This window comes from Pseudomonas sp. KH_040 (assembly GCF_057839305.1).
In genome coordinates this window covers 5,143,840-5,259,182 of record NZ_CM174487.1, presented here as the reverse complement: position 1 = coordinate 5,259,182, position 115,343 = coordinate 5,143,840, and the positions used below count along the sequence as shown (strand labels likewise).

At 59.0% G+C, this 115,343-nt stretch carries 90 protein-coding genes, 1 tRNA gene and 3 pseudogenes (2 of these 94 only partly in view); 52 read left to right on the top strand and 42 right to left on the bottom strand.

The annotated features are described in order from the left end of the window. Together AC3IUF_RS23390 and AC3IUF_RS23385 are read right to left on the bottom strand one after the other, a co-directional pair. Nucleotides 1-2,641: the 5' portion of a SpvB/TcaC N-terminal domain-containing protein gene (locus AC3IUF_RS23390; protein ID WP_489279424.1), read on the bottom strand. Its footprint begins 1,868 nt before the window's first position; only the first 2,641 of its 4,509 coding nucleotides appear in the window; its start codon is at nt 2,639-2,641; its stop codon lies beyond the left edge, outside the window. A 202-nt stretch (nt 2,642-2,843) separates the two neighbouring features. Then, nucleotides 2,844-4,367, bottom strand: a complete 1,524-nt coding sequence (locus tag AC3IUF_RS23385) for a fumarate hydratase (protein ID WP_007916251.1) — start codon at nt 4,365-4,367, stop codon at nt 2,844-2,846. Between the two features lie 622 nt (nt 4,368-4,989). Here AC3IUF_RS23385 and AC3IUF_RS23380 point away from each other — a divergent pair. From AC3IUF_RS23380 to AC3IUF_RS23370, 3 genes are read left to right on the top strand one after another with little or no spacing between them, the layout of a single operon-like run. Next, nucleotides 4,990-6,096: a GGDEF domain-containing protein gene (locus AC3IUF_RS23380; protein WP_007916248.1), complete on the top strand. Its 1,107-nt coding sequence runs from the start codon at nt 4,990-4,992 to the stop codon at nt 6,094-6,096. After that, nucleotides 6,089-7,024, top strand: coding sequence for an iron-sulfur-binding ferredoxin reductase (locus tag AC3IUF_RS23375; protein WP_489279421.1), 936 nt, complete (start codon nt 6,089-6,091; stop codon nt 7,022-7,024). Before AC3IUF_RS23380 ends, AC3IUF_RS23375 begins: the two co-directional genes overlap by 8 nt. Before the next feature lie 28 nt (nt 7,025-7,052). After that, nucleotides 7,053-7,802: an enoyl-CoA hydratase-related protein gene (locus tag AC3IUF_RS23370; protein ID WP_007916244.1), complete on the top strand. Its 750-nt coding sequence runs from the start codon at nt 7,053-7,055 to the stop codon at nt 7,800-7,802. Between the two features lie 239 nt (nt 7,803-8,041). Here AC3IUF_RS23370 and pyk read toward each other — a convergent pair whose 3' ends face one another. Further along, a complete protein-coding gene (gene pyk, locus AC3IUF_RS23365) occupies nt 8,042-9,493 on the bottom strand; it encodes a pyruvate kinase (RefSeq protein WP_007916243.1) in 1,452 nt (483 codons plus the stop codon). A gap of 170 nt (nt 9,494-9,663) precedes the next feature. Here pyk and AC3IUF_RS23360 point away from each other — a divergent pair, with 170 nt between their 5' ends. From AC3IUF_RS23360 to AC3IUF_RS23335, 6 genes are all read left to right on the top strand, one after another. Continuing rightward, on the top strand, nt 9,664-10,050 hold the full coding sequence (locus tag AC3IUF_RS23360; protein WP_007916242.1) for a tetratricopeptide repeat protein: 387 nt from the start codon (nt 9,664-9,666) through the stop codon (nt 10,048-10,050). Between the two features lie 229 nt (nt 10,051-10,279). Next, nucleotides 10,280-10,636, top strand: a complete 357-nt coding sequence (locus AC3IUF_RS23355; RefSeq protein WP_007916241.1) for a PilZ domain-containing protein — start codon at nt 10,280-10,282, stop codon at nt 10,634-10,636. A 245-nt stretch (nt 10,637-10,881) separates the two neighbouring features. After that, complete coding sequence (locus AC3IUF_RS23350) at nt 10,882-14,019, top strand: hypothetical protein (protein WP_489279419.1); 3,138 nt, start codon at nt 10,882-10,884, stop codon at nt 14,017-14,019. Nucleotides 14,020-14,162: 143 nt separating this feature from the next. Next, nucleotides 14,163-17,894 (top strand): Tc toxin subunit A, encoded by a 3,732-nt coding sequence (locus tag AC3IUF_RS23345; RefSeq protein WP_489279417.1) that lies wholly within the window; start codon nt 14,163-14,165, stop codon nt 17,892-17,894. After that, complete coding sequence (locus AC3IUF_RS23340) at nt 17,891-21,997, top strand: Tc toxin subunit A-related protein (RefSeq protein WP_489279416.1); 4,107 nt, start codon at nt 17,891-17,893, stop codon at nt 21,995-21,997. Before AC3IUF_RS23345 ends, AC3IUF_RS23340 begins: the two co-directional genes overlap by 4 nt. Then, nucleotides 21,948-26,033, top strand: coding sequence for an Ig-like domain-containing protein (locus AC3IUF_RS23335; RefSeq protein WP_489279414.1), 4,086 nt, complete (start codon nt 21,948-21,950; stop codon nt 26,031-26,033). The genes AC3IUF_RS23340 and AC3IUF_RS23335 overlap by 50 nt, the downstream gene beginning before the upstream one ends. On the opposite strand, the gene AC3IUF_RS23330 is transcribed toward AC3IUF_RS23335, so the two are convergent. Genes AC3IUF_RS23330 through AC3IUF_RS23305 form a run of 6 tightly spaced genes read right to left on the bottom strand, consistent with a single transcriptional unit; the run spans nt 26,034 to nt 32,753 of the window. Further along, complete coding sequence (locus tag AC3IUF_RS23330; protein WP_007949646.1) at nt 26,034-27,365, bottom strand: DUF58 domain-containing protein; 1,332 nt, start codon at nt 27,363-27,365, stop codon at nt 26,034-26,036. Then, nucleotides 27,362-28,363, bottom strand: coding sequence for an AAA family ATPase (locus AC3IUF_RS23325; protein ID WP_007912781.1), 1,002 nt, complete (start codon nt 28,361-28,363; stop codon nt 27,362-27,364). The genes AC3IUF_RS23330 and AC3IUF_RS23325 overlap by 4 nt, the downstream gene beginning before the upstream one ends. Continuing rightward, the gene (locus AC3IUF_RS23320) at nt 28,360-29,523 is read right to left on the bottom strand and encodes a DUF4350 domain-containing protein (protein WP_007912780.1); all 1,164 of its coding nucleotides are present in this window, start codon (nt 29,521-29,523) and stop codon (nt 28,360-28,362) included. Before AC3IUF_RS23320 ends, AC3IUF_RS23325 begins: the two co-directional genes overlap by 4 nt. Next, the gene (locus AC3IUF_RS23315; RefSeq protein ID WP_489279413.1) at nt 29,520-31,067 is read right to left on the bottom strand and encodes a DUF4129 domain-containing protein; all 1,548 of its coding nucleotides are present in this window, start codon (nt 31,065-31,067) and stop codon (nt 29,520-29,522) included. The genes AC3IUF_RS23320 and AC3IUF_RS23315 overlap by 4 nt, the downstream gene beginning before the upstream one ends. After that, complete coding sequence (locus tag AC3IUF_RS23310; RefSeq protein ID WP_489279411.1) at nt 31,054-32,031, bottom strand: stage II sporulation protein M; 978 nt, start codon at nt 32,029-32,031, stop codon at nt 31,054-31,056. Before AC3IUF_RS23310 ends, AC3IUF_RS23315 begins: the two co-directional genes overlap by 14 nt. Further along, nucleotides 32,028-32,753 carry an RDD family protein gene (locus AC3IUF_RS23305; RefSeq protein WP_007912777.1) on the bottom strand — a complete coding sequence of 242 codons (726 nt, stop codon included), beginning with the start codon at nt 32,751-32,753 and terminating at the stop codon, nt 32,028-32,030. The genes AC3IUF_RS23310 and AC3IUF_RS23305 overlap by 4 nt, the downstream gene beginning before the upstream one ends. 181 nt (nt 32,754-32,934) lie before the next feature. Here AC3IUF_RS23305 and sbcB point away from each other — a divergent pair, with 181 nt between their 5' ends. Continuing rightward, nucleotides 32,935-34,365, top strand: coding sequence for an exodeoxyribonuclease I (gene sbcB / locus AC3IUF_RS23300; protein WP_007912776.1), 1,431 nt, complete (start codon nt 32,935-32,937; stop codon nt 34,363-34,365). 98 nt (nt 34,366-34,463) lie between these two features. On the opposite strand, the gene mvaT is transcribed toward sbcB, so the two are convergent. Beyond that, on the bottom strand, nt 34,464-34,841 hold the full coding sequence (gene mvaT, locus AC3IUF_RS23295; RefSeq protein ID WP_007912775.1) for a histone-like nucleoid-structuring protein MvaT: 378 nt from the start codon (nt 34,839-34,841) through the stop codon (nt 34,464-34,466). 336 nt (nt 34,842-35,177) lie between these two features. Here mvaT and purU point away from each other — a divergent pair, with 336 nt between their 5' ends. Both purU and AC3IUF_RS23285 read left to right on the top strand, forming a co-directional pair. Further along, nucleotides 35,178-36,026: a formyltetrahydrofolate deformylase gene (gene purU / locus AC3IUF_RS23290; protein WP_007912774.1), complete on the top strand. Its 849-nt coding sequence runs from the start codon at nt 35,178-35,180 to the stop codon at nt 36,024-36,026. 86 nt (nt 36,027-36,112) lie between these two features. After that, nucleotides 36,113-36,292 carry a hypothetical protein gene (locus AC3IUF_RS23285; protein WP_007912773.1) on the top strand — a complete coding sequence of 60 codons (180 nt, stop codon included), beginning with the start codon at nt 36,113-36,115 and terminating at the stop codon, nt 36,290-36,292. Here AC3IUF_RS23285 and gpgF read toward each other — a convergent pair. The 5 genes and pseudogenes from gpgF to AC3IUF_RS23260 all read right to left on the bottom strand — a co-directional run. Continuing rightward, nucleotides 36,276-37,274, bottom strand: a complete 999-nt coding sequence (gpgF, locus tag AC3IUF_RS23280; protein ID WP_007912772.1) for a glucosaminyl phosphatidylglycerol flippase — start codon at nt 37,272-37,274, stop codon at nt 36,276-36,278. The genes AC3IUF_RS23285 and gpgF overlap by 17 nt on opposite strands. After that, nucleotides 37,271-38,047 carry an N-acetylglucosaminyl phosphatidylglycerol deacetylase gene (gene gpgD / locus AC3IUF_RS23275; RefSeq protein WP_489279408.1) on the bottom strand — a complete coding sequence of 259 codons (777 nt, stop codon included), beginning with the start codon at nt 38,045-38,047 and terminating at the stop codon, nt 37,271-37,273. The genes gpgF and gpgD overlap by 4 nt, the downstream gene beginning before the upstream one ends. Continuing rightward, the gene (gene gpgS / locus AC3IUF_RS23270; protein WP_007912770.1) at nt 38,040-39,152 is read right to left on the bottom strand and encodes an N-acetylglucosaminyl phosphatidylglycerol synthase; all 1,113 of its coding nucleotides are present in this window, start codon (nt 39,150-39,152) and stop codon (nt 38,040-38,042) included. Before gpgS ends, gpgD begins: the two co-directional genes overlap by 8 nt. 283 nt (nt 39,153-39,435) lie before the next feature. Further along, complete coding sequence (locus AC3IUF_RS23265) at nt 39,436-40,200, bottom strand: methyl-accepting chemotaxis protein (RefSeq protein WP_371043227.1); 765 nt, start codon at nt 40,198-40,200, stop codon at nt 39,436-39,438. Nucleotides 40,201-40,293: 93 nt separating this feature from the next. After that, nucleotides 40,294-41,325: pseudogene (locus AC3IUF_RS23260) on the bottom strand (HAMP domain-containing protein); the annotation flags it as partial. Between the two features lie 189 nt (nt 41,326-41,514). On the opposite strand from AC3IUF_RS23260, the gene AC3IUF_RS23255 reads away from it, so the two are divergent. Further along, entirely contained in the window at nt 41,515-43,002 is a 1,488-nt protein-coding gene (locus AC3IUF_RS23255) for a helicase HerA-like domain-containing protein (RefSeq protein ID WP_007912768.1), read from the top strand. 108 nt (nt 43,003-43,110) lie between these two features. Here AC3IUF_RS23255 and AC3IUF_RS23250 read toward each other — a convergent pair whose 3' ends face one another. Beyond that, nucleotides 43,111-43,566: a DUF721 domain-containing protein gene (locus AC3IUF_RS23250; RefSeq protein WP_007912767.1), complete on the bottom strand. Its 456-nt coding sequence runs from the start codon at nt 43,564-43,566 to the stop codon at nt 43,111-43,113. Between the two features lie 308 nt (nt 43,567-43,874). Here AC3IUF_RS23250 and secA point away from each other — a divergent pair, with 308 nt between their 5' ends. The 4 genes from secA (at nt 43,875) to AC3IUF_RS23230 (ending at nt 49,683) form a co-directional block, all read left to right on the top strand. Beyond that, on the top strand, nt 43,875-46,610 hold the full coding sequence (gene secA, locus AC3IUF_RS23245) for a preprotein translocase subunit SecA (RefSeq protein WP_414915492.1): 2,736 nt from the start codon (nt 43,875-43,877) through the stop codon (nt 46,608-46,610). Between the two features lie 122 nt (nt 46,611-46,732). After that, the gene (argJ, locus tag AC3IUF_RS23240) at nt 46,733-47,950 is read left to right on the top strand and encodes a bifunctional glutamate N-acetyltransferase/amino-acid acetyltransferase ArgJ (RefSeq protein WP_489279406.1); all 1,218 of its coding nucleotides are present in this window, start codon (nt 46,733-46,735) and stop codon (nt 47,948-47,950) included. Nucleotides 47,951-48,106: 156 nt separating this feature from the next. Then, complete coding sequence (locus AC3IUF_RS23235; RefSeq protein WP_463543581.1) at nt 48,107-48,739, top strand: glutathione S-transferase family protein; 633 nt, start codon at nt 48,107-48,109, stop codon at nt 48,737-48,739. After that, the gene (locus AC3IUF_RS23230; RefSeq protein ID WP_489279404.1) at nt 48,736-49,683 is read left to right on the top strand and encodes a Nudix family hydrolase; all 948 of its coding nucleotides are present in this window, start codon (nt 48,736-48,738) and stop codon (nt 49,681-49,683) included. Before AC3IUF_RS23235 ends, AC3IUF_RS23230 begins: the two co-directional genes overlap by 4 nt. A 121-nt stretch (nt 49,684-49,804) precedes the next feature. Here AC3IUF_RS23230 and AC3IUF_RS23225 read toward each other — a convergent pair whose 3' ends face one another. Genes AC3IUF_RS23225 through AC3IUF_RS23215 form a run of 3 tightly spaced genes read right to left on the bottom strand, consistent with a single transcriptional unit; the run spans nt 49,805 to nt 53,392 of the window. After that, on the bottom strand, nt 49,805-50,389 hold the full coding sequence (locus tag AC3IUF_RS23225) for a cob(I)yrinic acid a,c-diamide adenosyltransferase (RefSeq protein ID WP_007912760.1): 585 nt from the start codon (nt 50,387-50,389) through the stop codon (nt 49,805-49,807). A gap of 3 nt (nt 50,390-50,392) precedes the next feature. Continuing rightward, a complete protein-coding gene (locus tag AC3IUF_RS23220; protein ID WP_007912759.1) occupies nt 50,393-52,429 on the bottom strand; it encodes a sensor histidine kinase in 2,037 nt (678 codons plus the stop codon). A 45-nt stretch (nt 52,430-52,474) separates the two neighbouring features. After that, the gene (locus AC3IUF_RS23215; RefSeq protein ID WP_489279403.1) at nt 52,475-53,392 is read right to left on the bottom strand and encodes a putative 2-dehydropantoate 2-reductase; all 918 of its coding nucleotides are present in this window, start codon (nt 53,390-53,392) and stop codon (nt 52,475-52,477) included. 140 nt (nt 53,393-53,532) lie between these two features. Between AC3IUF_RS23215 and AC3IUF_RS23210 the strand changes: the two genes are divergently transcribed. After that, on the top strand, nt 53,533-54,018 hold the full coding sequence (locus tag AC3IUF_RS23210) for a YajQ family cyclic di-GMP-binding protein (RefSeq protein WP_007912755.1): 486 nt from the start codon (nt 53,533-53,535) through the stop codon (nt 54,016-54,018). 139 nt (nt 54,019-54,157) lie between these two features. Further along, a complete protein-coding gene (locus tag AC3IUF_RS23205) occupies nt 54,158-55,000 on the top strand; it encodes a mechanosensitive ion channel family protein (protein WP_034153426.1) in 843 nt (280 codons plus the stop codon). A gap of 118 nt (nt 55,001-55,118) precedes the next feature. Here AC3IUF_RS23205 and AC3IUF_RS23200 read toward each other — a convergent pair whose 3' ends face one another. Next, nucleotides 55,119-56,468, bottom strand: coding sequence for an OprD family porin (locus AC3IUF_RS23200; RefSeq protein WP_095112281.1), 1,350 nt, complete (start codon nt 56,466-56,468; stop codon nt 55,119-55,121). An 895-nt stretch (nt 56,469-57,363) separates the two neighbouring features. Between AC3IUF_RS23200 and AC3IUF_RS23195 the strand changes: the two genes are divergently transcribed. After that, entirely contained in the window at nt 57,364-57,789 is a 426-nt protein-coding gene (locus AC3IUF_RS23195; RefSeq protein ID WP_489281700.1) for an HIT domain-containing protein, read from the top strand. Between the two features lie 3 nt (nt 57,790-57,792). Next, a complete protein-coding gene (locus AC3IUF_RS23190) occupies nt 57,793-57,999 on the top strand; it encodes a SlyX family protein (RefSeq protein WP_007912748.1) in 207 nt (68 codons plus the stop codon). A 70-nt stretch (nt 58,000-58,069) separates the two neighbouring features. Here the strand turns inward: AC3IUF_RS23190 and AC3IUF_RS23185 are convergent, their stop codons facing one another. Beyond that, complete coding sequence (locus tag AC3IUF_RS23185) at nt 58,070-58,672, bottom strand: cold-shock protein (protein ID WP_007912746.1); 603 nt, start codon at nt 58,670-58,672, stop codon at nt 58,070-58,072. 312 nt (nt 58,673-58,984) lie between these two features. On the opposite strand from AC3IUF_RS23185, the gene AC3IUF_RS23180 reads away from it, so the two are divergent. From AC3IUF_RS23180 to nadA, 19 genes are all read left to right on the top strand, one after another. Further along, entirely contained in the window at nt 58,985-59,455 is a 471-nt protein-coding gene (locus AC3IUF_RS23180; RefSeq protein ID WP_007912745.1) for a Dps family protein, read from the top strand. Nucleotides 59,456-59,640: 185 nt separating this feature from the next. Further along, entirely contained in the window at nt 59,641-59,979 is a 339-nt protein-coding gene (locus AC3IUF_RS23175) for a ribbon-helix-helix domain-containing protein (protein WP_007912743.1), read from the top strand. 132 nt (nt 59,980-60,111) lie between these two features. Continuing rightward, nucleotides 60,112-60,333, top strand: a complete 222-nt coding sequence (locus tag AC3IUF_RS23170; protein ID WP_007912741.1) for an FmdB family zinc ribbon protein — start codon at nt 60,112-60,114, stop codon at nt 60,331-60,333. A gap of 102 nt (nt 60,334-60,435) precedes the next feature. After that, complete coding sequence (gene aspS / locus AC3IUF_RS23165; RefSeq protein ID WP_007912740.1) at nt 60,436-62,211, top strand: aspartate--tRNA ligase; 1,776 nt, start codon at nt 60,436-60,438, stop codon at nt 62,209-62,211. Nucleotides 62,212-62,340: 129 nt separating this feature from the next. After that, entirely contained in the window at nt 62,341-63,087 is a 747-nt protein-coding gene (locus AC3IUF_RS23160) for a YebC/PmpR family DNA-binding transcriptional regulator (RefSeq protein WP_007912738.1), read from the top strand. Nucleotides 63,088-63,243: 156 nt separating this feature from the next. Beyond that, nucleotides 63,244-63,771, top strand: coding sequence for a crossover junction endodeoxyribonuclease RuvC (ruvC, locus tag AC3IUF_RS23155; RefSeq protein WP_007951206.1), 528 nt, complete (start codon nt 63,244-63,246; stop codon nt 63,769-63,771). A gap of 115 nt (nt 63,772-63,886) precedes the next feature. Further along, on the top strand, nt 63,887-64,495 hold the full coding sequence (ruvA, locus tag AC3IUF_RS23150) for a Holliday junction branch migration protein RuvA (RefSeq protein WP_003227522.1): 609 nt from the start codon (nt 63,887-63,889) through the stop codon (nt 64,493-64,495). Next, nucleotides 64,496-65,557 carry a Holliday junction branch migration DNA helicase RuvB gene (gene ruvB, locus AC3IUF_RS23145; RefSeq protein WP_007912736.1) on the top strand — a complete coding sequence of 354 codons (1,062 nt, stop codon included), beginning with the start codon at nt 64,496-64,498 and terminating at the stop codon, nt 65,555-65,557. Between the two features lie 127 nt (nt 65,558-65,684). After that, entirely contained in the window at nt 65,685-66,152 is a 468-nt protein-coding gene (gene ybgC / locus AC3IUF_RS23140) for a tol-pal system-associated acyl-CoA thioesterase (protein ID WP_007912735.1), read from the top strand. Then, nucleotides 66,142-66,837, top strand: a complete 696-nt coding sequence (gene tolQ / locus AC3IUF_RS23135) for a protein TolQ (protein ID WP_007912733.1) — start codon at nt 66,142-66,144, stop codon at nt 66,835-66,837. Before ybgC ends, tolQ begins: the two co-directional genes overlap by 11 nt. Nucleotides 66,838-66,860: 23 nt before the next feature. Beyond that, the gene (tolR, locus tag AC3IUF_RS23130) at nt 66,861-67,313 is read left to right on the top strand and encodes a protein TolR (RefSeq protein WP_161806672.1); all 453 of its coding nucleotides are present in this window, start codon (nt 66,861-66,863) and stop codon (nt 67,311-67,313) included. Then, nucleotides 67,313-68,380, top strand: coding sequence for a cell envelope integrity protein TolA (gene tolA, locus AC3IUF_RS23125; RefSeq protein ID WP_007912728.1), 1,068 nt, complete (start codon nt 67,313-67,315; stop codon nt 68,378-68,380). Before tolR ends, tolA begins: the two co-directional genes overlap by 1 nt. A 17-nt stretch (nt 68,381-68,397) precedes the next feature. Next, the gene (gene tolB / locus AC3IUF_RS23120) at nt 68,398-69,678 is read left to right on the top strand and encodes a Tol-Pal system beta propeller repeat protein TolB (protein WP_016983828.1); all 1,281 of its coding nucleotides are present in this window, start codon (nt 68,398-68,400) and stop codon (nt 69,676-69,678) included. A 52-nt stretch (nt 69,679-69,730) separates the two neighbouring features. Beyond that, on the top strand, nt 69,731-70,228 hold the full coding sequence (gene pal / locus AC3IUF_RS23115) for a peptidoglycan-associated lipoprotein Pal (protein WP_003178634.1): 498 nt from the start codon (nt 69,731-69,733) through the stop codon (nt 70,226-70,228). A gap of 6 nt (nt 70,229-70,234) precedes the next feature. Further along, nucleotides 70,235-71,068 carry a tol-pal system protein YbgF gene (gene ybgF / locus AC3IUF_RS23110; protein ID WP_007912724.1) on the top strand — a complete coding sequence of 278 codons (834 nt, stop codon included), beginning with the start codon at nt 70,235-70,237 and terminating at the stop codon, nt 71,066-71,068. A gap of 166 nt (nt 71,069-71,234) precedes the next feature. Beyond that, the gene (gene queE, locus AC3IUF_RS23105; protein WP_007912722.1) at nt 71,235-71,882 is read left to right on the top strand and encodes a 7-carboxy-7-deazaguanine synthase QueE; all 648 of its coding nucleotides are present in this window, start codon (nt 71,235-71,237) and stop codon (nt 71,880-71,882) included. 1 nt (nt 71,883) lies between these two features. Next, nucleotides 71,884-72,576, top strand: a complete 693-nt coding sequence (queC, locus tag AC3IUF_RS23100; protein ID WP_007912720.1) for a 7-cyano-7-deazaguanine synthase QueC — start codon at nt 71,884-71,886, stop codon at nt 72,574-72,576. A 62-nt stretch (nt 72,577-72,638) separates the two neighbouring features. Further along, nucleotides 72,639-72,714 (top strand) — tRNA-Lys (locus tag AC3IUF_RS23095). A gap of 271 nt (nt 72,715-72,985) precedes the next feature. After that, a complete protein-coding gene (gene nadA, locus AC3IUF_RS23090) occupies nt 72,986-74,044 on the top strand; it encodes a quinolinate synthase NadA (RefSeq protein WP_003227499.1) in 1,059 nt (352 codons plus the stop codon). A gap of 135 nt (nt 74,045-74,179) precedes the next feature. Here nadA and AC3IUF_RS23085 read toward each other — a convergent pair whose 3' ends face one another. From AC3IUF_RS23085 to arcD (AC3IUF_RS23030), 12 genes are all read right to left on the bottom strand, one after another. Further along, the gene (locus AC3IUF_RS23085; RefSeq protein WP_007950167.1) at nt 74,180-74,668 is read right to left on the bottom strand and encodes an RDD family protein; all 489 of its coding nucleotides are present in this window, start codon (nt 74,666-74,668) and stop codon (nt 74,180-74,182) included. 97 nt (nt 74,669-74,765) lie between these two features. After that, nucleotides 74,766-74,978, bottom strand: a complete 213-nt coding sequence (locus AC3IUF_RS23080; RefSeq protein WP_003227496.1) for a cold-shock protein — start codon at nt 74,976-74,978, stop codon at nt 74,766-74,768. A 404-nt stretch (nt 74,979-75,382) separates the two neighbouring features. Continuing rightward, nucleotides 75,383-76,507 (bottom strand): glycine cleavage system aminomethyltransferase GcvT, encoded by a 1,125-nt coding sequence (gene gcvT, locus AC3IUF_RS23075; RefSeq protein ID WP_447786849.1) that lies wholly within the window; start codon nt 76,505-76,507, stop codon nt 75,383-75,385. 167 nt (nt 76,508-76,674) lie between these two features. Beyond that, nucleotides 76,675-78,051: an L-serine ammonia-lyase gene (locus AC3IUF_RS23070; protein WP_489279397.1), complete on the bottom strand. Its 1,377-nt coding sequence runs from the start codon at nt 78,049-78,051 to the stop codon at nt 76,675-76,677. 203 nt (nt 78,052-78,254) lie between these two features. Next, a complete protein-coding gene (gene gcvP, locus AC3IUF_RS23065) occupies nt 78,255-81,107 on the bottom strand; it encodes an aminomethyl-transferring glycine dehydrogenase (protein ID WP_489279396.1) in 2,853 nt (950 codons plus the stop codon). Between the two features lie 11 nt (nt 81,108-81,118). Continuing rightward, a complete protein-coding gene (gene gcvH, locus AC3IUF_RS23060) occupies nt 81,119-81,502 on the bottom strand; it encodes a glycine cleavage system protein GcvH (RefSeq protein WP_064391754.1) in 384 nt (127 codons plus the stop codon). 438 nt (nt 81,503-81,940) lie between these two features. Continuing rightward, on the bottom strand, nt 81,941-83,449 hold the full coding sequence (locus AC3IUF_RS23055) for a sigma-54-dependent transcriptional regulator (protein ID WP_095112274.1): 1,509 nt from the start codon (nt 83,447-83,449) through the stop codon (nt 81,941-81,943). A 263-nt stretch (nt 83,450-83,712) separates the two neighbouring features. Continuing rightward, nucleotides 83,713-84,075: a DUF5064 family protein gene (locus tag AC3IUF_RS23050; RefSeq protein ID WP_007908047.1), complete on the bottom strand. Its 363-nt coding sequence runs from the start codon at nt 84,073-84,075 to the stop codon at nt 83,713-83,715. Nucleotides 84,076-84,137: 62 nt separating this feature from the next. Next, complete coding sequence (gene arcC / locus AC3IUF_RS23045) at nt 84,138-85,067, bottom strand: carbamate kinase (protein WP_489279395.1); 930 nt, start codon at nt 85,065-85,067, stop codon at nt 84,138-84,140. Nucleotides 85,068-85,208: 141 nt separating this feature from the next. Beyond that, nucleotides 85,209-86,219, bottom strand: a complete 1,011-nt coding sequence (locus AC3IUF_RS23040) for an ornithine carbamoyltransferase (protein ID WP_007950113.1) — start codon at nt 86,217-86,219, stop codon at nt 85,209-85,211. Between the two features lie 69 nt (nt 86,220-86,288). After that, nucleotides 86,289-87,545, bottom strand: a complete 1,257-nt coding sequence (gene arcA, locus AC3IUF_RS23035) for an arginine deiminase (protein ID WP_007908043.1) — start codon at nt 87,543-87,545, stop codon at nt 86,289-86,291. Nucleotides 87,546-87,578: 33 nt separating this feature from the next. Next, nucleotides 87,579-89,006: an arginine-ornithine antiporter gene (arcD, locus tag AC3IUF_RS23030; protein WP_007908042.1), complete on the bottom strand. Its 1,428-nt coding sequence runs from the start codon at nt 89,004-89,006 to the stop codon at nt 87,579-87,581. Between the two features lie 437 nt (nt 89,007-89,443). Between arcD (AC3IUF_RS23030) and arcD (AC3IUF_RS23025) the strand changes: the two genes are divergently transcribed. Both arcD (AC3IUF_RS23025) and AC3IUF_RS23020 read left to right on the top strand, forming a co-directional pair. Further along, nucleotides 89,444-90,871: an arginine-ornithine antiporter gene (gene arcD, locus AC3IUF_RS23025; protein ID WP_489279393.1), complete on the top strand. Its 1,428-nt coding sequence runs from the start codon at nt 89,444-89,446 to the stop codon at nt 90,869-90,871. Further along, the gene (locus tag AC3IUF_RS23020) at nt 90,868-91,731 is read left to right on the top strand and encodes a DNA-3-methyladenine glycosylase family protein (RefSeq protein WP_489279392.1); all 864 of its coding nucleotides are present in this window, start codon (nt 90,868-90,870) and stop codon (nt 91,729-91,731) included. Before arcD (AC3IUF_RS23025) ends, AC3IUF_RS23020 begins: the two co-directional genes overlap by 4 nt. Nucleotides 91,732-92,717: 986 nt before the next feature. Here AC3IUF_RS23020 and AC3IUF_RS23015 read toward each other — a convergent pair. From AC3IUF_RS23015 to gap, 9 genes and pseudogenes are all read right to left on the bottom strand, one after another. After that, on the bottom strand, nt 92,718-94,067 hold the full coding sequence (locus tag AC3IUF_RS23015) for a CoA transferase (protein WP_489279390.1): 1,350 nt from the start codon (nt 94,065-94,067) through the stop codon (nt 92,718-92,720). 206 nt (nt 94,068-94,273) lie between these two features. After that, nucleotides 94,274-94,804: pseudogene (locus AC3IUF_RS23010) on the bottom strand (methyl-accepting chemotaxis protein); the annotation flags it as partial. Nucleotides 94,805-95,131: 327 nt separating this feature from the next. Further along, nucleotides 95,132-96,139 (bottom strand): annotated as a pseudogene (locus AC3IUF_RS23005) (methyl-accepting chemotaxis protein); the annotation flags it as partial. A 486-nt stretch (nt 96,140-96,625) separates the two neighbouring features. Beyond that, complete coding sequence (locus AC3IUF_RS23000; RefSeq protein ID WP_463543572.1) at nt 96,626-97,015, bottom strand: YbaN family protein; 390 nt, start codon at nt 97,013-97,015, stop codon at nt 96,626-96,628. 153 nt (nt 97,016-97,168) lie between these two features. Further along, nucleotides 97,169-97,765, bottom strand: coding sequence for a biliverdin-producing heme oxygenase (locus AC3IUF_RS22995; RefSeq protein ID WP_095112268.1), 597 nt, complete (start codon nt 97,763-97,765; stop codon nt 97,169-97,171). 111 nt (nt 97,766-97,876) lie between these two features. Next, nucleotides 97,877-100,462: a TonB-dependent receptor gene (locus AC3IUF_RS22990; RefSeq protein WP_489279388.1), complete on the bottom strand. Its 2,586-nt coding sequence runs from the start codon at nt 100,460-100,462 to the stop codon at nt 97,877-97,879. A 122-nt stretch (nt 100,463-100,584) separates the two neighbouring features. After that, nucleotides 100,585-101,550 carry a FecR family protein gene (locus tag AC3IUF_RS22985; RefSeq protein ID WP_007917894.1) on the bottom strand — a complete coding sequence of 322 codons (966 nt, stop codon included), beginning with the start codon at nt 101,548-101,550 and terminating at the stop codon, nt 100,585-100,587. Between the two features lie 125 nt (nt 101,551-101,675). Then, nucleotides 101,676-102,194 carry an RNA polymerase sigma factor gene (locus AC3IUF_RS22980; RefSeq protein WP_007917886.1) on the bottom strand — a complete coding sequence of 173 codons (519 nt, stop codon included), beginning with the start codon at nt 102,192-102,194 and terminating at the stop codon, nt 101,676-101,678. Between the two features lie 187 nt (nt 102,195-102,381). Continuing rightward, entirely contained in the window at nt 102,382-103,383 is a 1,002-nt protein-coding gene (gap, locus tag AC3IUF_RS22975; protein WP_007917884.1) for a type I glyceraldehyde-3-phosphate dehydrogenase, read from the bottom strand. A 220-nt stretch (nt 103,384-103,603) separates the two neighbouring features. Here gap and edd point away from each other — a divergent pair, with 220 nt between their 5' ends. From edd to AC3IUF_RS22925, 10 genes are all read left to right on the top strand, one after another. Beyond that, nucleotides 103,604-105,430: a phosphogluconate dehydratase gene (gene edd / locus AC3IUF_RS22970; protein ID WP_095112266.1), complete on the top strand. Its 1,827-nt coding sequence runs from the start codon at nt 103,604-103,606 to the stop codon at nt 105,428-105,430. Then, the gene (locus AC3IUF_RS22965; protein ID WP_463543568.1) at nt 105,427-106,380 is read left to right on the top strand and encodes a glucokinase; all 954 of its coding nucleotides are present in this window, start codon (nt 105,427-105,429) and stop codon (nt 106,378-106,380) included. Before edd ends, AC3IUF_RS22965 begins: the two co-directional genes overlap by 4 nt. A gap of 154 nt (nt 106,381-106,534) precedes the next feature. Then, on the top strand, nt 106,535-107,266 hold the full coding sequence (locus tag AC3IUF_RS22960; protein ID WP_007917879.1) for a response regulator: 732 nt from the start codon (nt 106,535-106,537) through the stop codon (nt 107,264-107,266). Continuing rightward, entirely contained in the window at nt 107,256-108,725 is a 1,470-nt protein-coding gene (locus AC3IUF_RS22955; protein WP_007917878.1) for an ATP-binding protein, read from the top strand. Before AC3IUF_RS22960 ends, AC3IUF_RS22955 begins: the two co-directional genes overlap by 11 nt. Nucleotides 108,726-109,034: 309 nt before the next feature. Continuing rightward, nucleotides 109,035-110,294 carry a D-mannose isomerase gene (locus tag AC3IUF_RS22950; protein ID WP_489279385.1) on the top strand — a complete coding sequence of 420 codons (1,260 nt, stop codon included), beginning with the start codon at nt 109,035-109,037 and terminating at the stop codon, nt 110,292-110,294. 118 nt (nt 110,295-110,412) lie between these two features. Beyond that, complete coding sequence (locus tag AC3IUF_RS22945; RefSeq protein ID WP_007917875.1) at nt 110,413-111,714, top strand: ABC transporter substrate-binding protein; 1,302 nt, start codon at nt 110,413-110,415, stop codon at nt 111,712-111,714. A gap of 150 nt (nt 111,715-111,864) precedes the next feature. After that, complete coding sequence (locus AC3IUF_RS22940; RefSeq protein WP_007917874.1) at nt 111,865-112,773, top strand: carbohydrate ABC transporter permease; 909 nt, start codon at nt 111,865-111,867, stop codon at nt 112,771-112,773. Beyond that, on the top strand, nt 112,766-113,611 hold the full coding sequence (locus tag AC3IUF_RS22935; protein WP_007917872.1) for a carbohydrate ABC transporter permease: 846 nt from the start codon (nt 112,766-112,768) through the stop codon (nt 113,609-113,611). The genes AC3IUF_RS22940 and AC3IUF_RS22935 overlap by 8 nt, the downstream gene beginning before the upstream one ends. A gap of 2 nt (nt 113,612-113,613) precedes the next feature. Further along, complete coding sequence (locus AC3IUF_RS22930; RefSeq protein ID WP_007917871.1) at nt 113,614-114,774, top strand: ABC transporter ATP-binding protein; 1,161 nt, start codon at nt 113,614-113,616, stop codon at nt 114,772-114,774. A gap of 223 nt (nt 114,775-114,997) precedes the next feature. After that, nucleotides 114,998-115,343, top strand: the start of a protein-coding gene (locus tag AC3IUF_RS22925; protein ID WP_007917870.1) for a carbohydrate porin. 1,004 nt of this gene lie beyond the right edge of the window; the window shows 346 of its 1,350 coding nt (coding positions 1-346); it begins with the start codon at nt 114,998-115,000; the stop codon falls past the right edge of the window.

The following is a 115,343-nucleotide window of genomic DNA, read 5'->3' as shown; positions in this document are numbered from 1 at the left end:
TGACGGCGCCGACCAGCGCCCGGGAGATCTGATACCGGGCGTCGTCATCGTGCGCAGGAATGATTTCATCGACATCGTCTTGTGAGTGATATCGACTGAACAGGGTGTTGCCCAGGGCTACCGCGTGTACATCCCGATTGAAGTAGTCGTCGCGCGGTCGATCCATTGATTGCCCGGTATGAAACCAGGTGCAGACCCGCATCGGTTCGCTGAATCCGGTGCCCTCAGCGCCGGTGGCGCTCTCACTGTCGGTTTGTTGCAGCAGGCCGAAACCACGGAACTCGCGCTCACGGCTGTCGTAGAAGCCTTCGCGCCAAGTGAAAGTCTGCGTCAGAACGTTGCCGGTGATTTCATCCAGTTGCTGCTGTTTATGGACCACCGCCACCGGGAACGGCAGGTGGCACGCCGGAAAACGTCTAAGGGTGGGCATATGGCGTTTTTCATCCAGCCATTCCTGCGCCGAGCTGCGGTAGACCACGCTGGCACTGCAACCCATGTTGTTGTTACTGCTGGTCAGCAGATACGGCTTGGCCGAGACGAAATCGTAGCGCCAGTGCTGCGGTTGCATGTGCGTCACCGTCAGGATCAGGCTGGCGCAGCCCAGGCCTTGCAGATCGGCGAAGCTCACTTGACTGAGCCGGTCGTAGCGCACGCCGTCCGGCCACGGTACGTTGATCGGTGTTTGCTCCAGACCATTGCCGCCGCGATTCAGGTAGATCTCGAAGAACTCCGATTGCAGGTAAATCAGCGACGCGGCACCGGAGCCGTCCAGGTCAGCAAGGCGCACGCGGGACGAGTCGAACGTTTCGTATCTGAAAGGCAATTCGCCGATTTTGCGACCTCTGCCAAACCGGCCGTGACCCAGGTTCGGCCAGCAGCGAATTTCGTCGTGACGTATCCGGCACAGCTCGGGCATGTCGCTGCCCAGCAGGTTGCCCAACAGCACCAGTTCCGTGCGGGAGTTGCTAAACAGTGGCAAGCGGTCGTCGTCGGGCTCGTGCGGCACCTCTTCAGGCGCGGCGAAGCCTTGTTCGCGCTGGTTGGCGTACAGCCGCACGGAGTGCGGCCCGATCAACGCCAGGCTACTCAAACCGTCGCCGATCAAGTCACCAAGCGTCGAGAGGGTGTTGAAAAACTCCGGCGGGAATCTGCCGAAAGGGACGAAGTCGGCAAACGTGCGTTGTTCTGTCAGGGTGCGAAAACCACTGATGCCCGGTTGTGCGGTGACCCAGTCGAGCCGACCGTCACCCGTCAGGTCGGTCAGCAGTTGCTGGACCGGACGGTTGCGATCAGCGACCGGAATCTTGTCCAGCGCGAGCCAGGGCGCATAGTCGATTTCATCGGGGCCTTTCGTCGCGCGGCGTGGTTCGCGGTAGTACCAACTCTGGTCATAGCGGCAGAGAAAACCCGGCACGCCTTCGCCATAAAGATCGACGCACTGGTAAAAACCACCGTCCTCGATACCCGGCTGAACATCGAATTCGAGGAAGCGCGCCGGGGTTTTATTGATGTCGAAAGGGGCGTAGTCGAACTCGACCGGTGGTGTGTTTTCGACTACGCCGCTGGCATCGAATGCCTGATAGTGCGCCGCGCTGATCTGGCTGTAGGCCCACTGCGCGATATTTTGCGGTTGTTGATATTCCAGTAACAGGCGGCGCACCAGTTTCGGTTGCTCAGTCGATTGCCCGGGAAAGTGATGAAACAGCAACGCCTGCTGGCAGAGTCTGCGAGTGCCCAGTTCAAAACCCTGACCGTGGGTTGAAAAACGATCAGGACGGACTGTCCAGGGTTTGAGGGAGTCACCGTCATATACCGGGATATCGGTCAGTGACGTGCTGCGCTCGCCGTAATCGAACAGCAGATGAAAGTGCCAATCCAGTTCGGCCGGATTATCCGTTGTCCAACTGTACAAATCGCTGCTGGCCGTGAAGTTGCCGTAACACACGCGGCGCAGATAACGCTGGGCGCGGTAGTCATGCAGCGGGTCGGGATCCTGATCATCGGCCTTGTATTCGAAGCAGATGTGTTCGCCGCGCGCGTTCATGCTTTCGCACAGCAGCCATGTGGCGATGTGTCCAGGGGCGTGCGGGTCGGCAACTCGTGTGGCTTCGGTTTTGCCGTAAAGGTGCAGCGAGCCGTCAGCGCCGTGTATCAGCCAGAATACCGGTGGATCGGCTTCCCCGGTTTGCCGCTGCCAGCGCTCGCGCAGGGCGAAATCGCTTTCCACTCGAGGCCAGTAGCGCACGACTCTGTGCGGGCCGATGTCGACGCTGTTGTAGGTGCTTTCCTCACGGAATTTGAGTTCACCGTTTTCATCCAGCTCCGGCATCCACACTTCGCCATCGACCCCGATGATCTCGTCGTGGTCGGAGTAACGCGGCACGCCTTTGTTGGTTCTGCGATTGATCTGACCGACGCCACCCAAATGCCAGGACAGGCCGAACGGACCATTGCCGCTTTGGCTGCTGTAATTCAGCGAAAACTGCGGATCCCAGCCCCGCCCGGCAGACGTCGGAATCGGCAATTCGAACGACGCCGCCCCGGTCGGCCCCACTGCGCCCCAGCTTTTGCCGATGGTAGCGATCGATGCGCTTTTGGCGATGGAAGGGGTGGTGATGCTCAGCTCTTGTTGATCAGGCATGGTCGAATCCATTGCGCGCGCGAGGGGCGTGAATGGACTGACGCTAACAAGAACAGCGCATAAATGAACCTGTCAGATCTGACAGGTGCGCAAGATCATTTTGTGTGCTTCGGCAGGTTTTTTATCGCGATTGGTTTGCACATATAAAAACGGCCGGGTCACCCCTGAGGATGAACCGGCCGTTTTCATGCAGGCGAAGGGCTTACTGCACTTCTACCGCCAGGCTTTCGCTGATCTTCTGTTGCCAGATCGCAGGGCCGGTGATGTGCACCGACTCACCTTTGCTGTCCACCGCAACGGTGACCGGCATGTCCTTGACCTCGAACTCGTAGATCGCTTCCATGCCCAGTTCGGCAAAGGCCAGCACTTTCGACTTCTTGATCGCCTGAGCGACCAGGTAGGCAGCGCCGCCGACAGCCATCAGGTACACGGCTTTGTTGTCCTTGATCGCTTCGATCGCGGTCGGGCCGCGCTCGGATTTGCCGATCATGCCCAACAGGCCGGTCTGCTCGAGGATCTGCCGGGTGAACTTGTCCATTCGCGTCGCGGTGGTCGGGCCCGCCGGGCCAACCACTTCGTCACCGACCGGATCAACCGGGCCGACGTAGTAGATGAAGCGACCTTTGAGGTCCACCGGCAGGGTTTCACCCTTGTTGAGCATCTCGACCATGCGCTTGTGCGCGGCGTCGCGACCGGTGAGCATTTTGCCGTTGAGCAGGACGGTTTCGCCCGGCTTCCAGCTCTGCACGTCTTCCGGGGTCAGGGTGTCGAGGTTGACGCGACGGGCCGACGGGCCGGCTTCCCAGACGATTTCCGGGTAGGCGTCCAGCGGTGGCGCTTCCAGCGAGGCTGGACCGGAACCGTCGAGTACAAAGTGCGCGTGACGGGTGGCCGCGCAGTTCGGGATCATGCACACCGGCAGCGAAGCGGCGTGAGTCGGGTAGTCCATGATCTTCACGTCGAGCACGGTGGTCAGGCCACCGAGGCCCTGGGCGCCGATGCCCAACTGGTTGACCTTCTCGAACAGCTCCAGACGCATTTCTTCGATGCGGTTCTGTGGGCCACGGGCCTTGAGTTCGTGGATGTCGATGGATTCCATCAACACTTCTTTGGCCATGACGGCAGCTTTCTCGGCGGTGCCGCCGATGCCAATGCCGAGCATGCCCGGTGGGCACCAGCCGGCGCCCATGGTCGGAACGGTCTTGAGTACCCAGTCAACGATCGAGTCGGACGGGTTGAGCATGGCCATTTTCGACTTGTTCTCGGAACCGCCACCCTTGGCCGCCACGTCCACTTCCACGGTGTTGCCCGGGACGATGGAGTAGTGGATGACCGCTGGGGTGTTGTCCTTGGTATTTTTCCGAGCGCCCGCCGGGTCGGCGAGGATCGAGGCACGCAGGACGTTTTCCGGCAGGTTGTAGGCGCGACGTACGCCTTCGTTGATCATGTCGTCCAGGCCCATGGTGGCGCCATCCCAACGTACGTCCATGCCGACGCGCACGAACACGGTAACGATACCGGTGTCCTGGCAGATCGGGCGATGGCCGGTGGCGCACATGCGCGAGTTGATCAGGATCTGCGCCATCGAGTCACGGGCCGCTGGCGATTCTTCGCGCAGGTAGGCTTCGTGCATCGCCTGGATGAAATCCACGGGGTGGTAATAGGAAATGAACTGCAGGGCGTCGGCAACGCTCTGAATCAGGTCGTCTTGCTTGATCACGGTCATGAGTCGCGCTCCTCTAAAAGACGGGAACATTCAATAAGGTGCCTGCGGCTTGGGTGCATCGGTCGGTCGCAAGCACCTTTCAAGGCACGCCGGGGCTGCTGGCGCGACGCTAAAAAGGCGCGGCAGTATACCGCGCCTCGGTGGGGCGTACACGCGCCGGCAGTCATTCGTTGGTCGCATGGGTGGGCGAATATCGGACAGCGGGTTTGCACGTCAAGATTTACCCCCTCACCCCAGCCCTCTCCCCCAGGGGGGCGAGGGGGAAAGGGAGCCGATCTTGATGCTGTTCAAACCTGAGCTCGACTCAGGAAAGGGGTCGATGTGCATGCTGTTCAAATCTGGTTTCGACTGAGGAAAGGGGAGCGATGTTCATGTTGTTCAAACCTGAGTTCGGCTCGGTATTCCAGGTCGGCGTATCGCCAACAACCGACTCGGTCAGTCCCCTCTCCCTCTGGGAGAGGGCTAGGGAGAGGGGCTTTTGGCGGTATACGCAGGCCACACTTTTGACGTCAAATTTCGAGCCCGAAAATCGGTGGTCATTTATCGACTACGCCTCTAAAGTGGCAGCCGGTCTGTAGAGTAGGACACTCGGTCAGCCTCTTATCGCACGGTGAGTCAACGATTGACCCATAACGCCATTCAACGTCTTTTGCTCAAACGCTTTGCCCTCGCTGCGGCCACCTATGGATTGGCTTTGCTGCTGCTGTGGCTGTCGTTTTTCACGGGTCATTACGAGCAGTCCCTGACTTCTGTGGCCGTCGGCAGTGCGCTGGTGGTGATCAGCCAGTCGGTGCTGTTCGCACTGTTCTGGAGCGGGCGCAATCTGCGCTTTGCCGATCCCAGCCTGACCGAAGCACAGGTGCTGATCGGTCTCGGCTGGCAGACCTGGCTGATCGCCCATCTGGATGAAGCCCGCGGCGCCTTTCTGGTGTTCTACGTGTTGATCCTGCTGTTCGGCCTGTTCCACCTCAGTCGACGGGCGTTCATACGCTGTGCCCTGCTGGTGTTCTTCAGTTTCTGTGCCATCACGCTGTGGGACGGCTACTACTTCCGCTTGCGCGAGCCGGCGCTTGCCGCCTTGCAGGTGTGCATTCTGGCGATGGTGCTGGCGTGGCTGGTGCTTTACGCGCGCTTCGTCCAGGTTTCGCGACAACGCCAGCGCCAGCGCCGGTTTGCCTTGCAGGCGCATCAGGACACCCTGCGCGGGATGATGCGTCAGCTGGAAGATCTGGTCGCCACCGATGAACTGACCGGGCTGTTCAATCGTCGGCATTTTCTGCGCCTGGCCTCGCGAGAGCTCAATGCCATGGACGACGATGTCGTGCATGGCCTGGCGTTGATCGACCTCGACCACTTCAAACGCATTAACGACCTGCACGGTCATGCGGCGGGCGATCAGGTGTTGCAGGCCTTCGCCGGCGTTGCTCAAGCATGCCTGCGCGACGGCGATGTGCTGGCGCGTTATGGTGGTGAGGAATTCGTTGTGTTGTTGCCCGATTGCGATGCCGAACGGCTGACCGCGTGTTGCGAGCGTCTGCGTATCGCCTTCACCGACGTTGAACTGGTCGGCCTGAATGTGCGCAACCTCAGCCTGTCGGCCGGCATGACGCTGTTGACGTTGGGCGATGATCTGGACGACGCCTTGCAGCGCGCCGATCAGGCCTTGTATCGGGCCAAGCGTGACGGGCGCAATCGTTGTGCGGCCGCGTGGGAGAACGTCGATGCCTGAACTTCGCGTCGGTGAACGACAATGGTCAGTGGCCGCGGGCAGCAATCTGCTCGATGCACTCAATCAGCATGGCGTCGCGGTGCCTTACAGCTGCCGCGCCGGCAGTTGCCATGCCTGTCTGGTGCAATGCGTGCAAGGCCTGCCGGCTGACAATCGGCCGGACGCCTTGAGCGCCGAGCAGCGTCAGGAGGGCTGGCGCCTGGCGTGTCAGTGTCAGGTCGTCGAAGATTTGCAGGTGCATACGTTCGACCCGATCACCGACGGTCGCCCGGCAGTGGTCGAAGCGCTGGACTGGCTCAGCGACAGCGTCCTGCGTTTGCGCCTGACCCCGCAGCGGCCGTTGCGCTACAGCGCCGGGCAACATCTGGTGCTGTGGATCAATCACATCGCGCGGCCGTATTCGCTGGCAAGCCTGCCGGAAGAAGACCGCTTTCTCGAATTCCATCTCGATTGCCGCCAGCCCGGTGAATTCAGTGATGCCGCACGGCGCTTGCAGATCGGCGACCCGATCCGCCTTGGCGAACTGCGTGGCGGCGCCTTGCATTACGACCCGGACTGGCACAACCGGCCGCTGTGGCTGCTGGCCGCCGGCACCGGTTTAGGCCCGCTGTTCGGCGTGCTGCGTGAAGCCTTGCGTCAGGATCACCAAGGCGCGATCCGCGTCATTCACGTTGCCCATGATGCGGGCGAGCATTATCTGGACAAACCCCTTGCAGCGCTGGCTGCACAGCGGGAAAACCTCAGCGTCGAGTTGTGGACAGCGGCCGAGTCAGCCGCCGCTTTGGCGCAACTGCGCCTTGTTTCCCGACAAACCCTGGCCTTAGTCTGCGGCTCGACGGCCAGTGTCGATGCCTTCGCCCGACGTCTGTACCTGGCCGGATTGCCGCGCAACCAACTGCTGGCCGACGTATTTTTGAGCCGTGGTTGAGCGCTGAATTTCAGACGCGAGACACGCCATGACTGATGCCATCCTGCTGGAACGCGAACGCGGTTTGCTGACCCTGCGCCTCAACCGCCCGGACAAGAAAAACGCCCTGACCCGCGCCATGTACAGCCGTCTCGCCGAGGCGCTGAAGCAGGCCGATGGCGACCCTGAAATCAACGCCGTGCTGATCACCGGCAGTGCCGAGTGCTTCACCGCCGGTAACGACATCGCCGACTTTGTCCAGCAACCGCCGAGCGACCTCGACAGTCCGGTGTTTCACTTCATGCTCAATTTGCTCGAATGCCGTAAACCGGTGATAGCGGCTGTGGCCGGCGCGGCGGTGGGCATCGGCACCACGCTGTTATTGCATTGCGATTTGGTCTACGTCAGCCGCGATGCGCGGTTGCGCATGCCGTTCGTCAATCTTGGATTGTGTCCGGAATTCGGCTCCAGCCTGATTCTGCCGCGTCTGCTCGGCCAGGCCAAAGCAGCAGAGCTTTTGTTATTGGGCGAAGGCTTTACCGGTGAACAGGCAGCGGCGTGGGGCATTGCCACCGAAGCATTGGGCAGTGGCGATGCGGCGTTGCGCAAGGCACGGGAGGTGGCGTTGCGTTTCGACGAACTGCCGGCTGAGGCGGTGCGTATCAGCAAGCAATTGATGAAGGCGCCGGATCGCGAGTTGATTCGTAAGGTGATCGAGGAGGAGGGCGCATTGTTCACTCAAAGACTGCGCTCGCCGGAAGCGTTGGCGGCGTTGACCGGATTTATCAAACGACATTGAAAAGCCAGCCCTCACTCAGAGGGAGAGGGAGCCGACCGAGGTGTAATGCGTTATACATCGACTTGAAAGAACCGGTCGGATTCAGCGCAGAGATAACAGGTCGGTGCAATTCTGCAATATCCCTCAATCGGTTCCTTCTCCCTCTGGGAGAGGGCTAGGGTGAGGGGCTTTCGATTCAACGCAGACAACAAAAAGCCCCGGCACTCACATGCCGGGGCTTTGGTTTTTCAGCGTGTCACTCAGACCTGCGGGTCGCCCACGTGCAGGATCTTCATGCCGTTGGTGCCGCCGGTGGTGTGGTAGCTGTCGCCTTTGGTCAGGATGACCCAGTCGCCTTTTTCCACAACGCCGCGCTTGACCAACTCGTCGATCGCCTTTTGGCTGACTTCGTGCGGTTCCAGCGAAGCCGGGTCGAACGGTACGGTATACACGCCACGGAACATCGCTGCGCGCGCCTGTGTTTCACGGTGCGGCGAGAACGCATAGATCGGCACCGAAGAGCGGATACGCGACATGATCAGCGGGGTGTAGCCACTTTCGGTCAGCGCGATGATCGCTTTGACGCCCGGGAAGTGGTTGGCGGTGTACATGGTCGCCAGTGCGATGCTTTCGTCGCAGCGGGTGAATTCCTTGCCGATGCGGTGGCTGGAGGTTTTACCGGTCGGATGCTTTTCAGCGCCGACGCAGATGCGCGCCATTGCCTGCACAGCTTCCAGCGGGTACTGGCCAGCGGCGGATTCGGCCGAGAGCATCACGGCGTCGGTGTAGTCGAGCACGGCGTTGGCCACGTCGGACACTTCGGCGCGGGTCGGCATCGGGTTCTGGATCATCGACTCCATCATCTGGGTCGCGACGATCACAGCCTTGTTGTGGCGGCGTGCGTGCAGAATGATTTTCTTCTGAATGCCCACCAGCTCGGCGTCGCCGATTTCCACACCCAAGTCACCACGGGCAACCATCACCGCGTCGGACGCCTTGATCAGGCCGTCGAGGGTTTCGTCGTCGGCCACGGCTTCGGCACGTTCGATCTTCGCCACCAGCCAGGCGGTGCCGCCGGCTTCGTCGCGCAGTTGACGGGCGTATTCCATGTCGGCAGCGTCACGCGGGAAGGACACCGCGAGGTAGTCGACTTCCATTTCAGCGGCGAGCTTGATGTCGGCCTTGTCTTTTTCCGTCAGGGCCGGTGCAGTCAGACCGCCACCGCGACGGTTGATGCCTTTGTGGTCGGACAGCGGGCCGCCGATGGTCACGGTGCAATGCAGTTCAGTGGCGGTGGCGGTATCAACGCGCATCACCACGCGGCCGTCGTCGAGCAGCAGCTCGTCGCCCACGCCGCAGTCTTTGACCAGATCCGGGTAGTCGATGCCGACCACTTGCTGGTTGCCTTCGGTCAACGGATGGCTGGTGGAGAAGGTGAACTGGTCACCGATCTTCAGCTCGATCTTTTTGTTGGCGAATTTGGCGATACGGATTTTCGGGCCTTGCAGGTCACCGAGCAGGGCGACGAAGCGACCGTGCTTGGCTGCGAGGTCACGCACCAGCTTCGCGCGAGCCTTGTGCTCGTCGGGGGTGCCGTGGGAGAAGTTCAGACGGGCAACGTCCAGACCAGCCAGAATCAGCTGTTCGAGAACTTCCGGCGAGTTACTGGCCGGGCCAAGGGTAGCGACGATTTTGGTACGACGGACGGACATGCAAAGACTCCTGAGTTCAAGCGCTAGCGAAGGCTACTATGCTCTTGGGGTGTAGTCATTGTTCGTTTGCACTACTTAATGTTTTCTTTATTGAACTCGACAACTGGCGCAAACACTTCTGAAGATTTCTCGGCAAGGGTCGATACAGAGCACAAGACAGGAGAACCCTCATGCGATTCGTACCCATTGCCGCCCTTGCCCTCAGCGTCCTCGCCGTTTCGGGCTGCACCCGTTGGTCGATGAACCATCATTTGAACAACGCCTACAGCGCCTATGACCGTGGCAATTGCGAGCAGGTCATGCTCGAACTGTCCAAGGTCGAACGCGCCAGCCGCGCCCGTCCGTACGTGTGGCCGGAAGTGTCGATGATGCGCGGCCAGTGCCTGGAACGGCAGAAAATGTTTGTCGACGCGGCGCAGACCTACCAGTTCATCATCGCCTCGTACCCGAACAGCGAATACGCCTACCGCGCCCGTGCCCGTCTGGAAACCTTGCAGAGCCTGGGCCACTACCCGACGCGCAGTGCCGCTGCCGTGGTGCGACCGACCCGTTTCTGATGACAGTTGTCATACAAAATCTGGCTGTGTGTACAAGCTGAGCTATAGTCGAATAACCCGGATTCAGCGTCAGGTTCCTGAATCCGGAGCAACACCCGCGACTGGCAGTTGTAAGGTGACGGCGACGTAGCGACCGTTACACCGGAAGCGGGGAGAGCGGCCGGCGAAACCGGCTCGTTCCGAAGCAAAGGTGCGGCTCTGTGATGGAGCCTTGCATGGCGAACTGCGCATGTTTACCGAACGGATCGAACGGCATCAGTTGCCGTATTTCCTCAGAGTGTTCAACAGCGTCACCGACAAGCCCATCGGTTTTCTCGGCAACCTCTCCGAAGACGGGCTGATGCTCATCAGTCAACTGCCCATGATGGTCGGTGTGGATTTTCAGTTACGCCTGAAAATCCCCGCCAGCGATGGCTGTCAGCAGGTAATCGACCTCACGGCGTGTTGCGTGTGGTGTCACGAAGACGCCACGCCGCTGCACTACGACGCCGGCTTCGTCCTGCAACGCGCGCCGCCGGAATTTGGGCAGCTGGTGCAGGCGTTGCAGCGCTATTTCAGTTTTCAGCCGTTGCCGGCTTCTGCCTGATTCAAACTGTCAAACGTTTCGCGCGCGTTCGTCTCACCGTCGATCTATAACGCGCAGGTATCCGTAGGAGCAGCTTTGTGCTCCGGGTCAAGGGTACTAGCCGGCAGACGGTGGTCTGCCGCTTTTGGAAGAATTACCGTTGGTCGGGACTGTCAGGTTTTACAGGTGCCCGCATTGTGAGAGCAACCGTAGTCTGAGCAATCGTCATTTTTTGGAAAATGACTGCCGACTGTGGAGCGCGACAGATGACATCTGACGAAGAAAAGGATATCGGACACAATCCAGAGTTTATAAAGAATGAATCCCGGCCGTCAGTGTCAGACGCGGGTTCATTATCTAACGCTGGGAATATCGAATCGGGTGGCCATGAACTCCGTAAACCGGATACGGTACAGGTCGTCAAACCGGATAACCTTGCTTGGGTCGATAAGTCATTCAACTTGCGTTTTATATTGCCGATGGTTGGTGGGGCTCATCAAGTCTGGATATATGTCCATGTTGTTAATGAATGGGCGTATTCACTGGCCGGTGAATGGTTTGGAGCTGAGGGATTTCATGATTGGGAGGTTTCTTCAACGTTGTATGGGGTCGCTCAACTTAATATTCGATGGAGGTTGGGGACCGAGTTTTCAGACTACACCACTCGATATTATTTCATTAGTTCCGAACCTATAGCTGAATACATTCAAGGAACCGTGTTGAGCGGTTCGGGTGGTGAACTTGGCGAATGCGTTCCGGTACGCGTCGATGGAGACGATACTACTGTTATCGGTCACAAATTTTCTGGAGGAAGGAACTGGAAAGTCAATATTTCTCAGGATTTGCCTATCGGCTATATAAACGTCTTTATTCGGCAATCCGTTCGTCACAATGGTCAGAACCATTCTAGAGACGGGAAGACCCAAAGGATCCTTAATCTCAACGTACCAAAGCTGACTTCACCCTCTGTCAATGAGACCGTGGGGGCCGGGACGTTATTGTTTAAAGGCACTGGGCATCCTGGCTTAACTCTTCAGGTTGTCAGGGCAGATAACCACTCTGTAAGTTTGAGTGATCCGCTTGATACGACGACGGCGTTGTGGGAGTTGCCTAGGGTGGTGTCGGATATCAATAGCGGTGAATTGAGTATAAAAATCAAATATCAGCACCTCGCTATTGGGGTTGATTACACCGATCCCAGAACCTTCATGGTTGTTGGTTGGCCGCGCATTCCGAAACCTGTACCTGAGCAAGATCAGTCATTTGTTCTTGAGGGCGATAACGGTCTGCGCGATGCAACGATTGTAGTGTTCGTGGATCTGACAACTTCCCTGGTGGGAGCGGACAAGGTGTCGAACGTTGACGGTAGTTGGAGCGTGTCTGTCTCCGGGTTGCCGCCGGGGCCGATCAGCCTGGTGGCTGAACAGGTTTTTCAAAACGTCCGTTCCGGTCGCGGCGAGCCGCGTGCTTACCGGATCCGCCCTCCCAAACTGGCAGAGCCTGACGTCACCCTTCTTCCTGATACAAGCTTGAAGTTCTCCGGCTCCGGCCATTTCGATCAAAACCTCTCGACCGAAATCCAGTTCTCTGCCAGCGACGGCTCGCTGCCTTTGCCTTCCAACGTCCGCGTCAATGCCCAGGGCTATTGGGAAACGGCCCCCGTTGTCTGGTCTCTGGGCAGCTACGATGTGACGTTGATTCAAAAGATCGCCGACAACGCCAGTGGCTGGATCGAATCGCAGCCTCTTGAGTTCAAAGTCCGCAACGACATGCCGGATATCACCGAGGCGAGCTACACCGAGGAGTATCTACCGGTCTTCAGCGGCAAAGGTTATACAGGTGCCACCGTCTCGCTCAGGTTTCCCGATACAAACGAGGCTGCACGGAGTGTAGTGGTCGTGAACGGCCAATGGTCGACGTCTGCTTTGGTTGAGTGGGGCCCAACCAACAAGCGGGAAGTGCGCATTACACAGCATCTGGGAAACCATCCTTCGCAACGTCCTTTCATCCTGTACGTCACGATTCCACCGCTGGCGCCAGGCGTGGATGATCTTGGCGAAGAGGGGCTGGAGCCGGTATTTCGCGGCACTTGCTTGTCGGGCGCCACGGTGAGCATCAGGTTCAGCGACGATACCGAGACGCATGTGGCGACCGTGACGGGATCCACCTGGACATTTCAGCGACCAACCCCGTTCGAGGCAAATATCGAACATGCCGCGGAGGTCACGCAAACAATCCTCGATCTCCTTTCAAAACCGACCTCGAAAACCTTCACTGTCCACAGAGTCATGTTGCAACCGCTCATTGTCGCGCCGGGATCCGGCTCGGAAGTGGGGTTCGACGTCACCATTGAAGGTGATAACGGCATGCAGGGCGCGGTGATGCAATTGCATGACAGCCTGATGGGAGGAACGCTGGGTGATCCGCTCGAATTGCTTGAGGAGGGCAAATGGTCTATCCAGTTGCTCGGTCTGGACCTGAGGGAATATTTCCTCCATGCGCAGCAGACGCTCAACGGGCGAGATTCGGCAAACAGTGCTGAGCACAGGCTCAAGGTGGTGGTGCCGCCGCCTCGATTCACGATGCCGATCCCTGGCGGGAGAGCGCCGCGCACTTCGAAAATTGCTGGCACCGGCAGAGCTACCGCGCGGGTGGAGGTCTGGCTGGAGGGCGCTACTGAGCCATTGCTGACGGATATTGAGGTGAACGCGTCAGGCAACTGGGATGCCGAAGTGAGTTTGCCGGTGGGCACCACGACCATCTGGGCTTTTCAAACCTTCGTCCACAATGGCATTGCGCAGCGCTCTCAGGCCAATGAGCGTTTGCGTTACAAGGTTGTGCCGGCGGCTCCGTTTATCGAAACCCCGACTGCCGATGATCATGTCGGCCGACGGGTCGTGGTCTCGGGTTTCGCGACGCCCGGCGACACCGTGACCGTGACGCTGGGTAGCGACCAGGCCAGCGCCGAGGTGCGGGAAAACCGGACGTGGTCGGTAACGCTGGAGCCCGGTCAAGACGAGGGCAATCATGAGCTGGACGCTGTGGCGGCTTGCGAAGGGTTTATATCCGATAGCGCGAAACGCACGCTTCAGCTGGCAACTTATCTGCCCACCGTTGAGATCCCAGAACCGGGACGCTGGGTCAGCAACCCGGTGCTGTTTGCCGGCAAGGGCCGTCAAGGCGTCGGTGTTCTGGTCGATCCGTTCAACCCGGACAAGACATGGCTAGCGTCGATTCAGGTCGACCCTGACTGGCAAGGCCTGTCTGACCAAACGCTACCGTTGGGTGGCAACTGGTGTCGTTTCAAGCTGCAGCCGAGCGACAGCGATCCGATGGGTTCTGACTGGGTCGTCAGTGAGCGGTTTGAAATCGAATCAGTGCCGACGGATAAAACCCGGTTGTAAATTTCCGATGAGCGGTCATAAAACCTGTCATTTCTGACAGTTGGCAGCGGCTGCGTTCAAGCGCTAAATCCTTATGCAACGCTGGGTCCGCCTGACACCACAGTCAGGCGGCCCGGGCGGTTATCGACTCAAGGAAAGTGACCATGGCTGATTCACTCCGTCCCGCTGCGCAGTTGTTCATTCAACTGTTTGGTGCGCAAACGTCTTCTGCGCAAAACCGGCTTTCAACGCTCTGGAGTTACCTTGAGCAGGGGGGATCGTTTTTCCCTCTGGTCGAAAAGGGTCTTCCGGTACTGGTCGGCGAGTACGGACTTGAGCAGGAAGAGGCCCGGCGCTTTTTGCGTCGGGCCAACAGCCTGGCGACCTATGTGCGGCGTCGGTTTATTGAGCATCACGCGCAGCAGGACAAAGCCGGGTCGACAGGACCGTCCAGCGGTTTGATGTCGCTCTTTGACGGGCCGCAACTGGAGCGAATATTCGATCTGCAGTTGAGCGCCAAATGCCCTTCGGATTCTCTGGAGTCCATGTTCGGGCCTTCGGCGTATCTCGTCTTCTTGTATCGCTTGATTCGCGACTTGATCGAATCCGTTGGTGACGGCACCAAGCTGCCGTTGCATGAACGTCGCACGGATTTGATGAAGTTGACGGTCGACAGTAAAACGGTGAACGCGCCGGAGCCATCAGTCGACGTGATCGTACGCGTGCTACAGGCGTTCATCACTACGAACACGGAGGTTCCAATTGAACAGGCATTGATCAACGCACGCTATCCCAACGGTCTGCCGTATTACCAACATTGGGACACGATTGATGGGGTTGCGGGTTTCAACGGACGATCAGTGGGGGATTTTGCCAACATTGTTGACGGGAAATTCCCCAATTTCTTGCACTCCGGGTCCCTGACCAGTCTTGCCGCTGCTGCCTTGGCTCATGCCTCTCGGCTTGGTCCGTACCAGCAGAAGTTGGTGACTGAAGAATACAAAAATTCCGAGGATATGTATCAGTTCTATCTGGAGAACTTTGGCACCGAAGACGTTGAGTATATGAATCTCAACCAGATATTTTATTTGGCTCAACGTACAAATCTTGTGGCCGAGGAGGTTACAAGTCTTTTTTCGGTTGGGGACTACGCGCCGCGGCGTTCGGACAATGTGGATTACCCCAGTAAACCCGACGTCCCGGAAGGCGGCCGATCCGGCTCGGTTTACATCAATGGTAACGCTCACCCCGCTATCGGTATCAGCGCGCAGTCAGGGACTAATCTTCATCGGATACTCGTTAATCCCAATAACCCAAAAGGCTTGAATACATTTGATCGGCTCAACCGCAAGTTACGCCTGGATAAATGGCTGAATCTGCCTCCTGAGCAGACTGACGCCTTGTTGGCGGCAGCGATCAGGGCTGAAGCACGTGGTGCCGAAAAACCTGAGGTTTGGGCGATTTCGGTAAACGTGATCCATGCATTGGGTCTGTTTCAGCGACTGCGTGAACGCTACAACTGCACGGCAGCAGATTTCGCCGTGTTCCTCGATGAACTGTCACTGTACGGTCGCGGTGATGCACTGTCGCAGTTCGATCAGGTCTTCAACAATCAGGACAATTATCGCAAGCCGCTGAAACTCGACGACAAAGCGTTTGCGCTGATACCGACATCGGATCAAGACAATCTGACGGTCAGCCAGCTATGCAGTGGTTTGGGCATTGATCTTCAGACTTACCACTATCTGGCGTTGGCGATAGCCCAGGCTCATGATCTTACCGATGATCTGGTGCGCAGTTCGGCGGTCATCTCCAGTTTTTACCGTTTGGTAAAACTGCCCCGGCTGTTGAATATCACGCCGGTCGAAGGCGTGTTGATGCTCCGTGTGCTGGGCGGAGAAACCTGGCTCAAAGGGCTGGCAGGCAAGCCGCGTATTGTCGACGTGGCGGTTGATGACAGCCGCACTGACGCTACGCCGGGTGTGCTGAGCCTGATCGAAGCCATGCAGGCCTGTGTGCAATGGTGCGAGCAAAGCAACATATCGGTGCTGTGGATGTTGCAGCACGTGAGTGCACCACTGCGTTTAAGCGAGTTCTCCCAGCAGGATCAGCAGTTCTTCGACAAGATCGGCGCCCTCCTGCCCAGCGCGCGGTTGTCCGGTAATTCTTTTCTCCTGGCCGGTATTCCACCGGCCGGAGAAAGCGACTGGCTGGATTTACTCTCGATTGACAGTGAGGGGCTGGCGCCGGTTGTCGATGTCAATGGCCTGATACTGGCCACTGACCTGACGCCGGAAGATTATTTGGCCTTTGCCCGCGAGAAACTCGAATGGGCCGTCAGGAACGGCCTGGAGATTGAGGAAACCCAGGTCAGCGTCTTGGTCGAGATCATGCTCACCGTTCTTCTGCAGGCCAGAGACGCGCAGGTGTCGCTGGTCAGGGAGTCGCTGGCAATCTACGCCGGCATCGAGGGCGAATTGGCCATTCTGGTGTTGGACTGGGTCGATGCCTCGGTATATCAACTGTTGCGCCAGGTGTATGACCGCACCGCCCTCGAATCGCCAGCGAGGGCGCGCAGGCGCGACGAACCTTCCGATCCGTTACTCGAGCTGCTGGCTGTTGTGCGTCAGCGCGCTGAAGTTGTTTCGACACTGGGCTTGAGTGCGGCATTGGTCCGGGACTATCTGGATTATGGATACGCCAAGTGGATCGACCAAATCACCATCATCGATCCCTCTGAAAAATTTGTGTTCTCGGTGCGCATACTTTACGCAATGACCACGCTGACTCGCGCGTTCAGTCTGAGCGAACAGCCGGAGCAGAAGTTGCTGGATTATCTGCGCCAGGTCCATTCATTACCTCCCATGCTCAGCGCCGATGCATTACGCGTGGTGCAGCAGGCCGCGGCCATCAAACTGGCTGAGTTCTTTGCCTGGAGCGCGCAGGAAGTCAGCGAATGTGTTCGCCATATCGATCCTGAAACCCAAGTGTTGAAAACCCTGGATCAACTGGATCTGCTGATGCGCGTTTATCAGTTGTCGATGCAGACCGGTATGGATGCGCGGACCATTTTGCGGATCGGTACCTTGCCGGAGACAATCGATGCCAGTGAGGCCTACGCCCAGGCGGCTGAACTGGCTTTGCTGAGTCAGACCCAGACGCGTGTGCCGGTCGTGCAAGCACCGGGCGAACTGAAGCAGTTGGTCCGGATGACTTGCACCGTAACGCCTACAGAAGTCTTCGCTGGTAAACCAGACGAGAAAGCGATCATTACGATGACGCTTACTGACGCCCGGGGCGCAGCGTTGAAAGGTGTCGCGGTCGACTGGCACTCCGAGCTAGGGACCATCAGCTTGGGTATCACCGATACCCAAGGAGTCCTCACGGCTGAGTATGTTCCGGGCAAAGTCTTGGGCACGGACAGTCTTTATTTTTCCATGAGCCTGCTCGAGCCTGAGTGGGCAGTGAGCATCAACGTCATTGCCGACGCCGAAAGCATGAATTTCCCGACATCGGAAATGTCTCCGGTGCCAACTGAGGTCGTGGAGCTTGGTAAGACAATCACACTTTTCGCCAAGATGGTGGATCAGTACGAAAATCCTGGGGCCAACATGCTGGTGGACTGGGCCTGGGAAGAAGGAACAGATCCCGAGAAAAGGCCAACGATCCGCCCGGCACAGGGTTTCACTGATCAGGACGGTAGAACCACGGTTTATATCACCAGCGCTTTCAGCGGTGAATTCGAAGTCGGTGTACGCAGCCTGGCAAGCGCGAAGGGGACTGTCTTCGAACCCATCAGGTTTGGGGTGTCGCAAGGCCGCAGCCACTCGCTAGAACAAGCGTCACCGCCTTCTGACAGTGACGCGGGAACCTCTTCCACGGAGCAAGGATCATGACATCGAACAACATTGGTCTGTTGCAGGAAAAACGTCGTACCGCGTTGCTTGATTATTGCATCGGGCAAGTAAGGGCGGAGCGTTACCCGCCTTTGCGGACCCCGGAGGACCTGTTCGAATTGCTACGCATCGACCCGCTGGACAGTGCTCGGGTGCAGACGTCGGGGGTGGCCGAAGCGATCAGTTGTGCGCAGCAATACATCAGTGCCGTGTACAACAAAATGGAGCCCGGTTTCGAAAACCACGAATTTCCCCCAGAGCAGTTGGAAAACTGGGCGCTGTACAACAACTACTCGGACTGGGCTGCGGTGCAGATGATCGCGCTCTACCCGGAAAACTACATCAATCCGTTTGTGCGTCAGCGCAAGACGGATCTGTTCAAGACCCTTGAAAACAATCTCAACCAGGCCCGTCTCAACACCGATTCGGTTCAGGCGGCGCTGCAGGATTACTTGCAAGCCTTCGAGCAGATCTGCGATCTGGATGTCGTCAGTGGCTACATGAACGGCACAAACCCTGAGCGCGCCGATTATTATTTTGTCGGGCGTCAGCGGGTGCCGCCGTTCCAGTACTTCTGGCGCAAGGCGCAAATCGAGATAACGCCCACTTGCCGCGCCGTCAACCCGGCGGCGTGGAGTGAATGGAAAGCGGTGGACATTCAACCCGCCGGGCGGGTGCTGGACATACGTCCGGTGATCTGGAACGGACGCCTGTGTCTGGTCTGGGCGGAGTGGCGGGACAAGGTCGGCGAGATCATCAAAACCGATCCTCCGGATCCCGATAAGGACGACAAATCCCGGTTCGTACCGCATCAGCTGGATATCAATGTGGCCTTCATGAGGCAGAACGGCCAGTGGTCGGCGCCTTTGAATTTACGCCATCGCGAGTTTGATGAGGATCTCTCTGCAGGTGCCCGGCTGATTGCAACTGTGTGGGTCGATCCTCAGATCCCCAAAGGCAAGCTGGGGGTATTGCTGGTCAACGATAAAACCGGCACAGGTGCCTTGAAAGAGATCGCGATCATCGATGTGCTGATGCGTCCCGTTACCGGGGACAGTGGTAACTGGCTTGAGCTAGCCAAGACGGATCGATTTGTTTCTGCCTTGACGGTTCAGCACCCCTTGGGTCTTGAAGTTAAGGTGGTGTCCACCGAGTCGCCGTCAGGCTCCATGGCCGCTTTTCTGGGACTGAACGTCTTCGCCATGCGCGTGAATGACAACGACGTGCTGACGGTTGAGGGCTTTTGCAGGTCAACAGGGTTACCAGGCATCGGGAAGACTGCGTTTACCTTGCAGTTGGAACTTGCAACTGTTAACGACCCTGAACCTGTGAGAAGTGAGGTTGCAATCGCCGGCGATTGGACGATGCAGTTCTTGGGGACCTTCACTCGACCAAAAGGGGCTTGGAACAACGTCAGGTTCACTCTAAAGAACGATACTGAAGGCTTTGGCGGTAAACAGTTTGACCTGACGATTGGCGATCTCTCGGATTTCCTCGCGCCAACGCTGCTGAAAAACACCACGGATGCCGCCCAGTTCCTCGACTTTCAACTGGGCGCTGGCTGGGCGCTGCAATACGTTCGGCTCAATTCGCTGTTCGGTCCCGAGTTGGTCACACGCTCCACTGTCTCTCCAGCGACTCTGATTAATTGGGACTCCCAGCATCTGTCAGAGCCGCCGCCTGCCGGTGTTGATTTCGAGGAACGCAATGGCGCTTTCGACGGTGCCAACGGGCTGTTTTTCTGGGAGCTGTTTTTCCACTTGCCGCATTTGATCGCGACACGCTTGCGTGATGAAGAGCGGTTTGCCGAAGCACAGACGTGGTTGCATTTCGTCTTCGATCCCCGGGCTAATGCCGACAGCAGCACGGTACCCGAGAAACCGAATTACTGGCGCTGCCGACCGTTGATCAACGATCTGGGCAATGTCGGCTGTGAAGCCGTGGCGCCCGCCGACCCGGACGCGATTGGATATTCAGCGCCTGTGCATTTGAGGCTGCTGATGTTCATCGAGTATGTGAAGAACCTCATGGCCTGGGGGGACTGGCATTACCGTCAACTGACCCGCGAAAGTCTGGTGGCGGCAAAGCTTTGCTATGTGCAAGCGGGATCATTGATGGGCAAACCGCCTCTGACTCAAACGGTGAACTTGTGGCAGACCGCGACGCTGAAGGACCTGTTGGCCCAAAGTTGCACGCGTACGGCACTGGAAACGTTCGAGCAGACATTGAATTACAGCCTGGCAGATGTTCCGGCCGGCTCCGATAGGGCTCCCATGCTGGGCATGTTGGGGTGTCCGCCGTTCAGGGCACCCATCAATGATGAGTTGTTCACTTGGTTCAACCAGCCGCAGGACCGCATGAACAACTTGCGCAACAACCTGACGATTGATGGCAAGCCCATGCTCCTGCCGTTGTTCAACCCACCGACCGACCCGAACCAATTGCTGCGCGCTCTGGCTGCAGGTGGTGTCGGGGGCGCCAGACCGATGGGCGGACGGCTGGTGGTGATTGCGTTTCGCTGGCGCGTGATCTTCGAGGTTGCCTTGCGTGCGGTGCAGGCCTTGCAGGATTACGGCAGCCAGGTACTCAATCTGCTTGAGCGGCGTGATCGTGCCGAGCAGGAAGAGCTGCAGCAAAACCATCTGGTGGAGTTGGGCAACTACGCCAAAACCGTACAGGAGCAATCCATCGCTCAGTTGGAAGCGAGCATGACGGCGCTTGAGCAGAGCCGGGCAGTGGCGCGGGAACGGGCTGATGCTTACGCAGCACGCTATGACGAAAACGTATCGGCTGTCGAATATCAGGTCATGGCAAACCTGGACCAGTCCAAAGAGCTGGCGCTGGCTGCCAAAATCCTCAAACCGGTAGGCGTGGCATTTGCGACCGCACCCAATATCTTTGGTATGGCGAACGGTGGTTTTCGGATCGACAAAGTTACGGATGCCATCTGCTTTGGCCTGGAAATCGCTTCGTCGATGCTGCAAATCGATGCCGACAAGCAAGCCACCACCGAAGGTTATCGCCGTCGCCGCAATGAATGGGGGCTGCAACGCGATCAGGCGCTGGCCGAAATCGCTGCCATCGATGCGCAGATCGTCGCGCAGAGCCATGCGATTGATGCGGCCAGAACCAACCTCGCGCAAACGCTGCGAGCTAACGCTCAGGCGTTGACGATGTACAACTATCTGAAAAAGCGCGCGACCAATGCCGAATTGTTCGGCTGGATGCTCGGCCAGCTCAAGGCTTTGCACTATCAGGCTTACGACGCGGTGGTCAGTCTGTGCCTCAGCGCACAAGCGGCGATGAGCGCCGAAACCGGCGATTACGATTCATATATTCCCTTGCCGCAGGTCTGGCAGGATCAACGCCACGGTTTGACCGCTGGCGAGCATCTGCGCGCGTATCTGCTGCGTATGGAGCATGAGTACCTGCAGCGCACCGAGCGACGAGTTGAAGTGGTAAAAACCATCTCCTTGCGTCGCCTGTTCAACGATGCAATAGACCCTCAGCTCGGCATCGGTAGTTGGGAGGCTGCATTGGCGCAATTGCTGGCGACCGGCTCGCTGGTGTTCAAACTCACCCAATTGCTGTTCGATCGGGATTATCCGGGACATTACTGTCGGCAGATCAGTTCGGTGGAAATGGACTTTGCAGTGTTGACGGGCCCATTCGAGGACGTGCGCGCGACCTTGCTGCAGATCGGCAGCATGACCACCAGCCGGGCTTCGGTGCAGTCAGTGCAGTACTTGCACAATCCTGATCCTGATGTAGTGGCCCCTTCCGATCTGCTGTTCAACTTGCGTCCGGGCCAGCAGATAGCCCTGTCTGTGGGGATTGCCGACAACGGCATGACGGCGGTGAAGCCAGATGAAGGTTTGCTCTATCCATTTGAAAATACCGGTGTGGTGTCCACCTGGGAGCTGAAATGGCCATGGCATAAAGAACCGCGACAGGAGGCCATGCTGCGCTCGATGAACGATTGCATCTTGCGCATTCGCTATTCGTCCAAGTGCGGAGATCAGTCGTTTACCGATTCGGTGAAGGAGTTGGTCAATGCAGCGCAAGAACGCCTGGCCGGCAAGGGAGTGCGCAATCATGAGTGATCCTGTCGTTCGGATGAATGAAAACCTGGTGTGCAACGGTGATTTCGAAGAAAGGTTCGAATGTTGGGCAAGGACGGGGACAGTTGTCATAGGCACAGCGTATTACGAAAACAAGCCTGTCAAGCACCTCAAAGCGCCGAAGGGCGCGGGGGTCACTCAGGACGTCACACTTCCCAGAGATCCCGATGGCAATGGTGCTTATTGGCTGAGTTTTCTATGGGAAAGCAGTTTCGGCCAATCAGGCTGGGTGAAGATTTCTCAGGGAGAAGCCGAGCATTACCGCATCGAACTCGAACCCGTCGATAAACCTGATCTGGCACAACAGCGCGAGAGTTTCGGATCTGGGCCAGAGAGGCGATTCAGTCCGACCCTGCATGAGGTAGAACTGACATCGCCCATCTCAAGTTCAAAGCCACTGCGCATCGAAATATACAGCTCGACAGAGTCTTCGAGTCCATTTGGCGAACTCTGGGTTACACGCGTCAAAGTCGAGTTGAAACTCGCGCCACTTGAGTTGCAGGAAATTGAGCTGGACGGCATCTCGTTCCTGCCCTTGCGCAAAATGTACCTGTGTCAGGGCGCCAGCAGCGGCGGAGCTTTTGGCAGCGACGCATTGATCACGCCCCACATGCTCGGTTTTGTACCTGTGCCGGATAACCCTTGGGACGGCACCCAGGTCGCATTGAGCATCGACAATAACCCGCAGGGCGCGATTGTCGCGACGCCTGCCTGGGACACCCCGCAATTGCTGGACGAGCCATGGACGCTCGATTGCCCGCTGATCGATGATCAGGACTACGAATTCACCCTGAGCTTGCGCAACCGCTACACCGCGCAGGCCTACGAGATCCCCGTATCGCTGGGGCATCATCGACTGATTTTTCGTGAGGTGGTCGAGGCCGCCTACTACCCATTGATTGAGCAAAGTGTCCGTTTGGGGGTGCAAGTGGCGTCGTATTACACCGGCCAGCCATTTGCCGGGCTTACGGTGAACTGGGCGACCGCCGAGCGGGGGGTGTTGGCGGCGGCCGTTACTGATGAACAAGGTTGGGCCTACTACTGTTATGAGGCGAAGGCAGCAGGGGACTTCGTTATCGAAGCCTCTGTGGTCAGCCTTTATTACGAGCAGGGTGTGTGGACTCAGACGTTTGACGTGCGGGTACTGGGAGAGGATCCGTGGGCACAGATGACTGTCTGTGAGAATAACGAAATCAGGGACTGGATTGATAACAGTTATCCGAACCGGGGTTCTACCCATTCCATTGATGTAATGCTGGCGGCCAACAGTCCTCTGCGAGGCAGCGACTTCTATCTGCACTGGCACGGTGACAGGCATGAGCAACTGGGTGTCGTGGTCAGTCCGCCTCTGGAAACGGCAGTGCCCATGCCGATCGATGGTGAGGGCACTGCCTCGTGGAGGCTGAGTTGTGAAGACCGGCGCGACGGGATGTTCGAATTGTCACTGGTCTGCTCGAAGCTGTTGTTGCCGTCGCCCAGAAAGCGCATGTCGCTGGCGCGCAACAGGATCAAGATCAAAGAGGTACGCCAGGCCGAGAATAGTCCGGTAGTGGATGAGAACGGAGTTGCGTACCTGCGCTTGCAAGTGGTGCATGTTACTGATCAGGGGGACGGCGAGCCGGTAATCGGTGCGAAGATCGAGTGGCAAACCGACAAAGGCATTTTCCGCAGCCAAACGGGAAGCGCTGGTTGGGGGAGCCTGAAGTATTACACCAGAGAACCCGGGATTCACGCGATCACCGCGGCGGTCCGAGCGCATGAATCGGCCGAGTCGCATGAGTGCGAATTTAGCGTGACCGCGATTGCCAGGAGTTCTTGGAAAGACAAGGTCAACATAACATTTGATCGTGGTGAGATCGTCCTTAATCAAGGTTTTTTCTGCAAACGAGGTCTCACCCATTCCCTGGAGGTCACTGCCCTCGCCGGCAGTCCTCTTATCGGCCAGGAAATCACGCTGGCATGGGGCATTGACGAACCAGGCATCGGGCTGGTGGTGAGTGAACTTGGCGAGCCCAGGGTATTGCGGGCAGATGAACCGCTGATCTGGACTCTGAGTTCTGAATATGCCAAGAGCCGCAGCAGCATGTTCGGACTGCGGTTGCTGACTGATTCACTGGAAGATCGAGAGTTGCTCGGCCGCTTGTTTTCACCGGATATTGACGATGAGTTCACGCTTGTTCTGGATCAAATGAGCCCCGAACGAGGTCAGTCACTGTATCCCTGCCTGGGCGCCGTACACCGGTATATTTTTAGAACCCATGCGCTGAGTGCCCTTGTGGGTCTTACGATGGATTTGGAATGGATCGGAACTCCAGCATCAGAATTGGGCATCGTCCTCGACCCTCCTCCAAAGAGTACCAATGTTATTGATGAAAGTGGCATGACTTGGACATTGAATTGTTTGGCGAGTCGGGTTGCCGGAAGTTTTAGAGTTAATTTTATTGCGGAGCTTGGGGGCCGAACCGATTCAACCACGCTGCACTTGGGCCACAACAAACTCAGCATTGAAACCGTGCGTGAGTCTGCCGTTTTCCCGATCGTGGGTCAGGACCCGGCATGGATGTGGGCGAAGGTCCGTTCGGACTTCGCGGAAGATGCCATGGTTCAAGTACCAACGCAGTGGAAGGTTGATGGTCACTCTGAAGAACGTGTGACTGCTGACGATGGCTGGGCAGGCTTTGCGCATTGGGCAATCACAGGCGGATCGGCGACGGTTGAGGTGTCTGTCAGCAGTCCGTATGACAATGTTACAGATACACGTTCGATGGCGGTCTGTTCGCTGGCCGACGATCCGTGGGATCGATTGCAGTTCAGTATGGACAACGGGACTGCACAGCCTTTTGGCCAGGACACCGGTTTTGCGCGGCGTAAACAGACCCATAGAATCGATATAACTGCCCCGCAAGACACCTTCTTGTCCGGTCGAAAGTTGACGCTGGGCATGGTCGGCAGCGGGCCTGAGGCACTCGGTATTCGTTTTACTCAGCCAGTACTCGGTTTGCCAAGGGTCTTCAGCCGAGAGGCGGGATTTACCGATTCCTTCATGGTCGATGACAAGCGTAACGGCAGTTTCGGCTTGTTTCTGGCTTGCGAAAGCCTGGCTCGATGGTCACCTGTCAATGCAATATCGGTGGGTGAAGGCGCGCAAGTGGTGAAGATTGCCGAGCGTTCGCGGCTTAGCCAGACGCTGTACTGGGGCGAGGCTGTGTCCGAGCGGATCACCCTTGTTTCGGCTGTCAGCGGCAGGCCGATGGCGGGGATGAATGTTGTCTGGCGCACTCTGGATCTTGGCGAGGTGACGACGACCACCAACTTCTACGGCGAGGCGTGGATCCGCTTTGTGCCCAAGACTCCCGGAGCGGCGCAACTGACCGCGACGGTGGGGGACGCGCAGTATTCGGAATCGATTTCATTGCCGTATTTCCTGCACGAGCCGCGAGAGATCAAAGAGCTGGTCAGTGATGATTTGACCGGTTATCCGGGACAAGAAATTTCAGCTCAGGCTTTGGTGGTTTCAGCCAATACCGGCGAGCCTTTGGCCAATGTCGAAGTGATGTGGGAGTACGACAACACATCTTTACCGGCAACACTGACGGGTGCCGATGGGATGGCAACGGCGCGCGTTGTCTTGGGCGCAGCAGGTGAGACTTCGTTGTGGGCGTCGGTAAATGGCAGCTTGGCTGGCTGGGACGTGAAAGCGCTGTGGTTGACTGTCAATGAACGTCCAGCGACTGTGAAGTCCGTTGTCGCCTCGCCGAATCCGGCTTTCGTGAACGGCTGGGTAACCATGACTGCGTTGATCGTAGACAAGGCTTCTGGAGAAGCGATACGGGAAAGGAAAATACTTGTCTCCATTAACGGGAGGCCATTCATTGAGTCCAGTACGAATGGCAACGGTAAATACGAAACCGCTTGGAGGGTGATGGATCTGTCGGAAACCGTGTCCCTTGAGGTCAAAGTCGAGAATCCTGACGGGACCTCGAGCAGCGGATCTGTGCACGTCAAGATCGAGAGATGATCAAAGCGCCGCACTTCTTTTCCAGCTCAGATACAGCGTCACCAGTTCGGCTCCCAACTCCGCGGGCCGGACATCCAACACCGGAACGCCATGAGCGCTCAATCGCTCATGGAGTTCTGCCCGCTCATTCATGTAGTTCACCGTGCCGCAGTAAGCCAACGCCTCGGGCAATGTTTGCACCGTGGTCTGACGTAACGTATCCAGCGTTTCTTCGCGCAGACTGGCGACCAGCACCCGATGCTGTGCGCTCAGGCGTTTGACCGCACTCAGCAGTTCCTCATCGTCCTCATCGCGCAGGTTGGTCACCAGCACCACCAGTGCCCGGCGTTTCTGGCGGCTCAGCAACTGATTGGCGGCGGCCTGAAAGTCGGCGGGGCGCTGCGTGCTGTCGAGGTCATAAACCGTGTTGAGCAGCACGTTCAGTTGCCCGCTGCCTTTGACCGGCGCGAGATGGCGTGGCTGATCGCAGGCGAAGGTACTCAAACCCACCGCATCGCCCTGACGCAGCGCCACATAACTGAGTAGCAGACAGGCATTGAGCGCATGGTCAAAGTGCGACAGCTCATCGTCCTGGCTGCGCATGCGGCGGCCGCAATCGAGCAGGAAGATAATCTGCTGGTCGCGCTCGTCCTGATATTCCCGGGCAATCGGTGTGCGTTGACGGGCCGTCGCTTTCCAGTCGATCTGACGCAGGCTGTCGCCTTCACGAAACTCGCGCAGTTGGTGAAATTCCAGGCCCTGACCGCGACGTTGCCGCTGGCGTACGCCGAGCTGGCTGAGCCAGTTGTCCACGGCCAGCAGCTCACCGCCGTAGAGCCGGGCGAAGTCGGGGTAGACGCGGGTCTGATCGCTGACCCTGAGCAAGCGTTTGCCTGACCATAATCCCAAGGGACTGGGCAGGTTGACTTCGCAGTGGGCAAAGCTGAAATGACCGCGTTGGAGCGGGCGCAGGCGATAGCCGAGCAGACTGCGCTGGCCGGGTTGCAATTCAATCGCCAGCGGCAGGTTTTCGAAACTCAAACCTTCTGGCGGGTGGTCGAACAGTTCAATGTGTATCGGCTCGCTGAAGTCATGTTCGATTTCCAGACGCACTTCACCCCAACGGCCTAGTGCCAGACTGCCGGGCATCTGTCGCGTGATGCGCGGTGTCGGCAGACGTTGCAGGCGTAGCGCATCCAGCGCCGCCAGAGCCAACAGCGCCAGCAGCAACCCCCAATTGATCGATACAAGGCTCGCCGGAGTTTCGATCTCCAGTGTGCGCAATGTGCCCAGCACAATACCGATGGTCAGCAGCAAGGCCAGCCAGATCAATAGCAGGCGCGAGGGTTTCACAGACGCGGCGCCGGAATCTGGTCGAGCAGTTGCTGGAGCACTTGATCTACTTGCAAACCTTCAATGTCCAACTCCGGGGCAATGCGTACACGATGGCGCAGCACGGCCAGCGCGCAGCCCTTGATGTCGTCGGGAATCACAAACTCACCGCCACGCAACAAGGCGCGGGCGCGGGCGCAACGCACCAGGGCAATCGACGCGCGCGGCCCGGCGCCAAGGGTCAGCCCCGGCCAGGTGCGCGTGCCGCGCGCCAGACGTACGGCGTAATCGAGGACCTGATCGTCCAGTGGCAGGTCACTGGCGATACGCTGCAAGGCTTGCACGTCCTTGGCTTGCAACACCGTGCGTAGCGGTTGCACATCAAGCATGTCAGCGCGGGTCGAACGGCAGACCTGACGCACCATGTTCAGCTCTTGATCGGCGTCGGGGTAGTCCATGCGTACCTTGAGCATGAACCGGTCGAGTTCGGCTTCCGGCAGGGGATAAGTGCCTTCCTGTTCGATCGGGTTCTGCGTGGCCAGGACCATGAACGGTTGCGCGATGGGCAGGGCACGACCTTCGAGTGTGACCTGACGTTCCTGCATCGCTTCGAGCAAGGCGGCCTGGGTTTTCGCCGGCGCGCGGTTGATCTCGTCGGCCAGCAACAGGTTGGTGAACAACGGGCCTTTGCGCAGCTTGAACTGTTCGGTTTGCAGGTCGTACACAGCGTGGCCGGTGACGTCGCTGGGCATCAGGTCCGGGGTGAATTGAATCCGTGCAAACTCGCCACCGAAGCAGCGGGCCAATGCCCGCACCAGCAGGGTCTTGCCCAGCCCCGGCACGCCTTCAAGCAACACGTGACCACCGGCGATAAGTGCCGTCAGCACGTCGTCGATTACCTGGTTCTGGCCAATCAGCGCTTTCTGCAATTCGCCGCGCACCGCTTGTGCCAACTGGCTGGCACGCTGGCGTTGCTGGGCGGCGTGGCTGGCGCTGCCGGGCTCGATCTGTTCAGTCATAGCGTGTTCCTCAGGGTTTGCAGGTGGGCGACCTGGCGGCAGAAATCGGCGCTGGAAACCCGCCGGTTCGGCACCGGGCTCAGGGCCTGGCTGATAGCGCGGGTGGGTTGTCGGGTCAGGCGCGACAACGCCAGCCATTGTTCGGCAACGTTCAATTGGTCAAAGCCTGGATGGCGGCGGCGGGCGCGGCGCAGCACGTCCTGTTGCAGTGCTTGCAGCAGCGCCTGCTGGCCGTTGTGGCGTAACAGGAAATCGGCGCTGGCGCGCAGGTGTTCGTGCAATTGCCGACGCCCGCCTGGAGCGGGTAATTGCAGTGGGCCGTGGCGTACGCCGACGTGCCAGAGCCACAGGCCGATCAATGCGAGCAGGGCGATGATGGCTTGCGGGAAGTAGCGCCAGAGCAAGGTGAGCAGGCCATCATGCTCGGTGTTGTAGATCAACGTGACGTCGGTGTCGGCGCTCAAATACCAGAGCAGCCAGGCGTTGTCGTACTGGGCGATGGCTGCGGTTTTCCACAGATCGGCGTCGGTGACCACGGTAATCGTGCCCAGGCTGTAGGGCAGTTGCATCATGTGCGTGGCTTTGGCGCTGTTGGCCCAGGCTTGCGCAAGATTCTTCGGGTCCTCGAGGTGGAAGTCGGTGTCGAAGCCAGCGTAGGCCGGTGCGTCTTCGTCTTCCAGATAGAGTTTGGTCAGTTGCGGGAAGCGATCGGGTTCAGCGTCGGCGGGCAAGTCTTTCAGATCCTTGCTCAGCGATTGATGCAGTTGCACCTGATCGAGCAACAGGTCGTTGCTCTGTCTGGTTTGCTCATCCCACAGCGATTCAGCGACGAACACCAGCCGTCCGCCGGCCCGCGTCCAGTTCAACACTTGATCGACCTGCCGCGGCGTCATTCGCGAGCGGTCGTTGAACAGCAGAAGCGTATGCCGGCGCGGATCGATATCGGGGAGCATCGCGAGGCTTTCGGCATGGCTGACGTTGAGGCCGCGCTCACGCAAAAACAGCTCGGCCGCCAGATAAGGATTGGCTTGCGCGGCGGGCGAGGGGCCGTGATCGACTGCTTCCTGATAAGGCTTGGCCTTGAGGACGAGGAAAACGCTCAGTGCGCCCAGCAGCAAGGCGATCAACGCAGCGACCCACCACAGTGTCCGGCGACTCAACGGGCGGCTCCGGGGCCGAACAAGGCGCGCCAGCCATCGCACAATTCCTGCTGCAGAGACGCCGCCGGCACGCGATGCCCGTAGGCCATGTTCTGCCAGTGGGTAGTCAGGTTGCGGCTGAACGCGAGCAGCTCGGGACGCTGCAATTGTTCAATGTGCGCCAGTACCTGGAGTTCGGTGTCGGCGGGTTTCAGCGTCAGGTCGAAATCGTGGAGCAGATGGCTGAGCAGTCCTCGATACAACAGGCCCAGTGCTGCGCGGGGTTGGCTTTGCCAGAGTTGTTCGGCGCTGGTGGCGATGTCGTCAGGCAACGCGTCGCGGTTCAAGTCCAGGCCAAAGGCTTGTTGCGGCACCGCACGTTTGGGCTTTGCCGGCAGTCTCGGGCGGCGGCTGACGAAGGCTTGGAGAAAATCGCGATAACACCAGATCAGCCAGCCGATTGCAGCAATGACCGCCCCCCACAGCAACACTTCAATGAGCTTCGCCAGCACGTTGAGGTGTTGCCCGTCGAGCCAGCCCAACAGGCTTTTCAGCCACTGCGGCGCTTCACCCGGTGTTTGCGCTTTGGCCGGTTCTGCGGGATCCTCGCCGAAGCGATAGCGGGTGACGAATTCCTTGTTCTTGAACGGCGGTTGCTCAAGCAGTGCCTTGATGCTGTCACGCGATGCCTGACTGGTCAGCGGCTGATTCAACAAGCGCGGTGTCTGTGGACCGTCATCGGGCTCGGCGGCCCAAACCGTGGGCACGTTCGGCACAATCAGACAGACTGCCAGCAGCAATCCCAACACACCGTTGTTCAGACGCTGACGCAAGCGGCGGAATACCAATTCGATGTCCCATGCTTCCAGTTGCGTGCGCCGGTTCAGATAAAGGCTGAAGCCGCAGGCGACGTAGACCGGTTCCCACACCACGAGCACCAGCGCATAGAAGACATTGGTCAGATGTTCCAGCCAGCGCCACTCGTTGTCCGCCGCGAGAACCAGTGACTGCCAGTCCCAATCCGTTTCGATCTGCTGCGGCAGCAACATGTAGAACAGCACCATCAGGCCGATCCACAACGCGGTTTCCAGATGCACGCCGATGATGGTCAGCCATTGCGCCGCGCCGGCGTTGCGTTGCAGCAGCACCTGCAGGCGTTGTTGCCGGGCGCTGCCTTCGAGGCCTTCGAGTTGCAGCACCGGCAATAGAAAGCTGCGGCTGAAACTCAGGCGGCGCCAGGTCAGGCTGGCCAGCAGTTGGGGTCTGAGCAGGCGCGGCCATTCGCGCAAGGCTTGTTTGAGCGTCGGCGTTTCGCCAAACAGCGCTTTCGACAGGATGTACAACGGCAGGCGTTCATACGCCGGTTTCAGCCACCAGAAGATAAACACCGCCAGTGATGGCGAATCCCACAGCAACAGGCTGAGCAAGGTGAACAGCGGCAGGGTGACGATCGCCCAACTGCTCATCAGCAGACGCCGATGTTGCTGGCTCATCAGCACACCAAGGTCCATGGCTTCCCAGGTTGTGCGCGGACGGATCACCACGGTGGCGTCACTCAGGCGCATGGCGGGTCCTTCCGGCGAACGACAGATAGATCGCAACCAAGGCCCAAAGTCCGGCCCCGACCAGATATTTTGTCAGCGGCGTGACGCTGGTTTTCGATGACCAATAGGCTTCGATAAACGCGGCAATCAGCAGGAACAACATCACCCCGCAGACCAGCAATACGCTCTTGCGCGCGGCCCGTTTCAGCGCTTCGCCGCGAGTCAGCCGTCCGGGTGCGATCAAGGCCCAGCCGAGTTCCAGGCCAGCCGCGCCAGCGAGGGCAATGGCGGTGAGTTCAAAGGCGCCGTGGGCGATGACGAATGACCAGAAAGTCTGGCCGAAACCGATCTCGCTCAGGTGCCCGGCCACCGCGCCGATGACCATGCCGTTGTAGAACAGAAAGAACGCACTGCCCACGCCCATCAGCAAACCGCTGGCAAAGGTCTGAAAGGCGATGCCGATGTTGTGCATCACGTAGTAACCGAACATCACCCAGTCTTCGCTGGCCGCGCGTTCGGCGGGGCGCCCGAGGTGGCCGGCGACCGGGTCGTACATGCCTTGCATTTCACGCACCTGATCGGCGGGGATCAGGTTGTAGACCAGCTCGGGAAACACATATACCAGCATGCTGACGCCGATCAGGCTGCCAAAGAACAGCAGGCTGGCAACCAGTACAAAGGGCCATTCGGCGCGCACCAGACGTGGAAAGTCAGCGAGAATGAAACTCAGCAGATTGGCACCGAGCCGGCTGCGGTGGCGGTACAGCTGTTGATGCCCGCGTAACACCTGTTGCTGCAATGAGTCGATGAGAAAACTGCTGTAACCGCGCTCCTGTGCCAGCGCAAGATGCTGGCAAAGCCTGCGATAGGCCTTGGGGAAACCGGCGACTTGTGAGGTTTCATTGCCCCGTTCAAGGCGTTCGAGGGCCAGCGCAAAACGCTCCCATTCGTCCTTGTGGCGACTTTCGAAAAGGCTTTGCTTCATGTCGGGCCCAACAAGCCGCGAGCGATGCCGTTGAGTTCAGCGACAGCTTTGGGCGCAGAAATATGCAGGGGCTGGGCGAGCAGGGCCGCCAGTTCATTGACCCGCGCTGGCGATAACTCTCCTTGGCGCTCGGCGAAACCAAGCACGGCGCGTTGTTCGCTGAGGGTGAGTGGCACGGGTGAGCGCCGCGGTTCGGCGTCAGGCAATTGTGGACGGCTGAGCGGGCGTTCGCTGTAGATCACCAGCGTACCGGCAGCCATGTCACCGAGGCGTTTGAAGGTCGGGTGTTGCAGGCAACTGAGGGTGCCGAGAAAGTAGCCAAAAGGTAGCAGATCGACAAAACGCAGCAAGTTTCGCAATAGCGACGCCGACCAGCCGATCGGTGTGCCGTCGTCGTGCACCACGCGCAGCCCCATCCATTGTTTACCCGGCGAGCGGCCCTGACGCAGCACTTCGAACAGCACCATGTACCACCAGCTGATTGCAAACAGCAGCAGCGAACCAAGACCCATGCCGAGCTTGCCGAGAAACGCCAGGGCAATGAAAAGCACGCCCATGATCACGCCGCGAATAACCAGATCGAGCGCAAAGGCCACGGCACGCACCATCAACCCGGCGGGACGCAACGGCAGGTCGATGCCTTCCGGCGTTTCGACCTGATGCCGCGTATCCAGCGGCGGGGCCAGCGGTGCTTTCCTTGGCGGTGCTGTGGGCTCGAGCATGGGCTACCTGATGTTCGCCTGTTCGGGGTGCAAGTGAGGCCGATGCTAGCAGCCTCTCGGGGGAAAACGACATAACTATGTATTGCACATCGTGAAGCGCGAAGTGTTTGAATGACGCGAGGCTGGCCGCGAGCGCGGTCGAGCGCCTAGACTTTGCCGATCTTCAGTTCAGGAACCGCCCGTGACTTCAATCTTCTGGTACGACTACGAAACCACTGGCATCAATCCGCGTAACGACCGCCCGTTGCAGGTGGCCGGGATCCGCACCGACCATGCGCTCAACGAGATCGACGAGCCGGTCAATCTTTATTGCCAGCCCAGCGAAGACATCCTGCCGCATCCGGCAGCGTGCGCGATCACCGGCATCACCCCGAGCCAGCTCGCCGAAAAGGGTTTGAGCGAGGCTGATTTCATGACTCGCGTGCATGCCCAACTCGCGGCACCGGGCACCTGTGGCGCCGGTTACAACACGCTGCGCTTCGACGACGAGATGACCCGTTACAGTCTGTATCGCAATTTCTTCGACCCGTACGCCCGGGAGTGGCAGGGCGGCAACAGCCGTTGGGATCTGATTGATGTGGTGCGCGCCGCTTATGCGCTGCGTCCTGACGGCCTGGTCTGGCCGACCGATGACGAAGGCCGGGTGACCCTCAAGCTCGAACGCCTGACGGCCGCGAACAATATCGATCACGGGCATGCCCACGAAGCGTTGTCAGACGTACGCGCGACCATCGCACTGGCGCGGTTGATCCGCGAGAAACAACCAAAACTGTATGACTGGCTGTTCCAGTTGCGCAGCAAGCAAAAAGTCATGGATCAGATTCGCCTGCTGCAGCCGCTGGTGCATGTTTCCGGGCGTTTCTCGGCAGCACGCAGTTATGTCGGTGTGGTGCTGCCACTGGCCTGGCACCCGAAAAACCGCAATGCCCTGATCGTCTGCGACCTGCACCTCGATCCGCAGGGGTTGCTCGATCTCGACGCGCAAACCCTGCGCGAGCGTTTGTACACGCGCCGCGACGACTTGCTGGAAGGCGAGTTGCCGGTGCCGCTCAAGCTGATTCACATCAACCGTTGTCCGGTGGTGGCACCGCTTGCGGTTTTGCGCGCGCAGGATCAGCAACGTCTGGGGCTGGACATGGCCCTGTATCAACAGCGAGCACTGCGGCTAACTGACGCACAACAAGTTTGGAAAGATAAAGTAGCGGAAATTTATGTCAGCGAAGATTTCATTCCGAGTGAGGATCCGGAACAACAGTTGTACGACGGATTTATCGGTGACCGCGACCGGCGTCTATGTGAGCAAGTGAGGAGCGCCGACCCGTCACAACTAGCGCAAGAGCAATGGCCTTTCGATGACGAACGTTTGCCCGAATTACTTTTTCGATATCGCGCACGCAACTTTCCCGAGACGTTGAATTTCGAAGAGCAAGAACGCTGGAGATTATTTTGTCAGCAGCGCTTGTCCGCGCCTGAATGGGGCGCGCCGAATACCTTGAAGTCTTTTACAGAAGCGGCAGAGCAGTGGTCACTTAATGCCACGCCGCTGCAGAGTGAAGTGCTCAATGAATGGCAAAATTATGTCCAGGCATTACGCAAACGTTTGAGTCTTTGAAATCGAACATGACCGGGCTTAAATGCCGGGCATAAAAAAAACGCCAGCATTCGCTGGCGTTTGTTTTTTCGCGGATATCTCTGCGAAGGCGTTGCGGCTTAGCCCAGCAGGGTAGCCCAGCCTTCAACCACGTCACCGCCCCACTTGGCTTTCCACTCTTTCAGAGTTTTGTGGTTGCCACCTTTGGTTTCGATGACTTCGCCGTTGTGCGGGTTTTTGTATTGTTTAACTTTGCGAGCACGCTTGGTGCCGGTAGTTTTTACTGCGCCGCCGCGTACTGCTTTGGTTTTTGCTTCCGGGTCCAGCAGCGCGATGATGTCACGCAGGGACTTGGAGTATTCGCCCATCAGGGTGCGCAGTTTGCCTTCGAATTCCAGCTCGGCTTGCAGTTTGTCGTCTTGGGACAGGTTCTTCAAACGGGCTTGCAGCTCTTTGATAGCTTCTTCGGTGGCGCGGTATTCGTTGATCAAGGACATGATTACTACCTTAGTAGAGTGCTGAATGGCAGGGGGACAGTGCCGCAATAATAGTCAGGCTGTTTCATCAAGTAAACATTTAACCTGAGTTTTTATTTAAATTAGTTACGAGAAACTGCCATCTATTGAATATTCAGTTAAATAGTGTGACCCAGTCATCACAGATATTCACAGTTGTCTGATCAAGCGATACCACGGGATCACTGTCAGGTGGACGATCACCCCGTCAAGCATCCGTCATGCCGAGCCTGCCCCGGACCGTGCTGATCAATACTGCAGTTTTCCTGCGCAGCCGCTAGAATGGCGGCCTTTGCGAAGTTCTGGAGTTTCCCCCTCATGCGCACTTTTCGGCTGGTGATATCTTGCCCGGACCGCGTTGGCATTGTTGCCAAAGTCAGTAATTTTCTGGCAGCCCATAACGGCTGGATCACCGAAGCGAGCCACCACTCGGACAACCAAGTCGGCTGGTTCTTCATGCGTCACGAAATTCGTGCCGATTCGCTGCCTTTCGGTATTGAAGTGCTGCGCGAGAAGTTTGCGCCGATCGCCGAAGAGTTCTCGATGGACTGGCGCATCACCGACACCGAGCAGAAAAAGCGCGTTGTGCTGATGGCTAGCCGCGAATCCCACTGCCTCGCCGATTTGCTGCACCGCTGGCACAGCGATGAACTGGACTGCGAAATCTCCTGCGTGATCTCCAACCACGATGACCTGCGCAGCATGGTCGAGTGGCACGGCATTCCTTATTATCACGTCCCGGTCAACCCGCAGGACAAGCAACCGGCCTTCGACGAAGTGTCGCGCCTGGTCAAACAGCACGACGCTGAAGTGGTGGTGCTGGCGCGTTACATGCAAATTCTGCCGCCGGACATGTGCCGCGAATACGCGCACAAGGTCATCAACATTCACCACAGCTTCCTGCCGTCGTTCGTCGGCGCCAAGCCCTACCACCAGGCTTCCCTGCGTGGCGTGAAACTGATCGGTGCGACCTGCCACTACGTGACCGAAGAGCTGGACGCCGGCCCGATCATTGAGCAGGACGTGGTTCGCGTCAGTCACAGCGACAGCATCGAAGACATGGTGCGTTTCGGCCGTGACGTCGAGAAGATGGTGTTGGCGCGCGGCCTGCGTTATCACCTTGAAGATCGCGTGCTGGTGCACGGCAACAAGACTGTGGTGTTCTGATCGAACCCACACAGGCTTGAAAAACCAAGGGTCTGGGCGTTCAATCGTTCCAGGCCCTTTGCCGTTTCTGACCCGAGGAAATGTTCATGAGTGATCCACTGGACAAAGCCACTTCCAAAGCTCCGGCAACGTTGGGCGAGGGTTGTTTGAGTCGATATGATCCCGAGGACATGAGCCCTGAGGATGGTACCGAGTTTCCCGGCGCTGCCGAGTTGTGGGAACAACTCAAAGAACAGCAGCAGGACGACGTCAAGAAGCCTGTCTGACGTTCATCAGCTTCTTCAACAGCGGCCGCCCCAGCATCAACAGAAACACCGGGCCACCCACCAGCAGGTAAAAGTAATACGTCACCACCCGCCAGATCAGGATCGCCGCCGCTGCGGTGGATTTCCCCACCATCGGCGCCAATAAGGCCGCCGAGGTCAGCTCCGCCGCCCCCGCACCGCCCGGCAGCAGACTGAATTGCCCGGCGCCCAGCGACAGCATCTGCACCAGAAAACTCCAGGCCCATTGCAAGTCTGCGCCCAGGCCGCGCAACGCCAGATACAACACGCTGTAACGCAGCAACCAATGCACACACGTCAGGGCGAAGACTTTGCTCAGCGTCTGCCAGGGCAACTTCAGCGTGTCGGTGAACGCGGCGAGAAAGTGCAGCAACTTGCGCGCCCAGCGGCGTCGAGTGCTGGCCTTGACGTTCATTCTGGCTAACAGGCGCCCGCTCAGGCGAATCAATGCGCGGTGATAACGCGCGAGCAATACACAACTGAACAAGCCACCGAACAACGAAACGGCGCTGACCATCAGCAGCCACTCCAGCCGATCGCTGAGGTGTTGAAACAACGCATAAATCAGAATCCCGCTGAGGGCGCAGAGAAAGAACAGCAGGTCACTCAGCTGATCCATGGCAAACACTGCGCTGCCTCGCGCCGGGCGCACACCCGATCGGGCCAGCAGGGCCATGATCGTCAGTGGTCCGCCGCTGCCACCGGGTGTCGCGCAATAGGCGAATTCGGCGGCCATGACCACGCCAAGACTCTTCATCGGCGTGACGCGATCGCACTGATCGCCGAGCAGCAAACGTAAACGCAGGGTATTGATGCCCCAGCACAGCAGGATCATGCCGAACATCACCAGCAGCCAGTGCAGCGGAAAGCTTTGCAGGCGCGCCCAGGTTTCGCTGCCGCCGAGCACCACCGGAATCAGCACGGCCGCGAGCAGGCCGATCAGCAGCAGAATGCCGCGACTCATGCGGCGCGCTCCCATTGGCTGTGCTGTTGCGCCAGCCAGTCGATTTTAGTCATCGGTACGCGTCCTTCCGCCAGCAGTCGTTCAAGGGTTTTCAACCAGTAATCGCGGCAGAAACGGTGGCGCATGTCCACCGGGTGCAAGCCTAGCCGAATCACCGGTGCCTGGCACCAGCGCTGTTCCCGCTGCTCGCAGACTAACTTCGACAAGCCTCGGCGCCAGGCACTGCGGGCGCTCCAGACCAGACCTGGAGCATTGATGGCGGTGAACTCCGGCAACCGATACAGATGCTGCGGATCACTGGTATAGCTCAGCGGCAACTCACGCAGGGCCTGGCGGGTGCCGTCACTCATCAGCCAGGCAGGGGCGACGAAACCGTGCAGGGGCCAGTCGTAACGCTGAAATACATCGATACCCGCGCGCAGACGGGCGAGGGCGGACTCGCGGGACAAGCGGTAGAACTCGCCTTCATGGGTGTAGACCCGGCGCATGAACCAGTCGTGCGGGGTTGTCGGGCCGGGTTCCTGATCATCATGGAAGTAACCGTGCAGGGCCAGTTCATCGCCACGGTCAACGCGTTCATCGAGCAATCGGCGAAACGCCGGGTGAGCATTGAGGGCGTTGTGCCGATGGAAATCCGGCACCACCAGCCACGTCATCGGCACTTGTCCCAATGCGTCGACCGCTGCGACAAACGGTTGGTAATCCGCCCAAGTCGAGGGCGCCACGTCGTGCAGCACCAGCAGCACAGCCGGGAGATTCGTCGATTCAGCCATTGGCGACTCGTGGCAGTGTGTGGCCGAGGACGGCGTGATAGTGATCGAGCAGACTGTCGACCACCGTGTCCCACGCGTAATGCTGTTCAACATGCTCGCGCGCCTGTTGGCCGAGTTTCACGCAGCCGCGACTAAACAGTTCGCGCACGGCATTGGCCATCGCTTGCGGGTTGTTCGGCGCGCACAGCAAGCCACAGGACTCGCTGATGATTTCCTCGAAGGCACCCGCGGCCACGGCGACCACTGGAATGCCACAGGCCATGGCTTCAAGAATCACCAGACCGAAGGTTTCCTGATCACCGGCATGGACCAACGCGTCTGCGCTGGCCATCAATTGCGCGACTCTGTGTGGCGGGCAGAACTCATCGATCACACTGACGTTGTCCGGTACGGCAGCGGGCATTGATGAGCCGACCAACAGCAGGTGATAACGCGGGCCAAGGCGTTTCATGCAATTGAGCAGTACTGGCAGGTTTTTCTCTTTCGAACCGCGCCCGGCGAAAATCAACAGGCGCGTCTCTTCGGCGATGCCCAGTTCCGCGCGCAGATTGCGGTTGCCCGCGTCTGGATGAAAGGTCTGCAGGTCCACGCCCAATGGCTGCACGAAAACATTGCGCACGCCGAGTCCGCTGAGCTTGTCAGCCATGACCTGACTGGGCGCCAGGACCCGGTCGAAGTTGCCGTAAAGCCGGGTGACATAGGCCTCGATATTCGGCGTTACCCAATGGCCCATGCGATTGCCGACCAGCAAGGGCAGATCCGAGTGATAGAAACCGATCACCGGCACGTCCAGTTGCCGCCGCGCATCCAGCGCAGCCCAGGCGGTCAGATAAGGATCGCCGACTTCGATCAGATCGGGCTGCAAATCCTGCAGCACATTGCGCCATGGCGCGAGGCGTACAGGGAAGCGGTAACCTTTGCCGAACGGCAGGGCAGGGGCGGGAACCGTGTAAATGCCGTCGTGTTCGCCGAAATGCGCGCCGGGAATCAACAGACTGTGGCGAATGCCGGGTTTGACCCCGAGCCGGCGGTGTTTGGCATCCAGATAAGTGCGCACGCCGCCGCTGGCCGGGGCGTAGAACATAGTGATGTCGGCGATATGCACGGTGACCAACCCTCCGCTGCGTGGTTCTCCCTTGGTTGACCTTTATCAACAATAGATGTTCGGTCGGGATTGCGCGGTAGAGCTGAAGAGCTTCAGAGCGGAAGAGCCCCTCACCCTAACCCTCTCCCGGAGGGAGAGGGGACTGACCGAGGTGTTTGGGTTTTATGCATCGACCTGAAAGTCTTCAGTCGAACTCAGGTTCTGAACAGCATGAAGATCGGCTCCCTTTCCCCCTCGCCCCCTGGGGGAGAGGGCTGGGGTGAGGGGGTAAAGCTTTTGATCTTCAGATGCGGAAACTACCCACCAACTGTTTCAACCGCGAAGCCTGCTGCTCCAGATCCGAACAAGCACGCAACGTCGCCTGCAAGTTCTCCACGCCCTCCTGATTCAGCGTATTGATCTCGGTGATATCGACGTTGATCGATTCCACAACAGCGGTCTGCTCCTCGGTCGCCGTGGCCACCGACTGATTCATCCCGTCGATCTCGCCAATGCGCTGCGTCACGCTGTTCAAGCGCTCCCCGGCGAGGTTGGCAATCTCGACGCTGTCCTGGCTGTGGCGCTGGCTGTCGCTCATGGTGCTCACCGATTCACGAGCGCCAACCTGCAGCTCCTCGATCATGGTCTGTACCTGTTGCGCCGACTCCTGGGTGCGGTGCGCCAGATTGCGCACTTCATCGGCCACCACGGCAAAACCACGGCCGGCCTCACCGGCACGTGCCGCTTCAATCGCAGCGTTGAGCGCCAGCAGGTTGGTTTGCTGGGAAATGCTGGTGATCACTTCGAGAATCTGACCGATGTTCACGGTCTTGCTGTTCAGCGACTCGATATTGCTGCTCGATGCGCTGAGCATGCTCGACAGTTGATTCATCGCCTTGATGCTGCGATCGACCACTTGCTGGCCGTCTTCAGCCAGACCGCGAGCGTCGCTGGCCTGATTCGAAGCCTGGGCGGCATTGCGGGCGATTTCCTGCGCCGCAGCACCAAGCTGATTGATCGCTGCAGCGACACTACTGGTGCGCGAGGCTTGCTGATCGGAGTTGTACATCGACGAGTTCGACGCGGCGACTACACGCAGGGCGACCTCGTTAACCTGGCCGGTCGCCGAAGACACTTCGCGGATCGAACCGTGAATTCGCTCGACGAAACGGTTGAACGCGGTACCGAGGATGCCGAATTCATCGTTATTGACGATGGTCAGGCGTTTGGTCAGATCACCTTCGCCGTCGGCAATGTCTTCCATGGCGCGGGTCATTACATGCAGCGGCTGGATCAGCAGGCGGATCAGCATGCCGAGCAGGGCAATGATGATCGCCACGGCAATCACGGTCGCGATCACTGCCGAGGTGCGGAACTCGCTGAGCATCGCGAACGCCTGATCTTTGTCCACCGACAGACCGATGTACCAGTTCACTGACGGCAGGCCTTTGATCGGCGCGAAGGTGACGATGCGGGTCTTGCCATCGACGGTGACTTCACTGAAGTCGCTGCTGATGCGCGGGGTGTCCTGCGGATAGGCTTCTTTCAGTGATTTCATCACCAAGGCCTTGTCCGGGTGCACGAGGATCTTGCCGTCGGCGCTGACCAGGAACACATAACCCATGCCGTCGAAATCGCGGGCGGCGAGGGTGTCGACCAGCGATTGCAGGCTCAGGTCGCCGCCGACTACGCCCACGCTCTGGCCGGCCTTTTTCGAGGCGGTGGCGATGGAGATGATCAACTGGCCAGTGGCGGCGTCGATGTACGGCTCGGTCAGGGTCGAGGTGCTGCTGCTCTCGGCACCTTTATACCAAGGGCGCACCCGTGGATCGAAACCGTCCGGCATCTTCGCATCCGGGCGGATGGTGAAGTGGCCGGTGGCATCACCGAGGTAGGACGCCATGAACGTCGAGGTCAGGGCTTTCTGTTCCAGCAGGCTGGCGACATTGACCGGTTCCGGGTTGATGGCGATGTTCTGGGCGGCGTTCTCGATCAGCAGAATGCGGCCGCTGAGCCAGGTCTGGATATTGCCGGCAGTGACTTCGCCCATCTCGTTGAGATAGTTGTTCAGGTCATCGCGGATCGCATTGCGCTGCAACCAGTCGTTGTACAGCGTAAACGAGGCGAAAGCGGCGATGACGATGAGGGCGGCGGCAAGCAAAATTTTATGGCTGAAGCGCAGATTTTTGTTCATGGCTTGGGGTTCCGCTAAGGTCTTAATGTCCAGGGCGTGCTTTTATAGAAGCGCGCAAAATGGGCAAGGGTGAAAACAAGCTGATATTTCCGTCTCTCCTTAGGGAAATGTCCGGCCTGACTTGTGGTCGGGTCTCTCACTCTTCTGTATCGGCCATGCGTAATCAAAGATTAACCATTGGGTGACAAAATGCCTGACTCCTCGCAACTCGTAATCGGCGCAGACCTCGCAGGCCAGCAGATTGCTCAGGCCATGCGCCTGGCAAACCGCCACGGACTGGTCGCGGGCGCCACCGGTACCGGTAAAACCGTCACCTTGCAGCGTTTGGCCGAGGCGTTCAGTGACGCCGGGGTCGCGGTATTTGCCGCTGACATCAAGGGCGATCTGTGTGGTCTCGGTGCGGCCGGTAACCCGCAGGGCAAAGTGGCCGAGCGTATCGCCGGGATGCCATGGCTCAACCACAAGCCGCAGGCGTATCCGGTGACCTTGTGGGATATCCACGGTGAGTCCGGTCATCCGTTGCGCACCACCTTGAGTGAAATGGGCCCGCTGTTGATCGGCAGCCTGCTGGAACTGACTGACAGCCAGCAATCGGCGCTTTACGCAGCCTTCAAGGTCGCTGATCGCGAGGGCTTGTTGCTGTTGGATCTGAAAGATCTGAAGGCGCTGCTCAATCACCTCAAGGACAATCCGCAACTGCTGGGCGAAGACGCGGCGTTGATGACCACCGGTTCCAGTCAGGCGCTGTTGCGCCGCCTGGCGATCCTTGAGCAGCAGGGCGCCGAAGCCTTGTTTGGCGAACCGGCACTGCAACTCGAAGACATTCTGCAACCGACTGCCGAGGGGCGGGGGCGCATTCATCTGCTCGACGCCAGCCGTCTGGTGCACGAGGCGCCGAAAGTCTATGCAACGTTCCTGTTGTGGCTGCTGGCTGAGTTGTTCGAGCAGTTGCCAGAGCGAGGCGATGCCGACAAACCGCTGCTGGCGTTGTTTTTCGATGAGGCGCATTTATTGTTTGGCGATACGCCCAAGGCCTTGCAGGAGCGCCTTGAGCAAGTGGTGCGCCTGATCCGCTCCAAAGGTGTTGGCGTGTATTTCGTCACGCAGTCACCGGCGGATTTGCCCGATGACGTGCTGGCGCAACTCGGTCTGCGCATCCAGCACGGCTTGCGTGCGTTTACCGCTAAAGAGCAGAAATCCCTACGTGCAGTGGCGGACGGCTTCCGGCCGAATCCGGCGTTCGACAGTTTGTCGGTGTTGACTGAATTGGGGATCGGCGAGGCGTTGGTCGGCACGCTGACCGAGAAAGGCACGCCGGAAATGGTTCAGCGCGTACTGGTCGCACCGCCGCAATCGCGGATCGGGCCGCTGACCGAAACCGAACGCACGCTGCTGATTGCCGGCTCGCCGTTCAAGGGGCGCTATGACAAGCCGATTGATCGTGAATCGGCTTATGAAATTCTGATGGGGCGCAAAGGCCTGGCGCCTGAAGCCGAGGCGCCCGCCGGCAAGCCTGCGCCTGAAGAGCCGAGCCTGGCCGACAGAGCCGGAGAGTTCCTCGGCACCGCTGCCGGGCAAGCGCTGAAATCGGCGATGCGCCAGGCTGCCAATAACCTTGGCAAACAACTGGTACGCGGCTTGATGGGCTCTTTACTCGGTGGCAGCAAACGCCGCTGACCTAATGTAGGAGTGAGCCTGCTCGCGATTGCGGTATGCCAGTCACGACAATGTCGACTGTTTCACCGCTATCGCGAGCAGGCTCACTCCTACAATTATTGATAGCTGTCAGGACTTGTCTTTGGCGTGCGCCGCCAGGCGCTCCAGCGCCGCGCGCAATCCCGGATCAGTGATCCCGTCCGCCGTGGCCTGAATCGTCGCCGCTGCATCCGTGGACAAATCCATCGTGTGCCCGGCTGACCCGCGTTGAACCGTCGGCGGCTGCACCTTGAACAGAATCCGCGTCAGACTCGCGAACTCGTCAAACATCTGCAATTGTCGCTGCAAGCGTTTTTGCTGGTAACGCAGGCGCGTGGCCCAGTGACCATCGGTGACGATCAACAACAAACTGCCCTCACGCCACGACGCTACATGGCAATGTTCGCGGGCGGCGGGCTGCAATTGGCTTTCGAGCAGGCGTTGTAAATGGCCCAGGCGCTGGGCATGGCCGAGGATGGCTTTGAGCGGCTTGGCTTCGCGCAAGAGAACGGCGGGTGCTTTGGCCGTAAGAGGGCGAAATGCCATGATCGAACACCTGAAGTAACAGAATCGCCATGGTAGCAGAAAGGCCAAACTCACTCGCCCATTGCTTTTGCCCCCGCTTTACCCATTAAATCAACAACTAACTTCTGCCTTGTATGACTTGAAGTTGAGCAAAACGCCCCTATTTTAAGTGAGCCCCGTCAAAGCGCAGTGCCAGCATCGTGGAACATCGCCACTTTCCTCACTTCCGTTTCCGGGTAGAATGCTCGTTCGCATGCGGCCATGAGGGCTGCACGGGCGACGCTCACGGGGCCGCCCTCCATCCCTTTAGTGTGGAAGATCCTGCCGATATGTTTGCGCCTTTGTTAAAGAAACTTTTTGGAAGCAAGAACGAGCGTGAAGTCAAACGCATGCTCAAGACGGTGCAGCTCGTCAATGCCTTCGAAGAGCAAATGGTGGCCCTTTCGGACGATCAATTGCGCGCCAAGACCAATGAGTTCAAGGCCCGCATCGCCAAAGGGGAAACCCTCGACAAGCTGCTGCCAGAAGCCTTTGCGGTCGCCCGCGAAGCCGGCAAGCGCATCATGGGTATGCGCCACTTCGACGTGCAGCTCGTCGGTGGCATGACCTTGCACGAAGGCAAGATCGCCGAAATGCGCACCGGTGAGGGTAAAACCCTCGTAGCGACCCTGGGCGTTTACCTCAACGCACTGTCCGGCAAGGGCGTGCACGTTGTGACGGTGAACGACTACCTGGCGCGTCGTGACGCCAACTGGATGCGCCCGCTGTATGAATTCCTCGGCCTGACCGTTGGCGTCGTGACACCGTTCCAGCCGCCGGAAGAGAAACGTCTGGCGTACGCCGCCGACATCACCTACGGCACCAACAACGAATTCGGTTTCGACTACCTGCGCGACAACATGGCGTTCAGCATGGAAGAAAAATTCCAGCGCGAACTCAACTTTGCCGTGATCGACGAAGTCGACTCCATCCTCATCGACGAAGCGCGTACCCCGCTGATCATCTCCGGTCAGGCCGAGGACAGCTCCAAGCTGTACATGGAGATCAATAAACTGATCCCGCAGCTGGAACTGCACGTTGAAGAAGTCGAAGGCGAAGTCACCAAGGCTGGCCACTACACCGTTGACGAGAAGACCCGTCAGGTCGAACTCAACGAAGCCGGTCACCAGTTCATCGAAGACATGCTCACCCGCGTCGGCCTGCTGGCTGAAGGCGAGAGCCTGTACTCGGCACACAACCTGGGCCTGTTGACCCACGTGTATGCCGGTCTGCGTGCGCACAAGCTGTTCAATCGCAACATCGAATACATCGTGCAGGACGGCCAGGTCGTACTGGTCGACGAACACACCGGCCGTACCATGCCGGGTCGTCGTCTGTCCGAAGGCCTGCATCAGGCCATCGAAGCCAAAGAAGGCCTGAACATCCAGGCCGAGAGCCAGACCCTGGCCTCGACCACGTTCCAGAACTACTTCCGTCTGTACACCAAGCTGTCCGGCATGACCGGTACCGCTGACACCGAAGCGTTCGAATTCCACCAGATCTATGGTCTGGAGGTCATGGTCATTCCGCCGAACAAACCGTTGGCGCGTAAAGACTTCAACGACCTGGTGTTCCTGACCGCCGAAGAGAAATACGCGGCGATCGTTGCGGACATCAAGGAAAGCATGGCGGCCGGTCGTCCGGTGCTGGTGGGTACTGCCACCATCGAAACCTCCGAGCACATGTCCGCTTTGCTCGTGAAAGAAGGCATCGAACACAAGGTTCTGAACGCGAAGTTCCACGAAAAAGAAGCCGAGATCATCGCGCAGGCCGGTCGTCCGGGCGCCCTGACCATCGCCACCAACATGGCCGGTCGTGGTACCGACATCCTGTTGGGCGGTAACTGGGAAGTTGAAGTTGCCTCGCTGGAAAACCCGACCCCTGAGCAGATTGCCCAGATCAAGGCCGACTGGCAGAAGCGTCACCAGCAAGTGCTGGAATCCGGCGGTCTGCAGGTGATTGCCTCCGAGCGTCACGAATCGCGTCGTATCGACAACCAGCTGCGTGGCCGTGCCGGCCGTCAGGGTGACGCCGGTTCCAGCCGCTTCTACCTGTCGCTGGAAGACAGCCTGATGCGCATCTTCGCTTCTGATCGAGTGAAGAACTTCATGAAAGCCCTGGGCATGCAGCCGGGCGAAGCGATCGAGCACCGCATGGTGACCAATGCGATCGAGAAGGCGCAGCGCAAGGTTGAGGGCCGTAACTTCGACATCCGTAAGCAACTGCTCGAGTTCGACGACGTCAACAACGAACAGCGTAAAGTGATCTATCACATGCGTAACACGTTGCTGGCCGCTGACAACATCGGTGAAACCATCGCCGATTTCCGTCAGGACGTGCTCAACGCCACCGTCAGCGCACATATTCCGCCGCAATCGCTGCCTGAGCAGTGGGACGTGGCTGGTCTGGAAGCGTCGATTGCCAGCGATTTCGGCGTGACATTGCCGATTCAGCAATGGCTCGACGAAGACGATCACCTGTACGAAGAAACCCTGCGCGAGAAGCTCATGACCGAGCTGATGGCGGCGTACAACGAGAAAGAAGATCAGGCCGGTGCCGACGCACTGCGCTCGTTCGAGAAACAAATTGTGCTGCGCGTGCTGGACGATCTGTGGAAAGACCACCTGTCGACCATGGATCACCTGCGTCACGGTATCCACTTGCGTGGCTACGCTCAGAAGAACCCGAAGCAGGAATACAAGCGCGAGTCGTTCACGCTGTTCTCCGAGCTGCTCGATTCGATCAAGCGCGATTCGATCCGTGTGCTGTCGCACGTTCAGGTGCGCCGCGAAGATCCGGAAGCCGAAGAGCAACGTCTGCGTCAGGAAGCCGAAGCACTGGCCGCCCGCATGCAGTTCGAACACGCCGAAGCGCCAGGTCTGGAGCAGCCGGAAGTACTGGGTGAAGAGGTCGATGTCGCCCTCGCCACTGCCCCGGTTCGCAATGAGCAGAAGCTGGGCCGCAACGAACTGTGCTACTGCGGTTCGGGCAAGAAATTCAAGCATTGCCACGGGCAGATCCAGTAAAACCCGTTTCAATCGCTGAAATACCCGCGCCGCGACCGGCTCCTGCCGTCGCGGCGTTTTGCCATTTAAACCACCGTTGCCGCGCGCGACGGTGCTGACATCATTGAGTAAGGAGCGCATTCATGGCTGTTGGTCTTGGTCCTTTGCCAACGTTGCACCCGGTTGCCGGTTTTGAACTCGGTATCGCCTCGGCCGGCATCAAGCGCCCCGGGCGCAAAGATGTTGTTGTGATGCGCTGCGCCGAAGGTTCGACCGTGGCGGGCGTGTTCACCTTGAACGCGTTTTGCGCAGCGCCGGTGATTCTGGCGAAGAAACGCGTACAGAACGCCGTGCGTTATCTGCTGACCAATACCGGCAATGCCAACGCGGGCACTGGCGAGCCAGGCCTGGCTGCCGCTGAGCGCACCACCGCCAGACTGGCCGAACTGACTGGCGTCGATGCCAGCCAGATCCTGCCGTACTCCACCGGTGTGATCGGTGAGCCGCTGCCGGTCGAGAAGATCGAAGGCGCACTGCAAGCCGCGCTGGACGACCTGTCGGAAAACAACTGGGAAGCCGCTGCTACCGGGATCATGACCACCGACACCCTGCCGAAGGGCGCCAGCCGCCAGTTCGAGCATGACGGCGTCACCATCACCGTCACCGGCATCAGCAAAGGCGCGGGCATGATCCGCCCGAATATGGCGACCATGCTTGGCTACATCGCCACTGACGCTAAAGTCTCCCGCGAAGTCCTGCACAATTTGATGCTCGACGGCGCCAATAAATCGTTCAACCGCATCACCATCGACGGCGACACCTCGACCAACGATTGCTGCATGCTGATCGCCACCGGCAAGGCTGCGCTGCCGGAAATCACCCGCGCCGAAGGCGAGCTGTTCGGCAAACTGAAGCAAGCGGTGTTCGAAGTGTGCATGGACGTGGCCCAGGCCATCGTGCGTGACGGCGAAGGCGCGACCAAGTTCGTGACGGTTGAAGTGAATGGCGGCGGCAATCATCAGGAATGCCTCGACGTCGGCTACACCGTGGCGCACTCGCCGCTGATCAAGACCGCGCTGTTCGCCTCCGACCCGAACTGGGGCCGTATCCTCGCCGCTGTCGGCCGTGCCGGCGTGCCGGATCTGGACGTGAGCAAGATCGACGTGTTCCTTGGCAACGTGTGCATCGCCAGCCGTGGTGCTCGCGCCGCGACCTACACTGAGGCGCAGGGTTCGGCAGTGATGCAGCAGGAAGAGATCACTATCCGTATCGAGTTGGGTCGCGGCGATTGCAGCGAAACCATCTGGACCACCGACCTGTCGCATGAATACGTGAAGATCAACGCTGAATATCGCACGTGATCTAACCTGAGACCGAGTCGCCTGCATCGCCAGCAGGCTGGCTCCCACAGGGATCTGTGTCTTTCACAAATCCCTGTAGGAGTGAGCCTGCTCGCGATGGCGACCTCTCAGGCACCGAAGATCCGGCCTGTCCATCCTGATGAAAGGCACCCAACCATGTCCCTGCACCTGATCATCGGCGACAAACTGCTTTCCTCCTGGTCCCTGCGCGCCGCCCTGGCGCTTGAACTGACCGGCGCACCCTATACCGAAGAACTGATCAAACTCGGCAAGCCCGATACCCGCGAGCTGCTGCTCAAGCATTCGCCCACCGCCAAAGTCCCGCTGCTGCAAACGGCGCGCGGCACCATCGCCGACTCACTGGCCATCGCCGAATACCTCGCTGAACAGTTTCCGTCCGAGCAGCTCTGGCCGAGCGATATCTTCGCCCGTGCTCAGGCCAGATCCGCCTGCGCGCAAATGCACAGCGGTTTCTTCGCCATGCGCAATCACATGCCGTTCAACCTCAACCATGACGCACCGCTGAACCCGGTACCACCGGAGGTCAAGGCTGATATCGAGCGCATGCTCGCGCTGTGGGCCGAGTGCCGTGCCGCTGCCACCGAAAGCGGCCCCTATCTGTTTGGCCGTGTCAGTCTGGCCGATGCCTTCTTCGCGCCGATTGCCGTGCGTCTGCGCACTTATCAGGTGAAGCTGCCGGCCGCCGACGAAGCCTATGTTGAAACCGTCTACCAATGGCCCGCCTTCAAGGCGTGGCAAAAGGCTGGACTGGAGGAGTTGAATCCGTGAAACGTGTACACGTCGCCGCTGCCGTCATTCGTGACGACAGCGGCAAAATCCTCATCGCCCGCCGCGCCGACACCCAGCATCAGGGTGGTCTGTGGGAGTTTCCCGGCGGTAAGGTCGAGGCCGACGAGTCGGTCGAAAGCGCACTGTCCCGTGAGCTGCACGAAGAGTTGGGCATCGTCGTTGGCGCCGCCCGACCGCTGATCAAAGTGCGTCACGACTACCCGGACAAGCAAGTGTTGCTGGATGTCTGGGAAGTTTCGGCATTCACCGGTGAACCGCACGGTGCCGAAGGCCAGCCATTGGCCTGGGTTACCGCGAAAGAACTGGCGAACTACGAGTTCCCGGCCGCCAACCAGCCGATCGTTGCCGCCGCGCGTTTGCCCGCGGAATATCTGATTACCCCGGAAGACCTGGAAACCCCGGCGTTGCTGCGCGGTATCCAGAAGGCGATTGCCGGCGGGATCAAGTTGATCCAGCTGCGCGCACCGAACGGCTATGACCCCAAGTACCGTGATCTGGCTGTAGACGCGGCGGGGCTATGTGCCGGTAAGGCGCAGTTGATGATCAAGGGGCCGTTCGAATGGCTCGGCGATTTCCCGTCGGCCGGTTGGCACATCACCTCCGCACAGTTGCGTAAATACGCGGCGGCGGGGCGTCCGTTGCCCGCAGAACGCTGGCTGGCGGCTTCGTGCCACAACGCTGAAGAGCTGGCACTGGCCGAGCAGATGGGCGTGGATTTTGTGACCCTGTCGCCGGTGCAGCCGACGCTGACCCACCCGGATGCGCAGCCGCTGGGCTGGGAGCAGGCTGAGGCGTTGATTGAAGGCTTCAGTAAGCCGGTGTTTCTGTTGGGCGGGGTTGGTCCGGCGGAGCGGGAGAAGGCTTGGGGCGTTGGCGCTCAGGGTGTGGCGGGAATTCGCGCGTTCTGGCCTGATTCTCTGTAAAGGCTGCTGGCCTCATCGCTGGCAAGCCAGCTCCCACAGGTTTTAGTGCCGTTCACAAATGTTGTGTACACCATGAAACCCTGTGGCAGCTGGCTTGCCAGCGATGGCGGCCGATCAAACACTACATCTCTGCGGGTTTTGCCGCCGGCTGCCAAAGAATCTCCGCAATCCCCTGCCGCCGCGCAATCATTCGCGCCGCGACAAACAACAAATCCGACAACCGATTGATGTACGCCAGCCCCACCCCGGCCAACGGCTCCAGCGCATTCAAATGCTGACAGCGCCGCTCGGCACTCCGCGCCAGGCTCCGGCATACATGCGCCTGCGCAATCAACATCGACCCGCCCGGTAAAATGAAATTCTCCAGCGGCCCCAATTCCTCGTTCCACACATCGATCGCGGCTTCCAGTCGTTCGATCTCTGCGGCATTCAACGCCTGATACGCCGGCATCGCCAACTCGCCACCCAGATCAAACAAGCGGTGCTGACAAGGCGCCAACACCTCGATCAGTTCATTCAACCCCGGAAACGTGTTGCGTTCGGCAATCAACCCGGCCAACAACACGCCGACCTGACTGTTCAGCGTATCGACCTCACCAATCGCTTCGATGCGTGGGTGATCCTTGGGCACGCGGCGGCCATCGCCCAGGCCGGTTTCGCCTTTGTCACCGGTGCGGGTGTAGATTTTCGACAGGCGAAAGCCCATGGGTTACCTCGATAATTGATTGGTTTCGGCAGCGATGGACAGCGGTTGCGTCAGCGGCAGGCGCAAGGTGAAACAGGTGCCCTGGCCCGGTGCTGACTGCACCTCCATCTGCCCTTTGTGATTATTGGTAATAATGAAGTACGACACCGACAAGCCAAGCCCTGTGCCCTGGCCGATTTCCTTGGTGGTGAAGAAGGGCTCGAAGGTGCGCTTGCGCACGTTCTCGCTCATGCCGATGCCATTGTCTTCAACCTGAATCTCGGCCCACGGCGGATTCAGTTTGGTGCGCAGGATGATCCGCCCCGGCTCACTGTCGTCTTCGCGCTGGTGAATCGCCTGCGCGGCGTTTTTCAGCAGATTGAGCAGCACCTGTTCCAGTTCGTTGGCAGTGCCCGGCACCGGACCGAGCGCCGGGTCAAACTGGCGGATGATCGCTTGCCCCTTGAAGTCGAAACCGATGGCCAGATCGAAGTCGTTGCCGGCGATCTCCACGGCTTGATCGATCAGCGCCGGCAGATCGCACGGCGCCATTTGTCGGGTGCTGCGCCGGCTGAAGCTGAGCATGTGCGTGACGATTTTCGCCGCACGGGCGCCGGCCTGTTGAATGCCGTCGAGCAGTTGCGGCACTTCCCGGCCCTGCAGGTAGCGGTTCACGGTATCCAGTTCGATGCCCAGTTGCTCGGCGGTTTCGAGGTTCTTCGGCAGATCGGCGGACAGGCGTCGCCGGATGTTCTGCACGTTGTGCAGGATCGCGCCCAGCGGGTTGTTGATTTCGTGGGCCATGCCAGCGGCGAGACCGCCGACCGAGAGCATTTTTTCCGACTGCACCATCATTTCTTCCAGCGACAGACGCTGGGTGATGTCGTCGATACGGATCACCACGCCACGCCCGGCACCGCCCATCAATGGGTAGAAGGTCAGCGCGTAATGCTTCGGTTCGTCGTCCTTGAACCAGGTTACCCGTTCGATTTTCGCCACGGTGTGCTGCTCGACGGTCTGCTTGAGCTGCGGCAGAAACGGCTTGAGCGGTTCGAAGGCGAGGAAGATCGGCTGGTTCAGCGCTTCGTCGAGTCGGGTGCCGGAGAGGGCGCTGGCCTCCTGGTTCCACTGGGTGACGTAAAGTTGCTCGTCGAGGGCGATCAGTGCCGAGGGCATCGAGTCGATGATGCTGTTGAGGTAATTCTGGAAGCCGGTGAGCTTCTTCTCGATCTTGCTGCGCACCTGGACTTCCAGTTCCAGCTTGCGGTTGGTGTGGCGGGTTTCCTCGGCCAGCCCCTGCGCCTGATCATAGGCCGCTTGCGAGTCATCGCGGGCACGTTTGAGTTGCTGTTCGCGGGCTTCGATGCGCGACAGCATGGTATTGAATGCTTCGGCGAGGCTGCCGATTTCGTCATGATTGCCGCGTGAGGCACGCAGAGCGTAGTTCTCCTCGCGGGTGACCTGACGCGACAATTCCTCGAGTTGATGGATCGGCCGGGTGATCAGGCGTTTGATCTGCCGGGCAATCACCAGCCACAGCAACACACTGAAAATCAGAATGCCGAGGCTCGCGGTCAGGGTGCCGGTGTAGAACGCCATCGGCAGTTCGCTGCTGGCGACCAGCAACAGATGGCCCGGCGCGGTGCCGGGGCGGGGCAGGGTGATCAACTGGTTGCTGCGAAATTCAGTCAGTTGCCACGCTTCGATGTGCCGATAGCGCTCCGGCAAGTTGAGTTTATCGCCACGCTGGACTTGCGCCAGGCGTTCGCCCTTGCCGTCATACAGCGCGGCGGCGCGTAGCGGTGAGTAACTGTCGAGTTCTTTGAGCAGGCGCTCGGCGCTTTGCGGTGATTGCAGGGCTTCGCTGACCAGACTCGGGTTGGAAATCAGTCGGCCGATGGTCTGCAAGGCCTGCGGTGCCATGCTTTCCTGGGAGATGTAATAGGCGGCGCTGATAAAAGTCAGGTTGGCGACCAGCAGAACAGTGGTCAACAGCACCAACAGGGCAGCCAGCAGTTTCTGGCCGACCGGCAGGTTTTCGAGACGCTGGCGCAATGGCATCAGGTTTTTCGCAGCAAAGGAACAAGTGGCCAGCGTAGCCGCTGCTCAGTCGCTGGGCAATCCAAGGCTGTGCAGATGAGTGACCAGGCGCTGCTGCAATTGATTGAGGTGCGGCAGGTTCAGTTGATGGCGCGCGGCGACTTTGCAGGCGTGGCCCAACAGATAGCTGATCTCGGTGCGGCGCTGGTTGGCGACGTCCTGATACATCGACGAGTAATTGGCGGCGGTCGCGTGGATGACCCGTTCGACTTCCTGTTGCAGATTGTCGGCGGCGGCCGGCTGGCCGCAACGCTCCAGCAGCTCGGCGAGTTCGCCGCACAGGGTGGCGACTTCGCAGAGATGCTCCTGCAGCCCGCCATTGCGACAGTTGTGCAACACCGTCAGCGGATTGATCGCGCAGTTGAGCGCCAGTTTGCGCCACAGCCGCGTGAGAATATCGATGCTCCATTCGTGGGGGATTTTCGCGGCCTCCAGATCGTCCAGCCAGATCGGTGCGACGGGATGGCCAGCGTCGCCCAGCCAGGTGAAACCGTGGCCGGCAAACACTACGCGCCAGTCGCCATCGCGAAATGCACCCTCGGTGCTTGAAGCGCTGATGCAGCGTGCCAGTGGCACACGGTTGGCGACGGCGTCCTGACTGCCGAGGCCGTTCTGCAGAAGGATCAGTTCGGCGTCCGCTGTCAGTCGTGGGGCGAGGCGGGCGACGGCGTTTTCTGCGTCGTAGGCTTTGCAGGCCACCAGCAAACGGCTGATCGGCTCGGGACTATCCGGTGTCTCGCCGGGGATCGCGTAGGTGCTGGCCAAGCCATGTTCGACCAGCGTCAACCCGCCCGCTGCTTCATAGCTGCGCAAGCGCTCGGCATCACGCACGATCAATCTGACCGGTAGGCCGGCGCGGGCCAGACGTGTAGCCCACAGCGTGCCGAGGCTGCCGGCGCCCAATACATGCCAGGGGGTGGACATCAGTTTTTTGCTCGATTGCGTACAGGCATGTGCGGCTCGCCGTGTCGGTGGGAAAAGACCCGTTATAATGAGCCCGATTTTAACCGCAAGCCAAGCGCGCTCCATCCACATCGAGCGCGCCTTTTTATTGGAGAGATTACATGCCGTCGTTCGACGTGGTATCCGAACTGGACAAACACGAACTCACCAACGCGGTCGAGAACGCCGTCAAGGAACTTGATCGTCGTTATGACCTGAAAGGCAAAGGCAGCTTTGAGTTCAAGGAAAAGGACCTCACCGTCAGCCTGACCGCCGAAGCCGGGTTCCAGCTGGAAGCGATGATCGAAATCCTCAAGCTGGCGCTGGTCAAGCGCAAGATCGACGTGCAGTGCCTTGAAGTCAAAGACGCCTACGCATCGGGCAAACTGATGAAGCAGGACGCCGTGCTCAAGGAAGGCATCGACAAGGAGCTGGCGAAGAAAATCGTCGGCCACATCAAGGACGCCAAACTCAAAGTGCAGGCTGCCATTCAGGGCGAGCAAGTGCGTGTGACCGGCAAGAAGCGTGATGACCTGCAAGAGGCCATCGCGGCACTGCGGGCCAAGGAATTCGGCATGCCCCTGCAGTTCAACAACTTCCGCGACTAAGCTTCCCGGTCGGGGAACCTCTCGGCGTTTTCAGCGTCCGAGGCCCAAGCAACGGCAGAAACGATTGAGCCCCAACAGGTTCAGTCTTTCTGCCGCTGATTTTTTACAGCCCGGGTAGCCGGAAATCAGGAGATAGAACATGGATTTGAATGCTGAGGTGGACAACCTGGTCAAGGCATCCCAGGCGTGGATCCCGATGATCATGGAATACGGCAGCCGCGTGCTGTTGGCAGTGATTACCCTGGCCATCGGCTGGTGGCTGATCAACAAGGTCACGCAAAAGCTCGGCGGTCTGTTGGCTCTGCGCAACGCTGACTTGGCGCTGCAAGGCTTTATCAGCAGCCTGGCGAACATCATTCTCAAGGTGCTGCTGATTGTCAGCGTCGCTTCGATGATCGGCGTAGAAACCACCTCGTTCGTTGCGGCGATCGGTGCGGCTGGTCTGGCCATCGGTTTGGCGTTGCAGGGCAGTCTGGCGAACTTCGCTGGCGGCGTGCTGATTTTGCTGTTCCGTCCGTTCCGTATCGGTGACTGGATTGAGGCGCAAGGCGTGTCGGGTACGGTTGACAGCATCCAGATTTTCCACACCGTGCTGCGTACCGGTGACAACAAAACCATCATCGTGCCAAACGGCAACCTGTCGAATGGCATCATCACCAACACCAACCGTCAGCCGACCCGCAAAGTCGTATTTGATGTAGGCGTTGATTACGAAGCCGATCTGCAGAAGGCCCGTCAGGTGTTGCTGGATCTGGCCAAGGATGAGCGCGTGTTGCAGGATCCGGCGCCGCAGGCCGTGATTTCGACCTTGGGCGACAGTTCGATCACTGTTTCGCTGCGTGTGTGGGTTAAAACTGCAGATTACTGGGACGTGATGTTCATGTTTAACGAACAGTCGCGCGATCGTTTAAAGACTGCAGGTATTGATATTCCTTTTCCACAACGGGTGATTCGTGTGGTGCAGGAATCGGCAACACAATGATAGGTTGCTAATTAATTGCCTGACTTGTCGGTCAGGCAACTATTGCAAGTGAGCGGCAATAAAAAAGGCCCATCGCAAGATGGGCCTTTTTTTATGCTTCCAAACTAACCACTGACAATTACAAGATGTTCAGTGGGTATTCGGTGATCAGACGGAACTCTTTGACATCGCCTTCGCCTTGGTCAGCGTTGGCAGTGTGCCAGGCTTGACGAATGCGGAAGGACAGGTCTTTAGCCGGGCCAGACTGAACAACATACTTGGCTTCAAAGTTGGTTTCGTGGTGTTTGCCATCTTCACCGTACAGACCGGTGTAAGGGCTGCCAGCTGGAGTGCTGGTACCGTCGATGTCCCAACCTTTAACGTAACGAACCATGAAGCTCAGGCCTGGAACGCCGTACTCGGCCATTTTCAGGTCGTAGCGAGCTTGAACGGATTTCTCGCCAGGACCGTTGAAGTCAGAGTACTGGATGGAGTTAGCCAGGAAGATCGAGTCGCCACCGCGGTTGTTCTTGCCCACGCCGATGTAGTCGAACGGGGTATCGCCGTTGACCTTCTGGAAGGCCAGGGTGAAGGTGTGTGCTTTCAGGAACGACAGCGCGGTTGCCAGGGAGAAGGCAGTGTTGCTGATGTCACCTGCCAGCTTGTCACCGGTGTCGGTGGTGCGGTAGATGTTGAAGTCAGTGTTCAGCGAAGTGTCACCACTGAATGGGGTGGTGAGGTTCACGTTGGCGTAGTACTGGTTCCAGATATCTTCCAGCTTGGCGCCGTAGAGCGATGCGCTCAGGTTTTCGGTGATGCTGTATTTACCACCGAAGTAGTCGATCGAGTCGGCTTCTACGCCTGCGTAGTTAGCGTACAGACCGCCGTTACGGGCGTTTTTGTCCTGGCTGGAAGCCGAGTAGAAATGACCGGCTTCGAGGTCCAGGTCTTTGACTTCGCTGCTCTGCAACTGGAAGCCAGTAGCCGTTTGCGGAAGGATACGGGAGCCGCCGACAGCGAACACTGGAGCAGTGCTTGGCTGCATGTCGCCGAATTTCAGTTCGGTTTTGGAAACGCGGAATTTGACCGACGCGCCGGCTTTGCCCTGGCTGTCGTTAACGTCGCGAGCGCCGTTGTTCGGGTTAACGGTATCGCTGCGGCTCATGTTGCCCGAACCGGAAGTACCGTCGCCGCCGTCCAGTTTCAGTGCCAGGTAACCGTAGGCATCGATACCAACACCGACAGTACCTTGGGTGTAACCGGAGGTGAAGTTACCAAGGAAGCCCTGGGTCCAGTCTTTCTGGTCGCGGCCGCCGTTCTTGTTGTCGCGGTTGAAGTAGTAGTTCTTCAACGTCTCGGTGAGTTTCGCGTCTTCAACAAAACCTTTGGCTTCAGACTGGTCACTTACAAACGGTGCGGCCGTAGCCATTTGAGTACTGGCTGCTGCTGCAACTGCCAGTGCGATCATGCTCCACTTCATCACGCGCATCGTGATTTGCTCCTTTGGTTTTAGAAGAGTACTGCCGTCCCACCTGTTTTATTATCTGGGCGGCTCTTTCTTTTTGTGTCGGCGCAAACTTATATCACGCCGACAATGTTGGCGATACTTGCTAATCCAACCTTTCAGCATCTTTACGACGTTGTCGCAAATGGCGTGGTGGATGTCGCAAATTCACAGTACCGACGCAGCCGGACTGACAACTTTCTCGCTGTTTATGGGCCTTTTTGCATCGGTAAAAAAGAGTCCCTGGCAAAACACTTGAATCTCCATCGGGCAACCCTGCCACTGTTCTTATGGGGCTTAAGGCATCCACTTCCAGTGGTGCGCTTATAGTCCATATGGGTACGAATGCAACAAGCGTGCACAAACCGCAATTTTGCTGCGGTTATTTTTCTGAACACCCGCCTGTGTTTGTGAAAACCTTGTGAAAGCGGGGCTTCAAGCCTGATTTTTTCTGTGCTTGACGCCATACCTCCTATGGTGTTGCCACGCCGAGAAACGCGCGTGACAACCAAAAACGTTACCGGTTCACCCCGCCAGTGAGTATTTGGCGGATGCCCGACGCAGTGAGCGTAGACGCACTGTGCAGTTTTGGTGCAAAAAAATTTACAGCTGTTCTGAATTCATACAGCTTGCAGGGGCGATGACGCTGAACGTCTCTGCTGTTTTCGGTCATTTTGTCGGGCTGAGTCTGGATGCTGGTTTCATGCTGGTGCGTTGTGCTCGCAAATGTCACATGTCGGGGCGTTCGCAGGGCGATGGGGTACACCGTCGCCGTGAAGGCAGGCGCATTCGCAGGTATGCTGCCGTCCTGTCGCTTGGTGCGCCGTCCATAAGGATCGCCGCTAAGCTGAATAATGAAGATCAGCCGGGAGTGCGCGCAGTGTTTGATTTAGATTCACGACTTCAACAGGACACGCTGACCATCGGTGATTTCCCTCTCTGCCGACTGCTGCTGTCCAATGACGCCAACTACCCTTGGTTCATCCTGGTGCCTCGTCGCGACGATATCAGTGAGTTGTTTCAGTTGGATGTCGCCGATCAGCAACAGTTTTGGCTTGAAACCACCGCGCTGGCTGAGCTGCTCAAGGATCTGTTCGATGCCGACAAAATGAACGTCGCCACCCTGGGTAACGTTGTCAGCCAGATGCATATGCATGTGATTGTGCGCAAACGCGATGACGCAGCCTGGCCGGCGCCGGTCTGGGGCAAGCTGCCGGCCAAGCCTTACAATGCCGAGCAAGTAGAGGCCATTCGCGCAAAGTTGCGTCTGGTGTTGACCGAAGACTTTACGTTTCTGGAGGGCTGATTCATGAGCCTGGAAGACCGCGTTACCGATCTGGAAAGCCGTCTGGCATTTCAGGATGACACTATTCAGGCATTGAACGACGTACTGGTCGCTCAGCAGCGCGTGGTCGAGCGCTTGCAATTGCAAATGGCAGCAATGCTCAAGCGTCAGGAAGAGATGGTCGGTCAGTTCGAGTCCTTTGAGGATGAGGCGCCCCCGCCACACTACTGAGGCAGGTACTTTTCATCAGGCGTAAAAAAACCGCGAACAGCAGGCTGCTCGCGGTTTTTTTATGCCTGGATCAGCGTCGCGGCAGTGCGGCGATCACATCCTCGGCTTGCAGGCCTTTGTCGCGGTTCATCACCGAGAACTCCACGCGCTGGCCTTCGACCAGTACGCGATGACCTTCGCCACGGATCGCGCGAAAGTGCACGAAAATATCATCGCCGGAATCCCGGGAGATAAAACCGAAGCCTTTGGAGGTGTTGAACCACTTGACGGTACCGGTATCACGATTGGTCATGTCATAGCTGGTTGGAGCAGCAGCAGGTGAAGAACGATAGAAGCTCACAGCCAGATGCAGGACCACGGCAACCAGCGCGATCACCAGGGTGAACAGTACGGCTGGCTGGCCGGCGATGACGGGCATCGGCGCGATCAGGGTCAGGGTTTGCAGGACGACAGTCAGTACCAGCAGCGCGCTGACCAGGTTTTGCAGATGCTGACGAGGGCCTTTGTTCCAGAAAGGAATCACAGGAGCAATCACCAGGTTCAGCAGGCCGAAAAAGGCCAGGTAAAGTGCATCGGGTTGTTGCAGGTAGGGAACGGCTTCGGATTTCAAGCTGGGTATGAACGACAGCAGCAGTGCCGCTGCGCCCATTAGCAGGTGGACGATTTTCAACATTTTGATTGGCTCACGTTTATGACGGCTCACAAGGAAGAGCTGAAGGCGCACGGTTCGCTTCGGGACAAAATAAGAGGCGGTGGACACGTTCACGGCATCAGCCTATGCGCAACGCCCCGAAAAATGGGGCATGGCGACACACTGTCTATTTAACAGCAAAGCCTGCGGCTACTCAAATCAGCCCGGCCAGCGGCATGGCGTCGGTCGATTTGTCGCAGCGTGTGCATCTGATCGGGGCTGCGGGGTGTCGACAGCCTTGCTAGAGTGGGTCTGCACCTGTTGGATGAATTCAATCGCCGTTAGGGGGTAAACATGGCAATCGATATCGGTATCAGTGAAGAAGACCGCAAGTCCATCGTCGAAGGCTTATCGCGTCTGCTGTCGGACACCTACGTGCTGTATCTGAAAACCCACAACTTCCACTGGAACGTCACCGGTCCGATGTTTCGGACGCTGCACTTGATGTTCGAAGAGCAATACAACGAACTCGCGCTGGCCGTTGATTTGATTGCCGAGCGTATTCGCGCCTTGGGCTTTCCGGCGCCAGGCGCCTACGCCACCTACGCACGCCTTTCTTCTATCAAGGAAGAAGTGGGTGTGCCGAGTGCCGAAGACATGATCAAACAACTGGTCGACGGCCAGGAAGCCGTGACCCGCACGGCGCGTGGCATTTTCCCGCTGCTCGACAAGGTCAGCGATGAGCCGACCGCAGACCTGTTGACCCAGCGCATGCAGGTTCACGAGAAAACCGCGTGGATGCTGCGCGCCTTGCTGGAAGCGTAAATCTGCCGGTGCGCGGGCCAGCAGCAGAAGGCTCGCGCGCTGTCCGCAATCCCACCTGTATCGTTGGCTTTTCCTACGTTGTCGGTCAATAAGTCGTCTGGCTATAACGTTGTGTCTGCGCTTTTATGAAAGCCACAGGATGTGACTTTTCAAACAAGCAGAGATGGCAAAGGAGTGTCACCGATATGGTAGAGGGAGACAGGCGAGGCGACAGGATTGTCGGCTTGCCGCATGAATTGAAAGTCGATCCGTTCGTCCACGAATTCGACATGGCATTGGTTCAGCCATCGTCACGATCCGTGCGTCTGAACGGTTATGCGACCTGCCTGCGGCTGGAGCGGGTCTACTGGAACATCCTTGGCAATATGGCCGCAGACAACTGCTGTTCGATCAGCTCGCTGTTGTCCCACGTCGACCGTGAAGTGCATCTGCGTCATGGCGGGGTGAGAAATTTCAGCGCGCTGGTGCGGGTGGTGTGTGTCATGAACGGCGTCAAGCAAGCTACACCTGTCGAATCGCTCTGAAACGGCAGTTGCAAACGAGGTCGCGGCCTGTGCAGTCTTACGGCTGCACAGGCCGCATTTAATCGATATAATCCCGCTCTTTCGCCGCAAAGCCCTGCGCGCGGTGGCAATCTGATCGCCGAGACACCCCCCATGCCGATGTACGATTATCAATGTGCTTCCTGTGGTCATCAGTTGGAAGCCATTCAAAAGATCAGCGAGGCACCGCTGGTCGACTGCCCTGCCTGTCAGGCGCCAGAGCTCAAGAAGCAACTGTCGATGCCAGGCTTTCGCCTCAGTGGCGGCGGTTGGTACGAAACCGATTTCAAGACCGGCGCCAAGAAGAACCTGGCCGGTGGCGACAAATCTGACTAGGGTTCAACCCCGGGTTGAACGACACGCGTGAGTTTCCGCATTGCTTGAAAAGCAATGGGAGCTCCACCGAATTTTTCGAATTACGAGAAGCGAACCACGACCATGATGCGCAGCCACTATTGCGGCCAACTGAACGAAAGCCTGGAAGGCCAGGAAATTACCCTTTGCGGATGGGTTCACCGTCGTCGCGATCACGGCGGGGTGATTTTCCTCGATATCCGTGATCGTGATGGTCTGGCTCAGGTAGTGTTCGATCCGGATCGCGCCGAGAGCTTCGCCGCTGCCGATCGCGTGCGCAGCGAGTACGTCGTGAAGATCACCGGTAAGGTGCGTCTGCGTCCGGCCGGTGCCACCAACGCCAACATGGCGTCGGGCATGATCGAAGTGCTGGGTTATGAACTGGAAGTGCTGAACGAGTCGGAAACCCCGCCGTTCCCGCTGAACGAGTTCTCCGACGTTGGCGAGGAAACCCGTCTGCGTTATCGCTTCCTCGACCTGCGTCGTCCGGAAATGGCCGAGAAGCTGCGTCTGCGCTCGCGCATGACCACCAGCATCCGTCGCTTCCTCGACGAGAACGGCTTCCTCGACGTTGAAACGCCGATCCTGACCCGCGCTACGCCTGAAGGCGCGCGTGACTATCTGGTGCCTAGCCGTACCCATGCCGGTTCGTTCTTCGCCCTGCCGCAATCGCCACAGCTGTTCAAGCAACTGCTGATGGTCGCTGGCTTCGACCGTTACTACCAGATCGCCAAGTGCTTCCGCGACGAAGACCTGCGTGCCGACCGTCAGCCAGAATTCACCCAGATCGACATCGAGACCAGCTTCCTCGATGAAAAAGAGATCATGGGCCTGACCGAGCAAATGATCCGCAACCTGTTCAAGGAAGTGCTGGGTCTGGAATTCGGCGAATTCCCGCACATGACCTTCGAAGAAGCCATGCGCCGCTACGGTTCCGACAAGCCAGACCTGCGTAACCCGCTGGAACTGGTCGACGTCGCCGATCAGCTCAAAGAAGTTGATTTCAAAGTGTTCAGCGGCCCGGCCAACGATCCGAAATGCCGTATCGCCGCACTGCGCGTTCCAGGCGGCGCAAGCATGCCACGCAAGCAGATCGACGATTACACCAAGTTCGTCGGCATCTACGGTGCCAAGGGCCTGGCGTACATCAAGGTCAACGAGCGTGCAGCCGGTGTTGAAGGTCTGCAATCGCCGATCGTGAAAAACATCCCGCTGGAAAACCTCAACGCCATCCTCGATCGCGTGGGTGCAGTTGACGGCGACATCGTGTTCTTCGGCGCCGACAAGGCCAAGATCGTCAGCGAAGCCTTGGGCGCACTGCGCATCAAGCTCGGTCACGACCTCAAGCTGCTGACCTGCGAGTGGGCACCAATGTGGGTCGTCGACTTCCCGATGTTCGAAGAAAACGACGACGGCAGCTTCTCCGCGCTGCACCACCCGTTCACCGCGCCGAAGTGCTCCCCGCAAGAACTGGAAGCCAACCCGGCCGGCGCTCTGTCCCGCGCGTACGACATGGTGCTGAACGGCACCGAGCTGGGTGGCGGTTCGATCCGTATCCACCGCAAGGAAATGCAGCAAGCGGTATTCCGCCTGTTGGGCATCAACGAAGCGGAACAGGAAGAGAAATTCGGCTTCCTGCTCGACGCGCTGAAATACGGTGCGCCGCCGCACGGTGGTCTGGCCTTCGGTCTGGACCGTCTGGTGATGCTGATGACCGGCGCCCAGTCGATCCGTGAAGTGATCGCATTCCCGAAAACCCAGAGTGCTGCCGACGTGATGACGCAAGCGCCGGGTGTGGTGGATGCCAAGGCACTGCGCGAGCTGCACATTCGTTTGCGCGAAACGCCAAAGGCTGAGTAAGACGGGCCTGAAGGCGCATCTTCGGATGCGCCTTTTTTCTTTCTATAGAGAGCAGGTCGAGATTTTTTTGTTTGCTGGCCGCTGCATGAGCAGGGCGGGCAACGTTTCAAAGAGAATTCGGAGCGAGTTATGGCAGGTCATTCCAAGTGGGCGAACATCAAGCACCGCAAAGAACGTCAGGATGCCAAGAGAGGCAAGATCTTCACCAAGTGGATCCGCGAACTGACCGTTGCGGCCCGTCAGGGTGGCGGTGATCCCGGATCCAACCCGCGTCTGCGTCTGGCCCTGGACAAGGCACTGAGCGCGAACATGAGCCGTGACATCATCGATCGCGCCGTGGCGCGCGGCGCCGGTGCCACCGAAGCGGACAACGTTGAAGAACTGACTTACGAAGGTTACGGCCCGGGCGGCGTCGCGGTGATGGTCGAGTGCATGACCGACAACCGCAACCGTACTGCGGCAGCCGTTCGTCATGCTTTCAGCAAGTGCGGTGGCAACCTCGGCACCGACGGTTCGGTGGCGTATCTGTTCGAACGCAAAGGCCAGATCAGCTTCGCGCCGGGCGTCGATGAAGATGCGCTGACCGAAGCGGCGCTGGAAGCCGATGCCGATGACGTGGTCAGCCATGAAGACGGTTCGATTGACGTGTTTACCTCGTTCACCAGTTTCTACGCGGTGCGTAACGCGCTGGAAGCCGCCGGGTTCAAGGGGGATGACGCGGAAATCGTCATGCAGCCGACCACCAGCGCCGAGCTGGATCTGGAAGGTGCGGAGAAGGTACTCAAGCTGATCGACATGCTCGAGGACCTGGATGACGTGCAGAACGTTTACTCCAACGCGGACATTCCGGAAGACGTGGCCGCTCAGCTCGGTTGATGCAAATAGAAAGGTCGCAGTTTTTGCTGGCTCTACACTTCACCTGTAGGAGCTGCCGAAGGCTGCGATCTTTCTGTTTTTGAAAGATCAAAAGATCGCAGCCTTCGGCAGCTCCTACATGTACCCTCAGCTTTCGCATCAATTTCTGCAGGCGTTATGACTTTAATTCTTGGTATCGACCCCGGTTCGCGCATCACCGGTTACGGCATTGTTCGAGATACCGGGCGTGGCGGTTGTATTTATGTGGCTTCCGGCTGCATTCGTACCGGTGCGGGCGAACTGCATGAACGCCTGCAAATCGTCTATCGCGGAGTGCGGGAGATCATTCAGACCTACGGTCCGGTGACCATGGGCATCGAAAAAGTCTTTATGGCGAAAAACGCCGATTCGGCGCTGAAGCTCGGTCAGGCTCGCGGCGCTGCAATCGTGGCTGGCGCTGAAGAGAGTCTGGAGATCGCCGAGTACACCGCCACTCAAGTTAAACAGGCTGTGGTCGGCACCGGCGCGGCGAATAAAGAACAGGTGCAAATGATGGTCATGCACATGCTCAAACTGACCAGCAAACCACAAATCGATGCCTCGGACGCCCTGGCCATTGCCATTTGCCATGCGCACACGCGTTCCAGTCTGCTGCCCCACGGTTTGGGAACGGCACGCAGTCGTGGCGGGCGCCTGCGTCTCTGATAGCATCAGCATCAATTTTCTTGAAAGTGGATTTCCTGCGCCTGAGTCGTCGGCGCGAAATTCGCCTTTCGATAGTCGCCAGCCCACGGCTGGCCAACGCTCAAGGATCTGAAACGTGATTGGACGCTTGCGCGGCACCCTGGCTGAGAAACAGCCGCCGCACCTGATTCTGGATGTAAACGGCCTCGGGTATGAGCTGGAAGTGCCCATGACCACCCTTTATCGTCTGCCGTCGGTCGGTGAACCGCTGACCCTGCACACCCATTTGGTCGTACGCGAAGACGCGCAGTTACTCTATGGTTTTGCCGGCAAGCGTGAGCGAGACTTTTTTCGCGAGTTGATCCGTCTCAATGGTGTCGGGCCAAAATTGGCCCTGGCGTTGATGTCGAGCCTGGAAGTCGATGAGCTGATCCGCTGTGTGCAGTCGCAGGACACCTCGGCCTTGACCAAAGTGCCGGGAGTCGGCAAGAAAACCGCCGAGCGCTTGCTGGTTGAGTTGAAAGACCGCTTCAAGGCCTGGGAAACTTCGCCGGCGATGTTTGCCCTGGTACCGAATCAGCCTGATGGCCCGGCGCCGGTCAATACCGCCGAGAACGATGCGGTCAGCGCGCTGATTTCCCTGGGCTACAAGCCGCAGGAAGCGAGCAAGGCGATTACCGCCATCAAGGACAAGAATTTGAGCAGTGAAGACCTGATCCGCCGTGCCCTGAAGGGAATGATTTAAGTGATTGAAGCTGATCGTCTGATCACCGCCGCGCACAGCCCGCGTGAGCGCGAAGAAGTCCAGGACCGGGCCATTCGACCGGTCAGTCTGGCCGACTACATTGGCCAGCCGACCGTGCGCGAGCAGATGGAACTGTTCATCCAGGCCGCCCGTGGCCGTAGCGAATCCCTCGACCACACCCTGATCTTCGGCCCGCCGGGTCTGGGCAAGACCACGCTGGCGAACATCATTGCCCAGGAAATGGGCGTGTCTATCAAGAGCACATCCGGTCCGGTACTTGAGCGTCCGGGTGATCTGGCGGCGCTGCTGACCAACCTCGAACCGCACGACGTGCTGTTCATCGACGAAATCCATCGCCTGTCGCCGATCGTTGAAGAAGTGCTGTACCCGGCGATGGAAGATTTCCAGCTCGACATCATGATCGGTGAAGGGCCGGCCGCGCGTTCGATCAAACTCGATCTGCCGCCGTTCACTTTGGTGGGCGCAACCACTCGCGCCGGCATGCTGACCAACCCGTTGCGTGACCGCTTCGGTATTGTCCAGCGTCTTGAGTTCTACAGCACGGCCGATCTGGCGACGATTGTCAGCCGTTCGGCGGCGATTCTCGGTCTGCCGCTGGATCCGGAAGGTTCGTTCGAAATCGCACGTCGTGCCCGTGGTACGCCGCGAATCGCCAACCGTCTGTTGCGCCGCGTGCGTGACTTCGCCGAAGTCCGCGCCAAGGGCCACATCACCAAAGCGGTGGCGGATCTGGCGCTGAACCTGCTGGACGTCGACGAGCATGGTTTCGATCATCAGGACCGGCGTCTGCTGTTGACCATGATCGAGAAGTTCGATGGCGGCCCGGTCGGTATCGACAGCCTCGCCGCTGCGATCAGTGAAGAACGTCACACCATTGAGGATGTGCTGGAACCGTATCTGATCCAGCAGGGTTACATCATGCGCACGCCACGGGGCAGGGTGGTGACGCGCCATGCGTACCTGCACTTCGGTTTAAACATTCCGTCACGAATGGGTGAAATGCCCGTGGCAGACGAGTTTCTCGATGCCGTGGACGATTAATACACATTTGTTGTCGATTTATTCAGGGTTTGTACGGTCACAGGACGGTACTTTTGCGTTAAAGCTCTGAAACCATGAAAAACAGTTGCCTGGCCGGATTGGCAACCTGAGGAGTAAGCACTAGAGTATGCGCGCGCAAAACGGGCTTGAGCCGTTCGCACATCGTTGTCGCGTTTATTACGAGGACACCGATGCGGGCGGCATCGTGTATTACGTTAATTACCTCAAGTTTATGGAACGGGCTCGAACCGAGCGGCTTCGCGAACTGGGCTTTGCCCAATCGCAGCTGGCAGGGGAGGACCTGTTGTTTGTCGTGCACTCCAGCGAAGCGCGCTATCACGCGCCGGCGCGACTGGACGACGAACTGCTGGTAAGCGCTGATGTAATCGAATTGAACCGGGTCAGCCTGCGCTTCAAACAGCAGGTCAGGCGGGCAACGGATAATGTGCTGCTCTGTGAGGGGCAGTTTTTGGTGGCCTGTGTGCGCACTAACAGTTTGAAACCCCGGGCCCTTCCCGAAGATTTGCGTGCGGCCTTCGCCGACGCGGTCGGCCCGGGTACACACTCAAAGCAGGAGATAAAGCGTGGAAGCTAACGTCGTCGACCATTCCTCCATGTGGAGCCTGGTCAGCAATGCCAGCATCGTGGTGCAGTTGGTAATGTTGACCCTGGTGGCCGCATCGGTGACCTCATGGATCATGATCTTTCAGCGCAGCAATCTGCTGCGCGCCGGTCGACGCGCCCTGGAGAGCTTCGAAGAGCGCTTCTGGTCGGGTATCGACCTGTCCAAGCTGTACCGTCAGGCAGGCAGCAACCCGGATCCGGATTCGGGCGTTGAGCAGATCTTCCGTGCCGGTTTCAAGGAGTTCTCGCGTCTGCGTCAGCAGCCAGGCGTCGATCCTGAAGCGGTGATGGAAGGCGTGGCCCGGGCCATGCGCGTCGCCATCTCCCGCGAAGAAGAGAAACTGGAGCAGAGCCTGCCGTTCCTCGCCACTGTCGGTTCGGTCAGCCCGTACATCGGTCTGTTCGGTACCGTGTGGGGCATCATGAACTCCTTCCGCGGTCTGGCCAGCGCCCAGCAAGCCACTCTGGCCACTGTGGCCCCGGGTATCGCCGAAGCCCTGATCGCCACCGCGATCGGCCTGTTCGCGGCAATCCCGGCAGTTATCGCTTACAACCGTTTCTCTGCCCGCAGCGAAACCTTGCTGAGCCGCTACTACACCTTCGCCGATGAATTCCAGGCGATCCTGCACCGCAAAGTGCACACCAGCGAAGAATAAGCAGGTAATTTCCAATGGCTTTAATCGCTCGAGCTCGCAAAAAGCGCAAGCCGGTCGCCGAGATGAACGTGGTGCCATACATCGACGTGATGTTGGTGCTGCTGGTCATCTTCATGGTGACCGCGCCGATGCTCAATCAGGGCGTGAAAGTTGATCTGCCCAAGGTTTCCAGCGAAGCCTTGCCGCAGGACAACAACACGCAGGTCCTGACTATTTCGATCAAGGCTGACAAGACCTACTACTGGAACCTTGGCAGCGAAGTCGACACCGAGAAGCAACAGGACAGGGCCATGACCCTGCCGCAAATGACCGACGCGGTGACCAAGATCATTCGTGCCGGCACCGAAGGCGGCAAGCGTACCCAGGTCTTCATCCGCGGTGACAAGACCGTCGACTATGGTTCTGTCATGGGCGCCATGGGCGGGTTGCAGAAAGCCGGGGTCGGTAATGTTGGTTTGATTACCGAGGCCCCCTGATGCAGCAACAGCGAGAGCCGTCCGCCTCGGAAAGCTACTTCTGGCCTAGTGTTCTGGCAATTGTCCTGCACGTGCTGGTGTTCGGCATGCTGTTCGTCAGTTTTGCCTTCACACCAGAGCTGCCGCCGGCCAAGCCGATTGTCCAGGCGACCCTGTACCAACTGAAATCGAAAAGTCAGGCAACCACCCAGACCAATCAGAAGATTGCGGGTGAGGCGAAGAAATCCGCCGCGCGCCAGACTGAAGTCGAGCAGATGGAACAGAAAAAGGTCGAGCAGGAAGAGATCAAGGCCGCTGCGGAACAAAAGAAAGAAGAAGCGGCTCAAAAAGCCGAGGAAGCCAAGAAGGCCGATGAGGCTAAAAAAGCGGATGAAGCTAAAAAGGCGGATGACGCCAAGAAAGCTGACGACGCGAAGAAAGCCGAAGCCAAGAAGGCCGAAGAGAAACAATTGGCTGATATAGCCAAGAAGAAGGCTGAAGAAGAGGCTAAGGAAGAAGCCAAGAAAGAAGCCGCTGAAGAAGCCAAGAAGAAGATCGTCGAAGACGCGAAGAAGAAAGCCGCCGAAGACGCCAAGAAGAAAGCTGAAGCTGAAGAGGCGAAGAAGAAAATCGCCGACGAAGCGAAGAAGAAAGCCGCTGCCGATGCTGCGAAGAAGAAAGCGCAGGATGCAGCACGTAAATCGACCGAAGACAAAAAGGCTCAGGCCTTGGCCGATTTGCTTTCCGATACGCCGCAGCGCCAGCAGGCCTTGGCCGATGAGCAGGGCGACGAAGTCGCGGGCAGTTTCGATGACCTGATTCGTGCGCGAGCTGCAGAAGGCTGGGCCCGTCCACCTTCGGCACGCAAAGGCATGACGGTGGTGTTGCAGATCGGCATGTTGCCGGACGGTACGGTGACTTCGGTCAGCGTGGCCAAATCCAGTGGCGATGGTCCGTTCGATGCTTCGGCAGTGGCAGCGGTCAAAAATATTGGACGTTTGACAGAAATGCAGGGAATGAAGCCGAGCGATTTCGCTCCGTATCGTTCATTCAAGATGACATTCACACCTGAGGATCTAGCCTTGTGAGAAACCTTCTTCGAGGAATGCTGGTCGTGATCTGCTGCATGGCAGGGATCGCGATGGCGGATGAAAAGAACATTCTGGTCACCAGCGGCAGCGATCGGGCAACCCCGATCGCCGTTGTACCGTTTGGTATGCAGGGCGGTGCCGTGCTGCCGGACGACATGGCTGAAATCATTGGTAACGATTTGCGCAACTCGGGCTACTACTCGCCGATTCCAAAGCAAAACATGATCAGCCAGCCAAGCCAGCCGAGCGAAATCATCTTCCGTGACTGGAAGGCGGTGGGTGCTCAATACATGATGGTCGGCAGCATTGCGCCAGCGGGCGGTCGCTTGCAGGTGCAGTGGGCGCTGTTCAACGTAGCCACCGAGCAAAAAGTGGCAGACGGCAGTGTTTCCGGTACCACCGAGCAATTGCGCGACATGGCGCACTTCATCTCCGATCAGTCGTTCCAGAAACTGACCGGTATTGAAGGTGCGTTCTCGACGCGTCTGCTGTACGTGACGGCCGAGCGCTTCTCCGAGAAGAACACCCGTTACACCCTGCAGCGTTCGGACTACGACGGTGCTCGCGCCGTGACGCTGTTGCAATCGCGTGAGCCGATTCTGTCGCCGCGCTTCGCACCGGATGGCAAGCGCATCGCCTACGTGTCGTTCGAGCAGAAGCGTCCGCGCATCTTCATGCAGAACATCGACACCGGTCGCCGTGAGCAAATCACCAATTTCGAAGGCCTGAACGGCGCGCCAGCCTGGTCGCCGAATGGTGATCGCCTGGCGTTCGTACTGTCGAAAGACGGTAACCCGGACATCTATGTGATGAATCTGGCTTCGCGTCAGATCACCCGCGTGACCGCAGGTCCTGGCATCAACACCGAACCGTACTGGGGCAAGGATGGCTCGACCATCTACTTCACCTCGGACCGCGGCGGCAAGCCTCAGATCTACAAAACCAGCGCCAGTGGCGGTGGTGCCGAGCGTGTGACGTTTGTAGGTAACTACAACGCCAACCCGAAACTTTCGGCAGATGAAAAGACTTTGGTGATGATCCATCGTCAGGATGGCTTCACCAATTTCAAGGTGGCAGCTCAGGATCTGCAGCGAGGTAGTGTAAAGATCCTCACTGATAGCACTCTGGACGAGTCACCTACTGTTGCGCCCAACGGCACCATGGTAATCTACGCCACCCGCCAACAGGGCCGGGGAGTCTTGATGCTCGTGTCCATTAATGGACGCGTTAGGCTCCCGCTTCCTACCGCTCAAGGCGAAGTCAGAGAACCGTCCTGGTCCCCTTACCTGAAGTGAGCGGGCGCTACACGTTTTACTTAACACACTGGGGTTCATTAGGAGTTTCACGATGGAAATGCTGAAGTTTGGTAAATTTGCTGCGCTGGCTCTGGCCATGGCTGTAGCTGTAGGTTGCTCGTCCAAAGGCGGCGACAACGCCGGTGAAGGCGCTGTTGATCCAAACGCTGGTTACGGCGCAAACACTGGTGCCGTTGACGGTTCCCTGAGCGAAGAAGCTGCTCTGCGCGCAATCACCACCTTCTACTTCGAATACGACAGCTCGGACCTGAAGCCAGAAGCCATGCGCGCTCTGGACGTTCACGCCAAAGACCTGAAAGCAAACGGCGCTCGCGTTGTTCTGGAAGGCAACACCGACGAACGTGGTACTCGTGAGTACAACATGGCACTGGGCGAGCGTCGTGCGAAAGCCGTTCAGCGCTACCTGGTACTGCAAGGTGTTTCCCCAGCTCAGCTGGAACTGGTTTCCTACGGCGAAGAGCGTCCAGTTGCTACCGGCAACGACGAGCAGTCCTGGGCTCAAAACCGTCGCGTCGAACTGCGTAAGTAATTCGATATGCGAACGTGCCGTCGTGCTGTAACTGTTCTGGCTCTCAGCCTCGCGCCGCTTGCGGCGTGGGCTGCGGTTCCTGTGGTCGATGACAACTCCGGTTATAACAATAGCGGGAGCAGTTATCCGCCTGCAGGTTACGGTACGAACGGCGCCTATGCCGGGGGAGCGGCTTCGGCCCCTGCCTCGGCACAAGGCATGCTGTTCAACCAATTGCAACAGATGCAGGATCAGATATCGCGCCAGCAAGGTGTGATCGAAGAACTGCAGAATCAGGTTGCGCGCATGAAGCAGGAATCCCTGGAGCGATACCAGGATCTTGATCGGCGCATAGGATCCGGCGTTGCACCTGCCGCGACTCCTGAGAATTCTTCTGCCGGTGGCGATGCAAGTGCTGCTGCCGGTGCTGCTGCTGGCGCCGGGGCTGCTGCCCAGGCACCTGCTGCAAGCAGTGAACCGGGTGATCCGGCCAAGGAAAAGCTGTATTACGATGCCGCTTTCGACCTGATCAAAGCCAAGGATTTCGACAAGGCCAGCCAGGCTTTTGCCGCTTTCCTGCGCAAATACCCGAACAGCCAATACGCGGGTAACGCCCAGTACTGGTTGGGTGAAGTGAATCTGGCCAAAGGCGATCTGCAAGGCGCAGGTCAGGCTTTCGCCAAGGTTTCGCAGCTGTATCCCAAGCACGCCAAAGTGCCGGATTCGCTGTACAAGCTGGCTGATGTAGAGCGCCGCCTCGGTCATACCGACAAGGTCAAAGGCATTCTGCAGCAGGTGGTGGCCCAATATCCGGGTACCTCGGCTGCTCAGTTGGCCCAACGCGATCTGCAACGCATGTAAGCAGGCTTGACCCGTTTGGAAGAAACCCGCGCTTGTCGCGGGTTTTTTCGTTAGAATTCACGCCCTTTTTCTGAAACACGCTTCTTGCGGTCTACGCGTTGGCGGGATTGCCTGAAGTGCCTGACGGAGGCGGACAGCCTGTTTAGCTGTTACGCCCGTGGCGACTATGCAAGACACATTGAGAATCACCGAAGTTTTCTACTCTTTGCAGGGGGAAACGCGGACTGCCGGGCTGCCCACGGTTTTTGTGCGCCTGACCGGTTGTCCATTGCGTTGCCAATACTGCGACAGCGCCTATGCCTTCAGTGGCGGTACCGTGCGCACCCTCGACGACATCCTCGAGCAAGTGGCCGGATTTCGCCCGCGCTACGTCTGTGTTACCGGCGGTGAGCCGTTGGCACAGCCCAATGCCATTCCTTTGCTCAAACAATTGTGTGATGCCGGTTATGAGGTCTCGCTGGAAACCAGCGGCGCCCTCGACGTCTCGGCTGTCGATCCGCGCGTCAGTCGCGTTGTCGACCTGAAGACGCCGGATTCGAAAGAAGCCCATCGCAACCGTTACGAGAACATCGAACTGCTGACGCCCAACGATCAGGTGAAGTTTGTCATCTGCTCGCGCGACGATTATGACTGGGCCGTCTCCAAACTGATTCAGTACGGTCTTGATCGACGTGCCGGCGAAGTGCTGTTTTCCCCAAGTCACCATGATCTCAATGCTCGCGATCTGGCGGACTGGGTGGTGGCGGACAACCTGCCGGTGCGGTTGCAATTGCAGTTGCATAAATATTTGTGGAATGACGAGCCGGGGCGCTGAGATGACCGAACAACTGAACACCACCGAAAAACGTGCGGTCATTCTGCTGTCCGGTGGTCTGGACTCGGCCACTGTAGTGGCCATGGCCCGAGCCGAAGGCTACCGCTGCTACACCATGAGCTTTGACTATGGCCAGCGTTCCCATGCCGAATTGCACGCCGCCGCCCGCGTCGCCCGCGACTTGGGTGTGGTCGAGCACAAGGTGATTGGCCTGAACCTCAATGGCATGGGCGGCTCAGCCCTGACCGACGCCAGCATCGACATCCCTGAAGAGCTGGGCGAAGGCATTCCAGTGACGTACGTGCCAGCGCGCAACACGGTGTTCTTGTCGCTGGCGTTGGGTTGGGCGGAAGTGCTCGGCGCCCGCGATATCTTCATTGGTGTTAATGCGGTGGATTACTCGGGCTATCCGGATTGCCGTCCGGAGTTCATCGAGTCGTTCGAGCGCATGGCCAACCTGGCGACCAAGGCCGGTGTGGAAGGCAACGGTTTCCGTATTCAGGCGCCGTTGCAGAACCTGAGCAAGGCGCAGATCGTGCAGGCGGGCGTGAAGCTCGGCGTTGATTATGGCCTCACCGTTTCCTGCTATCAGGCCGACGATGATGGCCGTGCGTGCGGTAAATGCGACAGCTGCCGCCTGCGCGCAGAAGGCTTCGCGGCCGCTGGTGTAAGTGATCCAACACCTTATTTTTGATTATTTTCAAAAAAGTGTTGAATAGTCCTTAAAAATCAGTATTATACGCGCCACCACACAGCGGGTCGTTAGCTCAGTTGGTAGAGCAGTTGGCTTTTAACCAATTGGTCGTAGGTTCGAATCCCACACGACCCACCATATTTGGCGGTTTAGAAAATCCGGAAGGCCCACGAAAGTGAGGATTTCCGGGTTTTTTTTTGCCTGCAATTTCGCTATGCGTTATTTCAATACCCGCAGCGCTGACGCAGGTCAGAATCATCTTTTGTATCAACGGGATATTCTGTAGCCTTGCGCAGCTTCAATGCTGTCCGTGCCTGATAATACTCACTCTCCCGGCGGTACCCTCAAGCGGTCCGGAGCCGGGTGTATACTCGACTTTCGCGCGAACGCGCCTGCAGGTCTTGCGAACATGACGCAGATTTCCGAACGCCTTCTGGTTCAAGCCCACCTCGATGCCAAACAGCCCAAACCGCTGACCGCTGAGGAAGAGGCTTATTACCGTTCCGCCATTGCCGCCGAGCTGAAGGCTCAGGACGCGGTGCTGGTGGCCCACTTTTATTGCGATCCGGTGATTCAGGCTCTGGCCGAAGAAACCGGTGGTTGTGTCTCTGACTCCCTGGAAATGGCCCGCTTCGGCAACGCTCATCCGGCCAAGACCGTAGTGGTCGCCGGCGTGAAGTTCATGGGCGAGACCGCGAAGATTCTCAACCCGGAAAAACGCGTGCTGATGCCAACGCTGGACGCGACCTGCTCGCTCGACCTGGGTTGCCCGGTCGACGAGTTCTCGGCGTTCTGTGATCAGCACCCGGAGCGCACGGTGGTGGTGTACGCCAACACCTCCGCAGCTGTTAAGGCTCGAGCTGATTGGGTGGTGACTTCAAGTTGCGCACTGGAAATCGTCGAAAGCCTGATGGACAACGGCGAGACGATCATTTGGGGCCCTGACAAGCATCTGGGCACCTACATTCAGCGCAAGACCGGCGCCGACATGCTGCTCTGGGACGGTGCCTGCATCGTCCACGAGGAGTTCAAGTCCAAGCAACTCGAAGACATGAAGGCGCTGTACCCGGACGCCGCGATTCTGGTGCACCCGGAGTCGCCGACTTCGGTGATTGAACTGGCAGACGCCGTGGGCTCGACCAGTCAGTTGATTGCCGCTGCACAGTCGTTGCCGAACAAGACGCTGATCGTCGCGACCGACCGTGGCATCTTCTACAAGATGCAGCAGTTGTGCCCGGACAAGGTCTTCATCGAAGCGCCAACCGCCGGTAACGGCGCCGCGTGCCGCAGTTGCGCGCATTGCCCGTGGATGGCCATGAACACTCTTGAGCGCACGCTCAAGAGCTTGAAGGAAGGCACGAACGAGATCTTTGTTGATCCGGCGTTGATTCCGCAGGCGATCCGGCCGTTGAAGCGCATGCTGGATTTCACCCAGGCCGCACGGATGAAGCTGGCCGGTAACGCCTGAGGTCTTTCAAGCAACAAATAAACCTGTAGGAGTGAACCTGCTCGCGATAGCGGTGTGTCAGATAACAATTATGTTGACTGACACACCGCTATCGCGAGCAGGCTCACTCCTACAGTAGTTTTTGGTGTCTGGAAGTTATTTGGTCTTCTTCGGGATTCGGACGAGGCGGGTATCCGAATAGATGTCATGCCAGGTGCGCTTCTGCTTGTCATACAGCGACCAGAAGAATCCCAGCCCTACGCACAGCCACGACGCAATCGACACCATAAACCGCAACAGCGCCTGCCACAGGCTGATCGCCGTGCCATTGGCGTTCTGCACGCGAATGCCCCACACCTGCATGCCCAGTGTCTGCCCGCCATGGGTCCAGAACTTGGCGAAGAACGCAAACAGCACCAATAGCAGCACGGTGGAGTAGAGCGGATCACCGTCGAGCTTGCCGGCATCGGTCATTACCCGCAGACGCTCTTCACCGATGATCGCGGCCTGGATCATTTTGTAAACGAAGCCGGTGACGATCAGCAGTGCGGTGCACAGCAGAAAGTCATAGAACATCGCTGCCAGGCGACGACCTAGGCCAACGGGAGGAAAGTCCCCTTGGGGCGTGAGCAGGTTTTTCGACATGGCAGCCTCTGGATGCAAAATGAAGCGCCATTTTACGGATTCGCGCGCACAAAAAAGCCCCTGATATCAATATCAGGGGCTTTTTCGTAACAGAAAATCAGGCTTCTGCTTGTACTTCGTCAGCCTGCATGCCTTTCTGGCCCTGCACAGCAACGAAGGTCACTTTCTGGCCTTCTTTCAGGCTTTTGAAGCCGTTGCCCTGAATGGCGCGGAAATGCACGAACAGATCCGGACCGCTTTCTGGAGTGATAAAACCAAAACCTTTCTCGTCGTTAAACCACTTGACGGTACCGCTCTGACGTGTGGACATTTCTTATTTCCTTTGACGCAAAAATTGATGGCAGTCTCTTTCTCATGAAAGAGTACTGGGGCTGGTTGCAGGAGAGTAAGAAGACGTCGAACGGGATGTAGCTAACTTGTAGGCTACTGCCCAGGTCACGATTCAAAGCTGACCCATGCAAACACAGTGGACAAACTCTACGCCAACTACGGGAGAAAAAACAAGCCCCGTGAAGAGCCCGGTTTTCCTACGCTTGCTGGCACTTAGTCGGTTCGCTAGTGCGGTCTTAGACGATTCGCTTGTTCAATTGTTTTCGAACGTTATAAGCAAAGTTCAAATGCGAATCGAATGTTAGAAAATGCACTTTTTTGTGGCGATTACGTTACACATTAGTGCACGCATAACGCAATCGCGTTACTTATAGAAACAGTCAATCAACCGCGATAGTAGCGTTGTGGAACAAATGGCATTTTGCTTACAAGCATTTGCACCTTTTTCCCACGAACGATGGCCCAGACCGGTGTGTCGAGTGTTACATAAGCACTGTCGAGGTAACCCATCGCCAGCGGCCCGCCCAAGGTCGGACCGAAACCGCCACTGCACACGCTGCCGATGATTTCGCCGGTTTCGTTGACGATTTCCGCGCCTTCACGCACAGGCGTACGTTCTTGCGGCAGCAGGCCGACGCGTTTGCGCGCGACGCCGTTCTGTTGTTGAGCGAAAACAGTCTCTGCCCCCGGGAAACCGCCAGCCCGTGCGCCATCAGCGCGGCGCGGCTTGGAAATCGCCCACAGCAGGCTCGCTTCGATTGGCGTGGTCTCGGTGTTCATGTCGTGGCCGTACAGGCACAGGCCGGCTTCCAGACGCAGCGAATCGCGGGCACCGAGGCCGATGGCCTGGACTTCCGGTTCGGCGAGCAGGGCGCGGGCGAGTTTCTCGGCATCGGCAGCCGGAACGGAGATTTCGAAACCGTCTTCACCGGTGTAACCCGAACGGCTGACGAAGCAATCCACGCCGAGCAACGACACGCGGTTGAATTGCATGAAGGTCATCTTTGCTACTTCCGGCGCAAGACGCGCCAGCACTGAAACGGCCGTCGGGCCTTGCAACGCGAGCAGCGCGCGCTCTTCGAACAGCGCCGTAATGGTGCACTGATCGCCAATGTGTTGTTGCAGGTGAGCCAGGTCCTGATCCTTGCACGCGGCGTTGACCACCAGAAACAGTTCATCGTTGCCGAGGTTGGCGACCATCAGGTCATCGAGAATGCCGCCGTTGTCGTTGGTAAACATCGCGTAACGCTGCATGCCCACCGGCAGATCGATGATGTCCACCGGCACCAGGGTTTCCAGGGCTTTGCCGGCGTTGGCGCCGGTCAGGCGAATCTGGCCCATGTGCGAGACGTCAAACAGCCCGGCCTGCTCACGGGTGTGTTGGTGTTCTTTCATCACGCCAAGCGGGTACTGCACCGGCATGTCGTAGCCGGCGAACGGCACCATGCGGGCGCCGAGTTCGAGGTGCAGAGCGTGCAGCGGGGTTTTCGACAGTTGTTCGGTGGACATGCGTGGCTCCTTGAAAATGTGGTTCGAGGGTCGGGGCTAGATCAAGATCAAAGGCCCCTCACCCCAGCCCTCTCCCGGAGGGAGAGGGAGCTAGTTACGTTTCTCTCCCGGTGGGAGAGGGGGCTAAGTACGATCGTCTCCCTGAGGGAGGCCGAGTTGAATAAGGCTCAGCATTCGATAATGTTGACCGCCAGACCGCCGCGGGCGGTCTCTTTGTATTTGCTTTTCATGTCGGCGCCGGTCTGGCGCATGGTGCGGATGACTTTGTCGAGGGAGACGAAATGCTGGCCGTCGCCTCTCATGGCCATGCGTACCGCGTTGATGGCTTTCACCGAGCCCATGGCATTGCGCTCGATGCACGGCACCTGCACCAGTCCGCCAATCGGGTCGCAGGTCAGACCGAGGTTGTGTTCCATGCCGATTTCCGCGGCGTTCTCGACTTGCTGCACGCTGCCGCCGAGCACTTCGCACAATGCCCCGGCCGCCATCGAACAGGCCACGCCGACTTCACCCTGGCAACCGACTTCGGCGCCGGAGATCGAGGCGTTTTCCTTGTAGAGAATGCCGATGGCCGCCGCCGTCAGCAGAAACCGTACGACGCCGTCGTCATTCGCGCCGGGGATAAAACGCATGTAGTAATGCAATACCGCCGGAATAATCCCCGCCGCGCCGTTGGTCGGTGCGGTAACCACACGCCCGCCGTTGGCGTTTTCTTCGTTGACTGCCAAGGCGTAGAGGTTGACCCAGTCGAGCACCGACAACGGATCGCGCAACGCTGATTCCGGGTTTTTGCACAGTTGCCGATGCAGCGCTGCCGCACGACGTTTGACCTTCAAGCCGCCCGGCAAAATACCTTCATTACGGCAACCTGCAGCCACGCAGTCCTGCATCACCTGCCAGATGTTCAGCAGTCCGGCGCGGGTTTCCGCTTCGGGGCGCCAAGCGCTTTCGTTGGTCAGCATCACCTGGCTGATCGACAGACCGTAGGTGGCGCAATGACCGAGCAAGTCTTTGGCACTTTTGAACGGGAAGGTCAGCGGTGTGGCGTCTTCGACGATGCGGTCGGCACCGGCGGCATCCTCGTCGACGACGAAACCACCACCCACCGAGTAGTACTCGCGGCTGCGAATCTGAATCCCCGCCGCATCGAAGGCGCGGAAGATCATGCCGTTGGGGTGATAAGCCAACGGCTTGCGGATCATTGCCAGGTGTTCTTTCTCGTTGAACGCAATGCTGTGCTCACCGAGCAGATTCAGTCGGCCGTTGCCGCGAATCTCTTGCAGGCGCGCGGCGACGGTTTCGGTATCGACGGTGTCCGGATGTTCGCCTTCGAGGCCGAGCAACACGGCTTTGTCGCTGCCGTGACCCTTGCCGGTGGCGCCGAGGGAACCGTAGAGTTCAACGCGAACGCTGGCCGTTGCACCGAGCAGGTTTTCTCGCCGCAGGCCTTCAGCGAAGCGCGCAGCAGCGCGCATCGGGCCGACGGTGTGGGAGCTGGAGGGACCGATGCCAATCTTGAACAGGTCGAACACGCTTAACGACATGAGTGGTTCTCCGGTTTCTTGTTATAGGAATTGGCGGAAATATCAGGCTTGATGCGTTCCTTGTGGGAGCTGGCTTGCCAGCGATGGCGGTGGGTCAGGCAACAAAGATGTAGGCTGATCCACCCTCATCGCTGGCAAGCCAGCTCCCACAGGGATTTGTGGTGTTCTGGAGAAAGAGGCAGGTATTCCTACCCCTCATTCCATTAAGCGTAGCTTTCGATCGACGGGCAGGCGCACACCAGGTTGCGATCGCCGAAGACGTTGTCGACGCGACCGACCGGTGGCCAGTATTTGCCTTCGATCAACGACGCTACCGGGTAAACGGCCTGCTCGCGGCTGTACGGGTGAGTCCACTCGCCAACCAGTTCTGCCGCGGTGTGCGGAGCGTTCTTCAGCGGGTTGTCGTCCTTGTCCAGCGTGCCGTTTTCCACCGCGCGGATTTCTTCGCGGATGCGGATCATCGCGTCGCAGAAGCGATCCAGTTCTTCCTTGGATTCGCTTTCGGTCGGCTCGATCATCAGCGTGCCCGCAACCGGGAACGACATGGTCGGCGCGTGGAAGCCGAAGTCGATCAGGCGCTTGGCGACGTCATCAACGCTGATGCCGCTGCTGTCTTTCAACGGACGCAGATCGAGAATGCACTCGTGCGCCACCAGACCGTTGCTGCCGGTGTACAGGACTGGGTAGTGCTCTTCGAGGCGACGGGAAATGTAGTTGGCGTTGAGGATCGCCAGTTGCGAAGCGCGTTTCAGACCGGCGCCGCCCATCATGCGAATGTACATCCAGGTGATCGGCAAAATACTTGCGCTGCCGAACGGTGCCGCGCAGACCGCGCCTTCCTTGCGTTCCATCTGGCCGTGGCCCGGCAGGAACGGAGTCAGGTGCGACTTGACGCCAATCGGGCCGACGCCCGGGCCGCCACCGCCGTGCGGGATGCAGAAGGTTTTGTGCAGGTTCAGGTGCGAGACGTCGCCGCCGAACTTGCCCGGTGCGCAGAGGCCGACCATTGCGTTCATGTTGGCGCCGTCGATGTATACCTGGCCGCCGTTGTCATGAATGATCCCGCAGATTTCGCGGATGCCTTCTTCGAACACGCCGTGGGTCGACGGGTAAGTGATCATCAGCGCGGCGAGGTGTTCGCGGTGCTCGATGGCTTTGGCACGCAGGTCGTCGATGTCGACGTTGCCGCGCGCATCGCAGGCGGTCACGACCACGCGCATGCCCGCCATGTTGGCGGTGGCCGGGTTGGTGCCGTGGGCGGACGAGGGGATCAGGCAGATGTCGCGGCGTTCATCGCCACGGCTCTGGTGATAAGCACGAATCGCCAACAGGCCTGCGTATTCACCTTGCGAACCGGCGTTCGGTTGCAGCGAGATCGCGTCGTAACCGGTAGCGGCGCAGAGCATCGCTTCCAGTTCATCGGTCAGTTGCTGGTAACCGGCACTTTGCGCGGCCGGGGCGAACGGGTGCAGGGCACCGAATTCAGCCCAGGTCACCGGGATCATTTCGCTGGCGGCGTTGAGTTTCATGGTGCACGAGCCCAGCGGGATCATGGTGCGATCCAGTGCCAGGTCTTTGTCCGCCAGTTTGCGCAGGTAGCGCATCAGCTCGGTTTCCGAGTGATAACGGTTGAACACCGGGTGGCTGAGGATTGGCGACTGACGTACCAGCGAGGCTGGAATAGTGCTCTGCACGGTCGCAGCAAGTGCAGCGAAGTCCGGCAGGGTCTTGCCGTCGGCGAACAGGCCCCACAGGGTTTCAATATCCGCCTGGGTGGTGGTTTCGTCGACCGACAGACCCAGACGCTGAGCGTCGATCACGCGCAGGTTGATCTGTGCAGCGTGCGCCTTGTCGTGCAGCGCTGCGGTGTGTGCGCCGGTGGCCACGGTCAGGGTGTCGAAGAAACTGGCTTGTTCGACATTAGCGCCCAGCGCGGTCAGGCCCTTGGCCAGAATCGCGGTCAGGTGATGCACGCGGTTGGCGATCTGCGTCAGGCCTTTCGGGCCGTGGTAGACGGCGTACATGCTGGCGATGTTGGCCAGCAGCACCTGCGCGGTGCAGATGTTCGAGGTGGCCTTCTCGCGGCGGATGTGTTGCTCGCGGGTCTGCATCGCCAGACGCAGCGCAGGCTTGCCGAAGCGGTCAACCGAGACACCGACCAGACGGCCCGGCATATCGCGTTTGAACGCATCTTTGGTGGAGAAGTAAGCCGCGTGCGGGCCACCGAAGCCCAGCGGCACGCCGAAGCGTTGCGCGGAACCGATGGCGACGTCAGCGCCGAACTCGCCCGGGGCGGTCAGCAAGGTCAGGGCCAGCAGATCAGCAGCCACGGCCACCAAGGCGTTGGCGGCATGGAAGCGCTCGGTCAGTTCGCGGTAGTCGAATACATCACCGTTGCTCGCCGGGTATTGCAGCAGTGCGCCGAAGAACGGCGTCACGTCAGTCAGTTCACGCTCATCGCCGACCACAACATCAATGCCCAGCGGCTCGGCACGGGTGCGCAGCACGTCGAGGGTTTGCGGGTGGCTGTGGATCGAGGCGAAGAATTGGTGGCTGCCCTTGTTCTTGCTCAGGCGTTTGCAGAAGGTCATGGCTTCGGCAGCGGCGGTGGCTTCGTCGAGCAGCGAAGCGTTGGCGATCGGCAGGCCGGTGAGGTCGCTGATCATGGTCTGGAAGTTCAGCAGCGCTTCGAGACGGCCCTGGGAAATTTCTGGCTGGTACGGCGTGTAAGCGGTGTACCAGGCCGGGTTTTCCAGCAGGTTGCGCAGGATTGGCGACGGCGTGTGGCAGTTGTAGTAGCCCTGGCCGATGTAGGTTTTGAACAGCTGATTTTTGCCAGCGATCGATTTGATCATCGCCAGGGCATCGGCTTCGCTGAGGCCATCGTCCATGCCGAGCACGCTGGTGCCCTTGATGCTTTCCGGGATGACACTGGCGCTCAGCGCTTCGAGCGAATCGAAGCCGAGGCTGTTGAGCATGGCTTGCTCGTCACCGGCGCGCGGGCCGATGTGACGGGCAATGAATTCGTTGGCGGTGCCAAGGTTTACTTGAGTCATGTCGGTGTTCCTCAGGCTTCGGCTTGGGCTTTGATCAGACGGTCGTACGCGTCCTGATCGAGCAGTTTGCCGACAGCGGCGGCGTCGCTTGGCTGGAAGCGGAAGAACCAGCCTTCGCCCAGCGGATCTTCGTTGACCAGTTCCGGGGCATCTTCCAGCGCCGGGTTGACTGCCAGTACCTCGCCGTCGAGGGGCATGTACACGCCGCTGGCGGCTTTTACCGATTCCACGGTGGCGGCTTCGGCGCCTTTTTCGTAAGCCTGCAGCTCAGGCAGTTGCACGAACACCACGTCGCCCAGGGCGTTCTGCGCGAAAGCGGTGATGCCGACAGTAACGCTGCCGTCAGCTTCGGTGCGCAGCCATTCGTGATCTTCAGTAAAACGCAACTCGCTCATGGAAACTCCTCAGGGGCCAGACTCGTCTGGTGGACGCGGTGGAATAGTCGGGCGCGAAGGCCCTTATTTATGAGGGGTTGATTAGCAAGAATGCGGCCAACGTTTATTTATCTATATAAATCAATAAGTTATCTAGTTTTGTGAGATAGCTTGAGCTGGGGCGTGTAGCGAAATCGCTACAGCTTGGAGCGAGGATAAAAGCTGAATGGGATCAAAGCCTTGCACAGCGGTGATCGGAGGAGGGTGTAGCGATATCGTTCCGCTGTAGCGCTTTCAGTACAGTTGGAGGTCGTTTTTAAACTGGGAACCCTGATTTTTTGAATTGGAAACCCGGACTGTAGGAGCTGCCGAAGGCTGCGATCTTGATCCGGGCAATACACATCCAAAGTCAAAAGATCGCAGCCTCCGGCAGCTCCTACAAGGGAATTTGTGGTGCTTTCAGGGTTTGTTGGGAATGCCGTACTTGCGCAGGCGATGGGCGATGGCCGTGTGCGAAGTTTGCAGGCGGCTGGCCAGTTGCCGGGTCGAGGGGTAGCTGACGTAGAGTTTTTCCAGCAGCGTTTTTTCGAACGACTCGACCGCTTGTTCGAGGCTGTCGACATCGCTGTCGGTTTGCCGCGCCACCGAGGTACCGGCAATGTCGAGGTCGCCAATATCCACCAGGCTACTCTCGCAAATCGCCGCCGCGCGGAAGATCACGTTCTGCAATTGCCGCACGTTGCCCGGCCAGCGATTGCCGAGCAGGGCCGGGTAAGTCCCCGGGGCGAGGCGGCAGACCGGGCGCTGAATCTGCGCACAAGCCTGCTGCATGAAATAGCGGGCCAATAGCAAAATATCCTGGCCGCGCTCGCGCAGCGGCGGCACTTCAACGTTGAGCACGTTGAGGCGGTAGAACAGGTCTTCGCGGAACAAGCCTTCGCTGACCATTTTCTCCAGATCGCGGTGGGTCGCGCTGAGGATGCGCACGTTGACCTTCACTTCGCGATCACCGCCCACGCGGCGGAAGCTGCCATCGTTCAAGAAACGCAGCAGCTTGGCCTGCAAGTACGGCGACATCTCGCCGATCTCATCGAGAAACACCGTGCCCTGGTTGGCCAGTTCCATCAGCCCCGGCTTGCCGCCGCGCGCTGCTCCGGTGAAGGCGCCGGGGGCGTAGCCGAACAGTTCGCTTTCGGCGAGGTTCTCCGGCAGCGCTGCGCAGTTCAACGCCAGAAAAGGAGCGCTGTGCCGCGCACTGATCGCGTGGCAGGCACGGGCGACCAGTTCTTTGCCGGTGCCGGTTTCGCCTTGAATCAACAGCGGTGCGTCGAGGGCGGCGACTCTTTGAGCGCGGGCCTTGAGGGTGCGGATTGCCGGGGATTCTCCGAGCAATGCATCGAAACCTTCGGCATGGTCGTGGTGCAAGGCCGAGAGTTGTTCGCCGATGCGGTTCGGTTGATACAAGGTCAGCAGGGCGCCAGCGTCGGTGATCGGCGTGGCATCGAGCAACAAGGTCTGACCGTTGACGGTGATTTCGCGCAGCGGCAAACGGAAGCCGTGTTCGAGCAAGGTGTCGAGCAGCGCGGGATCATTGAACAGTTCTGCAACACTCTCACCGGCCGGTTCGCGACCGTACAACGCGATCAACGCCGGGTTGGCCAGCAGCACCTTGCCGGCGCTGTCGAGCGCCAGCACCGGATCGGTCATTGCCGCCAGCAACGCGTCGAGCTGCAAGTGCCGACGCTGGCCAGGGAGGATGTCGACCACGGTTACCGCCTCGACGCCGAGCACGCGAAACAAAGCATCTTTCAGCTCTTCGAGCACTTGCGGGCTCAACGTTGGCGCGTCGATGTAGACGTTCGGCGGGATCATCTCCACCGCATCCAGATTGAGATTGCGCCCACCGAGGATAGCCAGGACTTCCTGGGTGATGCCGACGCGGTCGATGAAACTGACGTGGATACGCATGGGGCGGTTCAGTGATCTGCAGAGCGGAGGGTGGCAAGTATGCCTTGGGCTTGGAGAGAGGTGAAAGCAAAAGCACCCTCACCCCAGCCCTCTCCCAGGGGGAGAGGGGGACTGACCGAGGTGTCTGAGGTTTGACATCGACCTGAAAGAACCAGTCGATTATGGATTCGGTAAAGCAAGTTCAGGTCGGTGTAACTCTGAAGCATTCCCCAATCAGTCCCCTCTCCCTTTGGGAGAGGGCTAGGGTGAGGGGCTTTTGCGGGTTACTCGAAATGCTCAAGATTGACCGGATCCCCGGATTTCATATCAAGTTGCTTGCGGATGTCTTCAAACATCATGTCGTAATGCTTGTGCACCGAACCGATCTGACTGTGAGTCTTGGGAATGCCGTACTTCTCGGCGATTTTCGTCACGTTGTTGGCAAAGTTGTAGGCCTCCTCTTTGGGCAGGAAGAAGGTCTCTTTCATGTCCTTGCCCTGAAGGTTGCCATGCATCGTGAACTGGATGCCTTTGCCTTTTTGCGGATCGGTGAACACTTCATAGTCGAGGTGCACGTTGTAACTGACGTCATCCGGCGTCAACGCATGCCGCTCAATGTGCAGATGACCGGGTTCAAACTGGGCCATGGGTTTCTCCTTTCAAGGCATGGGAGAAGGGCAGACCCTCGGTCTGCCCCCGGAGTTTCTGATTATCGGTAAGTGATGCCCGGCTTCGCCGTGGTCACGCGAGTACCGGCAGTGCCCTGAACGATGGCTTCGATATCCGCCAGCGAACCGATCACCGCGACCTTGCCAGTATGGCGCGCGAATTCGCAGGCTGCCTGCACCTTGGGCCCCATCGAGCCGGCGGCGAAACCGAGGCGTTCGAGTTCATCCGGGTGCGCTTCGGCAATGGCTTTCTGCGTCGGCTTGCCGTAATCGATGAACGCCGCGTTGACGTCCGTGGCGATCACCAGCAGGTCGGCTTCCAGTTGTTCGGCGAGCAGCGACGAGCACAGGTCCTTGTCGATCACCGCCTCAATACCCTTGAGATTACGGTTCTCGTCATACATGGTCGGAATCCCGCCGCCACCGGCGCAAATCACGATGCTGCCCTTGTCCAGCAACCACTTGATCGGGCGGATTTCGAAGATGCGTTTTGGTCGTGGACTGGCCACCACACGACGGAATTTGTCGCCGTCCGGGGCAATTGCCCAGCCTTTGTCGGCGGCGAGTTTTTCCGCTTCGGCCTTGTCGTAGACCGGGCCGATCGGCTTGGTCGGGTTCTTGAACGCGGGGTCGTTGGCGTCGACTTCAACCTGGGTCAACAGGGTGGCAAACGGCACTTCGAAATCGAGCAGGTTGCCCAGTTCCTGTTCGATGATGTAGCCGATCATGCCTTCGGTTTCGGCACCGAGCACGTCCAGCGGGTAAGGGCTGACGGAGGTGTAGGCCGCCGCTTGCAACGACAGCAGGCCGACTTGCGGGCCATTGCCGTGGGCGATAACCAGTTGGTTGCCGGGATGGATCTTGGCGATTTGCTCGGTGGCGATGCGGATGTTGGCGCGCTGATTGTCAGCGGTCATCGGTTCACCACGGCGGAGCAGGGCGTTACCGCCCAGCGCTACGACGATACGCATAATGCATGTCCTTTTCGTGTTGATCGTTCCCACGCTCTGCGTGGCAATGCCGCCACGGACGCTCCGCGTCCACTGTGACGCAGAGCGTCACGGGATGCATTCCCACGCGGGAGCGTGGGAACGATCATGGATCAGCAGTGGTTACAGATCAGCCAGGGTCGAGACCAGAATCGCCTTGATCGTGTGCATGCGGTTTTCCGCTTGCTCGAAGGCGATGCAGGCTGGGGACTCGAACACGTCGTCGGTCACTTCGATGCCGTTGGCCAAGTGCGGATACTGCTCGGCAATCTGTTTGCCGACCTTGGTATCGCTGTTGTGGAACGCCGGCAGGCAGTGCATGAACTTGGTGCGTGGGTTGCCGGTGGCTTTCATCAGCTCTTTGTTGACCTGATACGGCAGCAGTTGCTGGATACGTTCAGCCCAGGCCTCAACCGGCTCGCCCATCGATACCCAAACGTCGGTATGGATGAAGTCGACACCTTTGACGGCGGCTTTCGGGTCTTCGGTCAGGGTGATGCGCGCACCGCTTTCTTCCGCGTATTTGTTGCAGCGCTCGACCAGATCGTCATGCGGCCACAGCGCTTTCGGCGCGCAGATGCGCACGTCCATGCCGAGTTTGGCGCCGACCAGCAGCAGCGAGTTGCCCATGTTGTTGCGCGCGTCGCCCAAGTAGGCGTAGCTGATTTCATGGATTGGTTTGTCGGCGTGTTCACGCATGGTCAGCACGTCGGCGATCATTTGCGTCGGGTGATATTCATCGGTCAGGCCGTTGAACACCGGCACACCGGCGAATTTTGCCAGCTCTTCGACGATTTCCTGTTTGAAGCCACGGTATTCGATGGCGTCGTACATGCGCCCGAGTACGCGGGCGGTGTCTTTCATGCTTTCTTTGTGGCCGATCTGCGAAGAGTTCGGGTCGATGTAGGTGACGTTGGCGCCTTGGTCATAGGCCGCCACTTCGAACGCGCAACGGGTGCGGGTCGAGGTTTTTTCGAAGATCAGGGCGATGTTGTTGCCCTTCAGGTGTTGCTGCTCGGTACCGGTGTACTTCGCGCGTTTGAGATCGCGGGACAGGTCGAGCAGGTAACGCAGCTCACGTGGGGTGTGGTGTTCCAGGCTGAGCAGGTTACGGTTGTGAATGTTGAACGCCATGATGATTCTCCTTGGATTCGGTAATCGGCCCGGCCGCTACGGGATGGGTGCGGCCGGGGAGATGGTCGTTTAGTAATCGATTGGGTCACGCACGATCGGGCAGGTCATGCAGTGGCCGCCGCCACGGCCTCGGCCCAGTTCACCGGCGCTGATGGTGATGACTTCCACGCCGGCCTTGCGCAGCAGGGTGTTGGTGTAGGTGTTGCGGTCGTAGCCGATGACCACGCCCGGTTCCACGGCCACCACGTTGTTGCCGTCGTCCCATTGCTCGCGTTCGGCGGCGAAGCTGTTGCCGCCGGTTTCCACCACGCGCAACTTCGGCAAATTGAGGGCTTTGGCCACGGTGTCGAGGAAAGTGCCTTCTTCGCGGCGGATGTCGATGCCGCCCTGTTTGCTTTCGTCAGGGCGCAGGGTGAAGGCGACGATCTGATTCACCACTTCCGGGAAAATCGTCACCAGGTCACGGTCGCAGAAACTGAACACGGTATCCAGGTGCATCGCCGCGCGGGACTTCGGCAGGCCGGCAACGATGACTTTTTCCACGGCTTTGTTTTTGAACAGGTTCAGCGCCAGTTGGCCGATGGCCTGACGCGATGAGCGCTCGCCCATGCCGATCAACACCACGCCGTTGCCGATTGGCATGACGTCGCCGCCCTCGAGGGTGGAGCTGCCGTGGTCCTTGTCCGGGTCGCCGTACCAGATCTCGAATTCGGCGTTGGTGAACTGCGGGTGGAATTTGTAGATGGCGGTGGTCAGCAGGGTTTCCTGACGACGTGCTGGCCAGTACATCGGGTTCAGCGTCACGCCACCATAGATCCAGCAAGTGGTGTCGCGGGTGAACTGAGTGTTCGGCAGCGGCGGCAGAATGAAGCTGGAGTGGCCGAGGAAGTCGCGGAACATCTGGATGGTCTTGCCGCCGAAACTGTCCGGCAGATCATCGGCGGACACGCCGCCAATCAGGAATTCGGCGATGTGCCGTGGCTCGAGGCTTTTCAGCCAGGACTTCACTTCGCTGATCAGGCCCAGGCCTACCGAATCGGCGGTGACCTTGCGCTCGAGAATCCAGTCCAGCGCTTCCGGGATGGCGACGATGTCGGTCAGCAGGTTGTGCATTTCCAGCACGTCGATGCCGCGCTCGCGCATCTTGGTGACGAAGTCGAAGTGGTCGCGCTTGGCCTGAGCCACCCAGAGCACGTCGTCGAACAGCAGTTCATCGCAGTTGTTCGGGGTCAGCCGCTGATGGGCCAGACCTGGGGAGCACACCATGACTTTGCGCAGTTTGCCGGCTTCGGAATGGACGCCGTACTTAACTTTTTCCGTGGTCATTTCAGATCCTCCAGATAACAAATCAATCAGGGATTACAGAGTCAGGAAGCCGTCGTAGAGACCGTAGGCAGCCACCAGGGCACCCACGACCACTGCGGCGAAAATCAGCTTCTCGACGTTAGTGAAAATCGGTTGTTTGAGTTCCAGCTTGGCTTTGGCGAACAGGATCGCGCCAGGTGCGTAGAGCAGGGCCGAGAGCAGCAAGTACTTGACCCCGCCGGCATACAGCAGCCACACCGCGTAGATCAGCGCGATGCCGCCGATAATCAGATCCTTGCGTCGCTCGGCCGCGAAGCCTTCGTAGCTCTCGCCGCGCACCGCCAGCAGCAGGGCGTAAGCCGCCGACCACAGGTATGGCACCAGGATCATCGAAGTGGCGAGGTAGATCAGCGACAGATAAGTACTGGCCGAGAACAGCGTGATGATCAGGAAAATCTGCACCATCGCGTTGGTCAGCCACAGGGCGTTGACCGGCACGTGGTTGGCGTTTTCCTTGCGCAGGAACTCCGGCATGGTGTGGTCTTTGGCAGCGGCGAACATGATCTCCGCACACAGCAGCACCCACGACAGCAGCGCACCCAGCAGCGAGATGATCAGGCCGACGCTGATCAGCACCGCGCCCCAGTGACCGACCACATGCTCGAGCACGGCGGCCATCGACGGGTTCTGCAGTTTCGCCAGTTCCGGTTGGGTCATGATGCCCAGCGACAGCACGTTGACCAGCACCAGAAACAGCAGCACGGTGATGAAACCGATCACGGTGGCTTTGCCGACGTCCGAGCGTTTTTCCGCACGGGCCGAGAAGATGCTCGCACCCTCGATGCCGATGAACACCCAGACGGTGACCAGCATCATGTTGCGCACCTGGTTCATCACACTGCCCAGATCCGGGTTTTTGATGCCCCAGATGTCGGCGGTGAAGATGTCCAGTTTGAAGGCGAACACCGCGATCAACACGAACAGCAGCAGCGGTACGACCTTGGCGACCGTGGTCACCAGGTTGATAAACGCCGCTTCCTTGATCCCGCGCAGCACCAGAAAGTGCACGGCCCACAGTAAAACCGAGGCGCCGATTACCGCAGCAACGGTGTTGCCTTCACCGAAAATCGGGAAGAAATAACCGAGGGTGCTGAACAGCAGAACGAAGTAACCGACGTTGCCCAGCCAGGCGCTGATCCAGTAACCCCAGGCGGACGAGAAACCCATGTAATCGCCGAATCCGGCCTTGGCGTAGGCGTAGACACCGCCGTCCAGGTCAGGCTTGCGATTGGCGAGGGTTTGAAAGACAAAAGCGAGGGTGAGCATGCCGACAGCGGTGATGGCCCAACCGATCAGTACTGCACCGACGTCGGCGCTGGCGGCCATGTTTTGTGGCAAAGAAAATATCCCGCCACCGATCATTGAGCCGACTACCAATGCAACCAGTGCACCTAGTCGTAGTTTTCCGGGAGCTTCAGACATTGCATGACTCCATTGCAGGAGAGAAGAGATCACAGCGTAGTTCTGTTGTCTGTTCAAACAGCTGACTTAGATCAGTGCATGGTCACATTCCATTGTTAATGAATGACTTAGGCTTCGACTGAAGGCATAAATACTCTGCCCGCAAGGCCCGTCCTAGAGGCGTTGTGGCTACATTGTTGGGAATGGCTATTATTACTTTCGAATTATCACGCTAGTTCTTTTTCAGCTTTTGGCAAATTTTCAGCGTCTGTTTTCAGTACAGAATTGATTTATCAGGATCAGCGCACAAAACTGTCTTAACGTGCTAGGCGTTAGCGTCATCGGCTATATATAAACAGGCGTTAATTGGCGTTACCTGATAAACGTCATCTACCTTTATCCGTTTAGTTAATAGTTGTTACAAATGCACGCTCACCACACTTCAAAGGGAAACTGAAATGTCGCAACCGACGCAAAAGCTGCGATTAGGCGCGTTGATCGCCCTGGTGGTGGGTTCGATGATTGGCGGGGGGATTTTCTCGCTGCCGCAGAACATGGCGGCACGCGCCGATGCCGGGGCGATCCTGATCGGTTGGGGCATCACGGCGATCGGCATGCTGACCCTGGCGTTCGTGTTCCAGACGTTGGCCAATCGCAAACCCGAGCTGGATTCCGGCGTGTACGCCTACGCCAAGGCCGGGTTTGGCGACTACATGGGTTTCTCGTCCGCGTGGGGTTACTGGATCAGTGCGTGGCTGGGCAATGTCGGCTATTTCGTCCTGCTGTTCAGCACCCTCGGTTACTTCTTTCCGGTGTTCGGCCAAGGCAATACGCCGATCGCCATCGGCTGTGCATCGGTGCTGCTGTGGGCCGTGCATTTTCTGGTGATGCGCGGGATCAAGGAGGCGGCGCTGATCAATCAATTGACCACGGTGGCCAAAGTCGTACCGCTGATCATGTTCATCGTCATCGCCGCCATCGCATTCAAGGCTGACATTTTTACCCGCGACATCTGGGGCACCAGCAACCCGAATTTCGGTGGGGTGATGGATCAGGTGCGCAACATGATGCTGGTCACGGTGTTTGTGTTCATCGGCATCGAAGGCGCCAGTGTGTACTCGGCGCGGGCGGAGAAACGCAGCGACGTCGGCCGCGCCACGGTGATCGGTTTTATCGGTGTGCTGGCGCTGCTGGTGCTGGTCAACGTGCTGTCGCTGGGGATCATGAGTCAGCCGGAACTGGCGAATCTGCAGAACCCGTCGCTGGCGGCGGTGCTCGAGCACATCGTCGGGCCGTGGGGCGCGCTGTTGATCAGCATCGGTCTGGCGATTTCCCTGCTCGGTGCGTTGCTGTCCTGGGCCTTGCTGTGCGCGGAAATCCTCTTCGCCACGGCCAAGGACAAGACCATGCCGGCGTTCCTGAAAAAGGAAAACAAGAACCATGTGCCGGTCAACGCGTTGTGGCTGACCAACGCGATGATCCAGATTTTCCTGTTGATCACGCTGTTCTCGGCGGGCACTTACACCAGCCTGATTTATCTGGCCTCGTCGATGATTCTGGTGCCGTACCTGTGGTCGGCGGCGTACGCGGTGCTGCTCAGCGGGCGCGGCGAAACTTACGAACACGCCTCGGCTGAGCGCACCAAGGATCTGCTGATCGGTGGCATCGCCCTCGGTTATGCGGTGTGGTTGTTGTATGCCGGCGGGGTGAAGTATTTGCTGTTGTCGGCGTTGCTGTATGCGCCGGGGGTGATCCTGTTTGCCAAGGCCAAGCATGAGGCGGGCGAGCCGTTGTTCACCCATGTCGAGAGGGGCATTTTTACCTGCGTGGTCATCGGCGCGGGGTTGGCAGCGTATGGGTTGTACAGCGGTGTGTTGTCGTTGTGAGGTTGTCGCTTGCCTATGCACCGCCGTATGACTGGGAGGCGATGTTGGGGTTTCTCGCGGCGCGGGCGGTGGTCGGGATGGAGGCCGTGGGCGATGGCGTGTATTCGCGCAGCATCGGGTTAAACGGTGTTCACGGCACGGTTTCGGTCTGGCTAGGGACGGCGGATGCGCTGGAGGTCGAGCTGGACTTTCCTGATCCGGCAGCCGTGCCCGAGATCGTTGTCAGGTTGCGGCGGATGTTTGATCTGGATGCGGATCTGGCGCTGAGGCAAGGGCATCTGGCGAATGATCCGTTGCTGGCGCGGTTGATTGTCGAGCGTCCGGGGTTGCGCATTCCCGGTGCGTGGGATGGATTGGAGTTGGCGTTTCGCGCGGTGCTTGGGCAGCAGATTACGGTGGTGGCGGCGATTCGTCTGGCGGGGAAACTGGTTGCGCAATATGGCGCGCCGCTGGATTCCACCGTGCCCGGATTGACCCATGTATTTCCCGAGGCGCACGTAATGGCGGCGGCAGATCTGGCAGCGTTGGGCATGCCGAAAAGTCGTGGGCGCACGTTGTCGAGCGTGGCGCAGACGTTGCTGGATGAACCCTTGTTGTTTGAGCCGAATCGCGAGGGTGGCGTGGCGCGGTTGTTGGCGCTGCACGGGATTGGCGAGTGGACGGCGCAGTACATCGCGTTGCGGCAGTTGCGGGATATGGATGGGTTTCCCCATGGTGATGTCGGGTTGCTGCGGGCGCTGGAAGTGCTGGAAGGCAAGCGGCCGACAGCGCGGGAATTGTCGTTGCGCGCTGAGGCGTGGCGGCCTTATCGAGGGTATGCGGCGCAGTTGTTGTGGACGTCTTTGAGCCGGGCAGATTGATACATCATCGCTCGGCCTGAAATTGCAGCCCTCACCCCAGCCCTCTCCCGGAGGGAGAGGGGGCCGACCGAGGTGTCTTGCGTTTTACATCGACCTGCAAGACCGAGTCGATTATGGATTCAGCGCCGATCGTTCAAGTCGGTGAATGTCTTCAGTATCCCCGAATCAGCCCCTCTCCCGGAGGGAGAGGGGCCGACCGAGGTGTCTTGCGTTGTACATCGACCTGAAAGACCGAGTCGATTATGGATTCAGCGCCGATCGTTCAAGTCGGTGAATGTCTTCAGTATCCCCGAATCAGCCCCTCTCCCGGAGGGAGAGGGGCCGACCGAGGTGTCTTGCGTTGTACATCGACCTGAAAGACCGAGTCGATTATGGATTCAGCGCCGATCGTTCAAGTCGGTGAATGTCTTCAGTATCCCCGAATCAGCCCCTCTCCCGGAGGGAGAGGGGGCCGACCGAGGTGTCTTGCGTTTTCCATCGACCTGAAAGACCGAGTCGATTATGGATTCAGCGCCGATCGTTCAAGTCGGTGAATGTCTTCAGTATCCCCGAATCAGCCCCTCTCCCGGAGGGAGAGGGGGCCGACCGAGGTGTCTTGCGTTTTACATCGACCTGAAAGACCGAGTCGATTATGGATTCAGCGCCGATCGTTCAAGTCGGTGAATGTCTTCAGTATCCCCGAATCAGCCCCTCTCCCGGAGGGAGAGGGGGCCGACCGAGGTGTCTTGCGTTTTACATCGACCTGAAAGACCGAGTCGATTATGGATTCAGCGCCGATCGTTCAAGTCGGTGAGTGTCTTCAGTATCCCCGAATCAGCCCCTCTCTCGGAGGGAGAGGGGGCCGACCGAGGTATCTGGCGCTGTCCATCGACCTGCAAGACCAAGTCGATTATGGATTCCGAATCAATCGTTCAAGTCGGTGAATCTCTTCAATATCACCCGATCGGTCCCCTCTCCCTCTGGGAGAGGGTTAGGGTGAGGGGCTTTTAATTCCACTGTGGGTGATGAGAACCCAGCTCTGTAGCCGGCAACGCCCACTGAATCGGCGTGCCGCTGATCTTCACCGGCACCTGCAAACGATGCGCCGGTCCCCACGGGGTCTGCTCTATCGACGTGCTTTGATCCTGTTCGTCCTCGACGCGCAACGCTTGTGTCGTCCCCGGCCCATGCTCGATCAACAACTTCGCCGTCCGCGCCAGCGACAACCGCGCCGAGCCACCGCGACCCGTGTTCAAATGCTCGGTCAACAGTCGAAGCGCACTCGCCGCCATCAAATACCCCGTTGCATGATCCAGCGCCTGCACCGGCAACGGCGTCGGTTTCTCAGCCTGCAGCCAGCGCTGGCCGGCCTCGGCGATGCCGCTGCTCATCTGCACCAAACTGTCGAAGCCCCGGCGGTTCTGCCACGGGCCGTTCCAGCCGTAGGCGTTGAGGGCGACATCGATCAGGCCCGGTGCCAGATGGCGACGGCGCTCAACGCCGAAACCGAGATTGTCCAAAGCGTCGGCGCGGTAACCGTGCAGCAAAATATCGGCGTCTTTCAACAAGCCTTCGAACACCGCGCGATCCGCCGGATCCAGCAAGTTCAGCCGCGCGCAGTGTTTGCCGAGGGTCATTTCCGGAACGACACCAGGCTCATTCCAGGTCGGGGAATCGATGCGCAACACGTTGGCACCAAGGCCAGCGAGAAAACGGCTGGCGGTGGGGCCGGCGAGCACGCGTGTCAGATCCAGCACCCTGATCCCGGCCAACGGTTGCGCCACCGAGCCTTGCCACGCTTGGTGCTGTTCATCCTGCGAATCAAGGAAATGCACCAGCGGCTCGGCATTCACCGCGAGCCCCTGCGGATGCTTCTGCCATTGCGCCCAACTGCGCATTTCGGCGGCGCAGCCCTGGGCCTCGACCACCGCTTGTTCCAGATCCGTACTCGTCCATTGCGCGACTTTCGCCGCAATTGCATCACGGTCGGCGCAGGCGCCGAGCACACGTTCAGCGGCGGCGCGGTGATGTGGAGCGTTGGTGTGCAGGCGGATCCAGCCGTCGCGGGTCGCGTAGTCGCCGGCGATCGGGTCCCACAGCGGTGGCACCTGCCAGCCGATTGGTCGCAGCGAGCTGGAGAACCAGAACGAGGCCAATCGACGGTCGACTGCAACGGCCGGCAAATGACCTGACTGCTGCTGGATCAACTCGCTGACGGCCTGACCGGCAGCAGCGATGCTGGCGCAGGCAAGCTCCGTGACGGCGAACGCCGAGGGCAGGGCGCCTTGCTCGGTGAAAGGAATCGGTGTGCGAGGCAAACCGAGTGCGGCTTGAATGGACGTGAGTAAATCAGTCATCGAAGGCCCTCCGGAGCGAGAGGGCGATGATAGTGCAAAACAATCCCGTGTCAGATGAAATCCCCGATTGCAGGGTTGCCACTTGACCCTGTGGGAGCTGGCTTGCCAGCGATAGCGGAGTGTCAGTCAACAATGTACTGACTGATGTGCCGCCATCGCTGGCAAGCCAGCTCCCACAAGGTTTTGTGGTGGATTGAGTGGCGGGCTCAGACGCGAAACTGATCCATCAATTTCATCTGTTGACTCGCCAGGGCATTGAGCTGGCTGCTGATCGCCGCCGACTCAGTAGCCTGCTCGGTCAGGGTTTCAGTCACGGTACGAATCGCCGAAACGTTGCGATTGACCTCTTCGGCGACCGCACTCTGCTGTTCGGCCGCGCTGGCAATCTGCAGGTTCATGTCGCTGATCACCGTCACCGCATCACTGATCTTGCCCAGCGCATCCACCGCCTGACGAATCTGCCCGGCGTTGTTGTGTGCCTGAGTCTGGCTCGAATGCATGGTCGCGACCACGCCACGGGTGCCTGTCTGAATCTTCTCGATGACGATGCGAATCTCTTCCACCGAGTCCTGCGTGCGCTTGGCGAGGTTGCGTACTTCGTCGGCAACCACGGCAAAACCACGGCCGCTCTCACCGGCGCGGGCCGCTTCAATCGCCGCGTTGAGCGCCAGCAAATTGGTCTGTTCGGCGATACTGCGGATCACTTCCAGCACCGAGCCGATCTGCTCGCTGTTGACTGCCAGCGCTTCAACTTCGGTCACCGCTTTGCTGACTTCTTCGGCCAGTTGATTGATATCGCGAGTGCTGCGCTCGATGATCGACATGCCGTCCTTGGCCGACTGATCGGCACCTTTCGCCGCATTGGCAGCGTTGGATGCGCTGTTGGCGACGTCGTGGGCGGTGGCGCTCATTTCGTTGGACGCGGTGGCGACCTGATCGATCTCGCGGAACTGCACCTGCATGCCTTCGCTGGTCTGGCGGGCGATTTCCGAAGACTGGTCGGCGGTGCCGCGCGCCTCGGTGATGCTCTGTTTGATCTGCGCGATGGTCGGTTGCAGCTTGTCGAGGAAACGGTTGAACCAGTTCACCAGTTCGCCCAGTTCATCCTTTTTGCTGTAGTTCAGCCGTTGGGTCAGATCACCTTCGCCGCTGGCAATGTTCTTCAGCATCTCGGCAACGCTATTGATCGGGCGAGTAACGCCGGACGCAGTCAGCCAGATCAGCAACAGGCCGACCAGACCGGCAACCACGGCGACCAGCAGCGCGGTGATCACGCCGGTTTCCTGAGCATCGTCGAGTACCGCTTGCAGCTTGACCGAATCGGCCAGCAGCACTTGTTTTGGCAGGTCGATGACTACGCCCCAGGCGCGTGAGTTACCGATCGGATCGACCGGGTATACGGCGCGAATCAGATCGCCCTGTTCGAGAATCTTCGGTGTGCCTGAGCTCAGCAGTTGCAGTACGTCCTTGCCATCGGCGCCGAGAGTGTCGCTGATCTTTTTGCCGACCTTGCTCGCGTCGGAACTGTCAGCACCGAGCACGCCGCTGCCGGAAACAATCAGCATGTGCCCGGCGTTGTTGAACAGGTTGCGCTGGGAATCCACGGCCGCTGCTTGCAGGGCATCAAGGGCGATGTCGACACCGACCACGCCGATGGCCTTGCCGTCGACGATCAACGGCACGGAAATGGTCGTCATGAGCATTTCCTTGCCACCGACGGTGTCGGCATACGGGTCGAGCAGGCAGGTGCGCTTGGCATCGCGAGGGCAGGTGTACCAGCTGTTGTACGGCGTGCCGCTGACGCTGAGGGTGGTTTTGGTCAGGTCTTCTTCGACCATGATGGTGTTCAGCGAGGCGCCAGCGGCGCGGCTCCAGTACGTGGCAAAACGTCCGGCTTCGTTGGACTGGCGCGCAGCATCGTTGGCGAACTCGCTGTCCTTGCCGTCGAGAGCGTTCGGTTCGAAAGCGAGCCAGATGCCCAGCACTTTGTCGTTGCGCTCAAAAGCGGTTTTCAGGCTCAGGTTCAACTCTTCGCGCAAGGCACCGGCGTCCAGCGAACGCTTGGCGGCCATGACGCGCATGTCCTTGATCTGGTCAGCCAGGGCAGTGATCACCGTCAGGCTTTCGCCGAAGGTCTTCTGCACCCGCACGGCTTGCTCGGCGGCTTTGGCTTGCAACAGATTCTGCACGCTGGCGGTGAGCAATTTATTGCTCGAGTCACTGACCAGTTGGTCGTTCTGGTTGGTCTGGTAGATGTTCATGCCGACGATCAGCGCAACCACACCGAGCAGGCACAGACCGGAGAGCAGAACGATTTTCAGGCGAATGGACAGAGAGTCGAACATGGGGCGATCTCGCGAATGAATAAACGGGTGGCAGGCGGATATGAACTATCCGGTTCGCCAAATCCATTCAGCGCCATGCAATGCTCATCGGCGTGGAAGCAGAGGGCATGAGGCGCGTGCCGACGGACGGTCAGCGCTAAACGTTTGCGCAGGAGAAAGTGCTGAAAAAGCGATTAATTACAGGGATGTTTCAGTGTGGATACGGGGGCGGGTTCACGCGGGAATCGATTCCGGACGCGACCAGATCCACAGATTGCCCAGGCTCATCCCGGCAATCGCCAGATAGACCGGCCAGCCGTGATCGAGCATCACCAGCATTAACGTCGCGCAAAGCAACATGCTCAATGTCGCGCTGACTTTGGCCTTGCGCGCGATGATCTTGCCGTTGCGCCAATTGCTGAGGATCGGTCCGAACAAGCGATGGTTTTCCAGCCAGGCACTCAGGCGCGGCGAGCTGCGGGTCGCGGCCCAGGCGGCAAGAAGGATGAACTCGGTGGTCGGCAGGCCGGGCACGACGATGGCGATCAGGCCAATGCCAAGGCTGACGTAAGCCAAGAGGCCGAACAGCACGCGGGCGAGTTTCGTGGAGGCGGGTTGCGGCATGGGCTACGCGGTGGCTTCTGAAGCGGAATGGAGATCTTACAGGCTTACGCAGTTCCCCTGTAGGAGCTGCCGAAGGCTGCGATCTTTTGATGTTGTTTTCAAGATCAAAAGATCGCAGCCTTTGGCAGCTCCTACAGGGGGATGTGTGTTGTGTCAGGCAGGTTCAGCTTCGGTGGCGTAAGCCTGTTCCAGCAGCACGGTGAAACGGTTGAACGCGTCGATCGCACCTTGCTCCACTTCAGCCTCTTCTTCAGCACTGAACTGCAGCGAATCGAGGGTGCGCACGAAGCTTTTCCAGCCTTCGGCACGGCCACCTTCAGGCTCGCCGAGGTGACGGGCACCGAAGGTTTCGCTCAGCTCCAGCGCCACCGCGCGTTTGATCAGGAATGCCGCACCGAGCTTCGAACCTTCGGAAACAAAGATCCAGCCCAGAGCACGAGCCTTGCTCGGGTTTTTCACCGCGCCTGCTACCGGGGCCGGTACTTCGGTTTCCAGGTCCGCGAGGTCAGCCTTGGCCGCTTCGGCGCGGCAGCGGGCCGGCAGATCAGGCACGATGGCGGTCAGTTCAGCGTTGTTGTACAGGTCGACCAGTTCCGACTGGAACAGGTACTGCGCGACGACGAAACGGGCGAAATTGGCGCGGGTCTCGAACGGCGCGTGGGCTTTGACCAGGGCGTCGAGCTTGCTGTGCGGCTCGTGGGTGATCTGGTTCAGGCGTTGTGAACGCAGGGCTTTTTCCGATGTGCTCATGACATGTCCTTGATAAAAGAGGCGCTTGATAACGAGACGAACAAGGCGACGTGCAAGCGTAAAAAAACCTCACTGCGCGGTGCCTGAACACGCGCAGTGAGGTCGACCGGATCAGATGTCCCAGATCAGATTGATCGCGAAGTTGCGACCCGGTTGGGTCAGGCGATCGAGGTTGGCCGGTTGCGTCACCGACGCTTCGCCGACGCTGTCGTAACCGCGCACGTCATCCCACAGCCAGTATTTCTTGTCGGTCAGGTTGTAGATGCCGCCGCTGACGGTGACGTCGTCGGTGACTTTGTAATAACCGGCCAGATCAAGAATGCCGAAGCCCGGGGTTTTGAACTGGCTGCTGACGCCATCGGGCGACTTGAAGTTGCTGTCGTCGACGCGATCCTTTTTCTTCACCACGGTCCAGCTCAGCAGGCCGCCGTAGTTGTCCTGGTCGTAACCCAGACCGAACACGCCAGTCAGCGGGTTGACGCTGTTGATCGGCTCGCCGTTGTCGTTGTTGCGACCGTAGGCGTAGGCAATCGAGCCTTGGGTGTAGAGGCCTTGCGGCGCGCCAAACGCATCCAGATTCAGACGACCTTTGACTTCCGCACCCTTGATGGTGGCGTGCTTGATGTTGGCCGACTGGAAGGTCAGTTCGTTGCGGCCCGGGGTCACGGCGTCTTCGTTAATGAAATCGCGGTACTTGTTGTAGAACACCGCTACGTCGAACGAACCTTGTTCGAAATTGCCGCGCAGTCCGGTTTCATAGCTTTTGCTTTTTTCCGGTTCCAGGTCGGGATTCGGCGCCACGCTGTAACCAGTGGTGGTGTTTTCGAAGCGGCCGTACAGGGCTTTCGCGGTCGGGGTGCGGAAGCCTTCGGCGTATTGACCGTACCAGGTGTAGTTTTCGGTCAGGGCGTAGGTCAGGCCGAATTTCGGCGAAACTTTGTGCCAGGTCTTGTTCTTGTCGCTGACCGTGCCTTGGCCGTCAGCCGCCACGGTGTTGAGGAATTCCTGGGTGATGTGCGGCTTGAGCTGGGTGTAGTCGTAGCGCAGGCCCGGCAGGAAGGTCCAGTTGTTCCAGCTGATCTGATCCTGAGCGAACACGCTGTAGGTGTTGATGGTCGGGTCCGGGAAGTCGGTGGCTTTGGCCAACACGTCCGCGGTACTGGTCGCGCCGATGGCGGTGCAGCCACGACCGACGGCCAGGCAAGTGCCGTTGCCGCTGCGCGAGCCGGTGACTTTCTGTTGCTTGATGGTGGTGCCGTAAGTCAGCACGTGATCGGTGGCGCCGAGGGCGAACGCCTTGTCCAGCTGCGCGTCGAACACCCACTGTTTCTCTTCGTAAATGGTGTCGCGAGTACGCAGCACTTTACGGGTGATCGGGTAGTAGAACTCAGTGGTGCTCTGGTCGGTTTTGGCGATCTGGTGGTTGAGGCTCCACTTCACGTTATCGACCAGCAGGCTGTCGAGGGCGAACGAGTGCTCGATGCCGAAACGCTCACGGGTGATCGTGTCGTTACCGGTGCGCCACTGATACATGCCGCCGGGCAGCACGCTGTCGGGGATGGTCGGGGCGCCGTTGAAGTACGGGCCGCCGTAAGCGCTTTTCTGATCGGTGTCGCGATCGTCCTTGTACTTTTCGTAGGTCAGACCCAGACGCGAATCTTCGTTGTAGTTCCAGCCGATCTTGGCCAATACGTTGTAGGCGTTGACGTCTTCCGGGTTGGCAGCGGTGCGCTCAAGGCCGGTGCCATTGTTGCTGCCGTAGGAATCGGTCTCGTGCCCGTCGCGCTGGCTGTAGTGCAGCAAACCGTCGAACTGGTCGGCGCGGCCGGCAACGGTAGCGGACTTCAGCCAACTGTCATCGGCCGAGCTGTAACCGCTTTTCAGACGGGCGCCGACGTCTTTGCCTGGCTTGATGATGTCGTCGGCATCAAGGGTGTAATAGCTGACGGCGCCGCCGATGGCGTTGCTGCCGTACAGCACCGAGGCCGGGCCCCGGAGGATTTCCACGCGTTTGACGATTTCCGGGTCAACGTAATTGCGCTGAGTCTTGGCGTACGGACCGTTGAAGAAACCGTCCGGGACTTCGACGCCGTCAACCTGGGTCAGGATGCGGTCGCCATCGATACCGCGAATGTTATAGCCGCTGATACCGCCACGCTGACCGGCGCCGCCGACGGACACGCCCGGCTCGTAACGCACCAGATCCTTGATGGTGTTGACGTTGTTGCGGTCCAGATCCTGACGGGTCTGCACGGTGACGGTGGCCGGTACGCTGTTGACCGACTGCTCCTGGCGGGTGGCGCTGATGGTCACCTGATCCAGATTGAGCGTGCCACTGGCGTTGCGCTTTTCCAGCACTACGTTGTTGTTGCTGATTTTGCGGAAGCTCAGGTTGGTCCCCACCAACAGGCGCTCAAGGGCTTTTTCCGGGGACAACGAGCCACGCACGCCCGGCGACGACACGCCCTGACCCAGTTCTGCCGGCAAGCCGACCTGCCAACCGGTCACGGCAGTGAAGGCGTTGAGCGCCGACACCAGTGGCTGCTGGCCGATGGCGAACGAGTAATCGCCCATGTTGCGCGTCGGTTGCTCGGTGGCAGCCATCAGCGGCGCGGTGCCGGCCATCAGAATGGCCGCGGTCAGCAGCGACAAGACGCGGGAAGGGGAGGAAGTCTGGTGGGTAAGGCGTGAGGACATCGATAGCGCTCCGTGTCGCACGAATCTTTATAGGGGCTGATTGGCTTCGCGTGTTGCGAATCAATTGCATTGGCTATAACGAGACGTACTGACGTTGGCTATCGAGTAAAAATAATTCTCATTTAGTTCAGGATGACCACGGCGGGGAATTCTTTTAGTTGCGCCGAGGTGATGTGCGCGAGGGAGCGAACCACGTCGAGTGGCTGATCGAGGCGGTAATTGCCGGTCACAGCGACGTCGGCCAATTGCTCGTTGGTGTTGATGATCCAGCCTGGATAGTAGCGGCGCAATTCGGCCAGCACCTGATTCAGCGGGCAGTTCTCGAACACCAAGCGACCTTGCACCCAGGCCAGGTCAGTGTTGACGTCGAGTTTGGCCGGGCGGTCGAAACCGTTGGGGCCGATACGAATACTCTCACCGGCCTTAAGACGAACGCGAGCGTCGTTATGCGTTGCCTGTAGATCGACATCGCCGCGCTGCACGTTGACCTGCGCCACGCCATCGAGATAACGCACCGCGAATGCGGTATCGCGCACGCTGGCGCGGACCGGGCCGGCATCGATTTCCAGTGGTTGACTGCGGCCGCTGGCGATCTCGAAAAACGCTTCGCCCTGAAACAACCGGGCAACGCGCTGCTGATCGTTGATGGTGCTGGAAAATGCCGAATTGGTATTGAGCAGGACTTTCGAACCGTCCTCCAGTTGCAGGCGCTGGCGCTCGCCGACCACGGTCAGATGATCGGCCTGAATACGCATCGGCAGATTACTGAAACTGAACAAACCGAGGATCAGCACGGCGGCGGTGGCCAGCGGTTTCCAGTGTGGACGCAGACGCTTGAGGAAAGTGACCTTCGCAGGTTTGGCCGCCAGGCTTTGCGCGCACTGGGCGATTTGCGGGCCGTCCCAGATCGCCTGGGCCTTGGCGAACGCTTCGGCATTCAACGGATCGGCCGCCAGCCAGGCATGAAATTGCCGGGTCTGCTCCTCGTCCGGACTGCCGAGCACGATGAGCCAGTCCAGAGCCTGGTCCATTGCGTTGGCAGCGTCCTGCACCGAATCCGGCGAAGGCGAGCGGTGGGTGTCCGTCACGGTGTTTCCTCGGCAGTGTCTGCGCACGGCTGTTTTTTTAAGTGAAGCGTAAAAGTCGGGCAAGGGTAACAAAGCCCACTGATCCGTGCAGGCGATCCTGGCACTTACAGAAAAGCCCTACAACTTCAGTCGCCATTCAGACGTTCGGCGACGCCGATACAAATGGTCATGATCAGCTTCAGTTCTTTCTGCACGGTGCTGAGGGAAACATTCAGCTCATCGGCGATTTCCTGATAACTGTTCCCGTGCAGACGGCTGAGGATGAAAATCTGCTGCTGACGGGGACTGAGTTGACTGAGGCTCACGTTCAGGCGCTCCAGCATCTGTTCGGCGTGGGCGGCATCTTCGGCGCTGCTGGCGGGGGCGGCGACGCTGTGCACGACATCCTGCGGCACGTCATCGACCATGGTTCGCGAATGGATCTTGCGCGCACGCAAATGATCCAGCGCCAGATTGCGCGCGGTCTGGAAGACAAAAGGTTCGAGGTGATCGATGGCCCGTTCGCTCAACGCCCGCGTCACGCGCAGGTAGGTCTCCTGCAGCAGGTCTTCAGCGGTGCTGTGATTGTTGACCATCCGTTCCAGCGTACGCAGCAGCGAGGTGCGCTGGGTGAGGAAGACGTGGTTGAAGCGCGATTGACTCACGGGAGGACCTGATCGATTTCAAGCGAATGATAATGCTTATCATCTAGTTGAATGGTCAAGTATTGTTTTGTGATCGACGCAGATAAATGTAGGAGCTGCCGAAGGCTGCGATCTTTTGATGTTGATCTTACAAACAAGATCAAAAGATCGCAGCCTTCGGCAGCTCCTACAGGGGATCAGGACAACCTTACTCGGCGTTACATAGCGCCAGGCAGTTATCCAGCATGCGGTTGGAGAAGCCCCACTCGTTGTCGTACCAGGCCAGCACCTTCAGCAGTTTGCCGCTGGACTTGGTGTGGTTGGCGTCGAATATCGACGACAGCGGATTATGGTTGAAGTCGCTGGATACCAGCGGCAGGGTGTTGAAACCGAGAATCTTCGAGTGCTGGCTCGCGGATTTCATCAGCGCGTTGACTTCCTCGGCGCTGGCTTCTTTTTTCAACTGCACGGTCAAATCTACCAGCGACACATTGATCACCGGCACGCGCACGGCCATGCCGGTCAGCTTGCCCGCCAGTTCCGGCAGCACCAGGCCTACCGCTTCAGCGGCGCCGGTCTTGCTCGGGATCATGTTCTGCGTGGCCGAACGCGCGCGGTATGGGTCGGTGTGATAGACGTCGGTGAGGTTCTGATCGTTGGTGTAGGCATGAATCGTGGTCATCAGACCGCTTTCGATCCCCAGTTCGCGGTGCAGCACTTGCGCCACTGGCGCCAGGCAGTTGGTGGTGCACGAAGCGTTGGAGATGATCTGGTGCGACTGGCGCAAAATGTCGTGGTTCACACCATAAACAACAGTGGCGTCGGCACCTTTGGCCGGGGCCGAGATGATCACTTTGCGCGCGCCGGCAGTAATATGCGCGGCCGCTTTGGCGCGATCGGTAAAGAGACCGGTGCATTCGAACACCACATCAATCTTTTCCGCCGCCCATGGCAGCTCGGCCGGGTTGCGAATGGCGCTTACCGCAATGCGGTCGCCGTTGACGGTCAGACTTTCGTTGTCATGCTCGACCTGAGCGTCGAACGTGCCGTGAACGGTGTCGTATTTGAGCAGATGAGCATTGATCGAGCTGTCGCCCAGATCGTTGATGGCGACGATCTGCAAATCCTGTCGATAGCCTTGGGTATACAGTGCGCGCAGGACATTACGGCCGATGCGGCCAAAACCATTGATTGCGATTCGAAGAGTCATGGAACAGCGCCGCCGTCGTTTTGTTGTTGGAATTACAAGATTATTCGCATAAAAATAGAAAACAAGCCTTTTTAGTGGCAATATTTTGTTTTATCTACAACGAGTGACCTGAATCAACTGGTCCGAATGGTCAAAAAAGCCGTCTGTCATTCCAACAACAACGGCGTTTGATCAGCATAGACAATCAGGTCGCCACATCCGTTAGCCTGGAGTTCTACACATGCATCCCCGCGTCCTTGAGGTCACCGAACGGCTTATCGCCCGCAGCCGCGCCACGCGTCAGGCTTACCTTGCACTGATTCGCGGCGCCGCCACTGACGGGCCGATGCGCGGCAAGCTGCAATGCGCCAACTTCGCCCACGGCGTTGCCGGTTGCGGCAGCGAAGACAAGCACAGCCTGCGGATGATGAACTCGGCGAACATCGCCATAGTTTCTTCGTATAACGACATGCTCTCGGCGCACCAGCCGTATGAAGTGTTCCCGGAACAGATCAAGAACGCCTTGCGCGAAATCGGCTCGGTCGGCCAGTTTGCTGGCGGCACTCCGGCGATGTGCGACGGCGTCACCCAAGGTGAGCCGGGCATGGAACTGAGCTTGCCGAGCCGCGAAGTGATCGCCATGTCCACCGCTGTGGCGCTCTCTCACAACATGTTCGACGGCGCGCTGATGCTCGGCATCTGCGACAAAATCGTCCCGGGGCTGATGATGGGTTCGCTGCGCTTCGGTCACCTGCCGACGATCTTCGTGCCGGGCGGGCCGATGGTCTCGGGGATTTCCAACAAGGAAAAAGCCGACGTGCGGCAGAAGTACGCTGAAGGCAAAGCCACCCGCGAAGAGCTGCTGGAATCGGAGATGAAGTCCTACCACAGCCCGGGCACCTGCACCTTCTACGGCACCGCCAACACCAACCAGTTGCTGATGGAAGTCATGGGCCTGCACTTGCCGGGCGCTTCTTTCGTCAACCCGAATACGCCGCTGCGTGATGCGCTGACCCGCGAAGCCGCGCATCAAGTCACGCGCCTGACCAAGCAGAACGGCAACTTCATGCCGATCGGCGAAATCGTCGACGAGAAGTCGCTGGTCAACTCCATTGTTGCGCTGCACGCCACCGGCGGCTCGACCAACCACACCCTGCACATGCCGGCCATTGCCATGGCGGCGGGTATTCAACTGACCTGGCAGGACATGGCCGACCTCTCCGAAGTCGTGCCGACCCTGAGCCACGTCTACCCGAACGGTAAAGCCGACATCAACCACTTCCAGGCAGCGGGCGGCATGTCGTTCCTGATCCGCGAACTGCTTGGCGCCGGTCTGCTGCACGAAGACGTCAACACCGTGCTTGGCCACGGCCTGAGCAAATACACCAAGGAACCGTTCCTCGATAACGGCGAACTGGTATGGCGCGAAGGTCCGGTCGACAGTCTCGACGAAAATATCCTGCGCCCGGTCGCCCGTGCGTTCTCGGCAGAGGGTGGTCTGCGTGTGATGGAAGGCAACCTCGGTCGCGGTGTGATGAAGGTGTCCGCCGTTGCGCTGGAAAACCAGATCGTCGAAGCGCCAGCGATGGTGTTCCAGGATCAACAAGATCTGGCCGACGCGTTCAAGGCCGGCCTGCTGGAAAAGGATTTCGTCGCGGTGATGCGCTTCCAGGGCCCGCGTTCCAACGGTATGCCGGAGCTGCACAAAATGACGCCGTTCCTCGGCGTGCTGCAGGATCGCGGCTTCAAAGTCGCCCTGGTGACTGACGGCCGGATGTCCGGCGCCTCGGGGAAAATCCCCGCAGCGATTCACGTCAGCCCGGAAGCTTATGTCGGTGGTGCTTTGGCGCGCGTGCAAGAGGGCGATATCATCCGCGTCGATGGCGTCAAAGGCACTTTGGAACTCAAGGTCGACGCCGCAGAATTTGCAGCGCGCGAACCCGCCAAAGGCCTGTTGGGCAACAACATCGGCAGCGGGCGCGAACTGTTCGGCTTCATGCGCATGGCCTTCAGCTCGGCGGAGCAGGGCGCCAGCGCCTTCACTTCTGCCCTGGAGACGCTTAATTGAAACTGGCTTTGGTCGGTGACATCGGAGGCACCAACGCGCGGTTCGCGTTGTGGAAAAACCAGCAACTGCAATCGGTTCAGGTGCTGGCCACGGCCGACCACGCCAGCCCGGAAGAGGCGATCAGCCTCTATCTGCGCGGGCTCGGTCTGGCGCCGGGTTCGATCGGTTCGGTGTGCTTGTCGGTGGCAGGTCCCGTCAGTGGTGATGAGTTCAAATTCACCAACAATCACTGGCGCCTGAGCCGCACCGCGTTCTGCAAAACCTTGCAGGTCGAGCAGTTGTTGCTGGTCAACGACTTCTCGGCGATGGCGCTGGGCATGACCCGTTTGCAGCCGGGCGAATTTCGTGTGGTCTGCGAGGGCACGCCGGAGCCGTTGCGTCCGGCGGTGGTGATTGGCCCGGGCACCGGCCTTGGCGTCGGTACTTTGCTGGATCTCGGTGAAGGTCGTTTCGCGGCGTTGCCGGGCGAGGGGGGGCACGTCGATCTGCCGCTGAGCAGTCCGCGTGAAACCCAGCTATGGCAGCACATCTTTAACGAGATCGGCCATGTCAGCGCGGAAACCGCGTTGAGCGGTGGTGGTCTGCCGCGAGTCTATCGCGCGATTTGCGCAGTGGACGGGCATGAGCCGACACTCGACACGCCGGAAGCGATTACGGCAGCTGGTTTGGCCGGTGATCCGATTGCCCTGGAAGTGCTCGAGCAGTTCTGCTGCTGGCTCGGCCGTGTCGCCGGCAACAACGTGCTGACCACGGGCGGGCGTGGCGGGGTGTATATCGTCGGCGGTGTGATTCCACGCTTCGCCGATTTCTTCCTCGAAAGCGGTTTCGCCCGTAGCTTTGCTGACAAAGGTTGCATGAGCGATTACTTCAAAGGCATTCCGGTGTGGCTGGTGACAGCGCCGTATTCCGGGCTGATGGGCGCGGGTGTGGCCCTGGAACAGGCTGGCTGAGGATCGTTCCCACGCTCTGCGTGGGAATGCAGCCCGTGACGCTCCGCGTCACTGGACGCGGAGCGTCCCCAGAGGCGTTCCCACGCAGAGCGTGGGAACGATCGGTTCATCAGGCATAATCCGCCCCAATTCCAACAACAAGGATGCCTTCGAAGTGAGCTCAGTCAACAAGTCGATATTGTTGGTCGATGACGACCAGGAAATACGCGAGTTGCTGGAAACCTACCTGACCCGCGCCGGGTTTCAGGTGCGGGCCACCGCCGACGGTGCCAGTTTCCGCCAGGCCCTCAACGAGGCGCCGAGCGATCTGGTGATCCTCGATGTCATGCTGCCCGACGAAGACGGCTTCAGCCTGTGCCGTTGGGTGCGTCAGCATCCGCGTCAGGCGCAGGTGCCGATTATCATGCTCACCGCCAGTTCCGATGAAGCCGATCGCGTAATCGGTCTCGAACTCGGTGCCGACGACTACCTCGGCAAACCCTTCAGCCCCCGCGAACTGCAAGCCCGCATCAAAGCTCTGCTGCGGCGTGCGCAATTCGGTCAGGAGCGCAGTGGCAGCGACGTGCTGGCCTTCGATGAATGGCGGCTGGACATGGTCAGCCACCGCCTGTTTCACACGGACGGCGAGGAAGTGATTCTCTCCGGCGCCGACTTCGCCCTGCTGAAACTGTTCCTCGATCACCCGCAGGAAATCCTCGACCGCGACACCATCGGCAACGCCACCCGTGGCCGCGACCTGATGCCGCTCGATCGCATCGTCGACATGGCCGTCAGCCGTTTGCGCCAGCGTCTGCGCGACACCGAGAAACCGCCACGGCTGATCCGTACCGTGCGCGGCAGCGGCTACCAACTGGCAGCCAACGTGGTTGCCGGCAATGCTCACTGAGTCGCTGCGTAAACTCGCCGCCAAGGTGCCGGTACCGCGTTCGCTGCTTGGGCGGATGTTGCTGCTGACGTTGCTCGCGGTGTTGTTTGCGCAGACCTTGTCGAGCGTGATCTGGGTCTCGCAGCTGCGCGCCACGCAGCTCGAAGGTCTGGTCACCAGCGCCCGCAGCCTCGCCCATTCGATGACCGCCAGCGTCAGTTATTTCCGCTCGTTGCCGGTGGCTTATCGGCCGTTGGTACTCGACCAATTGCGCAGCATGGGCGGCACCCGATTCGTCGTGACGCTCAACGACAAGCCGCTGGGCATGGACGTACTGCCGGTCACGCCGCGTAAAGCGGCGGTGATGAAAGCGGTCGACGAAGTGCTGCGCCAGACCTTGGGCCATGACACCGATATCTCGGTGACCTTTGTCAGCCCCGAAGACCTGCGCATCTTCAACGCCGGGCTGAAACTCGATGAATTGCCGCGTTCGTGGGCGCATTACGCGCTGACCCTGGAACCGGTCAATCCACCCGTGCTGGTCACGCAGATTCAAATGGCCCCGGGCGAATGGCTGTACATCGCCTCACTGTTGCCCGAGCCGTACACCAGTCTTGAAGAACAGGGACTGCCGTCGCAACAAGTGTGGTTCATCGTCCTCACCAGCGGATTTTTGCTGCTGTTCATCGGCCTGTTGGTGCACTGGCAGAGCCGGCCGCTCAAGCGTCTGGCACGTGCCGCACGGGATCTGTCGCTGGGTGCCGACGTCGAACCGGTGGCCGAGGGCGGTGGCAGTGAAGTGGTGGAAGTGGGGCGCGCCTTCAACACCATGCGCGAGCGCATCAGCCGCTACCTGACTGAGCGCAGCCAGTTGTTCAGCGCTATTTCCCATGACCTGCGCACGCCAATCACCCGTTTGCGTTTGCGCGTCGAACTGCTGGAAGACGAAAAGCTGCAAGCCAAATTCGGCCGCGATCTGGATGAGCTGGAGTTGTTGGTCAAAGGCGCGCTGCAATGCGTGAAAGACACTGACATCCACGAGAACATCGAACCGGTGGATCTCAACCATGTGCTTGATTGTCTGGTCGAACCGTACCTGGCGCCGAACGGCAACGGCCGGGTGACTCAGCATGGCCGTGCGTTGGCGGCGTATCCGGGCAAACCTTTGGCGTTGAAGCGTTGCATTGGCAATCTGATCGACAACGCGTTGAAGTATGGGCAGAACGCACATCTGCATATCGATGACGATGACAGCGCGTTTGTCTTGCACGTTGATGATGAAGGGCCGGGAGTGCCGGAGCAGCGCTTGGAGCAGGTGTTTGAGCCGCACTTCCGGTTGGCGGGGCAGCAGCAGGGATATGGCTTGGGTTTGGGCATTGCGCGCAATATTGCCCACAGCCATGGCGGGGAAGTGACGTTGCAGAATTTGCGTGAGGGTGGGTTGCGGGTGACGTTGCAGTTGCCGCGTTCAGCGGATTGAGGCAAAAGCTTTCCCTCCCCTAGCCCTCTCCCAAGGGGAGAGGGGACTGATCGGGGGATGCTGCAGAGATACGCCGACCTGGAAGTCCGGTAGCGAATCCATAATCGACTCGATGTGTCAGGTCGGCGGATAACCCAGCACCACTCGGTCGGCCCCCTCTCCCTCTGGGCGGTCCGACGTTTCGGGAGGGCTGGGGTGAGGGTGGCTCTTTTGTCACGGATCGGTGACAAACCCCGCCCCCTTCGTTACAAGCCCACCCCAACCCGTTGTTTAGACTCCCCGCAGTCATAACAACAAAAAAGGCCCCCCATGGATCTCTTCCAACCCGGCTTCAGCAGTTGGCTGAACGCCCCTGCGCATCAGCAATGGCTCGCCGCCGAAGGCCTGCGTCTGCTGGATTTCGCCAAGGCATCAAAACTGCCCGAAGGCTTCGGCAACCTCGACGGACGCGGCCGTCTGCCAGCGAACGCGCAAGCCGAAACCATGAACACCGCGCGCATGACCCACAGCTTCGCCATGGCCCACATTCAGGGCTTGCCGGGTTTTGCCGAGCTGGTCGATCACGGCATCGCCGCCCTGCGCGGACCATTGCGTGATGCGTTGCATGGCGGCTGGTTCGCGGTCGCCGAACACCGCGATGACAACACCGGCAAGAACGCCTACCTGCATGCCTTCGTTGCGCTTGCGGCCAGCTCTGCGGTGGTCGCACAGCGTCCCGGCGCCCAAGCGTTGCTGGATGATGCCATCGACATCATCGACACGTATTTCTGGAGCGAGGAAGAGGGCGCCATGCGCGAATTCTTCAATCGTGACTGGAGCGAAGAAGAAGCCTATCGCGGCGCCAACAGCAACATGCACGCGACCGAAGCGTTCCTCGCGCTGGCCGATGTCACTGAAGATCCGCGCTGGCTGGTGCGCGCGCAACGTATCGTCGAGCGGGTGATCCACGGTCACGCTGCCGGCAACGGTTACATGGTCATCGAGCATTTTGACCGCGACTGGCAACCACTGCGTGACTACAACCTCGACAATCCTGCTGACGGTTTCCGCCCCTACGGCACCACGCCGGGTCACGGTTTCGAGTGGGCGCGGCTGTTGCTCCATCTCGAAGCCGCGCGGGTGCAGGCCGGTATGCTCACGCCCGGTTGGCTCGCCACCGATGCGCAAAAACTGTTCGAGAACAATTGCCGCAACGGTTGGGACGTCGATGGTCTGCCAGGCATCGTCTACACCCTCGACTGGGACAACAAAGCGGTAGTGCGCCACCGCTTGCACTGGACCCACGCCGAAGCCAGCGCCGCCGCCAGTGCCTTGCTCAAACGCACCGGCGATGCGCAATACGAAAGCTGGTACCGGCTGTTCTGGGAATTCTGCGAGACGAATTTCATCGACCGTTGCGACGGCAGTTGGCACCACGAACTCAATCCGCAAAACATCCCAAGTGCCGATATCTGGCCGGGCAAACCCGATCTGTATCATGCCTGGCAAGCGGTGCTGATCCCTCGTCTACCCTTGTCGCCCAGTATGGCGACTGCGCTGGCACAGTTATCCCAGAGCAGTCCTGTGTAACCATGTGGTGACATTCGCGCGTCCCTTCGTTACCTGCGAAGGGAAACGTCCTGTTTAAACTCCTGTGCAGCGCAAGCACCAGACTTGCATGCATAACAACAAGAAAGGTACATCTCAGATGAATGCGATTTCTCGCCTCGCTACTGTCATTTCTGTCGCCTCCCTGTTCCCGCTCGCAATTCTGCCTCTCAGTGTTTCCGCTGCCGAATCCAAAGGTTCGGTCGAAGTCGTGCACTGGTGGACGTCCGGTGGCGAAAAAGCTGCCGTTGATGTGCTCAAGGCCCAAGTCGAAAAAGACGGTTTCACCTGGAAAGACGGCGCTGTCGCCGGTGGTGGCGGTGCGACTGCCATGACCGTGCTGAAAAGCCGCGCAGTCGCTGGCAACCCGCCTGGCGTTGCCCAGATCAAAGGCCCGGACATCCAGGAATGGGCATCCACTGGCCTGCTCGACACCGACGTTTTGAAAGACGTCGCCAAGTCGGAAAAGTGGGACAGCCTGCTCGACAAGAAAGTCTCCGATACCGTGAAGTACGACGGTGATTACGTGGCCGTGCCGGTGAACATTCACCGCGTGAACTGGCTGTGGATCAACCCGGAAGTGTTCAAGAAAGCCGGGATCACCAAGAACCCGACCACCCTCGAAGAATTCTATGCCGCTGGCGACAAGCTCAAGGCTGCGGGCTTCATTCCGCTGGCTCACGGCGGTCAGCCTTGGCAGGACAGCACCGTGTTCGAAGCTGTAGTGCTTTCGGTCATGGGTGTCGATGGTTACAAGAAAGCCTTGGTTGACCTGGACAACGCGGCGCTGACTGGCCCGGAAATGGTCAAGGCGCTGACCGAGCTGAAGAAAGTCGCGACCTACATGGACGCCGATGGCAAAGGTCAGGACTGGAACCTGGAAGCGGCCAAGGTCATCAACGGCAAGGCCGGCATGCAGATCATGGGTGACTGGGCCAAGTCCGAATGGACCGCCGCCAAGAAAGTCGCGGGCAAAGACTACGAGTGCGTAGCTTTCCCGGGCACCGACAAGGCGTTCACCTACAACATCGACTCGCTGGCCGTGTTCAAGCAGAAAGACGCCGGCACTGCGGCCGGTCAGCAGGACATCGCCAAAGTCGTGCTGGGTGAAAACTTCCAGAAAGTCTTCAGCATCAACAAAGGCTCGATCCCGGTTCGCAACGACATGTTGAACAACATGGACAAGCTCGGCTTCGACTCCTGCGCACAGACTGCTGCCAAGGACTTCCTCGCGGACGCCAAGTCCGGCGGCCTGCAACCAAGCATGGCGCACAACATGGCGACCACGCTGGCCGTGCAAGGCGCGTTCTTTGATGTCGTGACCAACTACATCAACGACCCGAAAGCCGACCCGGCCGACACTGCCAAGAAACTCGGCGCTGCGATCAAGTCCGCCAAGTAATGCTTGGCCCCGGTAGGAGTGAGCCTGCTCGCGATAGCAGTTGGTCAGGTAACAGATTTATCAACTGACACACCGCAATCGCGAGCAGGCTCACTCCTACAAGGGGGCGAGTTGCCCAAGTAGTCCTTTTCTCTCGTACTGGATTTCCCCATGAGTTCTGTTGCTGTGTTCAGCAAGGCCTCGCCGTTCGATGCATTGCAACGCTGGCTACCCAAACTGGTGCTGGCGCCGAGCATGTTCATCGTGCTGGTGGGCTTCTATGGCTACATCCTGTGGACGTTCGTGCTGTCGTTCACCACCTCGACTTTCCTGCCCAACTACAAGTGGGCCGGTCTGGCGCAATACGCACGGTTGTTCGACAACGACCGCTGGTGGGTCGCGAGCAAAAACCTCGCGGTGTTCGGCGGTATGTTCATCGGCATCACCTTGGTGATTGGCGTGTTGCTGGCGGTGTTCCTCGATCAGCGTATTCGTCGCGAAGGCTTTATCCGCACCATTTACCTGTACCCGATGGCGCTCTCGATGATCGTTACCGGTACCGCGTGGAAATGGCTGCTCAACCCGGGCATGGGCCTGGACAAATTATTGCGTGACTGGGGCTGGGAAGGCTTCCGTCTCGACTGGCTGATTGACCCCGATCGCGTGGTTTACTGCTTGGTGATCGCCGCTGTGTGGCAAGCCTCGGGCTTCATCATGGCGATGTTCCTCGCCGGCCTGCGTGGCGTTGATCAATCGATCATCCGTGCCGCGCAGATCGATGGCGCGAGCATGCCGACGATCTACTGGAAAGTGGTGCTGCCAAGCCTGCGTCCGGTGTTCTTCAGTGCGGTGATGATTCTGGCGCACATCGCGATCAAGAGCTTCGACCTGGTCGCGGCGATGACTGCCGGCGGCCCGGGTTACTCCTCCGACCTGCCCGCGATGTTCATGTATTCCTTCACCTTCAGTCGCGGCCAGATGGGCATGGGCTCGGCCAGTGCGATTCTGATGCTCGGTGCGATCCTCGCGATCATCGTGCCTTACCTGTATTCCGAGCTGAGGACCAAACGCAATGACTAGTCTCGCTGCCAAACCTGCTATCAGCCTGAGTCGCATCGCGATCTACGCGGTGCTGATCCTCGCCGTACTGCTTTATCTGGTGCCGCTGGTGGTCATGTTGCTGACCAGCTTCAAGACTCCGGAAGACATCAGCACCGGCAACCTGCTGAGCTGGCCGACCGTGGTCAGCGGCATTGGCTGGGTCAAGGCCTGGGCCACGGTTGACGGTTACTTCTGGAACTCGATCAAGATCACCGTTCCGGCCGTGATCATCTCCACCGCCATCGGTGCGTTGAACGGTTATGTGCTGTCGTTCTGGCGCTTCCGTGGTTCGCAGCTGTTCTTCGGTCTGCTGTTGTTCGGCTGCTTCCTGCCATTCCAGACCGTGCTGCTGCCAGCCTCGTTCACCCTCGGCAAGATGGGCCTGGCAAGCACCACCACCGGCCTGGTGTTTATCCACGTGGTTTACGGTCTGGCGTTCACCACGCTGTTCTTCCGTAACTACTACGTGAGCATTCCGGATGCGCTGGTGAAAGCTGCACGTCTGGACGGCGCGGGTTTCTTCACCATTTTCCGGCGGATCATTCTGCCGATGTCGACGCCGATCATCATGGTTTGCCTGATCTGGCAGTTCACCCAGATCTGGAACGACTTCCTGTTCGGTGTGGTGTTCTCCAGCGGTGATTCGCAACCGATCACGGTGGCGCTGAACAACCTGGTCAACACCAGCACCGGCGCCAAGGAATACAACGTTGATATGGCAGCGGCGATGATCGCCGGCCTGCCGACCCTGCTGGTCTATGTGGTCGCAGGCAAGTATTTCGTGCGCGGGCTGACGGCCGGCGCAGTCAAGGGGTAATCATGGCAACGCTCGAACTTCGCAACGTCAACAAGACCTACGGTGCCGGCCTGCCGGACACCCTGAAGAACATTGAACTGTCGATCAAGGACGGTGAGTTCCTGATCCTCGTCGGCCCGTCGGGCTGCGGCAAATCGACCTTGATGAACTGCATCGCCGGTCTGGAAACCATCACCGGCGGCGCGATCATGATCGGTGATCAAGACGTCAGCGGCATGAGCCCGAAGGATCGCGACATCGCCATGGTGTTCCAGTCCTACGCGCTGTACCCGACCATGAGCGTGCGCGAGAACATTGAGTTCGGTCTGAAGATTCGCAAGATGCCGCAGTCGGCGATCGATGAAGAAGTCGCGCGCGTGGCCAAGCTGCTGCAGATCGAGCACCTGCTCAATCGCAAGCCGGGTCAGCTTTCCGGTGGTCAGCAGCAGCGTGTGGCGATGGGCCGTGCACTGGCACGTCGACCAAAGATTTATCTGTTCGACGAACCGCTGTCCAACCTCGACGCCAAGCTGCGCGTCGAGATGCGCACCGAAATGAAACTGATGCACCAGCGCCTGAAAACCACCACGGTCTACGTAACCCACGACCAGATCGAAGCGATGACCCTGGGCGACAAGGTTGCGGTGATGAAGGACGGCATCATTCAGCAGTTCGGCACGCCAAAAGAGATCTACAACGACCCGGCCAACCTGTTCGTCGCGAGTTTCATCGGTTCACCGCCGATGAACTTCATTCCGCTGCGTCTGCAACGCAAGGACGGTCGTCTGCTGGCGCTGCTCGACAGCGGTCAGGCGCGTTGCGAGCTGCCGATGAGCATGCAGGACGCCGGGCTCGAAGATCGCGAAGTGATCCTCGGCCTGCGCCCGGAGCAAATCGTGTTGGCGAACGGTGAGGGCAATGGCCTGCCAAGCATTCGTGCCGAAGTGCAGGTGACTGAGCCGACCGGCCCGGACACGCTGGTATTCGTCAACCTCAATGAAACCAAAGTCTGCTGCCGTCTGGCGCCGGACGTGGCACCGCAGGTGGGCGAGAACCTGACGCTGCAATTCGATCCGTCGAAAGTGTTGTTGTTCGATGCCAAGACCGGTGAGCGCCTCGGCACTGCCGGCCAACCACAGACCGATGCGCGGTCTGCGAACGTGGCGCAATTCAAAGGCCGCTGAAGATCAATGCTGGAATGCGGTCATGTGGGAGCTGGCTTACCAGCGATGAGGCCGGCACATCCAACATGGATGTCGCCTGAAGCACCGCCATCGCTGGCAAGCCAGCTCCCACAGGGATTGGATTCCAAAAGGAGCACGCGGTGGATTGCCTGTAATCCATCGCACTTTATGTAAACCGCGTTAGATAAAAACAGTTAATAACAATAAAGACGAGGATGTAGGGATGAAAAAGAAACACGTCAATGCCCGGTTGATCTGCCAAGTGTCGGCTGCGGCGGCCTTGGTGCTGGCCGGTAACGCCATGGCGGCGGATGCCTTCAGTTCCGATTCGAAATGGATGACCGGCGACTGGGGTGGCGAGCGTACCAAGCTGATCGAGCAGGGTATCGACATCAAGGCTGACTACGTTGGGGAAGTCGGTGGCAACCTGAACGGTGGCTACAACGACGACAAGACCGCGCGTTACGCTGACCAGTTTGGTCTGGGCGTGGCACTCGATCTGCAAAAGCTCTGGGGCTGGGATAACACCCAGGCGAAGATCCAGCTGACCAACCGTAACGGTTACAACA

Bases quoted from the DNA above. Each gene is read 5' to 3' on its own strand.
- AC3IUF_RS23385 (WP_007916251.1), bottom strand. From the start codon at position 4,367: ATGACCGTGATCAAGCAAGACGACCTGATTCAGAGCGTTGCCGACGCC.
- AC3IUF_RS23375 (WP_489279421.1), top strand. From the start codon at position 6,089: ATGCCTGAACTTCGCGTCGGTGAACGACAATGGTCAGTGGCCGCGGGC.
- AC3IUF_RS23370 (WP_007916244.1), top strand. From the start codon at position 7,053: ATGACTGATGCCATCCTGCTGGAACGCGAACGCGGTTTGCTGACCCTG.
- pyk (WP_007916243.1), bottom strand. From the start codon at position 9,493: ATGTCCGTCCGTCGTACCAAAATCGTCGCTACCCTTGGCCCGGCCAGT.
- AC3IUF_RS23360 (WP_007916242.1), top strand. From the start codon at position 9,664: ATGCGATTCGTACCCATTGCCGCCCTTGCCCTCAGCGTCCTCGCCGTT.
- AC3IUF_RS23355 (WP_007916241.1), top strand. From the start codon at position 10,280: ATGTTTACCGAACGGATCGAACGGCATCAGTTGCCGTATTTCCTCAGA.
- AC3IUF_RS23350 (WP_489279419.1), top strand. From the start codon at position 10,882: ATGACATCTGACGAAGAAAAGGATATCGGACACAATCCAGAGTTTATA.
- AC3IUF_RS23345 (WP_489279417.1), top strand. From the start codon at position 14,163: ATGGCTGATTCACTCCGTCCCGCTGCGCAGTTGTTCATTCAACTGTTT.
- AC3IUF_RS23340 (WP_489279416.1), top strand. From the start codon at position 17,891: ATGACATCGAACAACATTGGTCTGTTGCAGGAAAAACGTCGTACCGCG.
- AC3IUF_RS23335 (WP_489279414.1), top strand. From the start codon at position 21,948: ATGCAGCGCAAGAACGCCTGGCCGGCAAGGGAGTGCGCAATCATGAGT.
- AC3IUF_RS23325 (WP_007912781.1), bottom strand. From the start codon at position 28,363: ATGACTGAACAGATCGAGCCCGGCAGCGCCAGCCACGCCGCCCAGCAA.
- AC3IUF_RS23315 (WP_489279413.1), bottom strand. From the start codon at position 31,067: ATGCGCCTGAGTGACGCCACCGTGGTGATCCGTCCGCGCACAACCTGG.
- AC3IUF_RS23310 (WP_489279411.1), bottom strand. From the start codon at position 32,031: ATGAAGCAAAGCCTTTTCGAAAGTCGCCACAAGGACGAATGGGAGCGT.
- AC3IUF_RS23305 (WP_007912777.1), bottom strand. From the start codon at position 32,753: ATGCTCGAGCCCACAGCACCGCCAAGGAAAGCACCGCTGGCCCCGCCG.
- mvaT (WP_007912775.1), bottom strand. From the start codon at position 34,841: ATGTCCTTGATCAACGAATACCGCGCCACCGAAGAAGCTATCAAAGAG.
- purU (WP_007912774.1), top strand. From the start codon at position 35,178: ATGCGCACTTTTCGGCTGGTGATATCTTGCCCGGACCGCGTTGGCATT.
- AC3IUF_RS23285 (WP_007912773.1), top strand. From the start codon at position 36,113: ATGAGTGATCCACTGGACAAAGCCACTTCCAAAGCTCCGGCAACGTTG.
- gpgF (WP_007912772.1), bottom strand. From the start codon at position 37,274: ATGAGTCGCGGCATTCTGCTGCTGATCGGCCTGCTCGCGGCCGTGCTG.
- gpgD (WP_489279408.1), bottom strand. From the start codon at position 38,047: ATGGCTGAATCGACGAATCTCCCGGCTGTGCTGCTGGTGCTGCACGAC.
- AC3IUF_RS23265 (WP_371043227.1), bottom strand. From the start codon at position 40,200: ATGTACAACTCCGATCAGCAAGCCTCGCGCACCAGTAGTGTCGCTGCA.
- AC3IUF_RS23255 (WP_007912768.1), top strand. From the start codon at position 41,515: ATGCCTGACTCCTCGCAACTCGTAATCGGCGCAGACCTCGCAGGCCAG.
- AC3IUF_RS23250 (WP_007912767.1), bottom strand. From the start codon at position 43,566: ATGGCATTTCGCCCTCTTACGGCCAAAGCACCCGCCGTTCTCTTGCGC.
- secA (WP_414915492.1), top strand. From the start codon at position 43,875: ATGTTTGCGCCTTTGTTAAAGAAACTTTTTGGAAGCAAGAACGAGCGT.
- argJ (WP_489279406.1), top strand. From the start codon at position 46,733: ATGGCTGTTGGTCTTGGTCCTTTGCCAACGTTGCACCCGGTTGCCGGT.
- AC3IUF_RS23235 (WP_463543581.1), top strand. From the start codon at position 48,107: ATGTCCCTGCACCTGATCATCGGCGACAAACTGCTTTCCTCCTGGTCC.
- AC3IUF_RS23225 (WP_007912760.1), bottom strand. From the start codon at position 50,389: ATGGGCTTTCGCCTGTCGAAAATCTACACCCGCACCGGTGACAAAGGC.
- AC3IUF_RS23220 (WP_007912759.1), bottom strand. From the start codon at position 52,429: ATGCCATTGCGCCAGCGTCTCGAAAACCTGCCGGTCGGCCAGAAACTG.
- AC3IUF_RS23215 (WP_489279403.1), bottom strand. From the start codon at position 53,392: ATGTCCACCCCCTGGCATGTATTGGGCGCCGGCAGCCTCGGCACGCTG.
- AC3IUF_RS23210 (WP_007912755.1), top strand. From the start codon at position 53,533: ATGCCGTCGTTCGACGTGGTATCCGAACTGGACAAACACGAACTCACC.
- AC3IUF_RS23205 (WP_034153426.1), top strand. From the start codon at position 54,158: ATGGATTTGAATGCTGAGGTGGACAACCTGGTCAAGGCATCCCAGGCG.
- AC3IUF_RS23200 (WP_095112281.1), bottom strand. From the start codon at position 56,468: ATGCGCGTGATGAAGTGGAGCATGATCGCACTGGCAGTTGCAGCAGCA.
- AC3IUF_RS23190 (WP_007912748.1), top strand. From the start codon at position 57,793: ATGAGCCTGGAAGACCGCGTTACCGATCTGGAAAGCCGTCTGGCATTT.
- AC3IUF_RS23185 (WP_007912746.1), bottom strand. From the start codon at position 58,672: ATGTTGAAAATCGTCCACCTGCTAATGGGCGCAGCGGCACTGCTGCTG.
- AC3IUF_RS23180 (WP_007912745.1), top strand. From the start codon at position 58,985: ATGGCAATCGATATCGGTATCAGTGAAGAAGACCGCAAGTCCATCGTC.
- AC3IUF_RS23175 (WP_007912743.1), top strand. From the start codon at position 59,641: ATGGTAGAGGGAGACAGGCGAGGCGACAGGATTGTCGGCTTGCCGCAT.
- AC3IUF_RS23170 (WP_007912741.1), top strand. From the start codon at position 60,112: ATGCCGATGTACGATTATCAATGTGCTTCCTGTGGTCATCAGTTGGAA.
- aspS (WP_007912740.1), top strand. From the start codon at position 60,436: ATGATGCGCAGCCACTATTGCGGCCAACTGAACGAAAGCCTGGAAGGC.
- AC3IUF_RS23160 (WP_007912738.1), top strand. From the start codon at position 62,341: ATGGCAGGTCATTCCAAGTGGGCGAACATCAAGCACCGCAAAGAACGT.
- ruvC (WP_007951206.1), top strand. From the start codon at position 63,244: ATGACTTTAATTCTTGGTATCGACCCCGGTTCGCGCATCACCGGTTAC.
- ybgC (WP_007912735.1), top strand. From the start codon at position 65,685: ATGCGCGCGCAAAACGGGCTTGAGCCGTTCGCACATCGTTGTCGCGTT.
- tolA (WP_007912728.1), top strand. From the start codon at position 67,313: ATGCAGCAACAGCGAGAGCCGTCCGCCTCGGAAAGCTACTTCTGGCCT.
- tolB (WP_016983828.1), top strand. From the start codon at position 68,398: ATGCTGGTCGTGATCTGCTGCATGGCAGGGATCGCGATGGCGGATGAA.
- pal (WP_003178634.1), top strand. From the start codon at position 69,731: ATGGAAATGCTGAAGTTTGGTAAATTTGCTGCGCTGGCTCTGGCCATG.
- ybgF (WP_007912724.1), top strand. From the start codon at position 70,235: ATGCGAACGTGCCGTCGTGCTGTAACTGTTCTGGCTCTCAGCCTCGCG.
- queE (WP_007912722.1), top strand. From the start codon at position 71,235: ATGCAAGACACATTGAGAATCACCGAAGTTTTCTACTCTTTGCAGGGG.
- queC (WP_007912720.1), top strand. From the start codon at position 71,884: ATGACCGAACAACTGAACACCACCGAAAAACGTGCGGTCATTCTGCTG.
- nadA (WP_003227499.1), top strand. From the start codon at position 72,986: ATGACGCAGATTTCCGAACGCCTTCTGGTTCAAGCCCACCTCGATGCC.
- AC3IUF_RS23085 (WP_007950167.1), bottom strand. From the start codon at position 74,668: ATGTCGAAAAACCTGCTCACGCCCCAAGGGGACTTTCCTCCCGTTGGC.
- AC3IUF_RS23080 (WP_003227496.1), bottom strand. From the start codon at position 74,978: ATGTCCACACGTCAGAGCGGTACCGTCAAGTGGTTTAACGACGAGAAA.
- gcvT (WP_447786849.1), bottom strand. From the start codon at position 76,507: ATGTCCACCGAACAACTGTCGAAAACCCCGCTGCACGCTCTGCACCTC.
- AC3IUF_RS23070 (WP_489279397.1), bottom strand. From the start codon at position 78,051: ATGTCGTTAAGCGTGTTCGACCTGTTCAAGATTGGCATCGGTCCCTCC.
- gcvP (WP_489279396.1), bottom strand. From the start codon at position 81,107: ATGACTCAAGTAAACCTTGGCACCGCCAACGAATTCATTGCCCGTCAC.
- gcvH (WP_064391754.1), bottom strand. From the start codon at position 81,502: ATGAGCGAGTTGCGTTTTACTGAAGATCACGAATGGCTGCGCACCGAA.
- AC3IUF_RS23055 (WP_095112274.1), bottom strand. From the start codon at position 83,449: ATGCGTATCCACGTCAGTTTCATCGACCGCGTCGGCATCACCCAGGAA.
- AC3IUF_RS23050 (WP_007908047.1), bottom strand. From the start codon at position 84,075: ATGGCCCAGTTTGAACCCGGTCATCTGCACATTGAGCGGCATGCGTTG.
- arcC (WP_489279395.1), bottom strand. From the start codon at position 85,067: ATGCGTATCGTCGTAGCGCTGGGCGGTAACGCCCTGCTCCGCCGTGGT.
- AC3IUF_RS23040 (WP_007950113.1), bottom strand. From the start codon at position 86,219: ATGGCGTTCAACATTCACAACCGTAACCTGCTCAGCCTGGAACACCAC.
- arcA (WP_007908043.1), bottom strand. From the start codon at position 87,545: ATGACCACGGAAAAAGTTAAGTACGGCGTCCATTCCGAAGCCGGCAAA.
- arcD (WP_007908042.1), bottom strand. From the start codon at position 89,006: ATGTCTGAAGCTCCCGGAAAACTACGACTAGGTGCACTGGTTGCATTG.
- arcD (WP_489279393.1), top strand. From the start codon at position 89,444: ATGTCGCAACCGACGCAAAAGCTGCGATTAGGCGCGTTGATCGCCCTG.
- AC3IUF_RS23015 (WP_489279390.1), bottom strand. From the start codon at position 94,067: ATGACTGATTTACTCACGTCCATTCAAGCCGCACTCGGTTTGCCTCGC.
- AC3IUF_RS23000 (WP_463543572.1), bottom strand. From the start codon at position 97,015: ATGCCGCAACCCGCCTCCACGAAACTCGCCCGCGTGCTGTTCGGCCTC.
- AC3IUF_RS22995 (WP_095112268.1), bottom strand. From the start codon at position 97,765: ATGAGCACATCGGAAAAAGCCCTGCGTTCACAACGCCTGAACCAGATC.
- AC3IUF_RS22990 (WP_489279388.1), bottom strand. From the start codon at position 100,462: ATGTCCTCACGCCTTACCCACCAGACTTCCTCCCCTTCCCGCGTCTTG.
- gap (WP_007917884.1), bottom strand. From the start codon at position 103,383: ATGACTCTTCGAATCGCAATCAATGGTTTTGGCCGCATCGGCCGTAAT.
- edd (WP_095112266.1), top strand. From the start codon at position 103,604: ATGCATCCCCGCGTCCTTGAGGTCACCGAACGGCTTATCGCCCGCAGC.
- AC3IUF_RS22955 (WP_007917878.1), top strand. From the start codon at position 107,256: ATGCTCACTGAGTCGCTGCGTAAACTCGCCGCCAAGGTGCCGGTACCG.
- AC3IUF_RS22950 (WP_489279385.1), top strand. From the start codon at position 109,035: ATGGATCTCTTCCAACCCGGCTTCAGCAGTTGGCTGAACGCCCCTGCG.
- AC3IUF_RS22945 (WP_007917875.1), top strand. From the start codon at position 110,413: ATGAATGCGATTTCTCGCCTCGCTACTGTCATTTCTGTCGCCTCCCTG.
- AC3IUF_RS22940 (WP_007917874.1), top strand. From the start codon at position 111,865: ATGAGTTCTGTTGCTGTGTTCAGCAAGGCCTCGCCGTTCGATGCATTG.
- AC3IUF_RS22935 (WP_007917872.1), top strand. From the start codon at position 112,766: ATGACTAGTCTCGCTGCCAAACCTGCTATCAGCCTGAGTCGCATCGCG.
- AC3IUF_RS22930 (WP_007917871.1), top strand. From the start codon at position 113,614: ATGGCAACGCTCGAACTTCGCAACGTCAACAAGACCTACGGTGCCGGC.